The 86,606-nt window shown below is 42.5% G+C and carries 75 protein-coding genes and 4 tRNA genes; 38 read left to right on the top strand and 41 right to left on the bottom strand.

Annotated elements, in window-relative coordinates; translation table 11 throughout:
- The first annotated feature begins 16 nt into the window (after positions 1-16).
- The 6 genes from F986_RS04950 to F986_RS04925 all read left to right on the top strand — a co-directional run bounded on the left by F986_RS04950 (position 17) and on the right by F986_RS04925 (position 5,649).
- Positions 17-93 (top strand) — tRNA-Met (locus F986_RS04950).
- An 89-nt stretch (positions 94-182) separates the two neighbouring features.
- Positions 183-259: transfer RNA gene (locus F986_RS04945), tRNA-Met, on the top strand.
- Positions 260-487: 228 nt separating this feature from the next.
- On the top strand, positions 488-1,012 hold the full coding sequence (gene rimP / locus F986_RS04940) for a ribosome maturation factor RimP (protein WP_004692708.1): 525 nt from the start codon (positions 488-490) through the stop codon (positions 1,010-1,012).
- 39 nt (positions 1,013-1,051) lie between these two features.
- Positions 1,052-2,536 (top strand): transcription termination factor NusA, encoded by a 1,485-nt coding sequence (nusA, locus tag F986_RS04935; RefSeq protein WP_004692706.1) that lies wholly within the window; start codon positions 1,052-1,054, stop codon positions 2,534-2,536.
- Between the two features lie 9 nt (positions 2,537-2,545).
- Entirely contained in the window at positions 2,546-5,245 is a 2,700-nt protein-coding gene (gene infB / locus F986_RS04930) for a translation initiation factor IF-2 (protein WP_004692705.1), read from the top strand.
- A complete protein-coding gene (locus F986_RS04925; RefSeq protein WP_004692703.1) occupies positions 5,245-5,649 on the top strand; it encodes a ribosome-binding factor A in 405 nt (134 codons plus the stop codon). The genes infB and F986_RS04925 overlap by 1 nt, the downstream gene beginning before the upstream one ends.
- A 384-nt stretch (positions 5,650-6,033) precedes the next feature.
- Here F986_RS04925 and F986_RS04920 read toward each other — a convergent pair whose 3' ends face one another.
- The 16 genes from F986_RS04920 to F986_RS04850 all read right to left on the bottom strand — a co-directional run bounded on the left by F986_RS04920 (position 6,034) and on the right by F986_RS04850 (position 23,435).
- On the bottom strand, positions 6,034-6,432 hold the full coding sequence (locus F986_RS04920; protein ID WP_004692702.1) for a Na+/H+ antiporter subunit G: 399 nt from the start codon (positions 6,430-6,432) through the stop codon (positions 6,034-6,036).
- An 11-nt stretch (positions 6,433-6,443) separates the two neighbouring features.
- Complete coding sequence (locus F986_RS04915) at positions 6,444-6,719, bottom strand: monovalent cation/H+ antiporter subunit F (RefSeq protein WP_004692700.1); 276 nt, start codon at positions 6,717-6,719, stop codon at positions 6,444-6,446.
- Entirely contained in the window at positions 6,716-7,237 is a 522-nt protein-coding gene (locus tag F986_RS04910) for a Na+/H+ antiporter subunit E (protein ID WP_004692699.1), read from the bottom strand. Before F986_RS04910 ends, F986_RS04915 begins: the two co-directional genes overlap by 4 nt.
- Positions 7,238-7,239: 2 nt before the next feature.
- The gene (locus F986_RS04905; protein WP_004692697.1) at positions 7,240-9,048 is read right to left on the bottom strand and encodes a monovalent cation/H+ antiporter subunit D; all 1,809 of its coding nucleotides are present in this window, start codon (positions 9,046-9,048) and stop codon (positions 7,240-7,242) included.
- Positions 9,048-9,413, bottom strand: coding sequence for a Na+/H+ antiporter subunit C (locus tag F986_RS04900; RefSeq protein ID WP_004692695.1), 366 nt, complete (start codon positions 9,411-9,413; stop codon positions 9,048-9,050). The genes F986_RS04905 and F986_RS04900 overlap by 1 nt, the downstream gene beginning before the upstream one ends.
- A gap of 1 nt (position 9,414) precedes the next feature.
- Positions 9,415-12,255 (bottom strand): monovalent cation/H+ antiporter subunit A, encoded by a 2,841-nt coding sequence (locus tag F986_RS04895; protein ID WP_004692694.1) that lies wholly within the window; start codon positions 12,253-12,255, stop codon positions 9,415-9,417.
- A gap of 361 nt (positions 12,256-12,616) precedes the next feature.
- Positions 12,617-13,981 (bottom strand): ATP-binding protein, encoded by a 1,365-nt coding sequence (locus tag F986_RS04890; protein ID WP_004692692.1) that lies wholly within the window; start codon positions 13,979-13,981, stop codon positions 12,617-12,619.
- 38 nt (positions 13,982-14,019) lie between these two features.
- A complete protein-coding gene (locus tag F986_RS04885; RefSeq protein ID WP_004692691.1) occupies positions 14,020-15,522 on the bottom strand; it encodes an AAA family ATPase in 1,503 nt (500 codons plus the stop codon).
- Positions 15,523-15,533: 11 nt separating this feature from the next.
- Positions 15,534-16,316 (bottom strand): bifunctional phosphoribosyl-AMP cyclohydrolase/phosphoribosyl-ATP diphosphatase HisIE, encoded by a 783-nt coding sequence (gene hisIE / locus F986_RS04880; RefSeq protein ID WP_004692689.1) that lies wholly within the window; start codon positions 16,314-16,316, stop codon positions 15,534-15,536.
- A 189-nt stretch (positions 16,317-16,505) separates the two neighbouring features.
- On the bottom strand, positions 16,506-17,792 hold the full coding sequence (locus F986_RS04875) for an FAD-dependent oxidoreductase (RefSeq protein ID WP_004692688.1): 1,287 nt from the start codon (positions 17,790-17,792) through the stop codon (positions 16,506-16,508).
- A gap of 12 nt (positions 17,793-17,804) precedes the next feature.
- Positions 17,805-17,981, bottom strand: coding sequence for a hypothetical protein (locus F986_RS18350; protein ID WP_004692686.1), 177 nt, complete (start codon positions 17,979-17,981; stop codon positions 17,805-17,807).
- 72 nt (positions 17,982-18,053) lie between these two features.
- Entirely contained in the window at positions 18,054-19,130 is a 1,077-nt protein-coding gene (locus tag F986_RS04870; RefSeq protein ID WP_004692685.1) for a patatin-like phospholipase family protein, read from the bottom strand.
- Positions 19,131-19,291: 161 nt separating this feature from the next.
- Positions 19,292-20,911, bottom strand: a complete 1,620-nt coding sequence (locus tag F986_RS04865) for an ABC1 kinase family protein (RefSeq protein ID WP_004692684.1) — start codon at positions 20,909-20,911, stop codon at positions 19,292-19,294.
- 12 nt (positions 20,912-20,923) lie between these two features.
- Positions 20,924-21,595 carry a ubiquinone biosynthesis accessory factor UbiJ gene (locus F986_RS04860; RefSeq protein WP_004692682.1) on the bottom strand — a complete coding sequence of 224 codons (672 nt, stop codon included), beginning with the start codon at positions 21,593-21,595 and terminating at the stop codon, positions 20,924-20,926.
- Positions 21,596-21,618: 23 nt separating this feature from the next.
- A complete protein-coding gene (gene ubiE / locus F986_RS04855) occupies positions 21,619-22,563 on the bottom strand; it encodes a bifunctional demethylmenaquinone methyltransferase/2-methoxy-6-polyprenyl-1,4-benzoquinol methylase UbiE (protein WP_004692680.1) in 945 nt (314 codons plus the stop codon).
- A gap of 167 nt (positions 22,564-22,730) precedes the next feature.
- A complete protein-coding gene (locus F986_RS04850; RefSeq protein ID WP_004692678.1) occupies positions 22,731-23,435 on the bottom strand; it encodes a DUF8198 family protein in 705 nt (234 codons plus the stop codon).
- A 195-nt stretch (positions 23,436-23,630) separates the two neighbouring features.
- Between F986_RS04850 and pap the strand changes: the two genes are divergently transcribed.
- Positions 23,631-25,058, top strand: a complete 1,428-nt coding sequence (gene pap, locus F986_RS04845) for a polyphosphate:AMP phosphotransferase (RefSeq protein ID WP_004692677.1) — start codon at positions 23,631-23,633, stop codon at positions 25,056-25,058.
- A 53-nt stretch (positions 25,059-25,111) separates the two neighbouring features.
- Here the strand turns inward: pap and F986_RS04840 are convergent, their stop codons facing one another.
- On the bottom strand, positions 25,112-25,654 hold the full coding sequence (locus tag F986_RS04840; RefSeq protein ID WP_004692676.1) for a hypothetical protein: 543 nt from the start codon (positions 25,652-25,654) through the stop codon (positions 25,112-25,114).
- A gap of 178 nt (positions 25,655-25,832) precedes the next feature.
- Here F986_RS04840 and F986_RS04835 point away from each other — a divergent pair, with 178 nt between their 5' ends.
- The 3 genes from F986_RS04835 to recD are packed head-to-tail and all read left to right on the top strand — an operon-like array spanning position 25,833 to position 35,093.
- Positions 25,833-29,513, top strand: a complete 3,681-nt coding sequence (locus F986_RS04835; RefSeq protein ID WP_004692674.1) for an exodeoxyribonuclease V subunit gamma — start codon at positions 25,833-25,835, stop codon at positions 29,511-29,513.
- A 3-nt stretch (positions 29,514-29,516) separates the two neighbouring features.
- Entirely contained in the window at positions 29,517-33,269 is a 3,753-nt protein-coding gene (locus tag F986_RS04830; RefSeq protein WP_004692673.1) for a UvrD-helicase domain-containing protein, read from the top strand.
- A gap of 39 nt (positions 33,270-33,308) precedes the next feature.
- Entirely contained in the window at positions 33,309-35,093 is a 1,785-nt protein-coding gene (recD, locus tag F986_RS04825) for an exodeoxyribonuclease V subunit alpha (RefSeq protein ID WP_004692672.1), read from the top strand.
- Positions 35,094-35,791: 698 nt separating this feature from the next.
- Here recD and F986_RS04820 read toward each other — a convergent pair.
- The gene (locus F986_RS04820) at positions 35,792-37,090 is read right to left on the bottom strand and encodes a serine hydrolase domain-containing protein (RefSeq protein WP_004692671.1); all 1,299 of its coding nucleotides are present in this window, start codon (positions 37,088-37,090) and stop codon (positions 35,792-35,794) included.
- 251 nt (positions 37,091-37,341) lie between these two features.
- On the opposite strand from F986_RS04820, the gene rpsO reads away from it, so the two are divergent.
- From rpsO to F986_RS04805, 3 genes are all read left to right on the top strand, one after another.
- Positions 37,342-37,611, top strand: coding sequence for a 30S ribosomal protein S15 (rpsO, locus tag F986_RS04815; protein ID WP_004692669.1), 270 nt, complete (start codon positions 37,342-37,344; stop codon positions 37,609-37,611).
- A gap of 260 nt (positions 37,612-37,871) precedes the next feature.
- A complete protein-coding gene (gene pnp / locus F986_RS04810) occupies positions 37,872-39,959 on the top strand; it encodes a polyribonucleotide nucleotidyltransferase (protein WP_171057586.1) in 2,088 nt (695 codons plus the stop codon).
- A 142-nt stretch (positions 39,960-40,101) separates the two neighbouring features.
- The gene (locus tag F986_RS04805; RefSeq protein WP_004692666.1) at positions 40,102-41,337 is read left to right on the top strand and encodes a magnesium transporter CorA family protein; all 1,236 of its coding nucleotides are present in this window, start codon (positions 40,102-40,104) and stop codon (positions 41,335-41,337) included.
- Between the two features lie 120 nt (positions 41,338-41,457).
- Here F986_RS04805 and F986_RS04800 read toward each other — a convergent pair whose 3' ends face one another.
- The 7 genes from F986_RS04800 to F986_RS04770 form a co-directional block, all read right to left on the bottom strand.
- Positions 41,458-41,718, bottom strand: a complete 261-nt coding sequence (locus F986_RS04800; RefSeq protein ID WP_004692664.1) for an HP1242/YdcH family protein — start codon at positions 41,716-41,718, stop codon at positions 41,458-41,460.
- Between the two features lie 72 nt (positions 41,719-41,790).
- On the bottom strand, positions 41,791-42,147 hold the full coding sequence (locus tag F986_RS04795; protein ID WP_004692663.1) for a chaperone modulator CbpM: 357 nt from the start codon (positions 42,145-42,147) through the stop codon (positions 41,791-41,793).
- Between the two features lie 10 nt (positions 42,148-42,157).
- Positions 42,158-43,111 (bottom strand): DnaJ C-terminal domain-containing protein, encoded by a 954-nt coding sequence (locus tag F986_RS04790; protein ID WP_004692661.1) that lies wholly within the window; start codon positions 43,109-43,111, stop codon positions 42,158-42,160.
- A 143-nt stretch (positions 43,112-43,254) separates the two neighbouring features.
- Positions 43,255-43,707, bottom strand: coding sequence for a DUF2147 domain-containing protein (locus F986_RS04785; RefSeq protein WP_004692659.1), 453 nt, complete (start codon positions 43,705-43,707; stop codon positions 43,255-43,257).
- A gap of 199 nt (positions 43,708-43,906) precedes the next feature.
- Complete coding sequence (gene hslO, locus F986_RS04780) at positions 43,907-44,782, bottom strand: Hsp33 family molecular chaperone HslO (protein ID WP_004692657.1); 876 nt, start codon at positions 44,780-44,782, stop codon at positions 43,907-43,909.
- A gap of 50 nt (positions 44,783-44,832) precedes the next feature.
- Positions 44,833-46,674, bottom strand: a complete 1,842-nt coding sequence (locus F986_RS04775; protein ID WP_004692655.1) for a monovalent cation:proton antiporter-2 (CPA2) family protein — start codon at positions 46,672-46,674, stop codon at positions 44,833-44,835.
- Positions 46,675-46,756: 82 nt separating this feature from the next.
- Positions 46,757-48,979 (bottom strand): primosomal protein N', encoded by a 2,223-nt coding sequence (locus tag F986_RS04770; RefSeq protein WP_004692654.1) that lies wholly within the window; start codon positions 48,977-48,979, stop codon positions 46,757-46,759.
- Between the two features lie 152 nt (positions 48,980-49,131).
- Here F986_RS04770 and gspF point away from each other — a divergent pair, with 152 nt between their 5' ends.
- The 4 genes from gspF to F986_RS04750 all read left to right on the top strand — a co-directional run bounded on the left by gspF (position 49,132) and on the right by F986_RS04750 (position 51,928).
- Positions 49,132-50,337, top strand: coding sequence for a type II secretion system inner membrane protein GspF (gene gspF / locus F986_RS04765; RefSeq protein WP_004692652.1), 1,206 nt, complete (start codon positions 49,132-49,134; stop codon positions 50,335-50,337).
- Positions 50,338-50,370: 33 nt separating this feature from the next.
- Positions 50,371-50,808: a type II secretion system major pseudopilin GspG gene (gene gspG, locus F986_RS04760; protein WP_004692650.1), complete on the top strand. Its 438-nt coding sequence runs from the start codon at positions 50,371-50,373 to the stop codon at positions 50,806-50,808.
- A gap of 283 nt (positions 50,809-51,091) precedes the next feature.
- Positions 51,092-51,427, top strand: a complete 336-nt coding sequence (locus F986_RS04755; RefSeq protein ID WP_004692648.1) for a hypothetical protein — start codon at positions 51,092-51,094, stop codon at positions 51,425-51,427.
- A 162-nt stretch (positions 51,428-51,589) separates the two neighbouring features.
- Positions 51,590-51,928, top strand: a complete 339-nt coding sequence (locus F986_RS04750; protein ID WP_004692646.1) for a tRNA-binding protein — start codon at positions 51,590-51,592, stop codon at positions 51,926-51,928.
- Positions 51,929-51,994: 66 nt separating this feature from the next.
- On the opposite strand, the gene lnt is transcribed toward F986_RS04750, so the two are convergent.
- Both lnt and F986_RS04740 read right to left on the bottom strand, forming a co-directional pair.
- Positions 51,995-53,554: an apolipoprotein N-acyltransferase gene (gene lnt / locus F986_RS04745; RefSeq protein ID WP_004692644.1), complete on the bottom strand. Its 1,560-nt coding sequence runs from the start codon at positions 53,552-53,554 to the stop codon at positions 51,995-51,997.
- Positions 53,551-54,390 (bottom strand): HlyC/CorC family transporter, encoded by an 840-nt coding sequence (locus F986_RS04740; RefSeq protein ID WP_004692642.1) that lies wholly within the window; start codon positions 54,388-54,390, stop codon positions 53,551-53,553. Before F986_RS04740 ends, lnt begins: the two co-directional genes overlap by 4 nt.
- 212 nt (positions 54,391-54,602) lie before the next feature.
- Here F986_RS04740 and tusA point away from each other — a divergent pair, with 212 nt between their 5' ends.
- The 6 genes from tusA to F986_RS04710 all read left to right on the top strand — a co-directional run bounded on the left by tusA (position 54,603) and on the right by F986_RS04710 (position 60,532).
- Entirely contained in the window at positions 54,603-54,860 is a 258-nt protein-coding gene (tusA, locus tag F986_RS04735) for a sulfurtransferase TusA (protein ID WP_004692640.1), read from the top strand.
- Between the two features lie 171 nt (positions 54,861-55,031).
- Positions 55,032-57,827: a type VI secretion system Vgr family protein gene (locus F986_RS04730; RefSeq protein ID WP_004692638.1), complete on the top strand. Its 2,796-nt coding sequence runs from the start codon at positions 55,032-55,034 to the stop codon at positions 57,825-57,827.
- 3 nt (positions 57,828-57,830) lie between these two features.
- Positions 57,831-58,601, top strand: coding sequence for a hypothetical protein (locus F986_RS04725; protein WP_004692636.1), 771 nt, complete (start codon positions 57,831-57,833; stop codon positions 58,599-58,601).
- Positions 58,602-58,692: 91 nt separating this feature from the next.
- Entirely contained in the window at positions 58,693-59,064 is a 372-nt protein-coding gene (locus tag F986_RS04720; RefSeq protein WP_227518570.1) for a hypothetical protein, read from the top strand.
- 55 nt (positions 59,065-59,119) lie between these two features.
- Positions 59,120-59,380 (top strand): hypothetical protein, encoded by a 261-nt coding sequence (locus F986_RS04715; protein ID WP_017396916.1) that lies wholly within the window; start codon positions 59,120-59,122, stop codon positions 59,378-59,380.
- 879 nt (positions 59,381-60,259) lie between these two features.
- A complete protein-coding gene (locus F986_RS04710) occupies positions 60,260-60,532 on the top strand; it encodes a hypothetical protein (RefSeq protein ID WP_004692629.1) in 273 nt (90 codons plus the stop codon).
- Positions 60,533-60,737: 205 nt separating this feature from the next.
- Here F986_RS04710 and F986_RS04705 read toward each other — a convergent pair whose 3' ends face one another.
- Positions 60,738-62,450 (bottom strand): electron transfer flavoprotein-ubiquinone oxidoreductase, encoded by a 1,713-nt coding sequence (locus F986_RS04705; RefSeq protein WP_004692627.1) that lies wholly within the window; start codon positions 62,448-62,450, stop codon positions 60,738-60,740.
- 191 nt (positions 62,451-62,641) lie between these two features.
- Here F986_RS04705 and F986_RS04700 point away from each other — a divergent pair, with 191 nt between their 5' ends.
- From F986_RS04700 to F986_RS04680, 5 genes are all read left to right on the top strand, one after another.
- On the top strand, positions 62,642-63,253 hold the full coding sequence (locus tag F986_RS04700; RefSeq protein ID WP_004692626.1) for a DUF1285 domain-containing protein: 612 nt from the start codon (positions 62,642-62,644) through the stop codon (positions 63,251-63,253).
- Positions 63,254-63,300: 47 nt separating this feature from the next.
- On the top strand, positions 63,301-64,170 hold the full coding sequence (gene murI / locus F986_RS04695) for a glutamate racemase (protein WP_004692625.1): 870 nt from the start codon (positions 63,301-63,303) through the stop codon (positions 64,168-64,170).
- Between the two features lie 131 nt (positions 64,171-64,301).
- Positions 64,302-65,327 carry a DUF4062 domain-containing protein gene (locus tag F986_RS04690; protein WP_004692624.1) on the top strand — a complete coding sequence of 342 codons (1,026 nt, stop codon included), beginning with the start codon at positions 64,302-64,304 and terminating at the stop codon, positions 65,325-65,327.
- 69 nt (positions 65,328-65,396) lie between these two features.
- On the top strand, positions 65,397-66,419 hold the full coding sequence (gene hemH, locus F986_RS04685; protein ID WP_004692623.1) for a ferrochelatase: 1,023 nt from the start codon (positions 65,397-65,399) through the stop codon (positions 66,417-66,419).
- A 12-nt stretch (positions 66,420-66,431) separates the two neighbouring features.
- Positions 66,432-67,076 (top strand): MBL fold metallo-hydrolase, encoded by a 645-nt coding sequence (locus F986_RS04680; protein WP_004692622.1) that lies wholly within the window; start codon positions 66,432-66,434, stop codon positions 67,074-67,076.
- Positions 67,077-67,471: 395 nt separating this feature from the next.
- Here F986_RS04680 and F986_RS04670 read toward each other — a convergent pair whose 3' ends face one another.
- A complete protein-coding gene (locus tag F986_RS04670; RefSeq protein WP_004692619.1) occupies positions 67,472-67,645 on the bottom strand; it encodes a DNA gyrase inhibitor YacG in 174 nt (57 codons plus the stop codon).
- Positions 67,646-67,730: 85 nt separating this feature from the next.
- On the opposite strand from F986_RS04670, the gene F986_RS04665 reads away from it, so the two are divergent.
- Genes F986_RS04665 through F986_RS04655 form a run of 3 tightly spaced genes read left to right on the top strand, consistent with a single transcriptional unit; the run spans position 67,731 to position 70,074 of the window.
- Positions 67,731-68,390, top strand: coding sequence for a class I SAM-dependent methyltransferase (locus F986_RS04665; protein ID WP_171057594.1), 660 nt, complete (start codon positions 67,731-67,733; stop codon positions 68,388-68,390).
- Between the two features lie 3 nt (positions 68,391-68,393).
- Complete coding sequence (locus tag F986_RS04660) at positions 68,394-69,605, top strand: TIGR03862 family flavoprotein (RefSeq protein ID WP_004692617.1); 1,212 nt, start codon at positions 68,394-68,396, stop codon at positions 69,603-69,605.
- A 58-nt stretch (positions 69,606-69,663) separates the two neighbouring features.
- Entirely contained in the window at positions 69,664-70,074 is a 411-nt protein-coding gene (locus F986_RS04655; RefSeq protein ID WP_004692615.1) for a GFA family protein, read from the top strand.
- Positions 70,075-70,132: 58 nt separating this feature from the next.
- Here the strand turns inward: F986_RS04655 and F986_RS04650 are convergent, their stop codons facing one another.
- Both F986_RS04650 and F986_RS04645 read right to left on the bottom strand, forming a co-directional pair.
- Positions 70,133-70,693, bottom strand: a complete 561-nt coding sequence (locus tag F986_RS04650) for a hypothetical protein (RefSeq protein ID WP_004692614.1) — start codon at positions 70,691-70,693, stop codon at positions 70,133-70,135.
- Between the two features lie 12 nt (positions 70,694-70,705).
- The gene (locus F986_RS04645) at positions 70,706-71,485 is read right to left on the bottom strand and encodes a class I SAM-dependent methyltransferase (protein ID WP_004692610.1); all 780 of its coding nucleotides are present in this window, start codon (positions 71,483-71,485) and stop codon (positions 70,706-70,708) included.
- Positions 71,486-71,607: 122 nt separating this feature from the next.
- On the opposite strand from F986_RS04645, the gene F986_RS04640 reads away from it, so the two are divergent.
- The 3 genes from F986_RS04640 to F986_RS04630 all read left to right on the top strand — a co-directional run bounded on the left by F986_RS04640 (position 71,608) and on the right by F986_RS04630 (position 74,289).
- Positions 71,608-72,894 (top strand): hypothetical protein, encoded by a 1,287-nt coding sequence (locus tag F986_RS04640; protein WP_026056500.1) that lies wholly within the window; start codon positions 71,608-71,610, stop codon positions 72,892-72,894.
- Between the two features lie 120 nt (positions 72,895-73,014).
- Complete coding sequence (locus tag F986_RS04635) at positions 73,015-73,209, top strand: hypothetical protein (RefSeq protein WP_004692607.1); 195 nt, start codon at positions 73,015-73,017, stop codon at positions 73,207-73,209.
- Positions 73,210-73,332: 123 nt separating this feature from the next.
- On the top strand, positions 73,333-74,289 hold the full coding sequence (locus tag F986_RS04630) for a 2-hydroxyacid dehydrogenase (protein WP_004692606.1): 957 nt from the start codon (positions 73,333-73,335) through the stop codon (positions 74,287-74,289).
- 99 nt (positions 74,290-74,388) lie between these two features.
- On the opposite strand, the gene F986_RS04625 is transcribed toward F986_RS04630, so the two are convergent.
- From F986_RS04625 to F986_RS04610, 4 genes are all read right to left on the bottom strand, one after another.
- A complete protein-coding gene (locus F986_RS04625; RefSeq protein ID WP_004692604.1) occupies positions 74,389-74,892 on the bottom strand; it encodes a hypothetical protein in 504 nt (167 codons plus the stop codon).
- A 118-nt stretch (positions 74,893-75,010) separates the two neighbouring features.
- On the bottom strand, positions 75,011-75,574 hold the full coding sequence (locus F986_RS04620) for a hypothetical protein (RefSeq protein WP_004692603.1): 564 nt from the start codon (positions 75,572-75,574) through the stop codon (positions 75,011-75,013).
- 166 nt (positions 75,575-75,740) lie between these two features.
- The gene (locus tag F986_RS04615; protein WP_004692601.1) at positions 75,741-76,262 is read right to left on the bottom strand and encodes a hypothetical protein; all 522 of its coding nucleotides are present in this window, start codon (positions 76,260-76,262) and stop codon (positions 75,741-75,743) included.
- A 299-nt stretch (positions 76,263-76,561) separates the two neighbouring features.
- A complete protein-coding gene (locus tag F986_RS04610; RefSeq protein WP_004692600.1) occupies positions 76,562-76,951 on the bottom strand; it encodes a hypothetical protein in 390 nt (129 codons plus the stop codon).
- Positions 76,952-77,124: 173 nt separating this feature from the next.
- Here F986_RS04610 and F986_RS04605 point away from each other — a divergent pair, with 173 nt between their 5' ends.
- Both F986_RS04605 and F986_RS04600 read left to right on the top strand, forming a co-directional pair.
- On the top strand, positions 77,125-79,161 hold the full coding sequence (locus tag F986_RS04605) for an STM2767 family DEAD/DEAH box helicase (RefSeq protein WP_004692598.1): 2,037 nt from the start codon (positions 77,125-77,127) through the stop codon (positions 79,159-79,161).
- A 1-nt stretch (position 79,162) separates the two neighbouring features.
- Positions 79,163-79,831, top strand: a complete 669-nt coding sequence (locus tag F986_RS04600) for an STM2766 family helicase-associated protein (RefSeq protein WP_004692596.1) — start codon at positions 79,163-79,165, stop codon at positions 79,829-79,831.
- Positions 79,832-79,881: 50 nt separating this feature from the next.
- On the opposite strand, the gene glyS is transcribed toward F986_RS04600, so the two are convergent.
- From glyS to F986_RS04580, 3 genes are all read right to left on the bottom strand, one after another.
- A complete protein-coding gene (gene glyS, locus F986_RS04595) occupies positions 79,882-81,951 on the bottom strand; it encodes a glycine--tRNA ligase subunit beta (protein WP_004692594.1) in 2,070 nt (689 codons plus the stop codon).
- Positions 81,951-82,940, bottom strand: coding sequence for a glycine--tRNA ligase subunit alpha (gene glyQ, locus F986_RS04590; protein ID WP_004692593.1), 990 nt, complete (start codon positions 82,938-82,940; stop codon positions 81,951-81,953). The genes glyS and glyQ overlap by 1 nt, the downstream gene beginning before the upstream one ends.
- Positions 82,941-83,349: 409 nt before the next feature.
- On the bottom strand, positions 83,350-83,640 hold the full coding sequence (locus tag F986_RS04580; protein WP_004692588.1) for a hypothetical protein: 291 nt from the start codon (positions 83,638-83,640) through the stop codon (positions 83,350-83,352).
- 172 nt (positions 83,641-83,812) lie between these two features.
- On the opposite strand from F986_RS04580, the gene F986_RS04575 reads away from it, so the two are divergent.
- Positions 83,813-84,910 carry an HPP family protein gene (locus F986_RS04575; protein ID WP_026056502.1) on the top strand — a complete coding sequence of 366 codons (1,098 nt, stop codon included), beginning with the start codon at positions 83,813-83,815 and terminating at the stop codon, positions 84,908-84,910.
- Positions 84,911-85,005: 95 nt separating this feature from the next.
- Here F986_RS04575 and F986_RS04570 read toward each other — a convergent pair whose 3' ends face one another.
- Positions 85,006-85,281 (bottom strand): PspC domain-containing protein, encoded by a 276-nt coding sequence (locus F986_RS04570; protein WP_004692583.1) that lies wholly within the window; start codon positions 85,279-85,281, stop codon positions 85,006-85,008.
- Between the two features lie 281 nt (positions 85,282-85,562).
- Between F986_RS04570 and F986_RS04565 the strand changes: the two genes are divergently transcribed.
- Positions 85,563-86,207 (top strand): hypothetical protein, encoded by a 645-nt coding sequence (locus F986_RS04565; protein ID WP_004692581.1) that lies wholly within the window; start codon positions 85,563-85,565, stop codon positions 86,205-86,207.
- A gap of 143 nt (positions 86,208-86,350) precedes the next feature.
- Here F986_RS04565 and F986_RS04560 read toward each other — a convergent pair.
- Positions 86,351-86,426: transfer RNA gene (locus tag F986_RS04560), tRNA-Lys, on the bottom strand.
- Positions 86,427-86,528: 102 nt separating this feature from the next.
- Positions 86,529-86,604, bottom strand: a tRNA-Lys gene (locus F986_RS04555).
- Positions 86,605-86,606: the final 2 nt, after the last annotated feature.

Here is an 86,606-nt window from a genome sequence, read left to right as displayed (position 1 = left end):
TATTTTTGCGTTTTGTTGCGGGATGGAGCAGTCTGGTAGCTCGTCGGGCTCATAACCCGAAGGTCGTTGGTTCAAATCCAGCTCCCGCTACCAATTTGATTTAGGTGCAACTAAATCAGAGCAAGTACGAAGTATTTAGATTGAAAAATAGTTCATATTTGTATATAATTTTTGCACGTTGATGCGGGATGGAGCAGTCTGGTAGCTCGTCGGGCTCATAACCCGAAGGTCGTTGGTTCAAATCCAGCTCCCGCTACCAAGTTTCTAAAAAGAGGCTCACAACAAGGTGGGCCTTTTTGCACAGTGGATATTAATTTTCTGTGCAATAATTGGGGCGATTACGCCCTTTTTTATTGGCTATCGTGTAGTGTCGATGTGAGCCGGATACGGTGAAAGTCAAAGTGTCATGTTCCACTACTACTATAGTTCGTATTGGCTTGTAGTGGTCTGTTTCGGCCATTGAATCGCACAAAAATGACGAGAGTAAATGAAGCTATCAAATAAAACTCAAGCACTCCAAGACTTAATTGCTCCTGCAGTGCAAGCCTGTGGTGTTGATCTTTGGGGGATTGAATTCCTCCCTCAAGGAAAACGTTCTTTATTGCGCATTTATATCGACAAAGCTGTCGACGAAAATGCAGAACCCATCATCAATGAAGATGGTGAAGAAGAGCAGGGCCGTGGCATCGGTGTACAAGACTGTGTACGCGTGACCCAGCAAGTCGGCGCAATGATGGATGTCCATGATCCAATTTCAGGTGAATATGCACTTGAAGTGTCATCTCCGGGTTGGGATCGTCCATTTTTCCAACTTGAACAATTACCTGCATATATTGGTCAACAGATCGCTTTTCGTTTGATCAGTGCGGTCGATAACCGTCGTAAATTCCAAGCTAAATTGGTTGCTGTAGATCTTGAAGCTGAAATGATTCAAGTCGAAGTGGAAAAGCAACAGGTGCTTGAAATCGATAGTAATAATATTGATAAAGCCAATTTGGTCTATCAAGATTAATTCATTTAATAAATAAGAATCTGAACGAATAGGTGGCTTATGGCACGTGAAATTCTTACCGTAGTTGAAACGGTTAGTAATGAAAAAGGTGTACCTCGTGAAGCGATTTTCGAAGCCTTAGAACAAGCGCTTGTTGCTGCGACTAAAAAGAAATTTTACGAAGGAACAAACTCTGAAGAAGCTCAGCTTCGTGTAGAGATTGATCGTAAAACGGGCGAATACAGCACTTTCCGTCAATGGGAAGTGGTTGCGGATGAAGATCATGAAATGCCAGCATGTCAAGATGCGATTTCAGATGTTGATCCTGCACAATGGTCGATTGGTGATATTCGTGAGCTTGAAGTGCCTTCAATTGACTTCGGTCGTATTGCGGCGCAAATTGCAAAACAAGTCATTGTTCAAAAGATTCGCGAAGCTGAACGTGCGCTGATTGCAGATGCCTACGAGTCTAAAGTGGGTGAGTTGATTTACGGTGAAGTGAAAAAGCAAACCAAAGATGGCTTTATCATTGACTTAGGTGACAATGCTGAAGCGTATCTTGCACGTGAAGAAATGATTGCAAAAGAAATTTTGCGTCCGAAGCAACGTGTAAATGCGATTTTGTTCAATGTGAATCGTGAAGGTCGTGGTGCTCAACTACAATTGTCACGTGCCAAACCTGAAATGCTCATCGCTTTGATGAAGAAAGAAATTCCTGAAATTTCTGAAGAAATCATTGAGATTAAAGCGGCAGCGCGTCAACCCGGTGTTCGTGCTAAAATTGCTGTGAAAACCAATGATCATCGTATTGATCCAGTGGGTGCATGTATTGGTATGCGTGGTACACGTATCCAAGCAGTTCAGCAAGAATTGAACGGTGAGCGTATTGATGTTGTTGTATGGTCTGATGATCCTGCGCAGTACATTGCGAGTGCTTTAGAGCCGGCAGATGTATCGGGTATTGTGATTGATGAAGAAGAGCGTACAGCGGACATTATTTTCGCAACTAGCGATCAATTAGCGCGTGCGATTGGTTCACAAGGTCAAAACGTACGTTTAGCTTCTGAACTTACAGGCTACAAACTCAACATGATGCTAGAAGATGAGTATCATGCTCGTCAGCAAAATGAAGCACAACAATACTTAGACCTATTTGTATCGCGTCTAGATATTGAAGAAGATTTGGCAATGGCATTGGTTGAAATGGGCTTTACTTCTTTAGAAGAGATTGCTTATGTTCCAGCTGAAACATTTGACGAAATCGAGCTAGATGCTGAAGTTGTTGAATTACTTCAAAGTCGTGCCAAAGAAGTTGCATTGGCTGATGCATTACAGCAGCAAGAAAACATCCAAGATCCAAGCGCGGAACTCGTTGCAATGGAAGGGATGACGCAAGAGATTGCTTATGCACTTGCAGCACGTGGTGTCATCACAATTGATGACTTGGCTGACCAAGCGACTGACGATATTGCTGATATTGAAGGTCTGGGTACAGAGAAAGCGGGTCAACTTATTATGAAAGCGCGCGAATCATGGTTTAACTAGGAGATCTACATGACGGATAAGACGATACAAGAGTTAGCTCTCAGTGTGAACCGCCCTGTTGAGAAGCTCCTAGAGCAGGTTCGTGATGCTGGTTTACCACAGCGTAAATCGGACGATATAATCTCTACTGAACAACAAGATGCCCTCGTGCACCATTTGAAGAAAATTCATGGTCAAGACGATGGTCAGGCAGGAAAAATCACGTTGAAACGTAAAACGACCAGTACCGCTAAAGTAGCGAGTACCTCAGGTAAGGCAAAAACGATTAATGTAGAAGTTCGCAAGAAACATACATTTACCAAGCCAGATCCAGAACAAATTAAAGCGGAAGCTTTAGCAAAAGCGCAAGCGGAGCAACAAGCTCGTGCGAACGTTCAAGCTATGGTTGAACCAAAAGCTGAAACTCCAGTAGTAAATAAAGCGGCTGCAAACTTTGAAGCGATGCGTGCTGCTGCAAAGCAAGAAACGACGAAGCAAGAAGTAGCAAAAGCTGCGGTAGTTGTGAAGCGTAAATCAAACAATAAGCCTGTGGTTAAAGCACAAGTTAAAGTTGTTGAAACACCTGAACAGAAAAAAGCACGTGAAGCTCAAGCCGCTCAATTAAAAGCGACTGAAGAAGCAGCACGTCGTAAGGCAGCTGAAGAAGCGCAGCAACGTACACTTGAACAAATGCGTCAAATGGCATCTAAGTATTCAAACGAAGATGCAACTGCGACCATTCGTGTAGTGGATGATTCTCCACTTGCTGCGGGTCTAGTTGGCCAAGCATATGAAGATTCATTTGCGAAAGAAGACCGCGAAATCAAACGTGGTACCAATACACCAAGTACACGTGCACCGAAAAAAGGTGGTCGTCGTGGTCAGGAAGAGCAAAGTTTCAGCAAGCAACCTAAACGTGGTCTGAAAACAAGTCAAGCTGGTAAACATGGTTTTGAAAAACCAGTTAAGAAACAAGTTTATGATGTTGAAATTGGCGAAACTATTGTTGTTGCAGATCTTGCAGCAAAAATGGCGATTAAAGTACGTGAAGTAATTAAATCACTCATGAAAATGGGTGAGCTGGTTACTCAGAACCAAGCGATCGAGCAAGAAATTGCTGCATTGATCGTAGAAGAAATGGGTCATAACCCTGTTCTTGTATCGGATACGCAAGCTGAAGATAACTTACTTGAAGCAGCTGAAGGCGCGCGTGGTGCTCAATCTACACGTGCACCAGTGGTGACCATCATGGGTCACGTTGACCATGGTAAAACATCGCTCCTTGATCGTATTCGTCGTGCGAAAGTTGCTCAAGGCGAAGCGGGCGGTATCACACAGCATATCGGTGCTTACCACGTTACAACTGACAAAGGTATGATCACTTTCCTTGATACCCCTGGACATGCTGCATTTACTGCAATGCGTTCACGTGGTGCGAAAGCGACTGATATCGTGGTTCTTGTTGTAGCAGCAGATGATGGTGTTATGCCACAAACTGCGGAAGCAATTGATCATGCACGTGCAGCTGGTACACCAATTATTGTTGCAATCAACAAAATGGATAAAGAATCGGCTGACCCAGATCGCGTATTGAACGAATTGACAGTAAAAGAAATCGTGCCAGAACAATGGGGTGGTGATGTACCTGTTGCAATGGTTTCAGCACATTCTGGTCAAGGTATTGATGAACTTCTAGATATTATTTCAATTCAAGCTGAATTACTTGAGTTGAAAGCATCTGAAGAAGGTGCTGCTCAAGGTGTCGTGATTGAAGCACGTGTAGACAACAGCCGTGGTGCGGTAACGTCTATCCTTGTTCAAAACGGTACATTGAAAGTAGGTGACCTTGTTCTTGCCGGCGCATCTTATGGTCGTGTACGTGCGATGACAGATGAAAACGGTAAACGTATTCAATCTGCTGGTCCTTCAATTCCGGTTGAAATTTTAGGTCTACCTGAAGCGCCAATGGCGGGTGATGAAGTTCTTGTTGTAAGCGATGAGAAGAAAGCACGTGAAGTTGCTGATGCGCGTATGGATCGTGAACGTCAAAAACGTCTTGAACGTCAAAGTGCAATGCGTCTTGAAAATATCATGGCATCTATGGGCAAGAAAGATGTGCCTATCGTCAATGTGGTATTGAAAACTGATGTGCGTGGTACATTGGAAGCATTGCATGTTGCTCTTGCTGACCTTGCAACAGACGAAGTTAAAGTTCGTATCATTGGTTCAGGTGTTGGTGCGATCACTGAATCTGACGTAACACTAGCTGAATCTTCTGAAGCGGTACTTCTTGGCTTTAACGTACGTGCGGATAACGCAGCGCGTCAAAAAGCGGATGCTGACGGTATCGATATTCGTTACTACTCAATCATCTATCAATTGATTGATGATGTGAAAGCAGCGATGAGCGGTAAGCTTGCTCCAGAACACCGTGAAACAATTCTGGGTGTGGCTGAAGTACGTGAAGTGTTCCACTCAAGTAAGTTTGGTGCAGCAGCAGGCTGTATGGTACTTGAGGGTATGTTACATCGTAATAAACCAATTCGTATCCTTCGTGATGACGTGGTTGTGTTCCAAGGTGAGCTTGAGTCACTTCGTCGTTATAAAGAAGTGGTTGAAGAAGTTCGCGCAGGTATGGAATGTGGTCTTGCGGTTAAAGGTTATAAAGACATCAAAGAAAAAGACAAGATCGAAGTCTATGATGTTCAATTGATCAAACGGAGTCTTTAATGGCGGGTAGTCAACGTCTTAAGCGCATGGCGGATACAGTGCAACGTGAGTTGTCTGAACTAATTCGCCAAGAGTTGAAAGATCCACGCTTAGGTGGTCTCGTGACCATCTCTGCGGTGAAGGTTAGTCCAGACTTAGGTTATGCTGAAGTATATGTGACTGTGATGGGCCGTGAGCTTGGCGATGAGCAAAGTGAAGTAGCCAATAAAGAAACGCTAGATGTGCTGAACAAAGCATCTGGTTTCTTGCGTCACGAACTCGGCCGTCGTATTAAGACACGTATTACACCCCGTTTGCGTTTCCATTACGATAAAACCAATGCATATGGTAACTATATGTTTGGCCTGATTGCTGAAGCAGTAAAGGATTTACCTGCTGACGAAGCAAACAAAGATGATGAATAATTCAGTCTAACTGAATCAAAAAGCCACCTTCGGGTGGCTTTTTTTTATGCGGAGTAATGGCTGAAGCTAGAGCAAGATTTGAAATGCGTTACACAGGATTATGATAGGTGAATAGAGGGTTGAGCTTTTAGGGATTATTTTGACCATCAAGTTGCTGTGGACTGGATTAATATGGGCAATGATTTACCACGGGGACACTTTGATCATTTTAATTTTTGAGTAGATTGAGTAGTTCATCTGTGTTGGTCAATGTACTGGATGTGACACCATCTATAATACGTTCGAATATTATCATCAGTACAATGTTCAAATTAGCGCAACAGCACCATGTCAATGCAGAAGCGCTAGAATGTATTTATTTTATTTCCTTAACACCACAAGCATTTAAAGACGATGTTCAGTGTCTTCATGCTTATTGCTAAAAGCTCTGCGACGAGTACGTTGCCAAGGTAGTGGACGGTTGAGTGCTTCTGGAACGTCGCCACTCAGCGAGCGTAAGCGCAAATGTAGCGCCGCTTGAGCCATCAAATTCGCCGATACGGGTGCGGTTAAGAAGGCAAACAGTGTTAATAACAGCTCAGCAAAACCAAAGCGTCCTTGGAATGCAGAATAGATCATTGCCGCGATCAAGAAGCTCCCTAAGCCTAAGGTACTTGACTTGGTTGGGGCATGTAGGCGCATGAATAAATCGGGCAGGCGCACCATTCCAATCCCTCCGACCAGCATGAAGAAAGTGCCGATCATGAGAAAAATGGAGACTAGAATTTCCATCGTAAGTTGCATCGATCTCGCTCCTAGTCAATCACATGACCTGAGGTGAAGTAGCGTGCTAAAGCGGCTGTAGAGACAAAGCCGAGCATCGCAACCAAAAGAGCACCTTCAAATAATGAAGTGCTGGCCCAGTAAATGCCTAATATAATAATGAGGCAGATTGCATTTAAAAAGAGTGTATCGAGTGCTAAGAGTCGGTCTACAATCGATGGGCCGATAATTAAACGAATTAGGCACAGCAACATTGAAATGGTGACCGCGATTAAACAAATCCCGAGGGCATAAGGCAAAATAGTCATGCTTTGTCTCCTGCTTCGACGCCAAAAATTTGCATCAACGGTTTTTCATAACGCGCTTTAATATTTTCAATCTCGGCATTTTCATCATCGGTGCTGAGGGCATGAACTAAAATGTCCCCGCGATCTTGATCAATCCCTGCTGAAACTGTGCCTGGTGTGGTGGTAATAATCATCGCCAGTAAGGTGTTTACTTCCTCATGTTGTGTTTCCAGCGGAACGCGAAACCACTTCGGTTGTAGACGATCAATCGGACCAAGGACCAATTTAGCCACTTGAATATTCGACATGACAATGTCGTATAACACCACAAAAAATAGTTTCACCGCCGCTTTCCATTCAATATTTGGAGTATACGTAATGAATGGTCTGATCAGACGCGGAATAAAAATGGCCAGTAAAAATGCCATCACTAAGCTGGCTGCGTCAACACTATGTGCCAACATCACCCAGCTCAGCGCAACAATCACCGAAACAAAAGGGTGGGGTAACCAACGCTCCAAAAACGACGTTTTTTTCATGTTTAAGGCTCCACCATCGGTTGTAGGCTTTCAGCATCGGGATTCACTTCAGCCTGTTGTTGCTGTTGCATTTGGCGTTTTTTGTATTCGGAAATATGTTCGCCTTCCAGTGTTTCTTCTGAAATTAAATATGGAATCAAATGAGCATTAGGATCCACCCGTTCGCCACCATATTTGGTTTCAGGTAAATTTTCACTGTCGAAAGGTTGTACGCTAATGGTTTGTCCATGCTCATCAGTTTTGAGCAAAGTCTGTTCATAGAGCGCATTATTTTGAATTTGCTCAGCCGTTTGGTAAGTGTACTTTTGAATTGGACCTGCAAACACCATATAAGCCATTAAACCTACCAACAATAGATAAATGGTTTTGTCATTGCGCTTTGGCGCTTGTTCAGGCAAAGCTTGGTACGCGGCATAAGCAGCCTCACCAGGATTATCTTCAGGTTTGGTTGCGCGCCAAAAAATCACGAACCCCACACGTGTAAACGCAATAATACTCAATAAACTCACCACTAAAACGGTCACAATAATCAGCAATTGATACGGTGAGTGTGCGGTGGCTTGGAGAATAAATACTTTGCCCAAGAAACCACTAAAGGGTGGTAAACCTGCCATCATCAAGGCAATGGTGAAATAGGTTAACGCCACCACCTTATGCTGTTTCATTTGTGGTGCAATTTTAAAATGGTCTTTAAATTCACCACGTTGAGAGGTAATCCAACCACTTAAAATGTAGAAAGCTGCCGCAATAATGGTACTGTGCACCAAATAATACAGTGCCGCTGCCCATGCCAAGGTATTGAACAGGGAAATGGCGATTAAAATCGTGCCCACAGAAGACAAAATCATAAAGCCAATGAAACGACGTAAGCGTTCCGCACCCATTGCACCAATCACACCATAGACTGAGGTAATTAAGCCAATCGGTAATAGAATGTATTGCAGGATTTCACGGCTAATTGCATCGTCAAATACGGTGCCATTAACACGTAAAATGGCATAAATACCGACTTTGGTCATGATGGTGAACAGGGCTGCTACAGGAGTGGTTGCAACCGCATAGGTTTTCGGTAGCCAAAAACCGACAGGTAGCATGGCTGCTTTAATGCCAAAGACTGTAAACAACAACAACCCGCCAGCAACAGCAATACGATGTTGATCGCCTTCCAATAGAGGCATCAGACGTGCAACATCCGCCATATTGAGGCTGCCGACGCTACCGTAAATCATGCCCAGACCAATCAGAAACAGGGCTGATGCCAACAAGTTAATGGTGACATAGTGAATACCGAGTTGAAAACGCGCTTTGCCTTGACCGTGCAGTAACAGGACATAGGAAGCCATCAACAAAATTTCAAAGAATACAAACAGGTTAAATAAGTCGCCTGTCAGGAAGGCACCGGTTAAACCCATCAGTAGGAAATGGCACATGGCATGGAAATAACGGCCACGTTCATCCCATTCTTTGCTGGCAAACCACATCACTGGAACAGCCAAGCCGTAGGTTAAAACCAACATCAGGGCAGACAGTTGGTCGAGGACTAAAACAATACCAAATGGTGCTGCCCATTCACCAAGGTTATAAACACTGATTTGCCCTGAGCTGGCAAAGATCAGATAGTTGACTGCTGTAAATAAGCCCAACAGGCCAGAGGTATAACTGATGCCTCGACGCCACGGTTGTCGCCAGTCTTGTGCTAAAGAACCTGATCCTGGATTGCCCAATAACACCAAAATAAAGGCGGTAATGGCAGGAATTAAAATACTAAAAATTGGAGTGTGTTCGGTCCAAAATTGGATGAGGTCATTCATTATGGCTCATCCTCACGTGGGTCAATTTGTGGTATTTCTTCTTTAGAGTCAACGTGGTCGGTTCCTGTTTCATAACGACTGCGTAAAGCCAGTTGTACAATAAACGCCGTGGTAGCAAAGCCAATCACAATCGCGGTTAACACCAAGGCTTGTGGCAAAGGGTCAGTGGCTTTGCTGGCTTCCGTGAGTACCGCGGGTGCATTAAGTTGAAGTCGCCCCATGGCAAATAAAAATAAATTGACGGCATAACCAATCATGGCCAAGCCAAGTACCACAGGGAAGGTACGGGCACGCAAAATCAGATAGATGCCTGTGGCAGTCAACAGACCAATAGCGGAGGCAAGTAACAGTTCTAAACTAATCATATTAATCCCCCTTTGGTACTGGACCAGACATACTAGAGTGACGTGAGTCCCCAAGTACTGAAATAAGTAGCATGGTTGCACCTACGACCGTGATATAAACCCCGACATCGAACAGTGCAGCTGTCGCTAGGTGCATTTCGCCTAAGATCGGTGGCGACACATAAAAGTGTGCACTGGTGAGGAAGGGGCGTCCCCAGAACCATGCGCCTAAGCCTGTTAATCCTGCAATGACCAGACCTGTTCCAATCCAGATTTCATACAAACGACCAGACTTGGCTTTGAGCAGCTGTTCTGCATGATCTTGACCGAGTGCCATGTACTGAATAATCAAGGCCAAAGCGGTAATCAAACCCGCGATAAACCCGCCCCCAGGCAGATTATGTCCACGTAAGAAGATATACAGGCTAACCACCAAGGCAATCGGTAATATCCAAGATGCAGTGATACGAAGCATCAACGGCGATGGATTAAAACGGTAACTAAGACCTTTGGTCATGGTGGTGCCGTGGGTACGCATACCATCCATTAGGCACAGTGCACCAATGCCTGCAATGCCAAGGACTGTAATTTCACCGAAAGTATCGAAACCACGGAAATCGACCAAAATCACGTTGACCACGTTGGTACCACCGCCTAATGGAATCGACTGCTGCATGAAGAACCATGAAATGGAGTTGTGATCACGGGTCAAGATAAGCCATGTGATCCATGCAATGCCAAGCCCGCCGCCAATCGCAATCAGGGCATCTCGCCAACGGCGTGATACACTCGACTCATAGGGAGTGAGTTGTGGTAAAAGCGATAAACTCATCAATAACAGTACGGTGGTGACCACATCTACGGTGATTTGTGTCAAAGCCAAATCAGGCGCAGAGAAGCAGACAAAGACCATAGTTACGACTAAACCAATCGCGCCACTGATCAATACCGCTTTAATCCGTTCGTGGTGGAACCATAGCATCATCCAGCACGAAGAGAATAACAGTAGCCACAGTACGATCGCTAAAGCAGGGGCATGGGTGAGTTCACGGGTGCCTGTGGTCAGCCCTTGTCCTAAAAATGGAAGTGATACTATGGCAATACTGAAGACCACAATCCAAAGAATATAGCTTTGTAATTTACCGTTTTCAGTCCAGCGTTTAAATTTGCGTGAGTTGAGCAAAAGTGACTTAAGGAATAAGTCAAAGGCAACTCGACCTTGTAGGCGACCTAAATATGGATCGAGATCAATTTCTCGAATTTTGCCACCCTTCGCTAGACTGAAATAGAAAATCAGACCGCCAATCGATGCAATCACGCTCATCAATAATGGCATGTTAAAACCATGCCATAGGGCAAGATGTGCACCTTCAAAGTCCATCACTTGGGTGCTGGCGCGTGCTGTACTGTTGACGATGTTTTCAACCAATAGAGCAGGGAATAAGCCGACTAAAATACAGAGAATCGCCAGTAAAGTAGCGGGTGCACGCATGCCAAACGGCGGTTCATGTGCATCTTTGTTGGGAACTTGCTTGCCTAATGGGCCATCGAAGAAAACCCCATGTACCAAACGCACAGAGTAAGCGACTGCAAAAATCCCCGCCAGTGTCGCGACAATCGCGGAGCAGATGAGCACAGGACCAGACAGATTGCTGAGCAGTTCAGTAAAGAACATTTCTTTAGATAAGAAACCGTTGGTCAAGGGCACGCCGGCCATCGATGCTGCAGTGACCATCGTCAAAGTGGCTGTATAAGGCAACAGTTGCCATAACCCACTAAGCTTACGTAAATCACGTGTGCCTGACTCATGATCGATAATACCTGCGATCATGAACAGCGCTGCTTTAAAGGTGGCATGGTTAATAATATGGAAAATAGCCGCAGCCACAGCCAATGGTGATCCGATCCCCAAGAGACACATGATCAAGCCGAGATGACTGATGGTTGAATAGGCCAATAAACCTTTCAGGTCTTCTTTAAAGATGGCAAAAAATGCAGCCATACACAGGGTAAATAGGCCAATAAAGGTGACCAAATTATGGAACAGGGCCGCACCTGCAAAAATGGGTAACAGTCGTGCCACCAAGAAAATGCCTGCTTTTACCATGGTTGCTGAGTGCAAATAAGCAGACACGGGGGTCGGAGCTGCCATCGCGTTGGGTAGCCAAAAATGGAATGGAAATTGCGCACTTTTGGTAAAAGCACCGAGTAGAATCAGCAGCAACGTAGGAACAAATAAAGCATGACTTTGAATTTGTGCTGTCATTGTCAAGATTTGATCAATCTCGTAAGTACCTGTGATTTGACCGAGCAAGATGAAACCACCTAGCATGGCTAATCCGCCCATACCCGTAATGGTCAATGCCATGCGTGAGCCACGTTGTGCCGCGTCGTAATTACTCCAATAACCGACCAATAGGAAAGAGGAGATACTGGTCAACTCCCAAAAAACGAGGAGTAAAATTAAATTATTGGAGAGTGAAATTCCGAGCATGGCTGCCATGAACAACATGAGCAGTAGATAGAGCTTATTGAGAGAGTTTTTTGGACCTAAATAAAAATAGGCATAAATATAAATGAGCGTTCCGATGCCACTAATCAGTAAGGCAAAGAGGAGGCCTAATGCGTCTAGACGGAAGCTGAAGTCAATTCCAAGCTGCGGCAACCATGACCACGACTGGGTAATGACAGCGCCATTAAACACCTCTCGTGCTTGGGTCAGTAATAAGCCTAAACTTGTCATACTGACCCCAACAGCTGCGAAGGCGGTTAGCCTACGTGAGCTCTGCTTCAGTAATGAGACAAGGGTTGTGCCAAGTATTAACGGTAACAATATAATAATCGGTAGCACACTCGTTTCCATTGTCGTGAATAGGTCAAAACCTATTGGTGAATCTCATCTTTCAAGGATTACAGGACTGCAAAGAGCAGCCCAAGAGTCTCAATCTTGAAAGCCAATGTGAAATTTAAAAATAATGAAGTTGTGTTGCGCAACTCATGAAGCGTTATAGCAAAATCCGATTTCAGTTAGAAATTTGCAAGTAAAATCGATCATATAACATGACTAAAACAACATCAATCTTTTTTGCGCTGACGCAAAACATTATACGCGTGATGGTTGTTTCTTGGTGGGTGGCAGGTACTTTCTCAGTGCAAGAAATGTAAAAAAGCGACCATTGGTCGCCTGTTTTTGAGGGGTGAAATAGATATATTTATGAAGCAGGCTAAGTTAATGGATTTGCCGATGAAGCATCATCTTCAGCACTGAGTAAAGTAATCAAATGCTGTTGCTGTTCGGGAGAGAGTTGCTGCTGTATTTGTGCGAATAATTCAGCCACACTTAAATCTTGGGGTTCAGCCGCAATCGGTTCGGTGCTTCCACTCGTCGCTTCATGATTGGCAAGGTTTTGGTAAATTACATCGAACTGATGTTGCAGTGGTTCGAGTTGGATCGGACTTAATTGCTTATTTTCCAGTTTGAGGCATTGAAACTCACTGGCTTGTTCCAGCAACTCACTTCGGTTGCCTGAGGCAATAATTTGTAGTCGAGGAAAAGCCTGATTTAAACGTTTTAAAATGACTTGCGCCATATTTTGATCCAATTGATGATCAATCGCGTCAATCAACAGTACGCCGTCACCTTCTAAACAGGGGAACAGGCTTTCAGGATTGAGTAGGCATAAACGTCGCACAATATCGCCAACGAGCGCCACCCAGTTGCGGATACTATTGGAAAGCTGTTGATAGAGCATGCTGTTGCCATGGTAGCGCACCATCAGTTGTAACTTGGGATGATATTGCAGATAAATATCTTCTATTTCGGGCAGAACGGTTGCTAACGCTTGCTTGAGTGCTTGTAGGCTGGGCGACTGGATATGTGCTTGAGCCTGAGCCAGTTTATAGCTTAAGGGAATATCGGGTGGCATGCTTTTGGGCTGATGCAATATCGTTTGTAAAAACTGTGCAGTTTGCGCATTTTCAATATCGCTGATTTCACGAAACCACTCAAAGAAGCGCGCAAAGGTGGTATAGGGAATAGCTGAAATTTCAAAGGCATGTGCATGTTGGAAAATCAGGGGATTGTTCTTGCTGAGAATATTCATCTCATTGACAAAACGTTCCGCAGGATAATATGCAATCAACGGTAAACCTTGCAGTGGATCTTGTAACGTTGCCTGCTGATATAAATTCACCAGTTGTTCGAGTTCTAATGTTTCAACTCGACTGATGCCAATGCCTTGTTGGTTTAAGGTTTTGTAGAGTTGCCATGCATAGGGTTCGGTCGCAGTATCGGTTGCCGTAGGTTTGAGAGCATACAGCTCAGCGGGCACAGCAACTTGAATATCAATTTTGGACTGAAGGCGGTTCAGCATAATGTCGTGATCTAACATCACCACACCTGCAGAGCGTAAATCTTTATAACGGGCCGCAAACCAAGTCAGAGCCTGATAGCTAAAACGTAAGATTGAGGTCTTGCCTGAGGCTTGATCGCCTAAAATTAACGTGACGGGTTTATCGTGATAAGAAAAATCGACTTTAAGGTCAGCAAAATGCAGGATGTGTTTCAGGTGAATCGATTGAATTTTCATAGAACACCCGTAGCGGTTGTGACTATTTTTACATTCGACTATCCAACAACTTTACGTAATGAGCTTGGCATTTGTTTTTTCAGCTGTTGCATCAGATCGTAAATGTGATGGATATTTAAACTTACTTTAGCACGTGTACAGGCCACGTAAAGCAGTCTTAACTCTTCATCACTAATTTTATGGTCTTTGTCGTTGACCTTAAACTGATAATCATCTTCGATGTGAACGCGGTTCCACTCTAAGCCTTTGGCTTTGTGTGCGGTGGAAATAATATAATCCGCTTGTTCAATCGGCGTAATCTTTGCAAGGGCTTTTTTGAGTGGATCGGTGCCATGATCATCCACCAATTTTACTAAAGGCTTGATGTCACTGCCGTCATTGGTTTCGCAATATTCATGTACATCATGCCAAGAATTAAACCAGGCCAGTTCAGGCACATCGGTGACGCGCTTGCCTTGTTTGAGCATTGCGGCAGCATCGACAAAGCGGTTCAGTTTGACATGGTCGGCTTGTAGGCTGACTTTGTCGCCATGGACCAATCCTGAAAGCAGCAATTCCATGGCGCGTGCATTGGTACGACATAAAATCGCATCGCGCATTTTGGTATGGGGTTTGTTGACTACTTTGGAGTTGAGCAGAGGATTGCCCATGAGCGGTACGGTTTCATTCAAGGCGCCTAAAATAGCATTGGCATGCAATGCAATCTCTTCACCAAAACGGAACGAGGTGGTAAGGCGTGACTCAGGCAAAGGCAGTTGTTGCATGGCATTGACTGCGCCGCGCCATGCATAAATCTGTTGGTGTGCATCTCCGACATAGATCACTTGTGTATTGCGCTGTTTCAGTAAGATGCCCAACATCAGCGGATCGGCATCTTGTGCCTCATCAAACAACACATAGTCACTTGGGATATTGGGTTCAGACAACGCCCACAGTTTTAAATAAATATCGTGACCAATCCCAGCCTGATGGTTGGGATCGATCGACTCTAACCAACGACGTTCAATGGCAGGGTAGAGGTGCTTTTGTAGTGAATCGATATCATCGGGGTGTAACCAGCTCGGTGCTTGTAAATGTCGCGGCGCTGGGTACTGAGAACTGGTTGAGCAGAAGTGACTCACGGCATTCGCCACAAGGCTGGCCAAGCGTGAGGGCATCAACACATATTTTTCATAACGTCCGCCCATCATCCGTCTTAAGGTAATGGGTTCAAGGCGATATTCTTTGGCGATAAAACTCGGACTTAAACGAGGCAGACGAAGTTTGTCAGTCACTCCACGTGGAACACTGCGAAAAGCGAGCGAGTGGAAGGTTCGGCAGTCGACATTGCCATGAAACTTCGTTTGCGCTTCGCTGGCAATGGCTTTGTTGAACGCTAAATACATGCCTCGTCTTTGCGGCATGGCATCGCTAATCATTTGCAGGGTAGTGGTTTTACCTGTGCCTGCATAAGCAATTACTTTAAACGATTTGCCCAGACGCGCGTTATCAATGGCAATGGCTTGCTCATAAGTCGCGCTCGGTTTGATGATATTCGACACAGGCAATAAACTTAGTGGCTGCGGTTGGCTTTTTCAAGCAAACCAGAAAGCCCTTGACGACGTGCCAATTCATTGAGAACCACTTGAGGGTCTAAGTCGAAATAGCCTAAAACCACAATCGTATGGAACCAAAGATCTGCCACTTCATAGATCAAATCATTTTTATGGTCTTCATTGGCTTCAGATTTAAAATCTTTAGCTGCGATAATGGTTTCAACCGCTTCTTCACCGACTTTTTCTAAAATTTTGTTGAGACCTTTGTGATACAGCTTTGCAACATAAGACGAGTCTGGATCCGCTGCTTTACGCTCAGCCATCATTTGACCGAGGTAGGACAAAACTTCAACTTGCTCAGACTGCGCCGTTGAGGCATTCATTGCCAATGTATGTGAGTTGGTTGATTTTCCACCATAAATAGCGTTCGGGTCTTTGAGTTGTGCATCCACAATTTCCCAGCCATTTGGCGTGAGTTTACGGTAGAAGCATGATTCACGCCCTGTATGACAGGCAATTCCGCCGTGCTGTTCAATTTGCAGCACGATTACGTCGGCATCGCAGTCGAGACGAATTTCATGTACGGTTTGAAAATGCCCAGATTCTTCGCCTTTGTGCCATAACTTGTTGCGTGAACGAGAGAAATACACGGCTTGGTTTTTCTCAGCCGTTAAAGCCAAAGCTTCACGGTTCATCCATGCAACCATCAAGACACGTCCCGTTTGGTGATGCTGTGCAATGGCAGGGACTAAACCTTGTTCGTTAAATTTTACTTCATCGAGCCATTGTAAATTGTTCATAAGATTTCACCAAGCGAATAAATATTGAGAGTGTTACGATGTTAACGTAGCGCGCTATAGTCTACGTGATTTAAACAGAATAGAGGAGAAACTTTCTACAGTTATCTCACAGCGGCTTAATTGATATATTTTAGAAATTCAACCATCAGTCACCCATCCAAAGCGGATGACGATGATTGTCATCGCATTCTACACAGAATGATTGTTTTGTTTTGCAATATCCCGATAGTTCATTTGACTAAACGTGCCTAATTTTAAACCTGAAATCGTCACCGCCATTTCTTTACGGAAATAGGGAATTCGATACATCCAAGCAAAGCTAAAATCACGTAAACCACCTGCCCACCATAGGTCAGATTGGTAAAGGGGTGTGAGTAAACGACTTAAAAATTGATAGAACGCCGTCGAACTTTGACGGTGTTGATGGTAAGTTTGCCAGAGTTGAATATAATCAATGTTTTCATTTTTTCTTGCGCTTTGAACCGCTTGCCCCAAAGCCCATGCATCTAGAAGGGCCATATTTGCACCTTGCCCCAGTTGTGGACTCATCGCATGTGCTGCATCACCCATGACACCGATACGACCCTCACCAAACTTAGACAGCACCACATCACGATAATTTGCAGTCAACCATTGTGATTTTTGTTCAGGCTGGGCAATGACTTGCTCTAACCAATCCGCAGCAGGTTTCCAACGCTTAGACACTTGGTTTAACCAGTCTGAATGTGCTTGTGAATTGTGTAAAAAGTTATTTAGCTGATGGCTTGGAAGACTCCAAAACACACTCGACAGTCTTTGCTTGGGTTCATGTGGCACTGTACCGGTTGGTAAGATGCCCATCATGATTTTAGAGCGGTCATGAAACTGATGTAAAATTTCTGTATCTAATTCAAGATATTCGGGAACAATTGTCCATTTGGCTCCCCAAGGATAAGCTTGATCAACCTTTACCCATTCTTTCGGTCTTAAAAGGCTGCGTGCGCCATTGGCAATGATTACAGCATCAAAAGCTTGATCAAATGATTCACTATCTTTACTACCCAAAACCCGAACTTGATAGGATGTTTCTTCTAATTTCTGAATGTCGGTATTCATATACCACGTAATGAGTTCTGGATATTCACGGCATTTATTTTCTAAAACATGACATAACGTTGCTCGATGAATCCCTACACCATAAAAATCAGGATGCGCTTGTTGATAATGACTATTGACCAGTAAATTTCCATTCGGTAATTGACCTTTGAGCCCAGTGACTTTTGCACCCAGTCTTAAAACTTCATCTAAAAGGCCTAAATGCTCAAAAACAGCTAAACCAGAGGGCTGTAGTAACAGTCCTGCTCCGACAGGTTCAAGTTCTGAGGCTTTCTCTAAAATACTGACTTGAATATTTTGTCGAGCCAGTAAAATCGCAGTGGCTAACCCTGCTGTTCCTGCACCGATGATGGCGAAGTGGGGGGAGTGATTAGAAATCATAGATCAAATGATTTAACCATTGTCTAAAATGAATGCATGACGAATATCATCAGGTTTTTTTAATTGGTCGATGTTGATTTGAATGGAATCCTCTAACGAGCTTGCAATAATACTTTTTTCCCATGATTCATTTTGTAATTCAATAATTTGAGCATACTTTTCTTGTTCACTTGAAATTATTGTTAGCATAGAAAAAATGTAATCTCGATTTTTCTTTATTTGGTCAGATTAAACAAGATTACATTCATGCGCAAATTTTGTTTATAAATCTTGTATGACCTGTGCAAAATGCTGTTTTTCCACCATTTCCAAGAACTCATCGCCTAAGCGCTGACTTTCAGAAATACATTGGTTCCACATTTGAATGCGCTGTTTTTGGTCGAGCCCTTTGAGTGTGAAATCTTTACGATCGGGCAGGCGTCCTAAAGGTAAGCTCTGTAAATAGTCTTGGGATGGGGACAATAGCAGCGTACGGGCTTGATTTTCAGGATTGGCGCGACGTTTAAACAGCTTATCAAACCAACCGGGCGTAATGCTGTCCGTAAAGTGGGGATAAAGCACAATGCCTTGACTCTCAAAAGGCAGATCGATGTGATAATCAATCAGACCACCATCGCGATAACTGCCTTGCGGCGCATCTGGAATATCGCGAATCGCGGCCATCACGCCTGGAATAGAGGCTGAGGCAATCAACCAAGGCAGAACGTTTGCAGCGGTGAGGCTGTGATAATGAGTGAGGAAATCATCTTCTACTTTAAATTGTTTGCCATTGCTGGGCTGACTAATCACTCGTTGCATAAAGTGGCGACTATGCTTTCGCGCAACAGCGGTTGTGCCGATGATACCTGCCACAGAGGCCAAGAGCGGGAGAACTTGGTCACTTTGGAAGATGTGTTGAGCCTTAATTGACAGTACCGCGAGGTGGTAATCGGGATGATTGACCAATTCCGCTTCTTTGCCTTGCACCAAGTCGAGCAGCATGCCACGGCAAATATCACTGACTTCTTGACGCTGCATTTTTTTGTCAAAATAGAGATTGGTATAGAGTTCACCTAAACGTTCGGTACCTGCTTTTGCACCGTGCGCTAAGATGCTGGCAAAGCGCCAACTGCCAATGGACGAACCAATCAAAGTCCGTCTTTGCGGCGCACGAGCAAAGAATTCACCAAAAATAGCTTGGTCTAAACCTTGAATCCCGATCCCTTTGGGCCCACCTGCGGCACCGGGTACAATATCGACCTGCTCAGCTTGTAAGCCTTCGCTTTGAATGAGTTGACGTGCTAATTTACCTGCACGAATGCTTAAAGCTGGAGGGTGTTTATGCAGGATTTGAGTCATCGTGATCATTCAAAATAGACAATATGTATTGTCATTTTAACTGGCGAGAGAGCGAGCGCATTGGCAAAAGTGATCCAAGAATGACTTGGAAGTCACTTCCTACATAAAACCTAAACATAAAAAGCCTGAGAGACTCAGGCTTTTAATACAGCAGAAAGCGTCTATTTAAACACGCGCCATACCGCCAGTAAGCTGGTGAGGACAATTAAAATCACTGAAATAAACCAAGGCGAGATAATCGCAATCGACAGCAAAATGGCCATGAGACTGCCAAAAATCCAACTGCGTTTTTGCTGATGCTCCATTTGTAGGCGCATGCTTTGTAGTTCATTGAGCTGTTTAGCATGCCAAGCTGATTGGTTTTTGAGACCATTTAAGCTATCGACCAACAGCGTTGGGAAGTCTTGTGCCCCTAAAAGTAAATCTGGAATTTTTTGTCCCAGCTCTTTTAGGTTCTTTTGTGGATTCATTTGCGCTTTGATCCAATCGGTCAGGATTGGCTTTGCCAAACTCCAAATGTCCAGCTCTGGGTAAAGGTCTGTACCTAAACCCTCAACATGCACGAGGGTTTTAAGCAGCAGCATCAGCTGTGGTGGAATTTCCAAATGGAAGCGTCGTGCAATATCCATCACTTGAATCAAAATGCCCGCGAAGTCCAATTCATGCATAGGTTTGGACACCATTGGCCCGACCGTGCGACGCATTTCACGTGCTAGTGCATCTTGGTCTGTGCCCGGTGGAATCCAACCAGCTTGATGCACGATTTGAATCAGTTGCATAAAGTCGCTGTTCATGACCGCAAGCAGCATACGTGCCACGGTCATTTGGTCATGCTTCGACAACTCACCCATAATGGCACAGTCTAGTGCAATATAGCGGGGTTGGCTTGGGTTTAGGGTTTCAACGAAGACATTGCCCGGATGCATGTCGGCATGGAAAAAGTTGTCACGGAAGACTTGGGTAAAGAAAATGGTTAAGCCTTTTTCCGCCAGATCTTTACGATCCATTCCCAGCTTTTCGAAGGTTTCAATGTCTGAAATGGGAACGCCGGTAATGCGTTCGGCCACCATCACGTCTTTGCTATCCATATAGACTTCAGGCACATACATCATGCTTGAGCCTGTAAAGTAATGACGCATACGACGGGTATTGTCGGCTTCTAAGGTCAAATCCAGTTCATTTAAAATGACTTGACGATAGTCCTGAATAATTTCAGATAAGTGCAGTGCACGCGCGGCTTCTAGGCGTTTTTCTAGAAAATCACCTAGCCATTCTAAAATTTCAAAGTCTTGTAAAATTTGACTACGAATAGCGGGACGGGTGACTTTCACCACCACTTCGCGACCATCATGTAAAGCGGCCGTATGTACTTGAGCAATCGAGGCTGCTGCCAAGGGTTGTTCGTCGAAGCGAGCAAACAGCGTGTTTACATCGGCTTTCAGTGAGTCTTGAATGCGCATTTTTGCCACATCAGAACCAAAGGGTTTGACACGGTCTTGGAGTAAAACCAGTTGTTGTAACACTTCAGGTGGAATTAGGTCACGACGAGTAGACAGCAGTTGTCCCATTTTAATCGCCAGTGGTCCCATTTCCTCTAAAGCTTGTTTGAGCTTCAGTGGGTTTTTTCGTTCACGACTGGACCATGCCGCAGGGTGCATACGAATTACACCCAGCGCATGGCGCGCTTTTTCAGGCAATTCTTCCGCAGGAAACAACGTGTCGAGTCTATAGTGCGCGGCAATGCGCCAAAGTTCGAGTAAACGTGAAACGTGCGGAATCATATATGTAAATACCTAGTTTTGAGTTGAGTCTTGAGTGTCAATCTGTGCTTGAAGTTGTTGAATTTTGGCTTCGGCACGATCTAAGTTTTGATTAAAAATGCGGGTATCTTGATGCAGATCATCCATTTGCCAACGCGGGGCAAATAGACCACTGTCTTCTTTCAAGGCATCTTCAGCAAAAAACAAATGACTTTGTAAGGCCTGTTTGATGTGTTTTGGTGTCAGCTGAATTTTGGCCAATTCATGCGCCAAACTTGGGCCAATCCACGGGCTTAAATACGCAGCCAAGTCCGGCTCAGCGTGTTGCATAATCCGTTGAATATCTTGCAGAAGGTGATAATCGCCTTGGAGCGGGATATTGCCGACATCATCCGCCAGTAATAGCTTGAGCAGCTCAACCACATTGGCCACCGTTAAAGTTGCGGTTGCTGGGGTGTGAGATTGAGCTTGGTCAAAAGGGCGTTGTTCGAAAATGGACGCTGTTTCACTATGCCCTGTAACGGTAGGTTCTAAGCGTACTTTAGCTTGGTCAAAGAACACATCGACAGACAGTTGCGGGGACGCGATCACCACACGTAACATCTTGCCTTGTAGTTCATTGAGCTGGATGCGAGTGATCGTATCCAAATTAATCACATGATGAATTAATCGTTCAACTGCACCGAGTGCCAGAATCGACCACATAATTTGCCCTTAAACGTTTAATTTTAAAGTTTAAAACCACGGTGTACAGCAACGATACCGCCTGTCAGGTTGTGATAGTCACAGTTTTGGAAGCCTGCATTTTCCATCATGCCTTTTAGCGTGCGTTGGTCTGGGTGCATACGAATGGACTCGGCTAAATATTTATAGCTTTCTGAGTCATTGGCAATAATTTTGCCCATGATCGGCAGTGCAGTGAACGAATATAGATCGTACAGTTTTGAAAATGGTTCAAACACAGGTTTAGAGAACTCTAATACCAGTAGGCGACCACCTGGTTTAAGCACGCGGTACATCGCTGCAAGTGCTGCATCTTTATCGGTCACATTACGTAGACCAAACGAGATCGTGAGTAGGTCAAAGCTGTTGTCTTCAAATGGATCGAGGGTTTCAGCATTGGCTAATACGAAGTCAACATTGGTGCAGCCTGCATCGATTAAACGATCTCGACCCACATTCAACATCGATTCATTAATGTCTGAAAGTACCACATGACCAGTAGGGCCGACTTCACGACTAAACACTTTAGCCAAGTCGCCTGTCCCGCCAGCAATATCTAGCACGCGTTGACCACGACGTACCCCTGACATATTGATCGCAAAGCGTTTCCATAGACGGTGAATGCCAAAAGACATCAAGTCATTCATAATGTCGTATTTACTGGCAACCGAGTGGAAAACTTCAGCCACTTTTTGGGCTTTGTCATCACTGCTCACCGTCTGGTAACCAAAGTGTGTAGTACTTCCGACATTACCTGTGTTAGCACCGCGAGGAAGATTGTATTTGGGTACAGAACCCGTTACTGGGGTATCAGTCAACTGTTGTTGTAATGATTTTTGTTGACCTTGCGCCGTGCCTTGGGGTAATGGTTCAGTTAAAAATGGACTCACTTTGTCTGTGTTTTGTGCCGACTCTTGAGTAGCGGTAGGCGTTTGATTTTCATTCGACATGGGAGTCACTCCTAACATAGCAATAGGGTAAATGTTGCAGTGCATGCATGATGACAGATTCTAGGACGTTGTACAGTAACCATCATGCAATTGTGCTGAATAATATACAGAAAAACAGCAGAGCAAAGCTGCTGTTGGCTTATTTTTATCAAGTCATTTGTTGAAGTTTACTGAAAAGGATACAAATGCCCCGCATGGACTTTGTCAATAATTTGACGTTCCACCGCAGTAAAGTCTTTCACAAATTTCTCCGCCGACTTTAGCGGTTTCATGGCCAAAAAGCCATCCTGCATAAATTCATACATGATATTGAAGTTATATTTGTTGGCAGTCCCTTTACACATCTTAAAAGCGGTATAGACCATAAAAGAGCGCATGTATTTATCGAGGTTCTTACCCAATTGATCGAGTAAATATAGCTGTTTCAAACGTTCTTCGCCTTGTTCTAGTTTTAAGTAGGCTTGGCGCATCAAATCATCGGTTAAGGCTTCATAGGGATGGTGATCTTTCAGTAATTGCATTGCCACTTGTTCATCTAGTCGCACCGCCAAAATCGCCAACTCAACCCCAGAGGTACCTGTTTTAATGGCATTTTCAGGAATTAATTTCTCCGCTTTATGCGCATATTTGTTCAAGCGCGCAATTTGTCCTGCCAAAGCGTCAAAATCTGGGCCGCCATATAAACGGTTAATAAAATACTCGGCCATCAAGAGGTTTTGTTTTTCTGCAAAAGCCTTGTTATGTGTGCGCTGCATCCGTTGTTTTTGCCAGACTTGCACATCTTGTAAACGTTGGAAGAGCACCGAATCTTGATGATAATGCAATTGGTAATACTGTTCTAAAAGCTCATCGAGGGCGGCGAGTTTGGACATTTGCTGTCTCAGTTCTATTTAAAGATAGCTAAATCTTAGTGCGTGATGACGGAACTCGCTATGACAAAGTGACAAAAAAACTATTTATTTGTGGTCAGTTTGATGTAGAAGTAGTCAAAAGACGCGTGTGAAAATCATCTAGATCATCATTTTTTAGGATCTAGTGATTTGATTAAATAGAAAAAAGGAGGGGCAATGGATACAGAAACGATCGCCAGTGCAGTGCTGAACGAAGAACAGCTTTCACTGGACTTAATTGAAGCGCAATATGCGTTGATGAATACCCGTGATCAGAGCAATGCAAAAAGTTTGGTGATTTTGGTCAGTGGAATTGAACTTGCGGGTAAAGGCGAAGCGGTGAAACAGCTGCGCGAATGGGTCGATCCTCGTTTTTTATATGTCAAAGCCGATCCACCGCACTTGTTTAATCTAAAACAGCCTTTTTGGCAACCGTATACCCGATTTGTACCTGCCGAAGGGCAAATTATGGTGTGGTTTGGTAACTGGTATGGGGACTTGTTGGCTACGGCCATGCATGCTTCAAAGCCTTTAGACGACACCTTGTTTGATGAATACATCAGCAATATGCGGGCTTTTGAGCAGGACTTAAAAAATAACAATGTAGATGTCTTAAAAGTCTGGTTTGATTTGTCGTGGAAGTCTTTGCAAAAGCGTCTGGATGAGATGGACCCGAGCGAAGTGCATTGGCATAAGTTGCATGGGCTAGACTGGCGTAATAAAAAACAATACGACACTTTGCAAAAACTACGTACGCGCTTCACTGACGACTGGCAAATCATTGATGGTGAAGATGAAGATTTGCGTAATCACAATTTTGCACAAGCGATTTTAACGGCGCTGCGTCACTGTCCAGAGCATGAAAAAAAGGCCGCGCTAAAATGGCAGCAAGCACCAATACCAGATATTCTGACTCAGTTTGAAGTCCCTCAAGCTGAGGATGCGAACTATAAATCAGAATTGAAAAAACTCACCAAACAAGTGGCCGATGCCATGCGCTGTGATGACCGTAAAGTGGTGATCGCTTTTGAAGGTATGGATGCTGCGGGTAAAGGGGGGGCGATTAAGCGTATTGTGAAAAAGCTCGACCCGCGAGAATATGAAATTCATACCATTGCAGCACCTGAAAAATATGAGTTACGCCGTCCTTATCTGTGGCGTTTTTGGAGCAAATTGCAGTCGGATGACATCACTATTTTTGATCGGACGTGGTATGGACGCGTTTTGGTAGAGAGGATAGAAGGCTTCGCAACCGAGGTAGAGTGGCAACGCGCTTATGCGGAAATCAATCGTTTTGAAAAAAACCTCAGCAACAGCCAAACCGTGCTGATTAAGTTTTGGCTGGCGATTGATAAAGATGAACAAGCAGCGCGGTTTAAAGCCCGCGAAAGTACTCCGCATAAACGTTTTAAAATTACCGAAGAAGATTGGCGCAATCGCGACAAATGGGATGACTATTTAAAGGCAGCCGCGGATATGTTTGCACATACCGATACAGGTTATGCGCCTTGGTATATTATTTCCACCAATGATAAACAACAGGCCCGAATTGAAGTCTTAAGGGCAATTTTAAAACAGCTCAAAGCGGATCGCGACACAGATTAAAAAGCATAAAAAACGGTCATTTGACCGTTTTTTATAGAGGTGGATTTAGTTCTTTAACTTAAGGGAATTTGGGTCACTGGCGCTGCAACAGGAACACCTTGTTCGGCGGCTTGTTTCAGTTGAATGCCTTTGGCGAGCTTATACGACTCTTCCACATGAGTTTCCGCAATTTTTTTCATCACGACATAACCCAAGCTAGCCGCAATCATCTGTCCACCAAGAGGAATGAATTTAGTGACTTGTTTGGTGATGTATTTGGCTGCCATGTTATTGAGGGATTTCTTCACGGCTGTACGTGCCACCACCAGTCCAGAGAACTCCACGCCACGTTTACGCAGTTCTGACCAATGTATTTGCTTGGTTTCTGGGTCGTAAACACTGACTTGCTCAGGGGTTAGGCCAAAGCGGGCGTTAATTTCGGGAATCAACTGCGACAATATGCCCACATCAATCACCACATCAAGGAAAGGGACTGGAATAACCGCTGCACCTGCGGAAAAATAGGCGCGCTTTTTGACTAAGTCCAAACATTCTTCGCGGATTTGTTCTAAATTTAAAGAGGGATCAATTTTTTCTGGAATGTGCTCTAATTTCATTTTCTAAATCCTAAAATATCCTGATTCACATTGATTCTAGTTTTGCTTAAAGTGCGTATTTTAAAGCAAATTTTAAATAGAAATATGTCATCAAAGTGACATAGACAGAACTAGAAGTATAGTCAATAATCTGTGTACTTTTGTAGATTTTTCATAAGATGGTTATTTGAGAGGAAACATGGCGATACACGTAATACAAAGTCAGCGTATTGATGTTCTGTTGCAGGCCATGCAAAAAACCGTCTTTAAACCAGCCAAAAATGCCTTTCAAGTGTTGCAAGCACAGCACTTTATTGTACCTTCACCTGCGGTTGAGGCCTGGCTAACACAAAAGTTGGCGGAGCAGCAGGGCATCAGTGCCAACACGCAGTTTCATCATCGTATTCGTGGTTTTCAATGGTCGGCTTATCAGTGGGTTTTGGTCGATCAAAAAGATGAAGTCCGTAAAGCCAATATTCCGCGATTGATTATTAAATGGCGCGTCTTCCAAGCCTTAAAAGAATTTATACAAGCTGAGCTGAATCCTTTAGAGGTTGCCCATCCGTTGTATCCGATTATTCAGCGGATCTATGCCAGCGCTGACCGTTTGCAACAAGGCATCGATAAACAGCTCAAAAAGCAAAGCATGTTGTATTGGGTCGCGGAGCAGGTTTCACGGTTATTTAGTTTTTATATGGATTATCGTGGACATTGCACCAAAGGTTGTCCACCGCAAAGTTGCCGTTGCCAGACCAATTGGTTACAAGCGTGGGGCAAAAACCAGCCGCTCGATTTGGAGCAGATGTTCTTTAAAACCCATCAAGAACTCAGTACTTTTCAGCTTAATCAAGCGCATGAATTGGAAGCATGGCAGCGTTGGCTCTGGCAAGTGGTATTTCATGCCGACTTTGAACAAATTCAGCGTATTGATACTGCATTTTGGGACTTACTCGATCAAGCCGAGACCCGAGATGCTGCGCTTAAAAAGTTGCCTGCGCAGTTGGTGGTGTTTACTGTTTTAGATTTACCGCCAAAGCAATTGGAGTTTTTACATCGATTGGGGCAATATCTCGATATCTTTATTTTTCACTATAACCCATCACAAGAGTACTGGGCGGACAGTGTCGATCCCAACTGGAAAGCGCGTTATGACGCACGAGTGAAGCAGCGTTTTATTGAAAAAAATCCAAATGCCAATGATGCAGAGATTCAGCAGTTTTTTGATGAGTTTACCCTCAATTTTAATGCAGAAACTCGAGAGTCTCGCCATCCTTTACTGACCCGATTTGGTAAACAAGCGCGCGACCATTTCTCTTTACTTTCCAGCCTTTCTTCAGGTGAAGACGGGGTGTGGGCCGATATCTTTGTCGATGAATATCCAGAAACGTTACTTGGTAAAATTCAGTCTGATGTCCTGTATTTGGTAGAACCTATGCAGCATCAGTATGCTTTGGCTGAACAAGATGGTTCAATACAGATTCATGTCTGTCACTCCAGCCTCAGACAGCTTGAAGTCCTCAAAGATCAACTGACGCATTGGTTGGCTCAGGGCACGGCTGATGCACCGCGACGTCCAAGCGATATTTTGGTGTTGACGCCCAGTTTGACTGAGCTAGAACCTTTTATTCGCAGTGTTTTTGCGCCTCCCCCCCATGAGCGTGAGGCTTTGCAAAAGGGTCATCAACTGAGTAAAGACAGTATTTATTTGCCGATTAAGCTAGCTGGCGTGACTCAGCTCGATGCCTTAAATGCATGGCGTGCTGTGTTGGGACGGATGGTCTTGGTACGGGGGCGTTTCAGTATTGAGGACTTTGCCGATTGGCTCAGTTTAAATGCAACGCAGCAACGTTATGGCTTAGACATGAATATGATCGAACGGATGAAGGAGCTGTTGATCAACGCAGGCTTTAAACGTGGATTGGATGCCGAGCATTTAAAAAGCAGTCTGGCTGAAGGGGATGAAGACTATCGTTATAGTCTGAAGTTTGCCTTAGATCGTTTGGCTTTAGGCGTCGCTGTACCAGAGCATGTGCTGTTTCATGAGACCTTGAGCTATGCCCAAGTACAGTCGAGTGATTTTGAGTTGATTGGTGTTTTGATTGAAATTTATCAGGATTTTAAACACCGCTCGGAGTGGATGATCGCGCATGAAATCGGACAGCGGACGACGGCGGAAACTTGGCTGAATCGTTTGATGGAAGATATTCGCGAGTTTGAAGCCGCAGGTGTCGAGTCTTTGGCCGCAGTGTATAAGATGGTCAAAAAACAAGAACGTATGCTGACCTTGGCGAGTTTTTATGACGAACACGACCATCATGCACTGCGCAGTTTAAGTCTACCTTTGCCTTATGTATTAGAAGAAATCCAAAAGACTTTAGAAGCGCAATTGGACTATGCAGAACCCACGGGGCAGATCACGTTTAGTCAAATTGGTCAGATTCGACCTGTGCCGTATAAGCTGATCGTGATGTTGGGCTTGGACAGTGGCAAGTTTCCCAACCGCAGTGCGCATTTGCCTTTTGACCTGATGGACTTGCTGAAGCCACAACTGGGGGATCGTTCCCGTTTGGAAGATGATCAAGGGGCTTTTCTAGATGCGTTGTTGTTGGCACAAGAGAACTTATGGTTATTTTATAATGGCTTTGATATCAACGATGGTGAAGTCCGTGATCCGTCTACGGTATTGCAAGAACTGATTCAGCATATGGACTTTATTGTTCAACCTGACACACAAAGCAAGAGTGTCAATGCAACGGTTGATCAGCATGGTGTGACTGTCCCTGCACAGTTGGCATCGCTGTATCATGTTCATCCTTTATTGCCTTTTGATCCGCGTGGTTTTGAGTCTGAGCACAGTATTCGTTTTCAAGACCAATGGTTTCAAGTTGCGAAACAATTGCAACATGCATCAGGACAACGCAGCAGTTGGGTCAACACGCCTTATCCAAAATTAGAGCAAGATATTCAAGTTCTTGACAGTCAGCAGTGGATTCAGGACATTACTTTCCCTGCAAGACTGTATCTCAAGACTTTAGGGGTGGAAAACTTAAAACCAGAAGAGATTCCTGCAACGCAAGAACCTTTACTCCTCGATGGGTTAGGACGTTATGCCATCCGTCATTTTTTACAACAACATGAGGCAGAAGCAGACGCCAACCTTCTGATGGATCAACTGCCGATTGGTAAAGTCCAAGATGGGGTCTGGCAAATGAGCGTGCTTGAGCAGCAGCGCTTGCTGACACGTTTACAACGCTATGCACGCGAGGCTACAGCCACGACCCAACAAGTCTGGAAGGTGAATGGACATTTGCAAATCAATGTCACCCTAGCCAAATACAGTGCTGAAAAATGGGTCAGTGTAGAAGCGTCTAGTGCCAGAGCAAAGCGCCGTGCCAAAGTTTGGTTAGAGTATTTACTGTGGCTGGCTTATGTCAATTTGGGAGAGGGCGGACAGCAATATCAACGCATCGTGGTGTTTAGTGACCGAACCATTTTATGTACTGGCGTGAGTTCAAATCAGGCGCGTGAATGGCTTAAACCTTGGTTGAAAGCATGGGAGTATGCACAGACTCAGCCTTTGGTTTTACCTGCGGCCTTGTTACTGAAAATTGCAGAGAAAGATAAAACCCATGAATGGCAACTGAATGATCAGGGACAGATGGTGATTGCCGATATGGACGCCATTTATAAAGTGTGGGAAGAAGATGGTCGCTTTAGTGGTTTTTCAATGACTGAAAATGAAGCCAATAAAGCACACCGCGACTGGCAGTTTATTTTACAAGAGCAGGATGCCAAAGCATTACTTGCCCATGCCTGCGAGCAGTTTTCTTATGAACTATATCATCCGATATTTTTGCATCAGCAAAGCCTTGAGGACTAAGTCATGACAGCACAGTCTCAGGGCTCTACATCGAACATATCTTATCAACCCATTGCCGATATGAGCTTTCAGGGCTTGCATTGGATTGAAGCTTCAGCAGGCACAGGCAAGACTTTTACTTTATCCAGTTTGATGGTGCGTATTTTTCTTGGGGCCTATTTGCCGAATCAGGTCATTGCAACCACCTTCACCCGTGCTGCCGCTGCGGAGCTGAAAAGTCGCGTTCGGGCACGTTTGATTGAAACTTTACGTTATTTTGAAGGTTGTCAGAGTCTGACCGAGCGAGAAATACAGGCCAAAATAGCCGCTGAACAAGATCCGCTTTTTATCAAAGTACTCATAGACTATGCACAGCGGGTCGGTTTTGCCCAAGAGCGTTTGAAGTTGGTGATCGATCAGTTAGATGAGCTGTTCGTCGGCACACTGGACAGTTTTAGTCAAAAGTTACTGCGTGAGTTTTCTTTTGAAAGTGGCAAGATTGAGCGTGCAGATATCACCGATGATGCGCAGAGTTATACTCAACAGCTTATTCATGACGTATTACGCGAGTGGATTCAGGCACAGCCGCAGCCTGTGGTGAATTATTTACTGTTAAAACAAAAATTAAAAACCGAACAGGCTTATGTGCCAATTGTTGAAAATAGTCTGAACTTTGCCTCGGCACAGTTTCAACAGGTGGAAAAACCTGTGCTTGATTTGACGCAATTTGAGCAGGCCATTGATCAATTTACTGCGCTGGATGTGGCACAGATTGAAAGCTTGAAAGACTATTATGCCCCTGAAGGGCAATACCATGCAGTGCTGGGGAAAAAATGGCGTACCGATGCTTTGATGCAACGCATCCTATGTCAGGACTTACCTGCTTTTTTGACTGCGCTGAAAGAGCAGCGGGCTTATGCCTTATTTGCGCCACATTTTGAAAAAACCTTAAAGCACCTGACTGAGCTTGCGACGAAAAAAGTCTTAAACAAATGTGCTGTAGATGTGTTGGAACAGTTTGAGCAGCATCCTGTGTGGCGACAGGTCCGCAGTTTCTTAGAGGCGTTGGCAGAGTTAGAGCTCAATTTGGACGTGCTGGATGCGTATTTAAAATATCACTTAAGCTCTGAGGTGAAAAAGCGTTTACCACAAGTCTTGCAGCAAAAGAGTGAAACGACTTTTGCCCAGCAAATCCGTACCTTATCAGAAGCCTTACAGGGCGAACAAGGCCGGCGCTTTGCTCAGTTTGTACAGGCACGCTATCCGCTCATTTTAGTGGATGAGTTTCAAGACACCAACCAAGACCAAGATGATATGTTGGCGCGGATTTGGCGTGATGCACAGCGCTATCCTCAAGGCTGTATGATTATGGTCGGTGACCCGAAACAAGCCATTTATGGCTTTCGAGGTGGTGACATGCTGACGTATAACAAAGCGCGTTTAGATGTTTTGGCAAAACACGGTCGGCAGTATAGTTTGAAATATAACCATCGCTCTGTGCAAAAGCTGGTACAGGTGGTGGATGCTTTATTTCAACGCCAACAGGACTTTGGTGAGCAGGTCTATTACCAGCCTGTAGAAGCAGGGACTCGACCACATCCTGCTTTGGTCGATGCACAGGGTGAAAACCATGTACCGCTGCGTTGGCTGTTACTTGAAGACAAGAAAAATGAAGCTCAACAAGTGGCATGGAAAATTCGTGATTTAATCAACCAAGGCATTCAACAGCAACTGTATGTGGCAGATGATCCGCCACAGTTTATGGGGGCAAATGATATCGCGGTGTTGTCGAAAAACCATGATGGCTTGGACAAAGTTCAGTTTGAACTAGAGCGTTTAGGGATTTTGGTCAACCGTCCGTCTAAACGCAGTGTGTTTGAAAGTCAGGTCGCGAAAGATGTCGGTGCGCTATTGACCGCAATGATGCATCCTTTTGATGAGGCCAAAGTTCGCCGTGCACTTTTGAGTCGGCTGTTGGCTATTGATTTAAAACAGTTACTGGAACTGGAAAAGCAAGCCAACGGTTTGAGCCAGTTTATGGCGGATTTTGATGACATCCGCGACATGTGGATCAACAAAGGCTTTTTAAGCGCATGGCAGTACGCTTTAAACCTGTTTAAAGTGTGGAAAAACTTGGTGGCTTACCAAAGCCGAGACAACGAACGGGCGGTGGTCAATCTACGGCATTTGACTGAGTTGTTAAGCCAGCATAGTGAGCAGTTCCAAGGTGCACAGAAACTGTATCATTGGTATCTCAAACAGTTACATTTGCCTGCGGAACGTGAGTGGGAGTTGGAACGCAAACTTTCCAATGCCACAGGCGTACAGCTGATGACTATTCATCAGTCCAAAGGTCTAGAGTTTAAAATTGTGTTCTTGCTGGGTGCCGACAAAGACTTTAAGGAAATGAATAAAACCTTAAACTTTTCAACGCTGGAACAGATCAATCCGACGACAGGGCAGAGCGAGTTACAGCGCATCGTGGCAGTAAATGATGCCAACCTGTTAGATCCAGCCGCGATTGATCAACACAATGAGCGTGCCGAAGCAGAACAGCATCGCTTATGGTACGTCGCACTGACCCGTGCCAGCCACCGCGTGTATGCCTTACTGCAAGATCAGGAATATAAATCAAATACGGCATTGGCATTTTGGCGTGGCCAAGCAGGTAATCTATTTGAACATCCTGCCAGTGGTGATGAGGAGCTGCTGACTGAAAAGCCGATCCGTTTACAACCAGCCAAGCAGCAAGAGATCATTCAACTGCAAGCTTTGGCTTTTCCTGAACAGCGTTTTTATCCACGTTCCAAAACCAGTTTTAGTGCGTTGGCACAGCATTTGAGTCGCAAAGAGGCAATGGATGCCTTAGCGGTTTTGAGCGAGAAAGTGGGTAGTGCGGATGACGAGATTAATCATCCTGTGCTTGAAGATGTGGAGCTGAGTCAGCCTTTGGCGTGGATTAAACGGCAGTTTCCAATGGGGACGACTGCGGGAACCTTCCTGCACGAAATTTTCGAGCATATTGACTTTCAGGACTCGGGTGACTGGGGACTGGAAATTCATCGTCGTTTTAAAAATGATAGTCCCTTACTGTGGCAAGAGTTATTGGGCAAATATCAAAATGAGTTTGGACAGGATGATGAAACTCAATTGGTGCTGTGGATGCAAGCGTGGTTAGCAGATGTACTAGAAACGCCTTTGCATGCAGGTTTTCAGTTGAAGCAACTGAAAGCCGATGAACACTTGGCTGAGTTTCCTTTTTATTTGTCATTGTCCGATCATGTGCTGGCGATTAAACGCATACAGGCATTGTTTCAAGAGTATGGGATTGATCTGCTCGACTTAAATGAAGCCAATTCTGCTCGTTATCTGACAGGTTCGATAGACTTGGTTTATTTTGATGGTCAGCGTTATCACATTGCCGATTATAAAAGTAACTTCTTAGGGGCGGATCAGCAGAGCTATAATCATGACGCAATCGAATTGAATATGTCACATGCCAGTTATTGGTTGCAGGCGGGTCTGTATTTGGTGGCTTTGCATCGCTATTTAAAAGTGAATTTGCTGGACTATGACATTGAAGAACATCTGGGACAGGCGAGTTATCTTTATTTGAGAGGGATGAATGGGCAGCCCGATCAAGGGGTTTTAAGTTGGCGTGCTAGCCCCGAGTTTATTTTAAGATTAGATGCCATCTTGGGTCATTTTGCTGAGGATACTTCTACTGAAAATCATGTAGGCAAAACTTCTGAATTAAGTGAAATTAGTCACTCATAAACAAAGAATTAAGTTGTGGATAACTTTGAGGATAACCGTGTGGAAAATGTTCATAAAGCCAGTATTGATCAGGCTGTCGTGGTAGACACATGGTTAACGCGTTGGAGTCAGTTTATTCAGCAGTCACCGCTGAGTAAAACAGGGGTCACTGAAGCACGTAGTGAAATGATTCAACAGGTCCTTGAAGCCATGCTACGCGGTGAGAGTTGTGTCTCGGTTGCAGCTGAAGCTGTGACTGCCTTAGATGATTTGGTGATGGATGAACAGCAGGCACAGCAACAAAAAGCGCCGTTTGTTTACGATCAGCAGCAATTATATCTGTATCGTTATTGGGCTTTAGAGCAGTCTTTGGCCGAGCAAGTAGCACGGTTAAAACTGCAAAATTTAACGCAAGTGGATATTTCAGCTTATGCTCATTTACTAGAAGATCCACACCAAAAACAGGCTTTGGCTATGGTGGCCGAGCAGGCGCTCGCGATCATTACAGGTGGTCCGGGCACAGGGAAAACGTATACCTTGGCGCGTATTATTGCAGTGCTCAAACAAAGTCTGCCTGATATTCGTATTGCGATGGCTGCACCGACAGGTAAGGCGGCGCAGCGGATGAAAGAAGCCCTTCAGAACTCTTTTCAGGATGAAAAGTTACAAGACTTAGTTAGTCCAGATTTGAAAAACTTAAACCCTGTGACGCTACATCGCCTTTTGGGGCTTGGGAATACGCAGCAACCGCGTTTTCATAGCAGACAACCTTTACCTTATGATGTGATTGTCGTTGATGAAGCATCAATGCTGGATTTAAATTTGGCACAGATGCTCTTTGCTGCCATGCCGAATCAAGCTCGTTTGATTTTATTGGGAGATGCCGATCAGTTGGCTTCGGTCGATGTCGGCTCTGTACTCGCCGATCTACAACAGGTTCCAGCTTTGGCTGAAAATAGAGTCAATTTGGTCAATAGCCGTCGTTTCAAATCAGATGCACGGATTGGAAAGTTGGCACAATTTATTCAGCAGCAATCTTGTTTTGACTTAATGACGCATCCTGCTGAAAAACAGAGAGTATTGCACACTTTTCAACAGCAAGTGGTACATGCCATGACGTTGAAGGCGGTTGAGTTGGATCAGGTCAAGGTCGATTATTTACAACTCGAATTGTTGCCCGAGCAGGCTTTATCTGCAGAGCAGTTACAACATTATTATGATCTGCTGATGCTCGGCTTTCAGGGCTATGTCGAGGCTTTAAAGCAATATCAGCAAAATTCTAATGAGTTTCTCGTGCCCAAAGTGATTCAACATTTTGATGATTACCGTATTTTAGCCGCCATACGTCACGGCCATTTCGGCTTAAAACAGCTCAATTTGCAAATCGAGCAGCGCCTATTGGAACAATTAAAACAAATCAAACAAGGCGAATGGTACTTGGGCCGTCCGGTGATGATGACCTATAACGACTATCAGTTGGGCTTGTCAAATGGTGATATTGGCCTGTGTTTACAGCGCATCGAGCAAGGCAAGTTGCAGTTTGAGGTGTATTTCCCCAGTCTGGATAAATGGGTGGCTGCGACACGATTACCGAAAAATATTGAAACAGCTTTTGCGCTGACCATTCACAAATCTCAAGGCTCTGAGTTCACCCATACCGCGGTGGTGTTAGATCGGCAGGCTGAAAAATTACTCAGTAAAGAGTTGATTTATACAGCAATTACGAGGGCGAAAAAAGTGGTCAGTCTACTGGTCGATGCCGATGCATTCGTACATGCTATGGTGACTCGAACCGCCCGAGAAAGTGGTCTATCAAGAAAAATTAATCAACAAATTCAATTGTGAAGATTTAATAAACAAATAGGAGCTTTGTACGAAATGGCTTACAGGGATTCAGGAGATTTGCGCATAGAGCTTTGCTGAGGATTTTGAGAAGATGGCTTCACATAAAGAGCTCAACACGGAATGTTGAGTATAATCGCAAAAAGATAATAATAACGTCAGTAGACAGCGAACTTACAGTGAAGTAGGTGAAAGAGGAAACTTACAGCCGCTAAGCCTTGTAGTTTTGGGAGAGACTACAAGGCTTTTTTATATCTGATAAATTGGCAAAATATGACAAAAAATAGCCATTCATTCCTCGAAGCATAAAATACAGTCATAGATTAAATATCAAAGAGATACTGTCTCAGTATTGCATGGCTTATGCTTTTTTAAATTTAGTTCTTATGTGTTTAAGTGACTGTTTTTTATTTATTAAATTTTTACTACTGCATTTTTTAGAGGGGTTTAGGTTGAATAATGGAGAAAATGAGGAGTTTGTGTAAGCAATCGCTTACATGAAGATGAGTGAAATACGACTTTTTTCTTCTGTGTGATGTGGCAAAATCTGTCACATAAGGATGTAAATGATTAAACATGGAATGTTTAATACAAGACGCGGAAAAGCGCATTATTATAATGATAACCAAAACAACAAGAACAAAAATAAAAGAACACTACAGCGCAAAAAAGCCCAAGTTTACTTGGGCTTTTTTTTATGCTCAGACTAAATCTGTTTCACTTCGATCGGTTGCAAATAAGGAGCGACGTTGGTGCTTTAAGATTTTGGGACAATGTTTTGAGATTTGATAAAGCGTTTTCGCTAAAGCCGGTAAGTGGGTCCCGACGACAGATTTTCCTGTGGTTAATAGCGATACACTAATATCACGTTCTGGATCGGCCCAGCAGAGAATATTGGAAAACCCGAGATGTCCAAAGGCTTGCCCAGTCATGGGTCCAAATAACCCAATAGGATTACTCCCTAACATTGGGCCTAAGGCATAACGCATCGGGACTAATAATGTCCGATCTAAACTAACTCCTGACGTGGCCAAGGTCGAGCGAAATACCGTTTGGGCACTCATGATTTGTTTGCCTTGGTATTCGCCACCACTCAAGAGCATTTCAAAGAAACGACCAGCTTGTTCCGCACTGGTATAAATGTTGCCCGCTGGGCAAATCGTGTCCATAAAACGCGCATCATTGGTCACATCGACGGCCAACTGTAAACCACCGCCCAGTACCCGATTAAGATAATGGTCTGTGCCTAAACGTGGATGTAGACCTGTGGCATAGTTTAAAGCGACATCCGCCCGATACTCAGGTTTTAGGCCATAGTTAAAGTAATCTAAGCCCATGGGTTTTTCGATATTTTCGGCAAGAAATTCACGGGCCGTTTGACCTGTTACCCGCTTGATAATTTCCCCTAAAATATAACCTGACGTCACGGCGTGATACGCCAGATGTGTGCCTGAGGCTGAAACGGGTTGTGCAGCATAAAGACGTTCTAAAATTTGATCTTGATTAAACAACAGTTCAGGCGTGACTTTATTGTCAATGCGAGGAATGCCACCACGATGAGCGAGTAAATGGAAAATGGTGGCACGACGTTTACCGTTTACGCCATATTCGGGAATATAGTGGCTAATCGGATCGAGTAAATTCAGATCACCGCGTTCATCCAACATATGAATCAGCATGGCTGTAACGATTTTAGAGGCGGAAAATAAGCAAACTGGGGTATCAGGTGTGCCAATTTTCGCATCTGCCGCTAAACCATCGGGTGAGTTGCCTTGCGCATAACCAATGCTGCGATTTAACAATATTTGTCCCTGACGACGTAAACAGAGGCTGATGAAAGGGTAGTTTCCTGTTTTATATAGGGACTCTACACTGGCCCAAATGCTTTGAATTTGTGCGTCATTCATGCCACCCAAGGTAGCGGAGACCTCATCCTTAGAACGAATCACGTGGTTGAGGTCATGGGGGACATAACAGGTATTGGCAGATAAAATTTTCACAAATTTCTCTCTATTTTTCGTTTTTATTGGATTTGAGTCTGATATTGAAAATCAGAATTGTCATGATTGTGCATGATTTGTGCAAAGCCGTCAGTTGCTGAATTGACTGCGAACATAAAACATTTTTGCAATATAGCGCTAGATCCCTTAAAATAATGCTTTGCTGTAGTGATGCACGGCAGTCAACTTGGTTTTGAAGAATCAATTTGATTTGTATCAAATGTAACTTATAAGCATCTCGGAGAAATCGAATGGCTTTAACAAACGCAGATCGCGCAGAGATCATTGCTAAATTTGCTCGCGCTGAAAACGACACTGGTTCACCAGAAGTTCAAGTAGCTCTTTTAACTGCTCAAATCAATGATTTACAAGGTCACTTCAAAGAGCACAAACACGACCACCATAGCCGTCGCGGTCTTATCCGTATGGTTAACCAACGTCGTAAGCTTCTTGATTACCTTAAAGGTAAAGACGCTACTCGTTACAGCGACTTGATTGCTGCTTTAGGTTTACGTCGTTAATTCGATTAAACTTTTATTTTCGGACTATCGCATTTTGAATGCTTTATTACTGAAAAAGAAAGTCTACCTTGCTTCCGTGAGGTAATGGGGAAGGGGCGAATGTTTCGCTCCTTCTTTGTGTCTTAAAATCATATTTTTAGTCTCTGGTGAGGTCGGCTTCTAAGCTTTGTCATTTATACAGTTGCCTGAAATGGCGATGTGAATGCCAAACCTTAGGGGTCTCCACTAGAATAAAAATCAGGAAAGAAAAATACATGTCTATGTTTAATATTATTCGTAAAGAATTCCAATATGGTCAACACACGGTTGTTTTAGAAACAGGTCGTGTTGCTCGTCAAGCAAACACTGTTGTGATCACCATGGGTGGTGTACAGGTTCTTGTTGCAATCGTTGCTCAACCAAAAGCAAAAGCAGGCCAAGACTTCTTCCCGTTGACTGTTAACTACCAAGAAAAACAATATGCTGCAGGTCGTATCCCAGGTGGTTACGGTAAGCGTGAAGGTCGTCAGTCTGAAGCTGAAACTTTAATTTCACGTCTTATTGACCGTCCAATCCGTCCATTGTTCCCAGAAGGTTTCTACAACGAAATCCAAGTAACAGCGACTGTTATTTCTTCTGATAAAACCATGGAAGGCGATATCGCTGCAATGTTGGGTGCTTCAGCTGCGATGTCTATTGCTGGTGTTCCATTTGCAGGCCCAATCGCAGGCGCACGTGTTGGTTTAATCAACGGTGAATACATCCTTAACCCGACTTTAGAACAGCTTAAAGAATCTGATCTTGACCTTGTGGTTGCAGGTACTGAAGCTGCTGTATTGATGGTTGAATCTGAAGCGAAAGAACTTTCTGAAGACCAAATGTTAGGCGCTGTACTTTTCGGTCATGACGAAATGCAAATCGCAATTCAAGCAATTAAAGAGTTTGCTGCAGCTGCGGGCGCAGTTGAATCTACTTGGGTTGCGCCAGTTAAAAATGAAGAACTTCTTGGTAAATTGAAAGAAGCATTCGAAGCGAAAATCTCTGAAGCATACACAATTGCTGTTAAGCAAGACCGTTATGCAGCATTAGATGCGCTTCATGCTGAAGCTGTTGCTCAGTTTGTTCCTGAAGAAGATGAAACTGGTATTGCTGCTGAAGTTGACGAATTATTCGAAGACTTGAAATACCGTACGGTACGTGACAACATCTTGTCTGGTAAACCACGTATTGATGGTCGTGACACGAAAACTGTTCGTGCCATTGATGTTCAAGTGGGCGTATTAGGCCGTGCACACGGTTCTGCATTATTCACACGTGGTGAAACTCAAGCATTGGTAACTACCACTTTAGGTAATACCCGTGATGCGTTGATGGTTGATACCCTAGCCGGTACTAAAACTGACAACTTCATGTTGCACTACAACTTCCCTGCATACTCTGTCGGTGAAACAGGTCGTGAATCTGGTCCTAAGCGTCGTGAAATTGGTCACGGTCGTTTGGCACGTCGTGGTGTTCAAGCAGTTCTTCCTGCGGCTGATCGCTTCCCGTACGTGATTCGTATCGTATCGGACATTACTGAATCAAACGGTTCATCTTCAATGGCTTCTGTATGTGGTGCTTCATTATCACTTATGGATGCAGGTGTTCCATTGAAAGCGCCAGTTGCAGGTATCGCAATGGGTCTAGTGAAAGAAGGCGAGCGTTTCGCAGTTCTTTCTGACATCTTAGGTGACGAAGATCACTTAGGTGACATGGACTTTAAAGTAGCTGGTTCTGCGAACGGTATTACCGCGCTTCAAATGGATATCAAAATTGAAGGTATCACTGAAGAGATCATGGAAGCGGCATTGAACCAAGCGTATGCAGGCCGTATGCATATCTTGAATGAAATGAACCAAGTGATTTCACGTGCTCGCCCTGAAATTTCAATGCATGCACCGACATTCCAAGTGATCAACATCAACCCAGACAAGATCCGTGACGTGATTGGTAAAGGTGGTGCGACCATCCGTGCCATTACTGAAGAAACCAAAGCTGCAATTGATATTGAAGACAACGGTACTGTTCGTGTATTTGGTGAAACCAAAGCTGCTGCTGCTGCTGCGGTTGCAAAAATCCAAGCACTTACTGCTGAAATTGAACCAGGTACAATTTACGTTGGTAAAGTCATTCGTATCGTTGAATTCGGTGCGTTTGTAAACATTCTTCCAGGTACTGATGGCTTACTTCACATTTCACAAATCTCGAACGAGCGTATTGCAAACGTGGCAGATGTGTTGAAAGAAGGCCAAGAAATTAAGGTACAAGTTGCGGATGTAGACAACCGTGGTCGTATCAAATTGACGATGAAAGATATCGAACAAGTTTAATCTCTTGTCAATTCACATGGTTTTTGCCATGTGAATTGAGTTGTCTTAGAAAAGCCTTGAGCTTGGCCAATTTAAACTTTGGCTTGCTCAGGGCTTTTTTTATGGCATCATGCTGGCTAAGACAGACAATAATAAATGAGATATGCAAAGCTATTATTTCTATCAACATCCCACCGCACAGCATACTTATGTGCAGAAACAGCCGATTGCAGAGCAGGAAGCCGAGTTTATTTGGGTGGAGTGTAGTCGTGACGATGTGGTCAATCGGGCAGAACATTGGCAGCAGGACATTTATGCGGCAACGGGACTGTGGATGAATGAATATCATCTGCGTGACATTCTAAATTTAGAACACCCTTGTGCCTTTGACACTTTGGAAGATTATGACTTGCTGATCTTTCGTAAGCTGATCACACCTGATGATCAAATCAAGCTTGATACGCAAGCGACTGAAAAACATGAACGGGTCTTTGGTCTGGCGACGACCCCGATTAGCTTTATGCTCACGCCGCAAGTTTTGATTACGGTTAGAGAGCAGGGCAATAAAGAAGTTGAAAGCTATATTCAGCGTATGGAAACGGTACTGAGCCGTCCGATTGAAGAACATAATAAGCCACGAAAATTACCTGCAACACCTTTAGATTTGACCTTGAGACTGCTCAATAACATGGTGGATGGTTATCTTGATTTACGTGTTCCGCTGACGCGTCGAGTGGAGTTTTGGCAGCAAGAGCTTTTACAAGGCCATCGCCGTTTTACCAAGTGGCATCAATTGTTGCAAGAGAATATGGCTTTCCAACAAGTGGAAAATTTGTGCGAAGAACAAATCGAGACTTTGCAGGAATTACGCGATGAAATTGTCGATAATTATTCGCACTTGAAAGGGAAAAAACGTAGTGAAAAACAAGACATCATGCTGGTACGTGTCGATGATTTAACCAGTCATATTGAACGTATTCAAAAGCATACCATTCGCTTGAGAAATGCAGTGCAAGCAGCTATCGATCTACATTTTTCAGCCATTGCCAATCAAACCAATGAAAACATGCGGATTTTAGCCATTATTACCGCGATTTTTGCGCCGCTAACCTTGTTGACAGGGGTGTATGGTATGAACTTTGAGTTTATTCCTGGACTGAAGTCTCCAACAGGGTTTTGGATCATGTTAGGTATCATGTTAATGACGACATTGATTCTGCTGTATTATTTTTATCGACGTCATTTGGTCGGGCGTGGCGAAAAAAGTGTCATTGATATGTTGGCACAGCAGCATGCGGATCAACATATGAATTTGTTTTGGTTTATCGATTATGAGCCGATCAAGCAAACCGTGAAGGGCACCATCAAAGATTTAGAGAAAATCACCAAATTAAAATAATTCGGTGATTTTCCGCATAGACCATTAAAGCCAATGGGCTTTAAGGTATTTCTTTATATGCTGACGCTATCCTTGTTCAATTTATTATTCGGATATGTGGGCGTCGCAGGGAGATTTAATTTAAGAGGTTTTTAACTGGGCTCCTTTTAAAATCCGGTAAAGCTGATCTTTAATGAACAACTTTTTGCGTTTGAGGGGCTCAATCTCTCCACGATGAATCCTGACAGGGTCTTGTTCGAGTAAACAAATTTCCTGATCGAGAGCTTCATGGTCGTCAAACATTTTAGAAAAATGCGGATTGTCTTCTCTAAGCTGTTGAATCATGTCTCGGTATTCAGGAAACATGAGCTTAGTCTTTTTATTACAAACTTTGAGTTTCATGGTTGCCGTCTAATCCTCTTATTCAAAAATAAAAAAAGAAAGAAAGGCATGCGCCCATCTTTCTTTATAGAACTAGTGTTGATTTGGTTTAACTGGGTCAGTGAGATGTAAATGTTTTACTTCACGACGAAGTTTTTGAACTTCCTCAATCAAATCTAGCATCATTGCGACTGCAGTAAAGCTGGCATCAAAGTCACGTTGTAAGCGATAGGCTCGCCGCGCACGTGAGACATCATCACCAAAAAATTGGTGAATGCGGTTATCGGGTCGGTTAGGCAGAATGTCATATTCCAACAGCTGTAAAACCCATTCAGGACTTTGTCCGCAGGCTTCAGCAAAATGCTTTAAATCAAAGCTATGTTGTTCATCAACAATTTCAGCATATCGACATCCGTCTAAAATAATTTCACGATATTGAATAGTCGTCATAATTTTCTCCTTAAGACTGACGCGGTTTAAAGTGAGGGAAGGCTTCAGCAAAGGCTTGGTAGGCTTGCTGTTCTTGCTCACTCTGCGCAGGAGGTTGAACAATGTTTAAAATTAAATATAAATGTCCTGCCGTTTTGGCTGGAATCCCCTGATCTTTTAAACGGAGTTGCTGCCCCGTTTTGGCATTTTTCGGAATTTGAATTTGCAATGTCCGACCATTGGGTAGCGCGGCGGTGATGCTTTGCCCCAAAGCGGCTTCCCAAGGACTGATATTCAGTTGGTGATAGACATCAACTCCTTCAACGCGTGTGGTCTCCGTATCTTTGTAATAAATTTCGATATATAGGTCGCCATTTTCACCACCCTGAATACCTGACTGTCCTTGACCACTTAAGCGAATTTGTTGCCCTTCTTTCATGCCTTTGGGAATTTTAACTTCCAGCGTTTTGCGCTGAATTTCCGCTTCACCATAGGCATTTAAAGTGGGAATCTGTAAGGTAATGGTTTGGGTGGTACCGTGGAATCCAACCTCAAGATCGACCTCTAAACGCGCATGTTGGTCTTCGCCTTTATGGCGAGTGCTATTTTGGCGTTGATATTGATAGTTTGATCCTCCAAAACCTGAACCAAAACGGCCAAATAAGTCTTCAAATCCTGAAAAATCATGTGCCTGTTGTCCACCTTGGGCATTCCTAAATGCCTCTTCAAAACCGCCAAAGCCTGCATTGGGGTTGAATTGGTGTGCGCCTTGCGGATGATCGAGTTCAAAGTCATATTCTGCTTTTTTCGTTTCATCACTTAAGGTGTCATAGGCGACATTCAATTCTTGCATACGTGCTTCAGCATCAGGCTCCTTACTGACATCGGGATGATACTTACGTGCCAATTTTCGATAGGCTTTTTTAATTTGTTCGGCGGTCGCATCTCGCGTTAAACCGAGTATTTCATAATGGTTCTTCGGCATAAATAAGATTAAATAAATTGATTAAGTTTGAATCATTATTCAGCCTTTCAGCAGATTTCAACAGTAAAGATATGTTCCTTATTGTTTCAAAACATGACAAGAAAAAAGCCCCGATGAAAGGGGCTTTGATGGATGAGGGATACTTAGTATTTGACCCATGTGATGTTGCGCCCACCGCCATTTTCGGTCGACGTTCCTCGAATTCGTAAGTGCTTACCATTGTTGCTGAGTCGTGCATATGCGTCATAACGTAGCCCTGTGAAAGGGTCGAGGAACTGTCCATGGCTATAGGTCGAATCTTTGGCATTGTCTAACTGCAAATGGCTGAGCGTTGTCATGCCGACGATGGGTTGATTTTTATTGACCCCATCACACTTGCTACAGTTTTCTATTTTTACTGCACCTGGAATTTCACGCGTATTTACGATGACTGCTTTATAGCTATTGTTTTTGTCTTTTTCAATCATGACGTCACTGAGAGAGTATCCTGTTTTATCATCGATAGTTTTCCATTTGCCGACCAAGGGATCGGTGGCTGCAAAACTGGAGAAGGCGCATAAACTGCTGAGTACGAAAAGACTGCAAGAAAATTTCATGATGATAAAACCCCAATGGAAGAGAAAAATAAAGACATATAAAAATTATGGGTTTATTTATAACGAAATTTAAGCGGTGTGACCAGTGAAATATCTATGAATAAAAGTGATGAATCATTTGAATTATCTTGTTTTTATGAGAACAAAGGCATAAAAAAAGAGCAATTTAGTTGCTCTTTTTTTATTGCACATGACGCGCTTAGCTTAAGTGTTCACCAAATAAACCCAAGGCTTCTTCTGCACTAAAGCTATATTGCGTGTTACAGAACTGGCAGTCCATGGTAATCGGGTTTTGATGTTCTAGCGTTTCACGAACGGCTTCAGCGCCAATTTGTTCAAGCGCTTGAGCACAACGTTCTTTAGAACAGGTACAGCCAAATTTCAGTACTTCAACTTCAGGTAAGCGTACTTCTTCTTCGTTGTATAAACGGTAAAGAATTTCACTGGACTCTAAATCGGTTAACTCTTCGATTTTGAGCGTTTCAGTCAACATGGTCAGACGTGGCCATAAGTCTTGGTCGACACGTTCTTGTTCTTCTTCACTGTTACGTGGTAACAGCTGAATGAGTAAACCACCAGCACGCTGGGATGAACTGGCCAAAACGATACGCGTTGGAATTTGGGCAGACAGGTCATAGTACTGCATTAAACAACCTGCAAGATTTGGCTTGTCTAAAGCCACAATCCCTTGATAACGCTCACCAAATTCGGGCTCAATATTAATAAATAGTACAGGGCTAATGAGGGTGCTCAATACCGTACTGCTGCTGTCGGCAGCATTAAAGCGTGGATCTGCTTCATAATCCGCCAAGGCACGTACTTCACCAAGGTGATTACATTCAGCCATGGCCCATTTGAAACTACCTGAAGCCTGAATTTGTAAACTAATACGGCCTTTAATTTTTAAAGTACTGGCAAGTAATGCCGTGGCACTGAGCATTTCACCTAACAGCACTTGGACTGCAGGTGCATAATCACGCTGCGCCAAGATGGTTTGTAGGGTTTCTTCTAGATGAACCACTTCACCACGAACAGGACTATCTTCAATATAAAAGCGTTGACGCAAATCAGACATAAATTTCTCCAATATCCTGTCTTAATGGTGACGATATTGTAAAACACAAGTCATTTTACTTCATCCCGTGTTACATCTATTCGGTCATGTTGTAACTCACGTTGTAGGTCAACACCCACAGGGCTTTGGCGTAATTGGGTATCACTTTCAAATAAGTGTTCTAATTCGGCCAGAGCATTCCGATGTGTTTCATACACCTTCTGTTCATCGTTATAAATACTTTGCTGCTGCGCGAGCAGTTTTTCATCATAATCTCGAAATAACTCAATGCTCTTATAGGCATCTTGTTCTGCAATTCCGAGATTACGCAGGGCAAAATAGGCCATCCCTAAAGACGATAAATAGGTTTCACGCCAAATATGTTCCACTCCTAAGTCACGTAACAAATGCACATGATGTCGGTCACGGGCACGGACCAGCAAGTTTAAATCTGGATAATTGAGTCGGATATGGCGTGCCACATTCATGGAGTCTTCAATATCATCGATGGCTAATACAAACACTTTGGCATGTTCGATACCGGCTGCACGCAGGATATCGGGTTGAGTGGCATCACCATAGTAGAGTTTGCCGCCATAGTTGCGAACGAAATCGACCTTGTCGATATTGCTGTCAATCGCCGTGAAGGTTTGGTGCTGTAAGTGAACCAGTCGTGCCACAATTTGTCCGACACGGCCAAAGCCAGCAATGATCATCGGGTTATGCTGTTCAGGAATCTCATCATAGACAGGTGTAGTTTCTTTCTCGAATAGAGGCACCACCCACGAACTCATCAGCCAGTATAGAATAGGCGTCAGAATCATCGACAACGTCACGATCAAATTGATCGGCTCTAAAATGGCTTGCGTAATCACGTGTTCACTCATGGCAACATTGAGCACCACAAAAGCAAATTCACCGCCTTGTGCCAAACAGGTTGCCAGCATCAAACTATTTCGCCATGAAAACTCGAAGTAGCGAGCGATGGCTGTTAAGGCCAGCAGTTTGACCAACATCAGCAATAACGCACCGCCAACAATCAGACTTGGGCTTTCCCACAGCAGCGAAACTTGCGTGCTCATCCCGACGGTCATGAAAAATAGACCGAGAAGTAGACCTTTAAATGGTGCAATACTGGCTTCCAGTTCATGACGGAATTCAGAGTCAGCAAGTAACACTCCAGTTAAAAATGCGCCCAAGGTGGTACTGATACCTAAGACATCCATCAGCGCGACCACGCCTAAGACAATAAACAAACCGACTGCGGTAATCAGTTCATGTGCGCCACTTTTGGCCACAAAGCGGAAAAAAGGGCGCATGAGATAGCGGCTAAATAAAAACAAGCCTGTAAAGGTAGCAACAATCGCTGCAAAGTAGGCAACGCCATGATGGGTTGAGTTTGTTCCCGCAAGCAGGGGGATAATCGCAATCAGCGGAATCGCGGCAATATCTTGAAAGAGTAAAATAGAAAAAGACTGCTGACCAAAAGTGGTATTGAGCTGCTGTTTTTCGCTTAAAAGCTGTAGCACAAAAGCGGTAGAAGAAAGGGCAAGGGCAAAACCAATCACAACACTGGCCGCAATCTGCTGTTGCAGGGCAAAAAAGACGATGCACGCCAGTAGCACGCCGCAGAGTGTTACTTGTAAACTGCCCATCACAAAAATGGATTTACGCATTTCCCATAAGCGTTGTGGGCGAAGTTCGAGTCCAATAATGAACATCAAGAAAATCACGCCATATTCAGCGAGTTTATGAATGTCTTCAGGGTCATGGACGACATTGAATACACTGGGACCGAGTAAGATGCCTGTAAATAAATAGCCGAGTACCGTGGCAATCCCCAGCCGTTTAGCCAACGGAACGATCATCAGTGCCGCAGCCAAAAAGAGGGTGATTTGAAGCAGTAGAGACATTGCCCTGTCCTAAATTTTTTTCTTTATGTTGGAAGTTTAAGGGAGAACGCGACTCAGGTCTAAACCTTATTCATGTCAAGCCTTAACTTAACTCTTGTGGATCAATATCAAGGCTCAATTTCATACCATGCGGTTTGTTATGCCAGACATTTTGCCACCACTGACGAATGTAAAAATGCATCCGCGCACGGTCTTTGGACAGTAGTACCATATGCGCTTGATAGCGGCCTGCTTTACGTTCCATCGGCGCAGGAATTGGCCCCCAAATATCAATACTGTTTTCTGAGGCTTGGCGCAATGCTTGTGCATGCTCTTGTAAAAAGCTTTGGTTCAGTTCTTGGTCTTTGGATTCACAGCGCAATAAAGCCGCATAGCGATAAGGTGGCATCCATGCAGCTTTACGTTCTTTCAACGTTTGCTTGGCAAAGCTGCGATAGCCCGATTCTAGCAGGGTATTCAGCAAAGGGTGGTCTGGACGTAAAGTTTGTAAATACACTTCGCCTTTTTTCTCACCGCGCCCAGCACGTCCCGCAACTTGGATGATGAGCTGTGCAGTACGTTCTGTGGCACGAAAGTCAACACTGAGTAAGCCTGAGTCAATGTCTAAAATCGCCACCAAAGTCACATAAGGAAAGTGATGTCCTTTGGCCAGCATTTGAGTACCGAGCAAAATGATGGGTTCACTTTTCTGAATCTTGTTATAGATTTTTTGCCAACTACCGACCCGACTGGTCGAGTCACGATCCACCCGAATTACATCAAAGTTGGGGAACAGTGCTTGTAGGTTTTCTTCAACTTTTGCGGTGCCTAAACCAATTGGTTTCAGTTCGCTATGCTGACATTGCGGGCAGTGTTCAGGCATGCGGTGGATGGTGCCGCAGTGGTGACAGTGCAAATGCTGGTAGGGCTGTCGATGCACGGTAAAATTGGCATCGCAATGTGGGCACTTCGCCTGCCAGCCACAACTTTCACAAATCAACACAGGCGCATAGCCGCGACGGTTTAAGAAAATCAGCACCTGTTCTTTTTTGTCTAAGCGCTTTTGTACTTCATGAATCAGCTGTTGGCTGATGCCATTTTGTTTCTGTGCCACTTTCAGATCGATCACATGCATTTTCGGCATCACGGCCACACCTGCACGTTGGTCCAACTCCAAACGGGTCATTTTACCTTGTTCAACCAATGCATAACTGTCGATACTTGGCGTTGCAGAACCGAGGATAATCGGACAGTTTTCTAAGTGTGCACGGTATAAAGCCACATCACGAGCATGGTAGCGAAAGCCTTCTTGTTGCTTGAAAGATAGATCATGCTCTTCATCTAAGACAATCAAACCCAAATGCGGAAGGGGCGTATAGATGGCAGAACGTGTGCCAATCACAATTGAGGCTTTGCCCGTTTGCGCACTTTGCCAGGCTTGAAGGCGCTTAGAATCATTTAAACCTGAATGTAGTAGCGCAATATGACAGTGAAAACGTGACTGAAAACGGCTCACTGTTTGTGGGGTGAGACCAATTTCAGGCACTAATACCAAGACCTGTTTGCCTTGTTTTAAAATCTCTTGCATGACTTGTAAATAGACTTCAGTTTTCCCACTACCGGTTAAACCATCCAGTAAGAAAGCATGGTAGCTATGACGAGCTTTGAGAATGTTTTGAATGGCACGCTTTTGTTCATCATTGGGCGTGAGGGGCATTTGCGCCAGTGTCATAACTTGCGGTTTAAAGTCTTGAGCTTCAAGTATGCACTGGGTGATTTGCTTTTTTTCTAAGGCTTTTAAGGTCGCCGTTTCAATGCCAGCCAAATTTAGAATGTTTTCAGACGTTCCTGTGGGATGCAGCTTTAAAATTTTATAGGCATCTTGTTGTTTTTCAGAACGCTTCAATTTGTCTTCGGCATGATCATCAATCAGCTTCCACATCCGCGCCAGTAAATTATAGGGTTTACCTTGGCGTAAAAAGCTGGGTAAAGCAGCATGCATCACTTCCCCAATCGGAAATTGGTAATATTGCGCTGACCATGTCAATAAACTTAAAACTTTAGCATCTAGAATAGCGTTGTCATCGAGCAACTCAGTTATGGCTTTAAGTTTAAAACCTAAATCGAGTGGTTTCTCATCAGTGAGTTTCTCAACAATGACACCGACCACATTTTGGCGACCAAATGAGACAGCCACACGTGCACCCACTTCAGCTTGGTGGTATTGTTCAGCCGTTAAACTATAGTCAAAACAGTCATATAGGTAAACGGGAACAGCCACACGAATACGGTAGCTTGGTGTTGTGGAAAGTGTATTTTCTGGCATAAAAAGCTCAAAATGTCCTGATGAAATTGTCGTTGTGCGATGAATGAGTTGTGTTAGAGTGATGACATAATTTATAACTTAGAATATGAATGATTTTGGTGCCGACATGCAACAGCGCCAAATGACTAAATGGACAATTAGAAAGCGTAAACATGCCAGCATATCAATTTACCGCACTCGATGCCGCAGGAAAGCAGCAAAAAGGCGTGCTCGAAGGGGATTCAGCACGTCAAATTCGGCAACAACTTCGTGATAAAGCGCTGATTCCAGTCTCGGTTGATCCTGTTGAACAAAAAGATAAGCACAGCAGTAAAACATGGTTTCAAAAACAAATTACCGCCTATGATTTGGCTTTATTGACACGTCAACTTTCTGTACTTGTGGCGGCGGCTATTCCGTTGGAAGAAGCCATTCGTGCGGTCGGAAAGCAGTCAGAAAAAGCACATGTACAAAATCTATTGATGTCAGTCCGTTCTAAAGTATTGGAAGGTCACTCGTTGGCGCAGGGTTTACAGCAATCGGGACGTTTTCCAGAGTTGTACATTGCTACGATTGCCGCTGGCGAGCGTTCAGGACATTTAGACTTAATTTTAGATCAGCTGGCAGACTACACCGAAAATCGCTTTGCAATGCAGAAGAAAATCCAAGGCGCGATGATTTATCCGATTATTTTAATGCTGATGTCTTTTGCCATCGTGATGGGACTTATGACCTATGTGGTGCCCGACATTGTCAAAACCTTTGACCAAAGCAAAGATGCCTTGCCATGGATTACTGTTGCCTTGATGAAAGCCAGTGATTTTATTCGAGTGGCATGGCCATTTTTATTGGTGGGCAGTGTACTGGGCATCGGCTTATTACTGCGATTTTTAAGAACTACAGCAGGGCATTATGCCTTTGATCGTTTAACGCTCAAACTGCCATTATTCGGTAAACTTTCACGTGGTATAAATGCCGCACGCTTTGCCAGTACCTTATCGATTTTGACCCAGTCAGGTGTGCCCTTGGTGGATGCGTTAAAAATTGGCGCGGCGGTGAGTAATAACTGGGTGATTCGCGATGCGGTCAATCATGCCGCAGAAAAAGTGACTGAAGGTGGAAACCTTGCGACCCAGCTGGAGCGCAGTGGTTATTTCCCACCGATGATGGTACAAATGATTAAAAGTGGTGAAACGTCGGGTGAATTGGATCGGATGTTGGAGCGCGCATCGACCATGCAAGACCGAGAGGTGACAACGCTCATATCGACCTTGCTGGCTTTACTTGAGCCACTGATGTTGGTTCTGATGGCAAGCATTGTCTTGGTGATAGTAATCGCAGTGATGCTGCCGATCGTCAACATGAACAACATGATTTAATTTTAAAAATATAAGATGGAAGAGAAAATTCACATGCAATCAAAAATCTATAGACGCCAAGCTTCAGGCTTTACCTTAATTGAAGTCATGGTGGTGATTGTTATTTTAGGTGTGTTGGCAGCCTTAATTGTACCCAATGTGATGGGACGTGGTGAAAAAGCTAAAGTGGATACCACTGTCATTACCCTCAAGGGTGTTGCTGCGGCATTGGATCAATATAAATTGGACAATGGTAAATATCCTTCGATGCAAGAGGGTGGACTCGACGCTTTGGTGAATAAGCCTGAGTCTGCAAAAAATTGGTTACCAGGCGGTTATGTGAAAGGTGGATATCCGAAAGATAGTTGGGACAATGACATTCAATATGTTACACCTGGGAGCGATGGACGACCATTTGATTTATATTCTTTTGGTGCGGATGGTCAACAAGGTGGTGAAGAAACCGATGCTGATATTCAGTATCAACCTTAATTGAGAATTATTATATATTGGGTTTAATTGAATATATCATTACAGTGCATAGGTTATGTCAATGTGGACTGTAATGATAATACATCTTAATTTAAAATTAATATCTAAGATTATGATTTTAAAATATTAAATATAATAAGTATCAGCTGAGATTTATAATAAGAATTATTCCCATATTTATTGATTACAAATAATGTAAATTATGGATAAAAATAGGCTTTTTATTTATTTAAATCCTTGCATAATGTTCTCAATGGCAACTAATTTTCCTGAGGAGAATAGAATGAAAGCATTAACCTTGTTGGATGAAATGAGCCAATTCCATTGGTCGATGCTCAAGTCTGTTCTTTTGATTTTGAGTATGCTTCCTATCGCTCAAGGTGTTTTAAGTGTGTGGCAGTCGACTGAAGGCAGCAGCCAAATTATGGTGGGTTTCTTTGCAATCAGTCTGTTTAGCACATGGGCGGTTTTGAGCTTTTGGTCTGCGTTAAAAGCAACCGTACTCACACTCGATCAAGTACAGATTACAGCATTAGAACAAAAAGTGGTCATGTTCTACCGTTATACCCCGATGCTCTTTTTAGCTGGTATGGTGTCCTATTTGGTCAGTCAAATTTAATACTGACATTTATAGTTGTGATAAAAAAACCGAGCAAGTACGCTCGGTTTTTTTATTGCATCATGAAGAATGGCGGAAAGATAGGATCGCTTGTCTGTTTCGTTGTATATGATGCTAGTGTTCGCTCCTTATACTGTAGAAAATATAAATATAGAGTGAAATATGGAACAGATTGATTGGGCAGATTTTTTAAAAGTCGAGCTCCGAGTCGGGCGAATTATTCAGGCCGAAGTTTTTGAGCAGGCACGTAAGCCCGCTTATATTTTACATGTCGATTTTGGCCATGAAATTGGCATTAAGAAATCGAGTGCGCAGATTACTGAGCGTTATCAACCTGAACTGTTATTGGGTAAATTGGTGGTGGCAGTGGTTAACTTTCCAAACAAACAAATTGGTCCTATCCAGTCTGAGTGCTTAGTGACTGGCTTTCATGATTCAGACGCAGGCGTGGTGCTGTGTGTACCTGATACAGAGGTTCCAGTAGGCACCAAGTTACTATAACTGAAAAAGAAAAACCCAAGCTCAGCTTGGGTTTTTCTTTAGAAAAGTCTGATTTAACAATAGCAACTATCGACGAGACTTAAACGATACATCGACTTTATGTGGACGATAGATCCAGCCCAAGATCAGTAAAAAGACTGAAAAACCTAAAATTGGCCAGTCACTTAAACGGGTATATAGCGTTTGACCTTGCATAGCAGGCAGTTCGCCGCGAAGCACGGTTGCCACATCTTGCGGAGCACGTTTTACGATATGCCCTTGATGGTCAATAAATGCGGTTACGCCTGTATTGGTGGCACGGATAAACCAGCGTCCATTTTCTTTGGCACGCATTTGTACCATCTGTAAATGCTGTAAAGGGCCTGCGGTTCCTGTAAACCATGCATCGTTGGAAACTGTCACCAAGAAATCACTTTGGCTGGCATTACGACGTGTCAAGTTCGGATAAGCCACTTCATAGCAAATGGCCGCGCCTAAGTGCTGCTGATGAATAGAAAGCGGTTGTTGCTGTTGTTCGCCACGTGAAAAACCACTCATCGACGGATCATTCTGCATGGCAGGCAACACCCATTTCAGTAAACCGGATAGTGGAATATATTCACCAAAAGGCACTAAACGTTGCTTTTTATAGAGTCCTTCGGCTTCAGCACCATTGGCCATAATGCTGTTGTAGTACAGTGGTCGACCTGCCGTTTCAGAGCCTGAAATATCCCAGTATGGAATACCGGTGACCCACGCCGTGTTGGTTTTCTTGGCCTGTGCTGTCATTGCAGCTAAAAAGGGTTCGATATCACTTTGGAACATCGGAATAGAGGATTCAGGCCAAACAATGAGGTCTCGTCCCCATTCTGTTTTGGTTAAATCAGCATAGATTCCAAGTGTTTTTAGTTGATACTCAGTGAGCCATTTTAAGTCTTGTGGGATATTGCCTTGAATTAAAGAAACCGATAATGGCTGCGTATTTTTTGCGGAGACGAATTCAATTTTTGATGCGCCCCATGCACCAAGTACCAATAAGGCAGAAGGAATGACCCAAAAGACGCGGCGGTTTAAAACTTCGACCAGTGCGCAGGCCAACACCAAGACTACAAACGACACCCCGAAGATACCAAATAATGGCGCATAACCATCCAGTAAGCGTTCGGTAAAGGCATAGCCTGCAAACAGCCATGGGAAGCCTGTGAAGACCCAGGTTTTTGCCCATTCAAAAAGCACCCAAAGCGGAGCGAAGGTTAGTGGCGTTTCAGGGAAAAAGCGGCGGTAAATAAAGCTTTGAACTGCCGTGAATAAACCCATGACCAAGGCCATAATACCGATCATACCCACACTTAAGGCACTCTTGGTATCGCCATAGACATGGATGGAAGTGTAGAGCCAAAAAGCCCCCACGAACCATAGGCCAAAACCATAGGCCCAACCAATGCCAAAGGCCTGTTTTGCACTGCGCCTGCGTAAAGTGGTATAGAGCAGTGCAGGGGATAATATTGCCAACCACCAATAATGATAAGGGGCGAGTGCAAAACTAAAGACCGCCCCTGAAAATAAGGCAATTAAAAGTGGATAAATTAAAGGTAACTGTTTTTGTTGTGGATTGGGGGTTAACAGTTTGTCAAAGTAAGCTCTCATTTACGAACGGCTCGAATCAGATGAATAGAACGTGCATCTGCTTCTACAATGGTAAATTCCCAATTTTCAAGATCAATCACCTGACCTTGCAAATCACTCACTAAACCAATTTCTTGAAGCAATAAACCGCCCACAGTTTCAACCTCATCATCAGAAAAGTTTGCATCTAAAAGATTGTTAAAGTGTTCGATTGGTGTAAGTGCTTGAACCAGCCACGTATTTGCGGTCGTTGGGTCATTATCGGGAATAATATATTCAGCTTCCTCATCGATCTTGTCGTGTTCATCTTCAATTTCACCGACGATCTCTTCCAAAATATCTTCTAACGTCACTAAACCTGAGGTCGTGCCATATTCATCAATCACCACCGCAATGTGTGTTTGGGTATTTTTCAACATGCGAAGCACTTGGTCTGAGCGTGCGCTTTCAGGTACATATAAAGGTTGACGCATCAGCGCACGTATATCCACTTTATTGTTTGGTTCAGTCAAAAAAGGCAATAAGTCTTTGGCCAATAAAATGCCAACGACATTGTCTGGTTGATCTGATGAAAAGACAGGGAAACGTGAATGTGCTGACTCAACCAGAGTATGCAAAATGTCGAGTAACTCATCATCTTCTTGTAGGCTGATCATCGATGTACGCGGTGTCATGACCTCGCGGACTTTGGTTGCTGGAAGATCTAATACGCCTTCTAACATCGCAACAGTGTCGGGTTCTAAAAAACGACGTGAATCTTGAACTAACTTTAACAGTTCATCGCGAGTTTCTGGCGCGGTACCTAACCATTTGCGTAAGCCACGCATTCCCCACGACGGGCCTGATTCCTCGTGCATGATCTTTCCTAAAGACGCTTAATATCTAAAAAACTTAATTTTATCATACCGTAGAAAACACAGTTGTCTATTGTAATTAAGCAAGGATTGCATGAATGATTAGATCAATACTTTTAAATACGAGGTTCATCTGCCATCAAACTATGCAAACAGATATGCGAAATGGGCAGTTGTGTTAAAATTGGCAAGTTTTTAAATTTTTGAGTTTATATATGTCTGATTTGGAAGTGAGCCCAAGCATCCAATTAAACACCCGTGGTTTACGCTGTCCTGAGCCTGTGATGATGTTGCATCAAGCCATTCGCAAGTCTAAATCGGGAGATGTAGTGGAGGTGTTTGCAACGGACAATTCAACTTCATGGGATATTCCGAAATTTTGTATGCATCTTGGGCATGAACTTTTGCTGCAAGAAGAGCGCTTAGACGAAAACGGCAATAAAGAATTTCATTATTTGGTTAAAAAGGGTTAAATCCTATTTTCCATAAAAATGCTCCGTAGCTGCTCGGGGCATTTTGTTGTTTACATAATAAGAATAAAACTCTGCTCATTTGTCGGATTGATCTGGCTATAATGGCGCCTAATTTATGATCGCTGTTTGCGATCGACTATGACTGAAACTTACTTTTTAAAAATATAGACGATGATAAATACAATCACTCAAGTGTTTGAGCAATTGGGGTTAAGTGCACAAAAACGTGTCATTCATGCACAATTTTCACATGCTGCATTAAATCATGACATCTTTTTACAGCATATTGAAGGCACCCATGCATTAAACCAAGGTTTAAATGTTGAATTGATCTGCCTCTCAACCAATGCCCTGATTCCACTGAAACAATTTATCGGAGTGCAAGTCGCGGTCGATCAGGTCACAGATCAAGGCACATTATTTCGCAGCACAGGGATCATTACTCACGCCGAACAAGGACAAAGTGATGGTGCACTGACCCTGTATAAACTTCGCTTAGAAGATGCAACCGCACTTTGGCATAAACGTCGCAATAGCCGAGTGTTTATGAATAAAAGTGTGCGAGATGTCAGTGAAATACTCTTTAAGGAATGGCAGAGTAAAAGTCCGCTATTTGCTGCAAGCCTCAGTCTTGACCTTTCTGGTTTAGATACAGAGACCGATGTTCGTCCCTTCATCATGCAGTCAAATGAAACCGATTATGACTTTCTAACACGGCTCTGGCGCAGTGAAGGCATCAACTGGCTGATTGATGAAGCTGAACTCTATGTGCCTCATACTCGTCATCCGATTCAAGCCCAAAAACTTAGACTCTTGGATGACAACAGTCAGTTTCAAGTCTTAAAGCGTCGACAGATTCGTTTTCATCGTTCTAGTGCTACCGAACAACAGGATAGCATCATCAGTCTGAGTGCACAGCGCAGCCTGCAACCCACTGCAGTCCATATCCAACGTTGGCAAGCCGACCACCTGAGTCAAGAAGAAGGCGCAGGTTCAGTCCAAAGCCAACATCAACACAGTACACAACAAGACAATGCTAGCCTCAGTTTAGAACAAGCGTGGCATGTTAGCCCTGCATGGATGCAAGATTTAAATGGAGAAGATCAGGCGACCACAGCATCAAACAGCCAAATTGAAAAACTCAATCAAACCCTGAGTAATGTCTACAACCAACAGGCGAAACAATTCACTGCACAGAGCACCGTACGTGATGCCCAAGTGGGGTATTGGTTTGAGTTACATGAACATCCTGAACTTGATCAACACAGTGATGCAGACAAAGAATTTCTGATCACGACCAAGACTTTCTATAATCAAAACAACTTGCCTAAAGATCTGAGTGAGCAAATTCAGCATTTACTGAAACAAAGCCAATGGTCACTTAAAACCAGCACAGTGCCAAGCGAACGCCAAGCCAACCACTTGAGTTTACAGCGTCGTCACATCACGACCGTTCCAGCTTATAACCCGATAGCGCACCGACCAGCCACACACCCACAGCGTGCCAAAGTCGTGGGACCAAGTGGCGAAGAAATTTATGTGGATGAATGGGGGCGGATCAAAGTTCGCTTCCTCTTTACCCGCAACGATGACCACAGCCATGACGGCGGTGCAGGCGCCAATGACAATGATACAGACTCGGCATGGGTTGATGTCTTGACCCCATGGGCGGGTGAGGGCTATGGCGCACGCTTTTTACCGCGCATTGGTGAAATCGTGGTGATTGATTTCTTTGATGGCAATCTCGACCGTCCCTTTGTGGTTGGACGGATTCATGAAGCGCAGCGCAGCCCAACGAAATTTGATCAGAAAGGGCAATTGCCAGAGACCAAGAAACTAGCTGGGATTCGCTCTAAAGAAATAGGGGGTGAAGGCTATAACCAACTCCGCTTCGATGACACCACGGGTCAAATTTCGACTCAACTACAAAGTAGTCATGGGGCAACTCAGTTGAACCTCGGTAACCTCAGCCACCCGAAAGAAGCGGAGAGAAGTGAAGGGCGAGGAGAAGGCTTCGAGCTTCGAACTGATCAATGGGGCGCGATTCGAGCAGGTGACGGTTTACTGCTCAGTAGCCATAAACAAGATCAAGCTGCAGGTACACATCTGAATGCTCAACCTGCCAAACAACAACTTGAAGGGACTTTAAACAATAGCCAAGCGTTAAGTGAAGTGGCGAAGAATCAACAGACGGATCCGCTTGAAGTTTTAGAAAACTTAAAAGGCTTCTTAGAACAGATTGAACAACAAGATCAAAACAAGGCAGATGCATTTAAACAAGCCATCATGATTCTCTCTGCACCAAACTCCATAGCTGTGAGCAGCAATGAAGATCTGTATCTCTCAGCTGATGGTCAAATCAGCCAAAGTGCAGGGGAGAGTATTAACCTTTCTACGCAGAAATCATTGATTGCGCATGCCAGTGAGAAAATAAGTCTCTTTGCAGCACAAGACGGGCTAAGAGCCTATGCAGGCAAGGGCAAGGTTGAAATCCAAGCGCAAGGTGATGAACTCGATGTCATTGCGCGGAAAGGCATTCAGATTATTTCTACGGAAGAGCAAATTGAAATTAAGGCCAATAAGAAAATCGTGCTAACTGCTGGTGGTAGTCAAATTGAGATTAGTGGTGCAGGGGTATTACCGACCACTGCTGGAAAGTTTGAGGTCAAAGCGGGGCAGCATCAGTTTTTGGGTGGGGGTAGAATAGAAGATAGTTTTATGATTTTACCAGATCTTAGAAGTAAAAAATTTCATAGGCGTTTTTTATTTCACGATGAAATTTCTAGTCAGCCATTAAGCTATTACAAATATAGGGTTAAAAATAAAACAACAAATGAAATCCTTCAAGGCATCACTAATATTGATGGTTTAACAGAAATTATAACAACTACGGAAGATACCGATTTAGAAGTGCTAATCGGAAATGATGAAGTTGATGAAATTTTGAAAAAAATAAAGGGAGAGTAGGAGGTGAGTAAGACCATTCGTACAGTTCCTTTTGAAAGTGATCCACAATATCAAGTTCCTATCGGGCTTTATCAGATATCGTTATTAATCGGTAGTTCATATGGTGATGGTGAGCATGAATCCCCTTATGGACATACGGCTGTAGCAATATTTACGGAAAATAAAGATGTACCAGTCATTGTCTATGACTTTGGCAGATATGGTAAGACTTACTCAGAAGAGTTGGGGTTAGGAATCACTTTGAATGGCGCTAGTAGCCCCAGAGGCGAGGGGATTTTAAGATTATGGTGGAGCTTTTCTAGATATATTCAAGGTGAAAATGCTTGTGGCTATGGAACAAGCAAAACAAGAACAACTTATGAGTATATTTATTATGTTCAGCCGCAAAGCGTTCTTAATATTATGAATTTTTTTAAAAAATTAACTGATCAGGGCATTAGGTTAAACACTTCAGATATTAGGACAACATATAAATTGGTTGATCCATATTTTGCTTTAGGACCTAATTGCACTACATTAAGTTTAAATGCAATGAATGTAGGGTTGAGAAATTTTACCAAAAATTCTAGTAAATATATTGATTCAACAAAAGTGCTTGGACGAATGTTGTCAACCGCAATGAAAGCAAAATATCAAGAACCAAATTATTTGTATTTACCTGATAATCTTAAAGATTATCTTGAAAGCCAAGATGTAGCTATTAAGGTAAATGTTAAAAAATTTTATCATTCAAAAAATCAGCCAAAATTACCATCAGAGAGAATGAGAAGATGAAATGCTATTTTTCAAAAAAATATTTAGTTATAGTTTGACCTTTTTATTAGGAACGATTTTATCCTTTTTATTGTTTAATGGAAATTTATTTATGGATAAGAAAGAGATACATGTATTAGAAAAACCTATTTTGGTTAATTCACTTAGTGAAGAATCAGGTCAGGGAGGATATTATGTACTGCCTAAAGGTACAGTATTATATAATGATAGTGATTCTCTAAATACAAGAGTTTTAGTATATTTTAATGTGGTCGGAGATTTGGGTTTGGATTTTAAAGAACAAAATCCGGAAATAAGTAAACAGCCATCAGAGGTAGAGGCAATCGATAGTATGATGCTGCCAGAAATTTTAAAAAAGATAAATTTAAATAAGAATGATATTAAAAGTATTATTGATGAGGATAAAAATGTTCCTGCTAATGTTAAGAATATTCTGTATAAAAAATATAATATTGTTGAGTAGCTTCGCTTTTGTTGGATGTGGCAATGCCCCTTCTATTTTACCAAATGAGTTGCCTGTGGGGCATGTTGACCAAATATACAATGAAAAAATTGAAATTGAGAAAGTTATATTGGTTGATGACTTACTTGTTGATAGCAATATCACTAATGATTCTGGTCTGGTTTTAAATACTGGTGTTGGAGAGCCTCCTTATAGTGATAATACAATTGAAGTTAAAGGGACCCCCATTAAAAATGGAAAATATGAAATTATATTAGAGGGGCAGACTAGAAATGCATATGGTGGTAATATTAATTTTAGAAAAAATATGATTTGATTGTTTTGCAGTAAATAAAATTAAGTGGGTTTTTTAAGTAATATATTTTTGTTTAAATAATCTTAATATGGTTGTTTAAATCAAGTTACTATTAATTATTGGATAAAGGTAAATATGTTTAAATATGAAATTGATTTATATGGTTTTTCTAAAGCCAAGTTATTCAATTAGTGAAGATGAAGCCGTCATGTATATTTATTAATATTTTTTAGTATGCTGTATGAAAATTATTCGATTTTTGGTAATCACATTGTTATCGAGTTTAGCCGCTTGTAATTCGTCATCTGAGACGATGAGCAAACATGAACAAGAAATGAATGAAGCTGATTATGTTATTAGCGTTGTGGCTGGCAACCCTAGTGAAAATTTAATTAATAGTAATGCTAAGTTTTTTCACAATATAGTTTAGGTGCAAGTGTTGGATTTATACGACCAAACTTAAATGTAAATGAAGAAAGTAAACTAAAATTAAATTTAAAATATGGATATGACCACACAGTTTTAGTTTTTAATAATTTAGTTTTTGTCTCAGATGCTAACTATCCAAAACAAGGCGTTACAGATATAGGTTTTGATATTAGTAATATAAAATCTAAAAAAATTAATGAAAAAATAATTTTTTTCTTAAGAGGGAGTTGTAAAGAAATTAAATAAGAATGGCTGGAAAGTCTTTTACTTCGAGTCTGAAACGAGAGTGTTTGGAAAAAAATCATTTGAAGCCAATAATAAAATAGCTAACTATCAAGGGAGTTTGGATGGGTTTTATTTGGATAGTGAGGAAAATATGAAAAAGTTTTTTTACTCTGGGTATCTTGTTAGTATTTTTTTATTTTAGGTTGCAGTCATCAAATAAAGATTGAACCTAATAATTTGCCAGAAATGAAGTATGGCGAAAAATATGATAATAGAATAGAAATTGAGAAGCTAAATATATTTGGTGAACTTGTTATTAAAATAGATTTGCCTGATAACTCAGGTATTAATATAAAAAAAGTAGGGGAGAATGACTTTCTTTATCAAAATTCTATAAGAATATATGGAGTACCTAAAGTTAAAGGTAATTATTATATTTTATTAGATGGTAATTTTAGAGGTGGAGCTTTTGGTGGGATGACTAATTTTAAGAAAAAATATGATGTCATCATAAAATAACACATAATGATTTTACGTAAAAATAAACTGATTTGGATAGTATTAGAGAGGTGGGTGATTTCTATCAATAGAATAAAGGTGTTAATAATAAAATAACATTAAATCCAAGAGTTTCATTTGTAGATTAGATTGCAATGAGAAGCTTAAGAGATTCAGGAAATTAAGTTTTTGATGATAAAAAAACCCGCCGAAGCGGGTTTTCAATTTACATATTCGGGTAATTCGGACCACCACCACCCTCAGGAGTTACCCAAGTAATGTTCTGAGATGGATCTTTAATATCACACGTTTTACAGTGCACACAGTTAGCCGCGTTAATTTGGAAACGCTTCGAACCATCGTTCTCTTCCATAATTTCATAAACACCAGCAGGGCAGTAGCGCTGAGCTGGCTCGTCCCATTTTGGTAGGTTTACATTCACAGGAATAGAAGCATCAGTCAGTTTCAAGTGTGCTGGCTGATTTTCTTCATGCACCGTATTCGATACAAATACTGAAGATAAACGGTCAAAGGTCAACTTACCATCTGGTTTTGGATAGTTCGGTTTCACTGTTGCTGCATCTACAGTTTTCAGTGTACTGAAGTCAGGCACTAAGTCATGCAGTGTAAACGGGACCTTAAACACATTTTGGTCGATGAAGTTAAATGCACCGCCACCGAATGTGCCAAATTTGTGCATTGCTGGGCCAAAGTTGCGAGAACGATATAACTCTTCTTTTAACCAGCTGTTGTTGAACTTGTCTGTATAAGCCGTTAACTCTTTTGCAAAGAAGTCTTCACCTTCAAGCACACGTGCAATGGCAAGATCACCACCTTTTTCAACGCCTGCTTGAATCGCTTCGAATACCGCTTCGCCACACAACATGCCCGATTTCATGGCAGTGTGAGAGCCTTTAATTTTAGCGAAGTTTAGGAAGCCTGCATCATCACCAATTAAAGAACCACCTGGGAAGGTGAACTTCGGCAGAGAGTTGAAACCGCCTTTGACAACAGCACGTGCGCCATAAGAAATACGCTTACCGCCTTCAAGATACTGTTTAATCAGTGGATGCGTTTTCCAGCGTTGCATTTCTGCAAATGGATACATGTGTGGGTTTTCGTAAGATAAATCTACGATCATACCCAAAGTAACTTGGTTGTTTTCAGCGTGATATAACCACCAACCACCAGAAGAACCTGTTTCAGCTAGAGGCCAACCTGCACCGTGCATCACCAAACCTGGCTTGTGTTTTGCAGGGTCAATTTCCCATAGTTCTTTGATGCCGATACCATAGTGTTGCGGGTCTGCATCTTTATCTAGATCGAATTTGGCAATCAGGCGTTTACCTAAATGACCACGGCAGCCTTCCGCAAAAATCGTATATTTGGCATGTAGTTCATAGCCTGGTGTAAAGTTATGTGTTGGTTCACCATCTTTACCAATCCCCATATCACCGGTTTGGATACCTTTAACGGTACCATCGGCATGATAAAGAATTTCAGATGCAGCAAAACCTGGGAAAATAGACACTTCTAATTCTTCAGCTTTTTGACCTAACCAACGCACCACGTTACCAAGTGAAATCACATAGTTGCCATCATTATGCATGGTTTTAGGAACCATCCAATGCGGCGCTTCTTGTGACTTTTCAGCAGACATTAGGAAATACGTTTTATCTTCAGTTACTGGCACATTTAAAGGCGCGCCTTCTTCTTTCCAGTTTGGGAACAACTCATTGATCGCACGCGGTTCGAGCACAGCACCTGAAAGGATATGCGCACCAACTTCAGAGCCTTTTTCTACGACACAAACGGACAGATCATTAAGGTTGTTTTCAATTGCAAGTTGACGAATTTTAATCGCAGCAGAAAGGCCAGCAGGGCCTGCGCCAACGATGACTACGTCAAACTCCATCGATTCACGTTCGATGTGTTCCATGTAGGACTCCTCATATGGTTAAAGGTGGCAACCGTTTTGACTCAAAGAACGGTGCTGCCATGAGTGTTCTTAGTTCCCAGACACAAAATTTATCATCGTGTCTTTTATATTGTGAGCTAGTATAGGTTTAAACCGAGTTCTAGCCAATTGGCTGAATCATATTATTTTTCCGTCAGACAGGCATGAATTTTATGGATAAGCAGCACAACTCAGCAAATCCGACGAAAAAAGTAGCTATTGCTGATAATAAAAACTTAACCGATATTGCACAATACATAAAAGATGGACAGTCCGGTCACAAAAGGTCAATCCCCCCTTTAGATCAATGGCAACCAAAGCATTGTGGCGCAATGGATTTGAAGGTTTTAGCCAATGGAGAATGGTGGCACGAAGGTCAATTGATCAAACGTCCAGCCATGATTGAGCTGTTTGCAACGGTACTTTGGAAAGAAGAAGATAAGTTTTATCTCAAAACCCCTGTCGAGCAGATTGAAATCGAGGTTGAAGATGAACCTTTATTTGTCAATCAGGTCGATCAAGTCGAAATTGCAGGAAAAATCTACCTACAACTGACCACGACCACACATGATGTGGTGATTGTTGATGAAGAGCATCCCATTTTTATGCGTGCCTTCCAAGGGGAGCTACGCCCTTATGTGTATGTTCGCTTTGGCATCAATGCACTGATTCAGCGTGCTGCTTTTTTTCATTTGGTGGAAATGGGTGAGCTAAGCGACGATGCGGAGGGTCAGGTCAAACTGTGCTTACAAAGTGGTGATTTGCTATTGCAATTAGGCACCTGAGGTTTAAGCTTGATTGATCTTTTAACTTTATACTGCAACGAGTTCTCATGAGTGCCATTCAGCCCTTATTTCCTCTGATCAACCCCATGCCAAAAGCGACAGCCAATGCGCCAATCGGGATATTTGATTCGGGGATAGGTGGCTTATCCATCGCTCAAGAAATTGCCAAGCATTTACCGCATGAACGATTTATTTATTTTGCCGATACCGCACATGTGCCTTATGGGCCGCGCAATGATCAAAATATCCGAAAATTGACTGCACAAGCGATTGAGTGGCTTTACCGCAAAGGCTGTAAGGTTGCAGTTGTGGCGTGTAATACTGCTTCAGCCTTTAGTTTGGATTATTTACGCGAGCACTATGGCGACAACTTCCCGATTATCGGCCTTGTTCCTGCCCTAAAACCTGCGGTATTGCAAAGCAAATCCAAAACAGTAGCTGTTCTAGCGACCCCTGCGACCTTTCGCGGGCAGCTCATTAAAGATGTGGTTGATAAGTTTGCACAGCCTTCGGGAGTCACGGTGATTCCAGTGACCTGCTTAGATTTAGTACCTTTTGTTGAAAGCGGCGCACAGATGAGTGCGGCATGTTTAGCCACGTTAAAAGATATTTTACAACCCGTTGTTGATCAGGGTGCAGATTACTTAGTTTTAGGCTGTACCCATTACCCTTTTTTGAAAATAGCGATACAATCTATTTTTGGTCAGAAACTGACATTAATTGACTCTGGACTGGCAGTTGCACGACAAACAGCCCGTATTTTAATCAAAAATGAGTTATTATTTGAACAAAATCATGATGGTGATGTTCGAATTGAATGTTATGTCAGTGGAAATAATGCAGAAAGTTTGAGACCTATCTTACAACTTTTGCTTGAACCAGAACTAAATTGGACTATTTCAAATATATCTGATTAATTTTTAAACAAATAAGCCGAGTATTTTGATATATAGTCAAAAATTGCAACCTAATATGCTTGAGTTAGTCGCAGTGTCTATCTAATGGAATTTGGGGGATGGGATGCTGCGAAGAATAATGAGGATAACCGATGCTCGATAAGCGTTATCAAGTGTTTATAACCACTTCTGGAAGCGAGATGCAACCAGAGCGGATCATTTTGGCCCAAACTTTAGTGGGCATGGGATTTTTTTCTTGGGGATTAGAACAACGGACACCACTTTCAACGGCTTTTGCACGCCGTCAGATCGATGACTGTGACTATGTCATATTGTTGCTGGGCAGCAAATATGGTGAGCAGTCTGTGTCAGGCGTGGGGTATATGCACCTTGAATACATTTATGCGGTCACCAAACAAAAGCCGATTATTGTATTTATGCATGATGATCCTGATGCCCGTGAGTTATGTTTACATGACGACAAAGCTGAGCTGCGTGAAAAATTCAAAGAGTTTAGAAAACTGCTGCAAAACGAAGTCGATCAGGTTTTCACTTATCGCACCATGCGTGACTTGGAAATGGCCGTTCGTTTGAATATGACGCAAATGCTAGAGCGCTATCCTGTATCGGGTTGGGTACGTCCGCAGAACACCCAAGTGTTGCATGATGAAATAGATAAACTTAAAGCCAAACTGGTGCAACTGGAAACTGAAGCGGGTAAACGTGAAGTCGATCCATTTTTGTCTTTACCCAAAGTGGCTATGCATGAATTTTTTGCCTTTGATTATCGGATGCATGCCTATCAAGATGGCAACTTCAAAGAGCTGAAAATTCAAAAGCAGATGACTTGGGCGCAATTACTCTCTGTTTTGGGGACAACCTTTATTCACCCAACTCCTGAAGAGTATTTCTCCAAACGCATAAATGAGTATTTAAACGAAACTGGTTTGAATGATGCGCGTCTAGAAATGCCTCGTGCCCATGCTGTTGCACGCTCGCAAATTAATATTCGTGCTTTGCACAGTATTAAAATGCAAATGCGTCAAAATGATTGGATTGTTCAGTCGGGTCGAGATGATCGTCAGCGCATGCTCTGGCAGTTGACCCCGAAGGCGATGAAACTTTTGGAGAGTAATTTATTGGAAAAGGATCGGCCTTTTCAATTTCAATCTTCGTAGTTATCCATTTAGATAATGAACTGAAAACTGTTACAGTAGAGACATTCGAAAACGAGCCACGAGGGTTGAATGTCTACTGCAACAAAAGCAAAAGTTACTGTTATTTTGGCAAATTTGGGAACGCCTGATGCACCGACAGCTTCAGCAGTGCGTCGCTTTTTGGATCAGTTTTTGTCAGACCAGCGGGTGATTGAAATTCCCAAACCGCTTTGGCAAATTATTCTCCGTTTATTTATTTTGCCGTTTCGCCCGAAACGCGTTGCCCATGCTTATGAGATGGTGTGGGGCAGCGATTCTCCAATGCGAGAAATTTTGCTGACTCAAGTGGCCGCGTTACAACAGCAGTTGATTTTGCAATACCCCGAGTTTGAGTTGAATATTGTTCCTGCGATGACCTATGGTAATCCAGGCATTCAGCCTTTACTTGCTGAGTTGAGTCAAAACCCGCAAGATCACATCGTCCTTTTTCCTTTATTTCCGCAGTACTCGGCGACATCTAGCGCGCCCTTATATGATGCTTTCGCAAAGTGGATTCCAAAGCAGCGCAATTTGCCAGGGCTGAGTATTATTCGTGATTATTATCAGCACCCGTTATACATTCAGGCTTTAGCGCAAAGTGTGCGCGATTTCCGTGCTGAACATGGAGTGACTGAAAAGCTGTTAATGTCTTTCCATGGTATTCCACAGCCTTATGCCGATAAGGGTGATCCCTATGCCGACCGTTGCCGTATCACGGGGCAGTTGGTGGCGGCAGAGTTAGGCCTAGTGGAAGATGAATGGGCGATCAGTTTCCAATCTCGCTTTGGCAAGCAAGAATGGGTGAAACCGTATACCGATGCCTTATTGACCGAATGGGCAGAGCAAGGAGTGAAATCGGTGCAAATTATGAGTCCTGCATTTTCAGCGGATTGCTTAGAAACTTTAGAGGAACTGGCGATTCAGAATGCTGAATTGTTTTTGTCTCAAGGTGGAGAGCGGTATCAATATATTCCAGCCTTGAACAGCCGCGGAGATCATTTGCAATTGCTCAATACGCTGGTTCAAGCTAATCTTGATGCCTTAAAACAGACATTAGCCAGCAAAATGAATTGAGGTTGACACTCTATGTTGCAAGTTAAAATTGTGCCTGTAACGGCATTTCAACAGAACTGTTCCATTGTTTGGGACAGTGACAGTAAAGAAGCAATTTTAATTGATGCAGGTGGAGAACCTGAAAAACTTAAAGCAGAAATCGAAGCGTTGGGTTTGACAGTAAAAGCGCTGTGGTTGACGCACGGGCATTTAGATCATGCTGGAGCAGTCGGGGCATTAAAAAAACTGTGGGATGTCCCTGTGATTGGCCCGCATAAAGAAGATGCCTTTTGGTTGGATATGATCCAAGAAGTCTCGCAGCGTTATGGTTTTCCTATTCCTGATAAGATAGATGTCACGACATGGCTTGAAGGCGGTGAAGTCCTTAAACTGGGAGATGAAGCGTTTGAAGTACGTTTTGCCCCTGGACATACTCCGGGTCATGTGATGTTTTATAACAAAAACTATGGTCTGCTGTGGACCGGCGATGTGTTGTTTAAAGGCTCCATTGGTCGTACCGACTTTCCGCGTGGCAATCATCAGCAGTTGATTGACTCTATTCAGCGTGAATGCTTTAGCTTACCCGATGAGACGCAGTTCATTTCAGGACATGGTCCAATCAGTACCATTGGTTTTGAAAAACAACATAACCCTTTTGTGGCAGGAAAAGCAGGCTAAGCGCTTTGTGTTCTCATTGAAAAATAAAAAAGTCAGCAGCTGCTGACTTTTTTATTTGCGAAATGGATTATTCAAAATGTGTTGGGTTTCTAGAGCAAACACGATAGAGAATAAGGCCACTAATAGTCCAACCGAGAGGATCAACAGATCTTGCATATAGATGCCAAAACTAAATAGACAGATCGCGAGTAAAACGCCAATTAAAACAATAGCCTTACACAGGATGTTCATCTTATCCCCCTTTAGGATGTTATTTTTGTGACCTGATCATGCTGTGAGCATGTACCAATTTGGGGGGAGTATAGTTGATGAGTTTTCTTTTTAAGCGAATATTAAGATATTAAATAATGAACAATTTCGCTTAAAATATGAAAAATATCATGAAATTAAACATATTATTCTTCTGAATTTTCTGCCTGCGGTGCATCTTGCGTTGGGAGGCGATATTCATCATTGGCCCATGCACCTAAGTCGATCAGTTTGCAGCGTTCAGAACAAAAAGGACGAAAGGCGTTGTCTTCCCATTGACTCATTTCTCCACAACGGGGACAAGGGAAAGTGTGTGGCATGATCGGCTCCAGATAAAATTTTCGGATTGAAATAGGCAAAAACGTTGGCAGTTGTTAGACTGATGCGGTTTTTTCTTAGTTTGATCTGATTATGCCGATTCGTCAATTTCAAGCCCAGCGTATGCATGCGCCTCGTGATTTTCAAATGATCAGTCCTGATCCACTGTGTGTGGAAATTGGGGCGGGCAAGGGTAAACATGCTTTATTGTTTACGGCCAATCATCCTGAGAAAAAGCTGATTGCGGTTGAGCGTACCCGTGAAAAGTTTGTGGCGATGCAGAAACAACATGGCTTAGAAGGTCAGCAGAATTTACAGCTGGTACATGCCGATGCTCTGCCTTGGGTGGTGCATGCCTTACAACCGCAGCAGGTTGAACAATTCTTTATTCTTTATCCTAATCCTGAACCGCATAATCCTGCGCAGCGCTGGTTGAATATGCCGTTTTTTGAGTTTCTGATTTCACGTTTACAAGTGGGCGGACAAATTACGTTAGCCAGTAATATTCCAGAATATATTGAAGAAGCACAGCAACAGTTGATTGAGGTGTGGAAGTTACCGTTTGTAAAAGAGCGCATCGCGGATAGTTCTGCGAGGACGCATTTTGAAATTAAATATTTAGAACGAGGCGAGCTCTGCCAACAGTTGATCATCACCAAACCTGAAGGTTATCGCACGCGTTTTGATGCGTTTCAGGCTTTGCAAGGTCAGAACCCGCAGGCGCAAGCTTCGGATCAAGCTGAATAAATCATGCCAAAGCGTATTGCAATTATTGGGGCGGGCCCAGCCGGTTTGATGGCAGCAGAAGTGTTGAGCCAATATGATGTTCAGGTCGATGTGTTTGAACAAAAACCATCTGCTGCACGTAAGTTCCTGATGGCGGGTAAAACAGGACTAAATATCTCTCATGCCGAACCTGTGGAGCAGTTTATCGGTCGTTATGATCAAGCCGAATGGTTGGCACCTTGGATTCGTAAGTGGGATGCCACATGGATTCAAGCATGGATGAAAGGTTTAGGCATTGAGTCCTATGTCGGAACGTCTGGTCGTATTTTCCCGATTGAAATGAAAGCCGCGCCTTTATTACGTGCATGGTTGAAACGCTTGGTTGAGTCAGGCATCAAGTTTTACTATCGTCATCAATGCCTCAGCCTCAAAGAACATACACTTGAAATCAAGTCTTTGCTTAGTGATCAAGTGCGCAGCCAGAGCTATGATGCGATTGTCTTGGCTTGCGGAGCGGTGTCATGGTCTCAGCTCGGTAGCGATGGCGCTTGGCAAAACTGGTTGGAGGCCGATGAAATTGAGCCTTTTCAAGCCAGCAATGCTGGGGTAGAACATGAATGGTCTACCTATATGCAACCCGTCTTTGGTCAGCCACTGAAACGTATCGCAGCATGGATGGGCGATGCCGAAAAAAGTATGGGCGATATCGTCATCACCCATTATGGCTTAGAAAGTGGTTTGGTCTATAAGCAAGGTCGAGCGCTGCGTGCGCAGCAAAAACAGCTCCAACCTTTAGTGTTAACGCTTGATTTACTGCCAGATGTCACTGTTCAAGAATTGGCTGTGCGCCTGAAACCTACGAAAAAACAGTCTTTAAGTAATGTTTGGCGTAAAGCAGGTTTAGATGCAGCCAAGGCCAGTTTAGTGCGAGAGTTAGTTGCAAAAGAACACTGGAATTACCCTGAACAATTGGCGCAGCAGGTGAAGCAATTACAGATTCCTTTAACTGGTTTTCGTCCGATTGAAGAAGCCATAAGTTGTGCTGGCGGTGTGCGCCGTAAAGGCCTGAACCCGCAGCTACAATTAAAATCCAATCCCGCTGTTTTTTTATGTGGGGAAATGTTGGACTGGGATGCACCCACAGGGGGCTACTTACTCACGGCATGTTTTGCAACAGGACGTGCCGCAGGTGAGGGTGTGATGCAGTATTTGAATGTGGCAAAAAAATCGCCATAAGCGATGCAACTGAAAATCAGCTGTGCTAATTTGAATAAAAAATTCAAGGAGCGTCATGATGTCGGATCTTCAGCAGTATGTGGGCAGTTGCCTATGCGGTGCAGTGACTTATCAAATTGATGGGCCGATTGGCGATATTATTCAATGCCATTGTCAAAAATGTCGAAAGGCCAATGGAACGGCCTATGCAACCAATGCACCGATTGCTAAGGCGGATTTTAAACTGACCTCTGGTCAGGACGTCGTAAAAAAATATGCATCGAGTGCAGGCACAGAGCGTTGTTTCTGTGGCAACTGTGGTTCACCTTTGATCAGTATTAAAGCTGAAACACCTGAGTTTTACCGTTTGCGTATTGGCACTTTAGATACCCCGTTACTGCAAAAGCCGACGCAGCATATTTTTGTAGCGTCTCAAGCTGAGTGGGACAACATTTGTGATGCATTACCACAATATGCTGAACGCCCATAATTAGAAAAGATTTAAGTAAAAGGGATCATCGGATCCCTTTTCTTTGTCCGAGATTGAGTTAGTAGCCTGTCGACATCGTATCTTGAGCTTTAGGGTACTGCGACTGCCAGTGTTCAAGCTGTTCTTGGGCATGAATGAGCTCACCGAGGCCTTTCACGTTATCATGTGGTGCTGCGGCTTTATCTTGGATGATTTTGGCTTGGTTATCCCAATATTGGTACATCAGAGTTTGAATGTAGCGCCCTTGTTCTGTTTTTAAATCCAGCTCTTTCAGCATATTCAGTGCAGACTGAATATTGTCTTGTTGACGTGTTTTTGCAAACTCATCCGTGAGCGTGCCTGCCTCACGCATTTTCATGAGTTCATCTTCCATTTCATCACTCATGCTACTAAAGCGCTGGTCATAGTCGACTAAGAGCGCAATATCGTGTGGATCATTGGCTGTTTTAGCAAAACTTTTGACGGGTTCAGAGCTGAGTTCTTGCAGAATTTTATCATCGTTCGAAAGGGTATCTTGCTCAGCAGATTCATTGGCTTTATTACAGCCTGTGAGGATTAAGCTGCCACCTAAAAGAAGCGGCAGTAAAACCTGTTTCAATGAAAGAGTATGTGGGTTCATATCGGTGTCCTATTATTCTGCTATTTTTTGAAAGTGATAGGCATAGGTGATGTAAGGAAAACTGATTTCGTCTTGTGGCTGTTTGCCCGTGTACTGCTGCACAATTTGTTCAAACTGATGTTTTAAATCCTGCTGTTGTTCGAGTGGCATTGCGGCAATAAAGCTGGTCGAAAGGAGGCGTTTTGAGACCACTTGTTCTACTGTACCTGTTTGCTGCTGTGCAAACTGATGCAGGCTTTTGAGCTGAAATAAGTGTTGATGTTCAAAGACTTTTTGCCATATCCCACTATGATAACGCGGGGTATCTCCTTCTAAAGGCGCGAGCCGTTCTGCGAGTGCATTGACCCAGTCAACTTGAGTGTCGCGTTGGTTCCAGACCAAACCCAAATGCCCTTGCGGTTTTAGGACACGATGGATTTCTTTTAAACTGTCCATGTTGGCAAACCAGTGGAAGGCCTGCGCAGATAAAACTGCATCGATACTTTGCGAAGGCAGGGGAATATGGTCACTAAAGGCTTGTAATGTTTCCACCTGTGGATAGGCTAGTTTGAGTTGAGCCAACATTTCGGTAACAGGTTCGATGGCAGTGAGCTGTCCACTATGTGGAATCAGATAAGGCAGAAACTTACCTGTGCCCGAGGCAAGATCAATCACACGTGAATTTGTGTTTAAATGCAACTGCTCGGTGAGCCATGCATGGATCTCTTGTGGATAACTTGGACGCACTTGTTGATAAAGTTCAGCAGCTGCGCTAAACCCGTGTTGTGCTGCAGGATGGAGTAATTGTGTCATATTTTGCGCTTTTTTATCTGCTCTGCATCTATAAAATAACACATTTGGTTCGATGAAATCGCTTATGCTGTATGGAACGAACATGACCTCACTTTATAGGAATGAAATCTCTCAGCATGGACATGGCGAAACAAATTATTTTTGAAGATGAACAGATTCGTGTCATTTTTTTACAGGGTTCATCGGACGAACTTATTTTCTCTTTTGGAGACCTGATTACCCGTGCCAAGGGAACGTCGATCAATGCAGAAAAGTCGCTGGCGAAGTTTGGCTTTAATGTGGTTGGCATTATGCCAAAACATAAGTCATGGTTTCCTGAGTCTTCGATGTTGGCGATGTTAGAGGCAATTCGCGCTTGGATTGCCCCCTTTCAAACCCGTATTGCCTATGCAGGGTCAATGGGTGGTTATGCTGCGATTAAATACTCTAAACTGCTTGGTTTTAAGCGCGTAGTGGCCTTGGTGCCGCAGTATTCGATTGACCCAGAACAGGTGACGGATAACCGCTATAACATGTTCTATCAGCCTGAGCTGAACCATGACATGCAGGTTCAGCCGAAAGATGTCTCGGCAGAGTGTGAATACATTGTTATTTATGACCCTTACTGCCCTGAAGACCGTGCGCATTATGAAAAATTACAAACGGTCGTGCCGAATCTGAATACCCTTAACTTACCTTTTACAGGGCATGATGCGATTGCGGTTTTAGCCAGTTCAGATTTGTTGCACGATTTTTTACGTCATGAGTTTGATGCGCCGTATTTTTATAAAAAAATTCGTGAAGTGAAAAAGAACAGCAAGTTTTACTACCGTAAAGTGATCGAAAACTTGTTGCCGCGTCATCGCTTTTCTTTGGGGCGAATTCTGAAAAATAATGAGCTTGAGTTAGACGGTCAATTTTTTGATAGCAAACTCAAACAAAGCATTATCCGCGAGTTACTCAGCAATCGACAAGTGAGCCAGACCGATCTGTTGAAACTGGGCATTCAGGTCAACTTGCCGCAAGAAAATAGCTGTCAGTTAATGGATAGTTTTGGACATGGTTTAGTGTTCAATATGATCAGTCAAAAGATTGAAAGCTATGCACCAGATGCCATTGCGCTGAATCATAAGTTTCTGCTGCCGATTTTTGCCAAGGGCAATGGACTAGTCCACATTTACTATAACGATATGCGCTATACCATCGTCATGAATGACCGTCAGATTATGAAATTGGTGCATGAACAAGCCGAATTGGGCGCTGGAATGCATCCATTGTTAATGAAAAAATACAGTGATTATTATCTGATTAGCTATAAGCAGTTTAACTTTAGCTGTGATGAATATGGTGGCTTTGATTTGGTCGAAGATATTCCAGAAACAGCGCAGTTTTTGGTGTCAAGCGATGCTGAGTCAGATGTGTTCATGTGATTTATTCATATAGGGCTTTGGTCTAAAGCCAAGCACTTGTTTTGCGCCCTATTTGGTTTAATATGAAAGTATTGTTTATCTTTTAAATAATACGGATAAAGATCAAATAGGGTGGAAGCAATGCAAAGACATTGGTCGGCTGTATTTATAACATTACTGTTTATTTCAACCTCACAAAGCGTACTGGCACAAAGTTTAGACCCAGCTTATCTGACATTTGGTGGTGGCCTGATTCTCTTACTGATCCTGACGTTTTATGTGATTAAACAGATCAGTATTTCTATTCGTATTCATCGTAATAAGCCCGTTAAATAGTGGGCTTTTTTCTGTGTGTTGCGGCTATTTTTAAGTGGTGAAGACAGTGTTTACGTTGAAAAAAGGGGCTGAGTTAGTTTAAATAAGCGCTCTATCATTATGCAGAACAACTGGACGTGAGCAATGAAAGCCGTATTTTTAGATTATGCATCCTTAGATAAAAATGATTTGGACTTTCAAGCACTGCATGCTGTTTTTGATGAACTGATCCTTTACCCAAGTACCGATGCTGAGACGCTTGTTGCGCGTGTGCAAGATGCAGATGTGATTATTAGCAATAAAGTAATGGTGGATGCCGATACCCTAAAACAATGCTCTCAGTTAAAGTTGATTTTAATCTCTGCCACTGGCACCAATAACATCGATTTGCAGCAAGCCAAAGCACAAGGTGTTGTGGTGTGTAATTGTCAGGGTTATGGTACGGCAGCGGTGGCACAGCATACTTTAATGTTGATGCTTAACCTTGCAACCTCCTGCTTGCAATATGACCGCGCGGTGCAGCGGGGCGAATGGAATAAAGCTTCGCAGTTTTGTCTACTGGACTACCCAATTATTGAACTTTCCGGTAAGACCTTGGGCATTTTAGGGTATGGAGAATTGGGACAGGCGGTGGCTAAACTCGCTGAAGCATTTGGCATGCGAGTTTTAGTGGGAAATTTGCCGAACCGTCCACATGCTGACTCAACACGAGTGGGCTTTGACGACTTGCTGGCGCAATCAGATTTTGTCAGTCTGCATTGTCCATTAACCGATGACACACGTGACCTGATTGATGCTCAAGCTTTTGCAAAAATGAAAAAAAGTGCCTTTTTAATTAATTGTGCACGGGGTGGAATTGTCAATGAAGCAGCTTTGGCAGACGCGTTAAAACAGGGTGAAATTGCGGGTGCAGCAACTGATGTATTGACCGTTGAGCCACCTAAAGAGGGTAATGTTTTATTGGAGGCTCGTCTGCCGAATTTAATCATTACGCCGCACAGTGCGTGGGGCAGTGTCGACGCACGTCAACGCATGGTGCAGCAGTTAGTGGAAAATGCTCAAGCTTTTCAAGCTGGGCAGCCAATCCGTCGAGTGAATTAAAGCAAATGATTACAACTAAAAAGCCCGTCAGATGATGGGCTTTTTAATTGTTGCTCTTTTTAAGTTCAGCTTTAATCGTGTTTTCTAAAGATTAGAAATTTAACAATTTTTAATAAATTTAGGATCGAAATATTGTTGCAGGTGAATTAACGCACGCTGTGTGTCGCTATTTTTAGGATTCATGAGCATAAAATAACTTTGTTGGCGTGCAAACGCTTGTGCCTTTCCCTCTTCAGCATAAAATCCCCCATTGGGATAGGTCCAATGTGTTTCAAATGCTCGTAGAGTTTTATTTTGATGAAAGTAAAAACTGCGTTTGCTTTGGAATGATTCACCATAAATTTCGAGTGTCAGCTTACAATGATCTTTAAGTTGATACAGCGAGGCTTCATTCCCTTCAGTCGATTTATATTCTTCATCCTCAATCATTTCAATAGATTGAAGCTTTCGCCCTTCAGCCTCATGACTGTACTGTGGCCATATTAGATGCTGTTGTAAAAGATTCAACGTTGCAGCGTGCTGTAGCTTAGGAATTTTAGAATAAGTAAATAACGCTACAAGTACTAAAAATATTCCAATAATGATACCAATGATTATTTTCATGAAAATTTTTATGATTATGTGGTTTTTATAGGTCGATGCTAGAGTCTAAGCTCAATAAATTCAAAAGTTTTTTTGTTTTTTTAGTCAAAAGCCCATCAACTGACGGGCTTTTTTGCTATTAAAGCTTAGTCACTTTAATTTCTTCTTCTGCTTGGGCGGGTGTAAAGGAAGAAGGTGCTTGGGTAATCGTGGGCTCATTTACTGTTTGGGGTGCGACAGGCTGTGGAGATGAGACTGAAGGCGCTTGAACCGCAGGAGCATCTACGGGTGCTGATGACGGTTGACTCAAGCTGCCTTGGTAAATGGGAGCGGGTTGATCTGTTTGACCAGTAATCACTTGCTTGGTTTCATGCAGTTTTTTATTCACATTTTGGGTGACTTGTTGTCCTGTTTCTTTAGCTTGTTCTGCGGTGTTGTTGGTGATGGTTTTTGCACTGTCCAAGGCTTGGTGTGCAGAAGGGCGAATTTTTTGGATGCCTTTTTCTGTTGCAGTACCGACTTTTTCCACCGTGTTAATCACACCTTCTTGAGTTTTATAAGCCCAGACATGCAAGATGTTGGGGTTTTTACCATAAGGCGTAATTGGCTTTTGCGCTTGCTGAGTGGTGGTTTCTGTTTGTGCCCATACACCTGCTGTTGTCATTAAAAGAGCGCATAAGAGGGTTGTTTTCATCATATTCATAGAGCAGTGTACCTCTTGGGCTATCGTGCATAAATCAGCGTTTTAGCATAAAGCCTCTTTGTGTGAATTTCATGTGCTTGGTTGTAAACAAGCGTAGTGTGCAAACGTATATAGCTAAAAAAGAGCCCAGCATGTGGACTCTTTCAACTCTGGAGGAGTTTAACTTCTACTTCGCGCCAACGGCAGCATCCGCAGATGAACCGACTTTGGCTTTAGCAACAGGTGTATCTAGTTCCACTTGAGCCTGCCCATTTACGTCAGCACGTTTGGGTTGACCACTGACAGCCTGCTTAGTTTCCTGCCATTTTTGTTTGGTCGCTTGTTGGCCTTGTTTCGCTTTATCCGCTATATAGTGACCACTTTTTTTGGTGTTATGCTCAACAGAGTGTTTAGCGTCACCTGCCTTATCTTTTACGGCAGCAGATTTTTCAGCTGAAAATTCTTTGGTGTCTTGCCATTTTTCTTTGCTGAATGCTTTGGTTTTGTCGACACCATGTTCAACCGTTTCACCTGTAGTATGCGCGGCATGTTTGACATCATGTTTTAAGTTTTGCAATACGCTTGGCTGCGAGGTTTGAACTTGAACATTGGCCGATGTATTGGCCGTGGTATTTGCAAATAGGGAAGTGGAGGCTAAAAGAGCAGTGGTTAAAGCGGAAGCGGTGAGTGTCTTTGTTAAAACTTTCATCTTTGATTTTCTACCTCTTATGACAGAACCCGATGAGGAGTTCAGAACAGCAGTCATCATAAACAGAAATGAGCCCAAATATAGCGTTTGATATGAAAGTCGCACAATGCGGCAACAGCGTATGAACAATAGACTGAAAATTGTGTCGTTCAGTTAATTCATTAAAATTATGTAAGTTTATGCGTAGTCGTTGTTTTAAATGTAAAGAATATGGAGACTGGTATTGAAGCAAAGGACACGAAGCGAAAGGCATTTGAGAGAAAGTCATCACTGATGTTGCACCAGTGATGACGATTTGCTTAGTTACATTGCGCTAAGGCTTCTTTTGCAAAGTGATTACGTAGTGCGAGGAAGTTTTTCTGTACTTCTGCATCGTGTAATTCAAATTTGGTTGCTGTGCTTGTACCATCGAGTGCAAAAGTTGCTGAGCCACCTGTGATGAGGGTGTAGTCACGGAACGCCCACTGTTCTACGACTTTGCCTGCTTTCAGGTTGCCGGTAAATTCGATGACACATTTGTCTTCAAACTTGGTCAATTTTGCTTTGTTATTGGTTGTGTCCGGATAAACTTCAATGTCTTGGATTTCTTGTAATACACCCGCTGTCAACTGTGGAATCGTTGGTTGAGATGTACATGCTGTAATAGAAAGGGCAGCAAAAGTAGCGAAAAGTACAGTTTTTAATTTCATAAGGTTCGTTCTTGTTGCGAGTTGTTAGGTTGAGTATAGGGATTAGATGTTAAATTGCCTAGAGCATTTAGGTAGAAGAAATAATTTAATAAGCAGTTGGGTTTAGAGTTTCCTGTAGTCGTGGTATATTATTATGAAAAAATTTAAGTGTAACTTTTTGGGAACTTTTTTAGATGGATATTCCAAATAATTTGTATATACAAGAATCATTAAAAGAAAGATTAGCCCAGCATCATATTGATTTTTTAGTTTCTCTTATTGATAAAGATTGCTCCCAAGCCTACGCGTTATTTTCACCTTTAAATGAAAAGGAATATACTTACTTTTATGATCAAGAAAAAGAAGAGCCCGATGAGTATACAAATGGCTTTGTTTTTCTACAACCTGGTTATTCGATAGTATTTATAGGTTTAGATGATGATGAAGAGTCTTTAGATTATTACAAGGAGCAATTTCTTTTGGATCTAAATACTTTGTCAGATAAATTTAAATATGATAAATATATTGGTCGGCAGTTGAAGTGGAAGAAATATATTTCTGAACAATACTTTATAGATGATTTAGGTTGTTATATTAATTTAAAACAAGAAGATCAGGATGATAAGAGGAAGACTGAGTTGTTGATTTCTCTTATCATCGGAAGTATTAATCAAATTGAGAATATACTGATTAAGGCTCCTGATAATCTTTTAGATAAAGTTAAAAATAAAATTCAATTATTTGATGGTGATCAAACAAGATTTATCTATGATTCTGAGTCGGATTTAAAAAAAATTAGAATACAAGGTTTATCTGGCTCAGGTAAAACGGAGTTGCTTTTACATAAGTTAAAAGAAATATATTTAAAAGATGGTGAGTCTAAGATTTTGTTTACTTGTCATAATAAAATTTTATCTTCTTCTTTGAAAAATAGGATTCCTTCCTTTTTTAACTTTATGAAAGTTGATGTTCAAATTGATTGGGAAAAGCTTCTATGTGTCCATGCTTGGGGTTCTACTTTGAATCCACTTTCTGGTGCGTATAGATATATTTGTGAGAAGTATGACTTAAATTTTTATACATTTTCACGTGAAAATACTTTTGATAAAGTATGTAAAGTTGCTATAAAAGAGTTAAGAGGAAAAGTACTAGATGATAATCATAAAATTTTTGATTATGTCTTTATTGATGAAAGCCAAGATTTTCCTAAATCTTTTATAGAGTTGATAGAATTGGTAACAAAAAAGCAAATGTATATTGCTGGAGACGTTTTTCAGAACATTTTTGATAACATTGATTCGAATTCTGTTGAACCTAATTTTTTATTAAAAAAATGTTACAGAACTGATCCACGAACATTAATGATTGCACATGGGATGGGGTTAGGAATTTTTGAAGAAAAAGCAATAAAGACTTTGAGTGTGAATGAATGGAAAGCTTGTGGCTATAATGTATTGGAAAGTAATAGACAATATGAATTAAGTAGAGACCCAACTAGGAGATTTGAGGATTTAGAATCAGAATCTATTGTTAGTTTTGAAATGCTTACTTTAGATAAAAGTATATATGATAAAAATCTAGTTAACTATATTGTTCAGATAGTTCAATCAATTTGTCAAGATAATAGTACTGTAACAGTATCTGATATCGGGATAGTATTCATTGATAGAGACCCAATCGTTTATAAATATGTAGAGTATTTTTGTGCTCATTTAGACCAGTTGATTGAATGGGATGTGAATAATGCTATTAAAAGCAAGGAAAACATTGAAAATCAATTATTTGTAAGTAATATCAATAATGTGAAAGGTCTAGAGTTTCCTTTTGTGATATGTATTTCAAATTCGATAAGAAACGATGCTTCATATAGAAATTCTCTTTATATGACATTAACTAGATCATTTTTGAAGACTTACTTTGTGGTCGGTTCAATTGATCAAGATTTAAATTATAGATTTACTAAAAATATTGAAAATATTAATTTAACAAAAAAAATGCATGTAAGTGTTCAACAAGAAACCTTACCTGAAAGTTTAACTATTAACTTGAAAAGTGATGTTTCCAATTATTCTTTAGCTGACTTTATTAAAAATTATTTAAAGGAATCAGATTTAGAGGCACCGATTAAAAATAAGATATATAAGTTAACGAAAGGATTTTATGAGGATTCAAATATATATAATCCTGATGAAGTTGAAAGATTTATTAATGATTTTATAGAAAAATATTAAAATGAATGAATTATTTTTTTACTCAATAGATTCATTTAAATTGGATTTAATTTTTGATAGCGCTATTAGGCATAAAATTGATTTAATGAAACTTTCCCTAAATTTAATGGTTGAGTTGATGGATGAGGATGTGGGGTTTGTTTTAAATGAAAAATCGAATTTTGTTTTGATTAAATCTAAAGATACTTTTAGATATAGTGTTATAAAAGAAAAACAAATTATGTCAGCTATTCTTCCTTTTAGGTTTAATTTTGATGTAGATATTGAGTTTAATCATAATCGGGATATTGTTGATATAAATGATTTTTATGTTCTTTTGTTATGCGTCGATAAAGTGAAATATGAGATTGACAATGGGATGGATCTTCTGTCGGATGATATTCGTTCCTTAATAGATGAAGTTTTAATTCAAGAGTTAAAGCTAAATAATGTTTTAGAGTATAAATATAAAAAACTTTTAAATCATATGTTTTTTCAGGAAGATGGGTATTTGAGATTTGATTATGATGAAGATAACTGTAATGGACATTTACACCCTTTGAATCATCTTGATGTAAATTATAGCAACTCATCTACATTTAAATTAGGCATAAAATCAAAAATCGATTTTCACACTTTTTGGAGTATTTTACGTTCTGACACGAACTGTTTCTATTTGGAGGAATCATAAAAAAACCCGCTATTTCTAGCAGGTTTTTTTAATTCATAACCAATTAAGGCTTAGTGCTGCAACACTGAAATATCCGCAACACTTGTAAACAAATCACGTAACTGAGCCAGTAAACGTAAACGGTTCGCTTTCAATTCAGCATCATCTGCCATCACCATGACGCCATCAAAGAACGCATCAATTGGTGCACGCAGCGCAGCTAACTTAGAAAGTGCAGAAGTGTAGTCTTTTGCAGCTAAAAGCGGTTGAACCACAGGCAAGATATTTTGAATCTCTGCATAAAGTGCTTTTTCAGCATCTTCAAGCAATTTAGATTCGACAATTTCACCCGTAGGTGCAGCTTCTTTCGCCAAGATATTCGCAACACGTTTATTCGCAGCAGCCAAAGCAGCAGCTTCGGGCAGGCTACGGAAATGATTCACCGCAGTCACACGCTTATCAAAATCAAGAGGTGATTTTGGTGAAAGCGCTTGAACCGCTTGAATCACATCAACTGCAACGCCTTGGTCTTCATACTTCGCACGATAACGACCTTCAAGGAATGCAACAGCATCCGCCAAAGTCTTGTTGTGGTCTTTCAATACATCGCCATAAGCAGCCAAAGCAAGCTTGATCAACTCTTCAATTGAAACATCAAGATTATTTTCAGTCACTAAACGCAAAATACCAATCGCAGAACGACGTAAAGCAAACGGGTCTTTAGAACCTGTAGGCGCTTGACCAATACCGAAAATACCAGTCAACGTATCTAAACGATCAGCAAGGGCAATCGTCGTACCCGTTTTGGTTTTCGGTAGAACATCGCCAGCAAACTTAGGTAAATATTGCTCACCTAAAGCTTCCGCAACTTCATCATTTTCGCCTTCAATACGTGCATAGTAAGTGCCCGCAATCCCTTGAAGTTCAGGGAATTCACCGACCAATTCAGAGGTTAAATCACACTTTGCAAGAAGTGCTGCTTTTTCAGCATCCGCAGGATTTGCACCCGTGATTGCAGATAAAGCCACAGCCAATTTAGCAATACGTTCAGATTTATTCCAAAGCGTACCTAACTGTGCTTGGAAAACCATATTGGCTAATTTTTCTTTACGAGATGCAAGCGGTTGCTTTTGATCTTGTAAGAAGAAGAATTCAGCATCAGACAAACGAGGGCGTACAACTTTCTCATTCCCTTCAATGATTTGAGTCGGATCTTTCGACTCAATATTTGAAACAGTAATGAAATAAGGCTGTAGTTTGTTATCGCTATTTACCAAACAGAAATACTTTTGGTTGTCTTGCATGGTAGTGATCAATGCTTCTTGAGGCACAGCAAGGAAGCGTTCTTCAAAGCTGGCACGAAGCGCAACTGGCCATTCAACCAATGCAGTTACTTCATCACGTAAATCAGCAGGAACGATCGCAATCGTATTCACTTCATCTGCAAGTGCTTTAACTTGTTGGTCAATGATCGCTTGGCGTTCTTCAAAATTAGCGACAACTTTTGCAGCACGAAGCGCATCTAAGTAAGCATCTGCATTGGCTAAAGTAATCGCTTCAGGTGCATGGAAACGATGACCATAAGTCACATTGCCTGCTTTGTGATCCTGAATAGTTGCATCAACAACATCATTATCTTTTAACAATACAACCCATTTTACAGGACGAACGAATTCGGTACGGCTTGCCGCAGAACGCATACGTTTTGCAATTGGAAGGTTATCTAAAGCGGTTTGTAAAATTTGTGGCAGTAAAACATCAAGGCTTTGACCTTTGACATCTTTTAGATAGCAAACTTTTTCAATTTTACCTGCTTGGAAAGTTGAAACTTGATCAGCAGTAATGCCTTGACCACGCATAAAGCCTTCAAGTGCTTTGGTTGGCTTACCTTCAGCATCATAAGCAGCTTGTACAGCAGGGCCATCAAAACGTTTTTGAGTATCTGCTTGCGCACCATCGACATTGATAATTTTCAATGCCAAACGACGAGGCGCTGCATAGGCTTCGATAGAGTCAAAAGCTAAACCTGCATCTTTTAAGCCTTTTTCTGTTTCAGCTTGCAATGCATCACGTAAAGTTTTTAAGCTTTTTGGTGGAAGTTCTTCACAGCCAAGTTCAAATAAAACTGTATGTTTAGACATTATTTGTTCTCCGCTGATTTTTCTGCTTGAGCCGCTTCGGCTTCAACCTGAGCTTTCAATTGAGCTAAAACTTCATCACGTAAATGTGGTTCTGCCATTGGGAAACCAAGTTTGGCACGAGCCGCCACATAACTTTGCGCAATTGAACGAGCTAAAGTACGTACACGTAAAATATAGCGTTGACGCTCAGTCACCGAAATTGCACCACGTGCATCGAGTAAGTTAAAGCAATGAGATGCTTTAATGACTTGTTCATAGGCAGGGAGTGGTAATTCTGCTTCAATTAAACGAGATGCTTCGGCTTCATAGAAGTCAAAGAGTTCAAACATTTTGTCGACTGGTGCGTATTCGAAGTTATACGTTGATTGCTCAACTTCGTTTTGATGGAATACATCACCATAAGTGACTGTACCAAATTGACCTTTGGTCCAAACAAGATCGTAAACTGAATCGACACCTTGTAGGTACATTGCCAAACGTTCAAGACCGTAAGTGATTTCACCTGTTACAGGGTAGCATTCAACACCACCGACTTGTTGGAAGTACGTAAACTGAGTCACTTCCATACCGTTTAACCAAACTTCCCAACCTAAGCCCCAAGCGCCGAGTGTTGGAGATTCCCAGTTGTCTTCTACGAAACGAATGTCGTGAGTAAGGGTGTCGATACCAATAGCTTTTAACGAATCTAGGTAAAGTTGTTGAATATTATCTGGGTTTGGTTTCAGTACCACTTGGAATTGGTAATAGTGTTGCAAACGGTTTGGGTTTTCACCATAACGACCGTCTTTAGGACGACGTGAGGGTTGAACGTATGCGGCGTTCCAAGTTTCAGGCCCAAGTGCGCGTAAGAATGTTGCAGTGTGGAATGTCCCTGCACCCATTTCCATATCGTAAGGTTGTAAAATGACACAACCTTGTTCAGCCCAGTAGTTTTGTAAGGCAAGAATTAAGCCTTGGAATGTATCAATATGCGATATGGCGCGACTCATGCAGCATCCATTATAAATATAAGAAAAAATTGGTTCTAAGTATAAGGATTTTGCAGAGGAGTGGCAAAGGCTCTATTTATTTTTCAGCACTTAATTTTATATTCGCTAAAATGGTTTAGTACGACCTGCACACAGTAAGTCATAATGAATTTCGCATAAACATTCATCATGCCAACCATAATGAATATCTTTGCATATTTGGTGGGAAATATTTTTTGAGTATCTCAATGTTTCTAAATGAGTATGAAGATCATGGGCTAACATAACAAAATGGGTCTCGGGATAAGGCCATTTGGCATGATTGTCAAAGTGGGAAACTGAATTTCCAAGTGACAATTCAAGTGTTAATAATTCATTTAAGCAGTCACAGATTTCAAGTTTTTCAGTCATTTTCTATACTTTTCAGAAATTATCCAATAATAAGGTGATGATGTACGGTGCAGTAAGCATCTGTATGCCAATTAGAATGCATATCTCGATTAACCTGTGCTTGAACATTTGGGTGTTGGGGAAAATTAAGATTTTTTAAATGCAGAGATTGTTTTAGATAAATCAAATGGCTCTCTTCTTTAGGCCATTTTGCATGAGTATCGTAACCAGAGATTTTGTTGCCTTGTTTCACTTCAAATTGAATCAGGGCAATTAAGCATTCACATAAACCTAAAGTTTCAAGGTGATCTTCATATTTGAATTTTCCCAAGACGTGTACCTTTCTTCTTATAAAAATGAAACTCTTGCGCTAAATATAGACTTTGCTGATAACAATTGAAATAACAAAATTGATATCTCTAAGATGTAAAATAGATGCATCTTATTGGTGAGACCGCGTATAATTTTGCACTGGTTAAGTGCGCAAAAGTAGAAGGGCGGCTGTGTTTCATATGCAACTTGAATGGTTAAATACCTTAAAACCGAATTTTAAAGTGTTACCGCTAAAGGAAAGAATGCTCTGTGGTTTGGGTGCATTGTTGGGATTAGCACTGTCTTCACTCATAAGTTGGTGGCTTTTGGGTGGGATCAATGCATGGTATATCGCCCCGATGGGTGCGTCCTCGGTGTTGCTTTTTGCCGTACCAGCTAGTCCTTTGGCTCAGCCATGGAATATTGTGATTGGGAATACGATTGCAGCTGTGATTGGGGTGACCTGTGCACTCTATATTTCCAACTTAACAGAAGCATTTAGTGTTGCTGTGGCTTTGTCGATTATTTTGATGATGACGACAGATTCTTTGCATCCACCAAGTGGTGCAGTGGCAATTACAGCGGTACTGGGAGGAGATACGGTACACGAGTTAGGGTATCAATTTGTGTTTTATCCTGTTCTACTTAACTCGATCCTGCTCCTTGTGATTGCGATAGTGTTCAATCGATTGCTTGGAAAACAATACCCAACCGTGGCGCAAGTCAATACGCGTAGCACCGACCCGACCCCCACCCAGAAGGTCACAATTCAACCTGAAGATATTCATCAAGTTTTAGCCCAAGAAACACAGTTGCTTGACATCAGTGAATATGATTTACAAAAATTGATTTTAAAAGCTCAAGCGCAGGCCGATACTCGCTTTCACATAGACCTGCGTTGTCGGGACATTATGAGTAAAGATGTCCTGTGTTTATATGAAGATGAAGACATTCAAGTCGCTGTGGAAAAATTTAAACAGGTCAATCTGATGAGTTTACCTGTGTTAAATCGAGCGGAACAGATATGCGGTACCTTAGCTTTATATGAAGTGGTGGAATGGTTCCAAAAGGCAACGGATTTGCGTACCTCTTGGCAAGATCAAGTCAAGCACATTATGAAACGTCAGGTGGTCACGGTACAGCCGGATCAAGAACTACAAGATTTGATCCCGTACTTTGTTGAACGTTCTTTTAACTATATTCCTGTGGTTGAAAACAAGGCTTTGGTCGGCATCATTAGCCGTGCTGATATGATTGCAGCGTTGTATCGTCTGCTACAACATCGCTAAGTCATGTGAGTGTCGTAGGCAAAAAAAAGCTACGACACTTTGGGGGAAGTTGTCGTAGCATAAAAAGAAACTTTTTTGAGACGAAAGATGCGCGCTTATGGGTTGCGATGATCTGGATTAACGGTACGCATCGTATTGCTATAACCAGATCGAGCCTGTGGAGAATGCTCGATTTGGTCTTTTTGTTTCGGCATCACCAACCAAAGAATTAGGTAAACCAAAATTCCAGGGAATGCTGCACTTAACAGTGAAATGGTGATGAAAACAATACGAAGTAAATTTGCGTTCCAACCAAAACGTTCAGCAATACCACCCATCACACCAGCAATCATGTTTGAGCGGTTTGAGCGATATAAACCAACATTGGCCATCTAGGTCTCCTTAAAATTTAAAATCTGAGTGGCTTTATGCACTCATAATTTAAAAATGGAGATGGAATTAAGTTTTTAAAGGTGACGGAGCTAATTAAAAAGTAAAGTTATGTAAAGAGATAAAAGCTAGGGTTTTGATCAGGACTAAAATGTGCTCTATTTGGCGTTGAGCTAGCTGCTTAAAGTCAGCAAGTCATTTGAATCCGAGAAAACACCAGGGGTCAGGATGGAATATTCGTGATGGTTATGGAGATTAATCACGTGCAGGAAGTGAGTGTGGAATGAAGTTGAAACGAAAACATCAGGGTTTGATTGGCGTATTACTGCAAGGAGCGGTGGCGCTAATTGGTGTATCGTTAGCTGGCTGTGATGGTGGGCTGTCGGAGGCGTCACAACAACATGAAAATAGCACGGTAGAGGATGCTGCTGTTACGGCTGAGTCGGGGAAGAAGCTGACTGAGGTGGCAGGGCGGGCCACCATGCAAGATGATTCGGAGTATGCACCTCGTACGCTTGATATTCGTGAACAGCAGTTCATTGGGCGTTATCGCACACAAATTCAATGTGATGGTTATTTTTTCCCTTGTGAAACGGGGAAGGCTGATTTTATTCTCAATTTTTTACCTGATGGTACGGTGCATCGCAGCATTGTACGTTTGGGTAAGGTCTTTTCAGAAAAACAACGCCCTGGCTTTTCAAACTTAAGTTATCGCCGTGATACATGGACCATGAATAAAGAGCGAACAGAGTTGATCGTACATCGTAAAGAGGGGATTAATTTTTATTATCGCGTGGTGGATTCGCAAACGCTGCAAATGGATTTGGATAAAAGTAATAATCTAGATGCCACTAACCAAAAATTGTATGCACGAGGTTTTCCGAAATTAGAGCGTGCGTATACATTAAAGCGTGAGCCTAATTCATAGTTAAAATAGCACTGGGCAAAGCAACAGAATAAGACTGAAGAATAAAAATAGTGAAGAAATGAACAGCGTGCGAATTTTATGACTTAAATAGCGTGTCGCTAAATAAATGTCATATCAATGCAATTAAAGAGGATTTAAATAAATGGTGGGTCGTCCGCGATTCGAACGCGGGACCAACGGATTAAAAGTCCGCTGCTCTACCAGCTGAGCTAACGACCCTGAGCAAGGTGTGCGAAAGAGTATTCGCTGAAAGTTTAAAAAAGAAATTTTTAAAGCATTCGAACCTGAGCAGGTTTGTAAAATTAGATTTTACAAGAAAGATGGTGGGTCGTCCGCGATTCGAACGCGGGACCAACGGATTAAAAGTCCGCTGCTCTACCAGCTGAGCTAACGACCCAT

This window comes from Acinetobacter johnsonii CIP 64.6 (assembly GCF_000368045.1).
GTDB lineage: Bacteria > Pseudomonadota > Gammaproteobacteria > Pseudomonadales > Moraxellaceae > Acinetobacter > Acinetobacter johnsonii.
This window is presented reverse-complemented; position numbering and strand designations above follow the sequence as displayed.

Coding starts and splice junctions, on each gene's coding strand:
- rimP (WP_004692708.1), top strand. CDS start 488: ATGAAGCTATCAAATAAAACTCAAGCACTCCAAGACTTAATTGCTCCT.
- ubiE (WP_004692680.1), bottom strand. CDS start 22,563: ATGTCGAATGAAAATCAAACGCCTACCGCTACTCAAGAGTCGGCACAA.
- F986_RS04565 (WP_004692581.1), top strand. CDS start 85,563: ATGAAGTTGAAACGAAAACATCAGGGTTTGATTGGCGTATTACTGCAA.
- F986_RS04605 (WP_004692598.1), top strand. CDS start 77,125: ATGGATATTCCAAATAATTTGTATATACAAGAATCATTAAAAGAAAGA.
- F986_RS04750 (WP_004692646.1), top strand. CDS start 51,590: ATGGAACAGATTGATTGGGCAGATTTTTTAAAAGTCGAGCTCCGAGTC.
- F986_RS04655 (WP_004692615.1), top strand. CDS start 69,664: ATGTCGGATCTTCAGCAGTATGTGGGCAGTTGCCTATGCGGTGCAGTG.
- F986_RS04670 (WP_004692619.1), bottom strand. CDS start 67,645: ATGCCACACACTTTCCCTTGTCCCCGTTGTGGAGAAATGAGTCAATGG.
- F986_RS04645 (WP_004692610.1), bottom strand. CDS start 71,485: ATGACACAATTACTCCATCCTGCAGCACAACACGGGTTTAGCGCAGCT.
- F986_RS04625 (WP_004692604.1), bottom strand. CDS start 74,892: ATGAAAATAATCATTGGTATCATTATTGGAATATTTTTAGTACTTGTA.
- F986_RS04705 (WP_004692627.1), bottom strand. CDS start 62,450: ATGGAACACATCGAACGTGAATCGATGGAGTTTGACGTAGTCATCGTT.
- F986_RS04875 (WP_004692688.1), bottom strand. CDS start 17,792: ATGATTTCTAATCACTCCCCCCACTTCGCCATCATCGGTGCAGGAACA.
- F986_RS04710 (WP_004692629.1), top strand. CDS start 60,260: ATGAAGTATGGCGAAAAATATGATAATAGAATAGAAATTGAGAAGCTA.
- F986_RS04800 (WP_004692664.1), bottom strand. CDS start 41,718: ATGAAACTCAAAGTTTGTAATAAAAAGACTAAGCTCATGTTTCCTGAA.
- F986_RS04730 (WP_004692638.1), top strand. CDS start 55,032: ATGATAAATACAATCACTCAAGTGTTTGAGCAATTGGGGTTAAGTGCA.
- F986_RS04785 (WP_004692659.1), bottom strand. CDS start 43,707: ATGAAATTTTCTTGCAGTCTTTTCGTACTCAGCAGTTTATGCGCCTTC.
- F986_RS04640 (WP_026056500.1), top strand. CDS start 71,608: ATGGCGAAACAAATTATTTTTGAAGATGAACAGATTCGTGTCATTTTT.
- F986_RS04920 (WP_004692702.1), bottom strand. CDS start 6,432: ATGCAACTTACGATGGAAATTCTAGTCTCCATTTTTCTCATGATCGGC.
- hemH (WP_004692623.1), top strand. CDS start 65,397: ATGTCTACTGCAACAAAAGCAAAAGTTACTGTTATTTTGGCAAATTTG.
- F986_RS04835 (WP_004692674.1), top strand. CDS start 25,833: ATGGCGATACACGTAATACAAAGTCAGCGTATTGATGTTCTGTTGCAG.
- F986_RS04910 (WP_004692699.1), bottom strand. CDS start 7,237: ATGAAAAAAACGTCGTTTTTGGAGCGTTGGTTACCCCACCCTTTTGTT.
- lnt (WP_004692644.1), bottom strand. CDS start 53,554: ATGAGAGCTTACTTTGACAAACTGTTAACCCCCAATCCACAACAAAAA.
- F986_RS04620 (WP_004692603.1), bottom strand. CDS start 75,574: ATGAATATGATGAAAACAACCCTCTTATGCGCTCTTTTAATGACAACA.
- F986_RS04770 (WP_004692654.1), bottom strand. CDS start 48,979: ATGCCAGAAAATACACTTTCCACAACACCAAGCTACCGTATTCGTGTG.
- gspF (WP_004692652.1), top strand. CDS start 49,132: ATGCCAGCATATCAATTTACCGCACTCGATGCCGCAGGAAAGCAGCAA.
- F986_RS04840 (WP_004692676.1), bottom strand. CDS start 25,654: ATGAAATTAGAGCACATTCCAGAAAAAATTGATCCCTCTTTAAATTTA.
- F986_RS04860 (WP_004692682.1), bottom strand. CDS start 21,595: ATGTGGTCGATTCTGGCACTCGGTGCAGTTGAACGATTAATTCATCAT.
- F986_RS04570 (WP_004692583.1), bottom strand. CDS start 85,281: ATGGCCAATGTTGGTTTATATCGCTCAAACCGCTCAAACATGATTGCT.
- murI (WP_004692625.1), top strand. CDS start 63,301: ATGAGTGCCATTCAGCCCTTATTTCCTCTGATCAACCCCATGCCAAAA.
- F986_RS04660 (WP_004692617.1), top strand. CDS start 68,394: ATGCCAAAGCGTATTGCAATTATTGGGGCGGGCCCAGCCGGTTTGATG.
- F986_RS18350 (WP_004692686.1), bottom strand. CDS start 17,981: ATGCTAACAATAATTTCAAGTGAACAAGAAAAGTATGCTCAAATTATT.
- F986_RS04915 (WP_004692700.1), bottom strand. CDS start 6,719: ATGACTATTTTGCCTTATGCCCTCGGGATTTGTTTAATCGCGGTCACC.
- F986_RS04830 (WP_004692673.1), top strand. CDS start 29,517: ATGACAGCACAGTCTCAGGGCTCTACATCGAACATATCTTATCAACCC.
- hslO (WP_004692657.1), bottom strand. CDS start 44,782: ATGTCTGATTTGCGTCAACGCTTTTATATTGAAGATAGTCCTGTTCGT.
- F986_RS04925 (WP_004692703.1), top strand. CDS start 5,245: ATGGCGGGTAGTCAACGTCTTAAGCGCATGGCGGATACAGTGCAACGT.
- F986_RS04615 (WP_004692601.1), bottom strand. CDS start 76,262: ATGAAAGTTTTAACAAAGACACTCACCGCTTCCGCTTTAACCACTGCT.
- F986_RS04630 (WP_004692606.1), top strand. CDS start 73,333: ATGAAAGCCGTATTTTTAGATTATGCATCCTTAGATAAAAATGATTTG.
- F986_RS04650 (WP_004692614.1), bottom strand. CDS start 70,693: ATGAACCCACATACTCTTTCATTGAAACAGGTTTTACTGCCGCTTCTT.
- F986_RS04690 (WP_004692624.1), top strand. CDS start 64,302: ATGCTCGATAAGCGTTATCAAGTGTTTATAACCACTTCTGGAAGCGAG.
- F986_RS04890 (WP_004692692.1), bottom strand. CDS start 13,981: ATGAAAATTCAATCGATTCACCTGAAACACATCCTGCATTTTGCTGAC.
- gspG (WP_004692650.1), top strand. CDS start 50,371: ATGCAATCAAAAATCTATAGACGCCAAGCTTCAGGCTTTACCTTAATT.
- glyS (WP_004692594.1), bottom strand. CDS start 81,951: ATGTCTAAACATACAGTTTTATTTGAACTTGGCTGTGAAGAACTTCCA.
- F986_RS04900 (WP_004692695.1), bottom strand. CDS start 9,413: ATGATTAGTTTAGAACTGTTACTTGCCTCCGCTATTGGTCTGTTGACT.
- F986_RS04895 (WP_004692694.1), bottom strand. CDS start 12,255: ATGGAAACGAGTGTGCTACCGATTATTATATTGTTACCGTTAATACTT.
- F986_RS04775 (WP_004692655.1), bottom strand. CDS start 46,674: ATGTCTCTACTGCTTCAAATCACCCTCTTTTTGGCTGCGGCACTGATG.
- F986_RS04740 (WP_004692642.1), bottom strand. CDS start 54,390: ATGCACGAGGAATCAGGCCCGTCGTGGGGAATGCGTGGCTTACGCAAA.
- F986_RS04850 (WP_004692678.1), bottom strand. CDS start 23,435: ATGTCCAAACTCGCCGCCCTCGATGAGCTTTTAGAACAGTATTACCAA.
- F986_RS04790 (WP_004692661.1), bottom strand. CDS start 43,111: ATGCCGAAGAACCATTATGAAATACTCGGTTTAACGCGAGATGCGACC.
- F986_RS04865 (WP_004692684.1), bottom strand. CDS start 20,911: ATGATTCCGCACGTTTCACGTTTACTCGAACTTTGGCGCATTGCCGCG.
- F986_RS04755 (WP_004692648.1), top strand. CDS start 51,092: ATGAAAGCATTAACCTTGTTGGATGAAATGAGCCAATTCCATTGGTCG.
- F986_RS04600 (WP_004692596.1), top strand. CDS start 79,163: ATGAATGAATTATTTTTTTACTCAATAGATTCATTTAAATTGGATTTA.
- F986_RS04610 (WP_004692600.1), bottom strand. CDS start 76,951: ATGAAATTAAAAACTGTACTTTTCGCTACTTTTGCTGCCCTTTCTATT.
- F986_RS04795 (WP_004692663.1), bottom strand. CDS start 42,147: ATGACGACTATTCAATATCGTGAAATTATTTTAGACGGATGTCGATAT.
- pap (WP_004692677.1), top strand. CDS start 23,631: ATGGATACAGAAACGATCGCCAGTGCAGTGCTGAACGAAGAACAGCTT.
- F986_RS04805 (WP_004692666.1), top strand. CDS start 40,102: ATGCAAAGCTATTATTTCTATCAACATCCCACCGCACAGCATACTTAT.
- infB (WP_004692705.1), top strand. CDS start 2,546: ATGACGGATAAGACGATACAAGAGTTAGCTCTCAGTGTGAACCGCCCT.
- rpsO (WP_004692669.1), top strand. CDS start 37,342: ATGGCTTTAACAAACGCAGATCGCGCAGAGATCATTGCTAAATTTGCT.
- pnp (WP_171057586.1), top strand. CDS start 37,872: ATGTTTAATATTATTCGTAAAGAATTCCAATATGGTCAACACACGGTT.
- F986_RS04700 (WP_004692626.1), top strand. CDS start 62,642: ATGGATAAGCAGCACAACTCAGCAAATCCGACGAAAAAAGTAGCTATT.
- nusA (WP_004692706.1), top strand. CDS start 1,052: ATGGCACGTGAAATTCTTACCGTAGTTGAAACGGTTAGTAATGAAAAA.
- glyQ (WP_004692593.1), bottom strand. CDS start 82,940: ATGAGTCGCGCCATATCGCATATTGATACATTCCAAGGCTTAATTCTT.
- F986_RS04870 (WP_004692685.1), bottom strand. CDS start 19,130: ATGACTCAAATCCTGCATAAACACCCTCCAGCTTTAAGCATTCGTGCA.
- tusA (WP_004692640.1), top strand. CDS start 54,603: ATGTCTGATTTGGAAGTGAGCCCAAGCATCCAATTAAACACCCGTGGT.
- hisIE (WP_004692689.1), bottom strand. CDS start 16,316: ATGAACAATTTACAATGGCTCGATGAAGTAAAATTTAACGAACAAGGT.
- F986_RS04635 (WP_004692607.1), top strand. CDS start 73,015: ATGCAAAGACATTGGTCGGCTGTATTTATAACATTACTGTTTATTTCA.
- F986_RS04905 (WP_004692697.1), bottom strand. CDS start 9,048: ATGAATGACCTCATCCAATTTTGGACCGAACACACTCCAATTTTTAGT.
- F986_RS04680 (WP_004692622.1), top strand. CDS start 66,432: ATGTTGCAAGTTAAAATTGTGCCTGTAACGGCATTTCAACAGAACTGT.
- F986_RS04720 (WP_227518570.1), top strand. CDS start 58,693: ATGGATAAGAAAGAGATACATGTATTAGAAAAACCTATTTTGGTTAAT.